Origin of the sequence: Rhodospirillum centenum SW, from assembly GCF_000016185.1 — a bacterium.
In the GTDB taxonomy this organism is placed as follows: domain Bacteria; phylum Pseudomonadota; class Alphaproteobacteria; order Azospirillales; family Azospirillaceae; genus Rhodocista; species Rhodocista centena.
Map to the genome: position 1 here is coordinate 842266 of NC_011420.2, position 112336 is coordinate 954601.

The following is a 112336-nucleotide window of genomic DNA, read 5'->3' on the forward strand; positions in this document are numbered from 1 at the left end:
CTCATCGACCTGGAGAAGCAGGTCGCCCAGGCCGGTGCGCAGAGCCAGGCCAACGTGGACAAGATCGCGGACGAAACCGACCGGCTCCTTCAGGAGTACCGGACGGTGATGACGCAGATCGACAACATCAAGGTCTACAACGCGCAGCTCCAGGACCTCGTGAAGGCCCAGGGGACCGAGCGGGACTCGCTGGCGACTCAGATCGAGAACGTCAGTGCCGTCGAGCGTGAGATCGTTCCGCTGATGCAGCGCATGATCGGCACGCTGGAGCAGTTCGTGAGCCTGGACGTGCCCTTCCTCAGCCAGGAGCGGCAGGACCGGGTTCAGAGCCTGCGCGCTCTGATGGCCCGCGCGGATGTCTCCACCTCGGAGAAGTACCGCCGCCTGATGGAAGCCTTCCAGATCGAGAACGAGTACGGCCGCACCATCGAGGCCTATGACGGCCCGCTGGAGCAGGACGGCCGCGTCCGCCAGGTGTCGTTCCTGCGCTTCGGTCGCGTGCTGCTGGCCTATCAGACCCTGGACGGCAAGGAACAGGGGATGTGGGACCAGCGTCAGCGCCAGTGGGTGGTGCTGCCCGAAAGCTACCGCGGCGCCATCCGTCAGGGTCTCGCCGTCGCGCGCAGGCAGGCCGCCCCTGACCTGATCGTTCTCCCCGTTCCGGCGCCGGAGGCCGCCCAATGATCCGCTTCACCCCGAAGATCCGCGGTCTTCTGATCGCCGGCGCCGTCGCCAGCCTGTTCACCGGCGTGCCGGCGGTGGCGCAGGACGCCTCTGCCCCCCAGACCCTGGATCAGCTCCTCCAGCAGGTCCGCCGCGGCAGCCAGGAAGCCGCCGAGCGCAACAAGCAGCGCGAGGCCGAGTTCCGCGCCGCCCGCAACGAGCAGGCGGCCATTCTGGACAAGGCCAAGGCGGCCCTGAACCAGGAGCTGTCGCGCTCGCAGCAGCTTGAGCAGGAGTTCGCCAAGGGCGAGCAGCAGCTCGGCGAGCTGACCGCGCAGCTCCAGGAGCGGATGGGCACCCTGGGCGAGCTGTTCGGCGTCGTCCGTCAGGTCGCCGGCGACACCCGCGGCGTGCTGGACGAGTCCCTGATCACCGGCCAGTTCCCGGGCCGCGCCAAGCCGCTGGAGCAGCTTTCCCAGAGCAAGGAGCTGCCGAGCATCCAGCAGCTTCAGGAACTCTGGTTCCTGCTTCAGCAGGAGATGACCGAGACCGGCCGCGTCGCCAAGTTCGACACCACCATCATCAACACCGACGGCGAGCAGCTCCAGGCCCCGGTCGTCCGCGTCGGCCCGTTCGTGGCCTTCACCGACGGCGCCTACCTGCGCTTCGAGCCGGGGCAGGCCAAGTTCGTCGAGCTGGGCCGCCAGCCCGCCGACCGTCTGGTCCGCCTGACCGGGCCGGCGCTTGAGGCGCAGAGCGGTCTGGTCGATGTCGGCATCGACCCGTCGCGCGGCCAGCTCCTCTCGCTGCTGATCCAGGAGCCGACCCTCAGCGAGCGCGTGGACCAGGGCGGCGTCGTCGGCTACGTCATCATCGGCATCGGTATCATCGGCGTCCTGCTGGCGCTGGAGCGGATGATCAACCTCTCCATCACCGGCGCCAAGGTCCGCGGCCAGATGAAGGCCAGCGAGATCCGCAAGAACAACCCGCTCGGCCGTGTCCTCGCCGTCTACGACGAGAACCAGCACGCCGACGTGGAGACTCTGGAGCTGAAGCTCGACGAGGCGATCCTGAAGGAGATCCCGAAGCTGGAGCGTGGCATCAGCACCATCAAGGTGTTCGCCGCCATCGCCCCGCTGCTGGGTCTGCTCGGCACCGTCACCGGCATGATCAAGACCTTCCAGGCGATCACGCTGTTCGGCACGGGCGATCCGAAGCTGATGGCCGGCGGCATCTCCGAAGCCCTGGTCACCACCGTTCTGGGTCTGGTCGTCGCCATTCCGATGGTGCTGCTCTACAGCCTCTGCGCCGGTCGCGCGAAGAGCGTGATCGAGGTGCTGGAGGAACAGAGCGCCGGCCTGATCGCGCAACGCGCAGACGAGGAGCATTTCCGTGACCGAGCTGCTTGAGGCACAGAGGGCGATCGGGATCTTCCTGGAGACCGGCGGTGACGTTCTCCTGCTGATCATGTTCGTCACCTTTGCCTTGTGGCTGCTGATCCTCGAGCGTTTCTACTTCAACCTGTTCCAGCATCGGAAACTGTTCAACGATACGGTCGCCAAGTGGGAGGCCCGCCAGGACAAGAAGTCCTGGTATGCCTCCCAGTACCGGACGATGCTGATCTCGCAGGCGAAGGCGAAGATCGAAGCGAATGTCTCGATGATCAAGACGCTGGTGGCGATGGCGCCGCTGCTCGGATTGCTGGGAACCGTGACGGGCATGGTCGAGGTTTTCGACGTGATGGCCGTTCTCGGTTCCGGCAACGCGCGGGCCATGGCTTCCGGCGTGTCCAAGGCAACGATCCCCACGATGTCGGGCATGGTGGTTGCGATCTCCGGCCTCTACTTCAGCTTCATGCTGAGGCGGCGGGCCGACCGCGAGGTCGAACGCCTCTCCGACACTTTGGTTCAGGAGTGAGTCCATGCGAGCAAAGCGCCATGCGGGTGGGGAGGAGCCGGAGATCGACCTGACCCCGATGCTCGACGTCGTCTTCATCATGCTGATCTTCTTCATCGTGACGGCGTCGTTCATCAAGGAAGCGGGTATCGACGTCTCCCGCCCGGACGCGGTGACCGCCGTGGTCCAGGAACGAGCCAACATCGTGGTCGCCGTCACCGAGAGCGGGGAGGTGTGGATCAACCGCCGTCAGATCGACCGGCGCGCGATCCGGGCCAACATCGAGCGTCTGCACGCCGAGAATCCCCAGGGTGCCGTCGTCATCACCGCCGACGAGAAGGCCGATGTCGGCCTGATGGTCGAGGTCATGGATCAGGCCCGTCAGGCGGGTGTCTACAACGTCTCGATCGCCGCGGACCAGAAGTGATCCCGGGTTCGCGGAGGAGGGCAAGGCCATGATAGCGCGCTACGCTACTGCGCTGCTTGCCGCGATCCTCGTTACCCTCGCCCTGTTCTGGCTGATGCAGTACCTGATCATCGGCCAGACGGCGAAGTTGGACGAGTCGGCACGCGTCAAGCTCATCGACTTCGTCCGTCTGCAACGCGACACGCAGACGGAGACGAAGGATCGCAAACCACCTGACCGGCCGCCGCCGCCGGAAACGCCGCCCGAGCCGCCGAAGATGACGGCGGACCCGACGGCGGCGCCCAGCGGCAACGCCGTGAACATCGACCCTGGTGCGCTCAACACCGGTCTCGACATCGCCGGCCCGGGGGCGATGGCCGTCGCGGACGCGGAAGCCATTCCGCTCTTCCGCATGGCCCCGCAGTATCCCGAGCGTGCCGCCTCCCGCGGTATCGAGGGTTACGTCGTGATGGAGTTCACCATCAACGAGACGGGCGGCGTGGATAACATCAAGGTCGTCGAGGCGAACCCGCCGGGCTATTTCGAGCGGGCCGCCGTGAAGGCCATGGAGAAGTGGAAGTACAAGCCGAAGATCGTCGACGGGAAGCCCGTGAAGCGCCACGGCGTCCAGAACAAGCTGACCTTCGAGCTGCAGAAGTAGGGAGAGGGGAAGCATGACGATGGATCACAGGCACGCTTCCTCCCGTCGCCGCCGCTGGCTGGCGGCTCTGCTGCTCGGCCTGCCGATGGCCGTTGCCGGTGTGTCCGGCACGGCCTACGCGCAGCGCGCGGCCGGCGACGATCAGAAGGCGGAGCAGGAAGACGCCGCGAAGAAGGGCCAGGTCCTGACCGAGCGGACGTTCAAGCAGGTGACGGAGGCCCAGAAGGCCATCGAGGAAAAGCGCTACGCTCAGGCGCAGCAGATCCTCGACGGCCTGCTGAAGGGCGAGCTTCAGCCGTATGAGCGGGCGATCGTCCTCCAGACCATGGGCTACGTGTTCACGGAGCAGGACAACTACCGCCGTGCCGCGGAGATTTTCGAGCAGGCTCTTGCCCTCAAGATCCTGCCCGATGCCCAGCAGCACAGCCTGCTCTACAACCTCGCCCAGCTCTACATGGCGACGGACCAGTTCCAGAAGTCGCTCCAGAAGTTCAAGGAGTGGTTCGCCGTCGCGCAGAACCCCCAGGCTGAAGCATACGTGGCCTACGCCAACGTCTACGCCCAGCTTGAGGACATGCGCAGTGCCATTCCCCTCATGGAAAAGGCGATCTCCATGTCGCCCAATCCGAAGAAGGAATGGTACGACTTCATCCTGGGGCTCTACTTCGAGACCAAGCAGTTCACCAAGGTGGCGGACACCCTGGAACTGCTGATCTCCAGGTATCCGAAGGAGAAGCGCTATTACATCCAGCTCGCCGGCATCTACTCCGAGATCAAGAAGGAGAAGGAGACGCTGGCCGTCATGGAGCTGGCCTACAAGGCCGGTCATCTGGACAAGAGCGAGGAGCTGGTGCAGCTCGCCCAGCTCTGGATGTATCACGACGTTCCCTACCGGGGCGCCCTGCTGCTCCAGGCGAACATGGAGAAGGGCCGGATCAAGGGGACGAAGGAGAACTGGGAGCTTCTCGCCAACGCCTGGATCGCGTCGCGGGAAATCCCGAAGTCCATCGACCCCCTGCGTCGTGCCGCCGAGCTGTCGAACGACGGCGAGGGCTTCATCCGTCTGGCCCAGGCCTACCTGGAACGGGAGGACTGGAAGAACGCGGTGGACGCGCTGGAGAAGGGCATCGCCAAGGGCGGGCTGAAGAACCAGGGCAGCGCCTTCCTGCTGGAGGGCGTCGCCAGCTTCAACCTGAAGGACCTCGACAAGGCCGAGCGCGCCTTCAACCGGGCGGCGGAGTTCTCCAGCACGGCCCGGACGGCCCGGCAGTGGCTCACCCATGTGCAGAAGGCCCAGCTTGCCGAGCAGGAAAAGGCCGAGCAGGCGGCGGCGGTGACGCCGGCGTCCGCGCCACAGCAGTAAGGTCGGGGGCACGGCGGTCCTCCGCCGCGCCAACGCACCCGTCATGTGCCGGTCCCGGTCTCCGGGGCCGGCACTTTCTTTTGGGGCGTCCCCAGAGGGTGCCCGTGCAGCGTCTCCCGCCCGGGACCGTGCAGGGCTGGGATCGCATCTTCACAGGGCAGCGCCGCGCAACGATCCGTCAGAATCGGAACGCCGTCCTGAAAGATCATCGCCGCTGCCCTTGTTCCGCCGGGATCGGCTGTCTAACCTCCACAGACAGGGTGCCATCCGGGACCCTGGTATCGGGAGCAGGGGATCATCATGTGCCGATGGCTCGCCTACGGGGGCGACCCGATCGCCATGGACACGTTGCTGTTCAGGCCGTGCAACTCCCTGATCCGGCAGAGCCTGTACGCCCAGCGGGCGCCGGCGCCCACGAACGGCGACGGATTCGGTCTGGGCTGGTACGGCGCCATCGAGAAGCCGGGCCTCTACCGCGACACCATGCCGGCCTGGAACGACGCCAACCTGCGCTCCCTGGCCGAGCAGATCCGCTCGCCCCTGTTCTTCGCCCATGTCCGGGCCTCCACCGGCCCGGCGACGGCGCGGCTGAACTGCCATCCGTTCCGCTATGGTCGCTACCTGTTCATGCACAACGGCCAGATCGGCGGCTGGGCCGAGGTGCGGCAGGAGATCGAGCGCAGCATCCGCAAGGAGCTGTACCGCTACCGCGAGGGTTCGACCGACAGCGAGGCGTTCTTCTACCTGCTGCTGGGCAACGGGCTGGCCGAGGACCCGGAACGCGCCTTCGCCCGCACGGTCCGGCAGGTGACGGACATCATGCGGGCGGAGGGCGTGGCGGACCCGTTCCGGATGACCGCCGCCGTGACGGACGGGCGCCGCATCCATGCCGTGCGCTGGTCCAGCGACGGGCGCAGTCCGACGCTGTTCCACGGCAATGGCGGCCGCATCGACTGCAAGGGGTCGATGGTGGAGTTCGGTGACGGCGGCGGCTGTACGATCGTGCTGTCCGAACCGCTGGACGAGGATGCGGCGCACTGGGCCGAGGTGCCGGAAGGGAGCTTCCTCACCGCCGAGGCCGGCCGGGTCACGGTCACTCCCTTTCACCCGCGTTGACCGCCCCCGGGCCGCCGGGATTCAGAACCGCACCTTGCCACTGAGGAAGATCTCCCGCGGCGGCTGCGGATAGGCGGCATAGGGTCCGTCATTGTCCGCCACCACCAGGTTGACCTCCCGGTCGAACAGGTTGCGCACGGTCAGCGTCAGGTCCAGTGCCGGCAGCGGCGTCCAGGTCAGGGCCGCGTTCCACAGGGCATGGCCGCCGGAGCGCACGCTGTTGGCGCCGTCATACGGATAGTCGCCGGACAGGTCCAGCCAGGCCCGCGCCTCCAGGCCCAGGCCTGCGATTGCCTGGGTCAGCGCCACCCGGCCGGCATGGCGCGGCACCCCGGCCACGTCCTTGCCGCTGAAGTCGAAGGGCCGGCCGGTGTCCGGCTCCAGATAGCGGTTCTCCGTCCACACCGCGTCCGTCAGGCCGTAGGCGAGGTCCAGACCCAGCCCCGGCACCGCATCGGAGAGATCGGCCTGCGCCTCGACCTCCAGCCCGCGGCTGCGCTGCCGGCCGGTGTTGACGGTGCGCGCCGTGCCGTTCACGGGCAGAAGCTGCAGCAGGTCCCGGCGCTTCAGCCGGTAGGCGGTCACGGTCGCCACCAGTCGCCCGTCCAGCAGGGCGCCCTTGATCCCGGCCTCGATGTTGTCCGCCAGTTCCGGCGCCAGGGCGGTGTCGCGCCCGCGGAAGGACCAGACCGGCCCGAAGCCGGGGGAGAAGCCGGCGCCGTAGGCGGCATAGACGCTGAGATCGGCGCCGACGGCCCAGGTGACGGACGCCTTGGGGCTGACCCGCTGGTCGGCGTCGCGCACCGTCTCCACCGGATCGGGGCCGTAGCCGCTGCCGCTGGGGCCGTACTGTACCCGGCGGGAGAAACGGTCGAAACGGCCGCCGCCGGCCAGGGTCACGGGACCCAGCGTCCATTCGCCCTGGAGATAGGCGCCGTAGGCGCGGCTGCGCGCGTCGGCGTTCAGCAGGATATCGCTGCGCCAGTCCTCCGGATCGACAGGCCGGCCGGTCAGGATCAGGCGGCGCTGGGCGTAGAACAGGTCGGCGAAGTCGAAGCTGCCGCTCCAGGTCTCCACCGGCCGGCTGTCCACCTGTTCGGCGCTTGCCCCGCCCAACAGCCGCAGCGGCCCGTGCTGCCAGTCGAAGGACTGTTCCGCGAAAGCTGTGCGGGTCGTGTTGTCCACCCGGAAGCCGGTGAAGGTCACGGCCGTGTCGCCGGGCTCGAAGCGGTTGAAGAAGCCCTGCAACGCGCTGGTCAGGCTGCGGCGCGCGTGCAGCCGGGTGGTCAGGGACAGGCCGGGCGCCGCCTCCGCCTCCAGGATCGCGGTGCCGGTCAGCATGCGCTTGTAGAAACCGGCGTCGTCCTCGTTCCAGTTGCCCTTCCGCCCGCCGGGCAGCGGCACCAGGGCGCCGTCCGCCGTCACCGGCAGTTCGCCGGCCAGCCGCTGCGCCTGATCCACCCAGGTGGCGGTCAGCGACAGCCGGCCCCACTCGGCCAGATCCAGCCGGTGCTTGGCGAACAGGCTGTCCTGACGGCGGTCGGTGCGGTCGCGCCAGCCGTCGCCGCGCTGCACCTCCCCGGTCAGCAGCAGCGCACCCCGGTCCAGGGTGGGCGTCTGCACCAGCGCCCCGACCTGCCGCCAGCCATGGCTGCCGAACCCGGCCTCGGTCTCGGCCAGCCGCTCCGTGCCGACCTCGCGGGTGATGTAGTTCAGCGTGCCCGCGATGGCGCCACGGCCGTACAGCGCCGACATCGGGCCGCGGACCAGATCGACGCGGCCGACGGCGGCGAAGGGAAGCTGCTCCAGGTCGCCCTCGTCATCGCCGGTGACGAAGGGCACGCCGTCCATCATCACGACCAGCGTGTCGTTGTGGACGCGGTTCGGCACGCCGCGGATCACGAGGTCGGTATAGGTGCCCTGGTCGTTCGTGCGCAGCACGACGCCCGGCAGTCCACGCAGTTCCTCCCCGATGAAACGGGTCTGCTGCCTCTCGAACGCGGCGCGGTCGAGGGTGGAGACGCTGGCCGGCACGTCCCGCAGCGCCGCCGGTCGCCGGGTCGCGGTGACGACGATCTCGTCCAGCGGCGACGGCTCGGCCGGCGCGGGACGGGGCGGGAAGAGCAGGGCAAGGGCGGCGAGGGCCGCGCCTGTGTGGCGGCGGGAACGGTTCTTCATGGCATCGGCACGGTCGCGGGATGCGCGGGTTTACGCCATCCGGGCCGCGAATCAAGGGGCAGGAAGGTCAGGTCTCAGAACGTGTGACCCTCGAAGGGATGCTCGCCCGTGCGGCTCTCCACCTCGACCACCCAGAGGTCCGGGTCGCGCCTGATCTGGCGGGCGACGTACTCGTCCGCCTCGTGCTCGTCCACCTCGGCACCGTTCAGCCCGGCCAGCCAGCCCAGCCGGCCGTCCAGGTCGCGGCTCTGGCTGAACACCTTGGCGCGCCGGCCCGGCAGGGCGAGCTTCAGCACGACCATCCCGCTTTCGGGTTCGCCCTTGCGGACCACGTAGGCCGGGATGCCCTCTGCACTGCACCGCCAGAGATGGGCCTGGACCCAGAGGGCGGTGTTCAGGCGTTCGCTCACGGATGCGCTCCCAAGCCTCGACTCCCGGTGCCGGATCGGCTTTCCTGGCACCCGTCCGCAGACAGCACGAGAGGCACCGTTGATGCAAGCCCGCTCCGCCCGCCGCTTCGCCCGCGTTCTCCTGACCAACGATGACGGCATCGATGCGCCGGGCATGGCGGCCCTGGCCCGTGTCGCCCAGGAGCTGGCGGAGGAGGTCTGGATCGTGGCGCCGGAGCACGACCAGAGCGGCATGTCCCGTGCCATCAGCCTGCACGACCCGCTGCGCCTGCTGGGGAAGGGGGAGCGCCGCTACGCCGTGACCGGAACGCCGGGCGACAGCGTGATCGTCGGCCTGCGCGAGGTGCTGGCGGCGACCCCGCCCGACATCGTGATCTCCGGCATCAACCGGGGCGCCAATCTGGGCCAGGAGGTCGCCTATTCCGGCACGGTCAGCGCGGCCCTGACCGCGAAGCTGCTGGGCGTGCCCGGCATCGCCTTCAGTCAGGCCTTCCGCGACCGCGAGCAGGTCCGCTGGCACACGGCCATGGCGATGATCCCGCGGGTCTTCGAGGTTCTGGACGGGCTCGGCGGGCTGCCGGAGGCGGTGCTGAACGTGAACTTCCCCGATGTCGAGCCGGAGGAGGTGACGGGATTCGCGTTCACCCGTCAGGCCCAGGGAAACATCGTCGCCATCGACACCGAGCGGCGGACGGACACCCGCGGCATCGACTACCGCTGGCTTTCCTTCCGCCGTGCCGCCAGCGAGCAGCCGGAGGACAGCGACATCGCCGCGCTGCGCCGCTGTGCCGTGTCGCTGACCCCGCTCGGCTTCGACTTCACAGACACCGCGGCACTGGAGGCACTGCGCGCCCGCGCCTGAGGGGGGGAGGGCGGGGGTGCAGCCCGCCCCCTCCGCCCGCCGCTCCCTTCCCCGCCGCCCCCTTCCCCGTCGTCAGTCGGCGGCCACGCCGGTCGGCAGCGGGCAGCTCACGCCCGTGCCGCCCAGGCCGCAATAGCCCCATGGCTTCTTGTGCAGGTACTGCTGGTGATAGTCCTCGGCATAGTAGAAGGCCGGGGCCTCGCGGATTTCCGTCGTCACCGCGCCGTATCCCTGCGCCTTCAGCCGGCTGGCGTAGCTGTCGCGGGACGCCTCCGCCAGCCGGAGCTGTTCCGGCGTCGTGGCGTAGATGGCGGAGCGGTACTGCGTGCCCACATCGTTGCCCTGGCGCATCCCCTGCGTCGGGTCGTGGTTCTCCCAGAACACCTTCAGCAGTTCGGCGTAGCTGACCGTCGCGGGATCGTAGACCACCAGCACCACCTCGGCATGGCCGGTGCGGCCGGTGCAGACCTCCTCATAGGTCGGGTTCGGCGTGGGGCCGCCGGCATAGCCCGCGGCCGTGCTGTAGACGCCCGGGACCTGCCAGAACTTCCGTTCCACGCCCCAGAAACAGCCCATGCCGAACACGGCCGTCTCCAGGCCGGCGGGGAAGGGCGGCTTCAGCGGGTGGCCGTTGACGGCGTGGATGTTGCCCACCGGCAGGGGCTCCGCCCGTCCGGGCAGCGCGTCGGCGGCGGTCGGCAGGTTCTGCCTGGGGGACCTGAACAGGCCCATGATGCTCATCCTCCATAGCGACAGGACCCCGTGGAGTCCGGCCCCAGCGATATGGGGGATGGCCGCTCCGGCTCAAGCGCAAAGCCGTCTCACGTCTCCACCGACGGCGCATAGAAGGCCGGCGCCAGCCCGAAGGTCCAGGCCACGCCCTCCCGCGGGTAGCGGGTGTGCGGCGGTACGCGCAGCCAGTAGACCTTGTGACTGCCGTCCGGTTCGGGCGTGCTGTTGATGACCCGGACCATGGTCAGGGGCTCGCCGTCGAACTGCTCCGCCCGCCACAGCTCTCCGTAGGAGTCGCGGCAGACCATGTGTCCGGCCTGCTCCATCACGCGCTCCGGCCCGTACTGCGCCAGCAGCGCCCGCCGCACACCCGGGTCCGGCTCGTCCCGGATCTGGGCCAGCGAGAGTGTCTCCGGGGCGAAAAGGATGGCCGTATCACTGGCGAAGCGCCCTTCAACAGCGAACAGACCGCAGCCGTCGCGCCAGACGACGGCCGGACCGTCCATCCGGTGAAAGCGCCCGCGCTCGTCCAGATGCACCTCGACCGGCGGTTCCAGCGCCACGGCAAGGTGTTCGAACGCCCAGACGCAGTCCACATGGCGGACCAGGGTGGAGAAGGCAGTCAGGCGGTCGCGGGGCCTGCCCGCTCCGCCCGCCTCTTCCTGTCCGGCCACATGGTTCCGCAGCAGCCGGTCCAGCGCATGATAGATGACCGGAGCAGCGAAGCTGGGCGGTGCCGCCATCGCCATCAGCCGCACATGGTCGGGCAGCCGTTCCCCCGCCTCGCCCAGGGGAAACCAGGAGCGCGGCCGGGCGCCCCCCTCGCTCAGTGCGTGCTGGAAGGCGCGGCCCAGTTTCGGGCGGACCGTCCGGCCGCTGCGGGTCGATACCGTTACCGACGGCCGCGGCGGTCGCATCGCCAGGGCGACGACCCCAGGCAGGGCGATGAAGCCCGCCAGGAACCAGGACAGCGGCACGCCATCGCCCTGGTTGTAGAAGGCCAGCGCCGCCAGGGCCACCACCAGGGCGACGACGGGCAGCGCACGCATCTTCCAGTCGGCGGCGGCGCGCGGGCCGGGCGTGCCCAGCAGCAGGATGGTATGGGCCCAGAGCGCACTGATGCTGAGCACCAGCACGACGGCCGGCACGCCCGACAGCAGAGCTTCCCTCTCCGCCGGCAGGGAGGGCAGTGTCGAGAGGGTGAGCGGCAGCAGCAGCGCCGCCGCCACCAGTCCCCAGGGCCACCACCGGCGCCACCCGATCCGGGCCAGGATCGCCTGGGCATCCCGCGGACCCTGGGCCCACACGATGCGCTCAGGCGGTCGCAGACCGGAAACGCAGTAGGCGTCGGCGATGGCCCTCTCTGCCGCATCGCGGTCAAGGGGGACCTGCCAGGTGAAGCGTCGCTTCCAGTCCGCGAGGGCTTCCTGGCGGTTCTGCGCGTCGGACATCGTGCCGGCCGCTGCGCCGGGTCAGTCCGCGATCGCGCGGGGCAGGGCCCTCGGCTGGTACTCGCGCTGGCGCACCACCTCGTAGGTGCCGGGGGGCACCGGGATGGCGTCATGCTCCTCGTGCGACAGGGCGACGGGATCGCCACCATGGACCTGGATGAAGCCCCGTCCCGATCCGTCCTCGCGGAAGTAATGGACCCGGCTGCCGGGCATCGCATGGGCGTGGCCGGTGACCTCGCCATAGGCCAGGACGACGCGGCCGTTGTCGAGGCCGGCCGGCTTCACGGATGTGGGCAGCGAATTGACCGCAACCAGGAGAACGTCGCCCTGGCGGTACTGGGCGGGCATGAACATGACGGGCCTCCCTGTCCATGAGGGGTGGTGGTCGCATGTCCTGCCGTGACGGTGCGGTCTTCCGTCCGGACCTGCACGGCCTGACGATCCTGCAACAGCGTGCGTCAGAGAGGATCGCGCCGGGGGGCTGCATCGTACAGGACCCGGGTGGGGGAGGGCTCCCGGAGTACTCACTCCGCGCCGGTTCCGCCGTCCCGGCCGACGCGGGACTTGCCAGGAAGGTCTGTCCGGTCCAATCTGCGCCCCCTGGTGACGGAATTACCGGAACGGCCGCGACATGAGGCTTCGGAACGGACTGGTACGGCTGCTGACAGGCGGGGGGCTTCTGGTCCTGGCCGCGCTGCTGCTGCTCGCGCCGATCCCCGCCCTTGCCCATATCGGCCATGCCCATACGGGAGCCGACGGTCATCTCCGGGTACAGGATCACCACCTCCATGGGGCTACCGCGTCCATGTCTGCGATGGATGCGGGGACGGTGGCCGGGCCGGCCGGTCACGACCAGCCGGCCGCAACCGCCGCGGTGCCGTGCGGGGAGGGGGCGGACCACGCCGCCGGGACTGAACCGGCGCCCGCGCCGTCCTGTCCGGACGGGCACGATCCGTCTGCACCCTGCTGCCTTGCGCACTGTATCGCCTCGCACATGACGGGCATGCCGGTGCTGGCCGTCCTTGCCGGCCCGAGCGTCCGGGCGACGCCGCTGCGTCCCGCGGCCGATCTCGGCCGTGACGGCATCGGCCATACCCCGCCCTGCCCGCCGCCGCTCCGCACAGCCTGAGCTGACGGCTGCCCCGGGACGCAACCTGGGGTTCTGCTGTCCGCCTCCGCGTCGGGACCCCTTTGCGCGTCCCGGCTGTCCCCGTGCTGCGGACGGAACGGTTTCCCCATGCTGCGATCCTTCCGGCGCGTCTTCCGCGCCCTCTTCCTGCTGTCCCTTCTCGCCCTGCCCACCGTCGTTGCGGCCCATGAGGGCCATGACGACGCCCCCCCGCCGACCGCCGGCCCTGCGCCGGTGCCGACCCTGGAGGCAACGGGCAGCGACGTCGAACTCGTCGCCGTGCTCAAGGCCGGCCACCTGATCCTCTATCTCGACCGCTACGCGACCAACGAGCCGGTCGTCGGTGCCGACGTGAGCGTCAGCATCGACGGCGGCGCCGAGGTCCGGCCCGAGGCGCTGCCCGACGGTTCCTACCTGCTGGAGGCCGAGGATCTGCGCGGCCCGGTCCACGAACTGGTGGTGACGGTTGCCACGGGCGATGTCTCCGACCTGCTGATCGGCTCCCTGGCCGTGCCGGCGGAAGCGGCCGATGCCGACGACGACCATGCCCCGGTCCTGCCGGGCTGGCCCCTGCTGCTGGCGGCCTTCGCCGCCGGGGCGGTCGCCGCCGCCCTGCTGGCGGCGCTGGCCGGCCGCCGCCGGTCCGCCGCCCTGACCGCTGTCCTGCTGCTGGGGGCCGTGCTGCTGGCATCCCTCCCGGCCGCCGCGCACGAGGGCCATGACCATGGCGACGAGGGGCCCGTCCAGGCGCTGCCCGACCAGCCGCGGCGGCAGCCCGACGGCAGCCTGTTCGTGCCCAAGCGCACGCAGCGCCTGCTGGGGGTCCGCACGGTGCCGGCGGAGATCGTCCAGGCCCGCCGCAGCCATTCCCTGGTCGGCCGGGTCATCGCCGATCCCAACGCCTCCGGCCGGGTCCAGGCCAGCGAGGTCGGCCGGGTGGAGGCGCCGGAGGGCGGCCTGCCCTATGTCGGCCAGCGCGTCGAGGCCGGGCAGGTCCTGGCCTACATCGTTCCGGCCATCGCGGCGAGGGAGCGCGGCACGCTGAGCGAGCAGATGGCCGCCATCGACAAGGAGATCGTCGTCGCCCGCCAGCAGCTCGACCGTCTCAGCCGCCTGAAGGGCACCGTCGCCCAGAAGGAGATCGACGACGCCAAGGCGGTGCTGGCCGGCCTCCAGCGCCAGAAGAAGGCGCTGTCGCCGGTGCTGGAGGTGCGCGAACCCTTGCGCGCACCCGTCTCCGGCATCATCGCCGCGGCGGACGCCGTGCCGGGTCAGGTCATCGACGACCGCGACCAGACGGTCCTGTTCGAGATCGTCGATCCCGCGCGCCTCCTGGTCGAAGCCATCGCCTTCGATCCCGTGTCGGCGCAGGACATCGTCGCCGCCACCGCCACGGGCGACGATGGTGCGGTGCTGAAGCTCGGGCTGCTCGGCACCGGCCCCGCCCGCCGCGGTCAGGCCGTGCCGCTGCTGTTCCGGGTGGAGGCGGGCGGGGAGGGCGAACATCCCGGCACCCCTGTGAGCGTCCAGGTCGCCAGCTCGACCCCGGTGGAGGGCATCGTGCTGCCGCGCGAGGCGGTGGTGCGCGGTCCGGCCGGTCTGCCCGTCGTCTGGGAGCATGTCTCGCCGCAGCGGTTCGAGCCGCGCACCGTCCGCTACCGTCCGCTGGACGGCGCCAGCGTGCTGATCGAGGCGGGGCTGGACCCCGGTGGCCGCATCGTCACGCAGGGCGCCACCCTGCTGACCCAGGTGCGGTGAGGGCCGGGCCATGTTCACGACCATCGTCGCCACCAGCCTGCGCAACCGTGTCTTCGTGCTGGCCGCCGCCGCCCTGCTGATCCTGTTCGGGGCGTTCACCCTGCGCACGCTCCCGGTGGACGTGCTGCCCGACGTCAATCCCCAGACCGTCACGCTGATGACGGAAGCCCCGGGCCTTGCCCCGGAGGAGGTGGAGCAGCTTGTCACCTTCCCGTTGGAGACCACGCTGAACGGCATGCCGGGGGTGACCCGGGTGCGGTCCGTCTCCAGCGTCGGCCTGTCCGTGGTCTATGTCGATTTCGACTGGGGCTCGGACGTCTTCCGCAACCGCCAGCAGGTGGCGGAGCGGCTGACCCTGGTCTCTTCCCAGCTTCCGGAGGGGGTGGTGCCGCAGATGGGGCCGATCAGCTCCATGATGGGCGAGATCATCCAGGTGGCGATGGTCTCCCCGGACGGCAGCGCCAGCCCGATGCAGGTGCGTGAGACGGCGGACTGGATCGTGCGGCCGCGCCTGCTGGCGATCCCCGGCGTCAGCCAGGTCATCCCCATCGGCGGGGAGGTGCGCGAGTACCGCGTCGCCCCCGATCCGGAGCGCATGGCGCTGCTGGGTATCGGCGCCGACCGGATCGTGGCGGCGCTGCGCCGCTTCGGCAGCAACGGCGGCGGCGGCTTCGTGGATCAGCGGCAGTCCGAGTACCTGATCCGTGGCATCGGCCGCAGCACCGATCTGGCGGATCTGCGTGCCCTGACCGTGGATGTCCGCGACGGGCTGCCGGTGCCGCTGTCCCAGGTCGCCGCGGTGGACTTCGCCCCGCGGCTCAAGCGCGGCGATGCCGGCATGAACGGCGCCCCGGCGGTGATCGTCTCGGTCATGAAGCAGCCGGGCGCCGACACGGTGTCGCTGTCGCGGGAGATCGAGGCGGCGCTGGCCGACCTGGCCCCGACCCTGCCGCCCGGCATCACGGCGGACACGATCCTGTTCCGCCAGGCCGACTTCATCGAGACCTCCATCGCCAATGTCGAGCGCGTGCTGGTCGAGGCGGCGGCGGTGGTCACCGTGGTGCTGTTCCTCTTCCTGCTGAACGTGCGGACCACGGTCATCAGCCTGTCCGCCATTCCCGTTTCCATCCTCATCACGGTGCTGGTGTTCGATGCCCTGGGCCTGACCATCAACACGATGACGCTGGGCGGCCTCGCCATCGCCATCGGCGAACTGGTGGACGATGCCGTGGTGGACGTGGAGAACATCTTCCGCCGGCTGCGGGAGAACCGCGCCGCCGGCAGTCCCCGGCCGCCGCTCCAGGTGGTGCTGGAGGCCAGTGCCGAGGTCCGCTCCGGCATCGTCTATGCCACCCTCATCATCATCCTGGTCTTCGTGCCCCTGTTCGCGCTGACGGGGATCGAGGGGCGCTTCTTCGCGCCACTGGGCATCGCCTACATCGTCTCCATCCTGGCCAGCCTGGTCACGGCCGTCACGCTGACCCCGGTGCTGTCCTACTACCTGCTGCCCCGGATGAAGCGGCTGGAGGCGCACGAGGGCTGGCTGGTGCGTCGGCTGAAGCGGGCCAATGCGGGGCTGCTGGGCTGGTCCTTCGGCCATCCGCGGCTGCTGGCCGGGGCGGCCCTGGTCGCCGTCGCCGCTGCCGCCGCCTCTGTGCCGCTGCTGCCCCGCACCTTCCTGCCGCCCCTCAACGAGGGGACGGTGACCATCGCCCTGACCCTGAACCCCGGCATCTCGCTTGCCGAGTCCAGCCGGCTGGGGGCGCTGGCCGAGAAACTGGTCCTGCAGGTGCCGGAGGTGCGCTCCGTCGGCCGGCGCACCGGGCGGGCCGAACTGGACGAGCACGCGCTGGGCGTGAACGTCACGGAACTGGACGCCGACCTGGACGATTCCGTGCGTCCGCGGGCGGAGATCCTGGCCGATATCCGGGCCCAGCTCGCCGCACTCCCGGTTTCGGTCAATGTCGGCCAGCCGATCTCGCACCGGCTGGAGCACATGCTCTCCGGCGTGCGGGCGCAGATCGCGCTCAAGGTCTATGGCGAGGACCTGGACACGCTGCGCAGCACCGCGGCCGATCTGGAGGCACGCCTCGCCGGCATCCCCGGTCTCGTCGATCTCCAGGTTGAACGGCAGGTCCGCATCCCGCAGGTGCGGGTGGAGGTGGACCATGAGCGCGCCGCCTTCTACGGCCTGACGCCCGGCGCCATCACCGACGCGGTGGAACTGCTGTCGGGTGGCAGCGTGCTGTCGGAGATCGTGGACGGCAGCCGCCGCTTCGCCCTGGTGCTGCGCCTGCCGGAGGAGCAGCGCACGGCCGAGGGGCTGCGCCGGCTGCTGCTGGATTCGCCCTCGGGTCCGGTGCCGCTGTCCGCCGTGGCGCGGGTGGAGGAGACGGACGGTCCCAACGAGATCCAGCGGGAGAACGGCAAGCGCCGCATCGCCGTGCTGGCGAACACGGACGGCGAGACGGACACCGCCGCCATCGTCGCCGCCATCCGGTCGGCGGTGGCGCAGGCGCCGCTGCCGCCCGGCACCTTCACCAGCCTGGAGGGCACCTTCCGCTCGCAGGAGGAGGCGACGCGGACCATCGCGGTCCTCTCCGTCGTCTCGCTCTCCCTGATCTTCCTCGTGCTCTACAGCCGCTACCGCTCGGCGGCCCTGGCCCTGATCATCATGGGCAACGTGCCGCTGGCGCTGGTGGGCAGCGTCGCCGCGCTCTGGCTGGCCGGGCAGCCGCTCTCGGTGGCCAGCATGGTCGGCTTCATCACCCTGACCGGCATCACCACCCGCAACGGCATCCTGAAGATCAGCCACTACATCAACCTGGTCCTGCACGAAGGCGAGGATTTCGGCCGCCGCATGATCCTGCGGGGCAGCCAGGAACGGCTGGTGCCGGTGCTGATGACGGCGCTGTCCGCCGGGCTGGCGCTGCTGCCGCTGCTGGTCGGGGCCGATGCACCGGGCAAGGAGATCCTGCACCCCGTCGCGGTCGCCATCTTCGGCGGCCTGATCAGCGCCACCCTGCTGGACGCGGCCCTGACCCCCGTCCTCTTCCACCGCTTCGGGCGCAAGGCCCTGGACCGCCTGCTGGCGGACCGGGATGCCACGCGCACGGCCGAAGCCTACTGACCCTTTCCGTTCTGTCCGTTCCCCCGCTTTCCCTGATCGAAGGAGACATGACCATGTCCATCCGTTCCCGGCGTTCTTCCCGGCCGCTGGCCGCTGCCGTCCTGCTGCTCGCGCTCTCGGCCCTGCCGCCCGAGGCCCTGGCGCACGGCTCGCCCGTCGGTCCGCAGGGCGGCCGGCAGGTGCATGCCGGCCCGATGCATGCCGAACTGCTGCTCCAGGGCCGCGAGGTGACGCTCAACATGTACACGATGCAGGACGAGCCGATCCCGACCGACGGCGGGGAGGTCGCGGTGACCCTGCTGGCCGGCGGCCGGACCGAGAAGGTCGTTCTGACGCCGGCCGGCGGCAACAGCTTCCGCGGCACCCTGGGCACCGAGCCGACCGCCGATGCGAAGCTGGTGGCCTCCATCCGGCTGGCCGGCAAGGGGGCCGTCCAGGCCCGCTACGACCTGTCCCATGAGCCCGAGGGGCAGGAGGAGCACGCCAAGGATACCGGCGGGGACCATGACGATCACCATGGGGAGCATGACGGGCACCGTTGAGGCCGCCTGCACACAGCCTGCCCGGGACGCTGCGGCCGGCACCGGAAACGGGCCGGCCGGCTGTCCGCTGTCCACGACGGGACAGCCGTCGTGCTGTCGCCCGCTCCGGGCCTGTGCCGCTTCCGCCTTGACCATCGCCAGCCAATGAGGCAATCGGGACCTCTCTTCTGCCCGGCCCCGCGGTCGGGCGTCTTTTCGGGATGAGTCAGATCGTGAAGCTGATCGTCACCGGAGGGGCCGGGTTCATCGGCTCCTGCGTGATCCGGACCTTGATCCGGACAACCGATGTATCGATTTGCAACGTGGACAAGCTGACCTATGCGGCCAGCCCTGAAGCCCTGGCCGAGGTGTCAGGCAGTCCGCGTTACCGTTTCGAGCGGTTGGACATCTGCGATGGTCCCGGACTGGCCGCGTTGTTCGAGCGGGAGCAGCCGGATGCGGTCATGCATCTCGCGGCCGAATCGCATGTGGATCGTTCGATCGACGATCCCGCAGCCTTCATCATGACCAATCTGGTCGGCACCTATACGCTTCTCGCAGCCTCGACCGCCTACTGGCGCGGGCTGCCTGAAGCGCGCCGCGCATCCTTCCGTTACCATCATGTCTCCACCGACGAGGTCTATGGGAGCCTGGGCGATGTCGGGGCCTTCACGGAGACCACGCCCTATGCGCCCAACTCTCCCTATTCTGCCAGCAAGGCGGGGTCGGACCATCTGGCAAGGGCGTGGTTCCACACCTACGGCCTGCCGGTGCTGGTCTCCAACTGCTCCAACAACTACGGCCCCTTCCAGTTTCCCGAGAAGCTGATCCCCCTGATGATCCTGAACGGGATCGCCGGTCGTCCGCTGCCGGTCTACGGCAGGGGGATGAACGTGCGGGACTGGCTGCATGTGGAGGATCACGCCCGGGCGCTCTGGCAGGTGCTGACCCGGGGGCAGCCCGGCGAGTCCTACAACATCGGCGGCAACGCCGAGCGGCGGAACATCGACGTGGTCCATGCCATCTGCGACCTGCTGGACGAGCTGGTGCCCGATCCGCAGGGGTCCAGACGGCGGCTGATCACCCATGTCTCCGACAGGCCCGGCCATGATCTGCGCTATGCCATAGATGCGTCCAGGATCCGTCGTGACCTGGGGTGGGTCCCGCAGGAGACCTTTGAAACCGGATTGCGCGCCACGGTGGAATGGTATCTGGCGAACGAAGCGTGGTGGCGGCCCATTCTGGAGCGCCGCTATGCCGGCCAGCGGCTCGGCCTCGCCGGAGCGGCCGCCCCCGCGGACAAGGTGCAGGAGAAAATGCCGTGAAGGGGATCATTCTGGCTGGCGGCTCCGGGACCCGGCTCTACCCGGTGACCCAGGTGGTGTCCAAGCAGCTCCTGCCCGTTTATGACAAGCCGCTGATCTACTATCCGCTTTCCGTGCTGCTGATGGCCGGGATCACGGAGATCCTGGTCATCACGACGCCGCAGGATGCCGGGTTGTTCAGGGCGTTGCTGCAAGACGGCAGCCAATGGGGCATCCGGATCAGCTATGCCGAGCAGCCAAGGCCGGAAGGGCTGGCTCAGGCGTTCGTCATCGGTCGGGATTTCGTCGGCCAGGACAGCGTCTGCCTTGTCCTTGGCGACAACATCTTCTTCGGCCAGGGGTTGGCGCCGATGCTGGAAAGGGCGGCGGCAACGACCGACGGTGCCGTTGTCTTCGCCTATCATGTCAGTGATCCCGAACGCTATGGCGTGGTCGATTTCGACGAGTCGGGCCGGGTTCTGGCGATCGAGGAGAAGCCGGCCGTCCCGAAATCCAACTACGCCGTCACCGGGCTTTATTTCTATGATAACCGGGTGCTCGATATCGCTGCCGGCATCCGGCCGTCGGCCCGGGGGGAGTTGGAGATCACCGACGTCAACCGTTGCTATCTTGAAATGGGGGCGTTGAAGGTCGAGCGGATGGGGACGGGGTTCGCCTGGCTGGACACGGGCACCCATGAGAGCCTTCTGGATGCGTCCCAGTTCGTGCAGACCTTGGAGAAGCGCCAGGGCGTGAAGGTCGCCTGTATCGAGCAGATCGCCTTCGAGCGCGGCCTGATCACGGCGGATCATCTGATCGAACTGGCCCGGCCGCTCCTCAAGAACGAGTATGGCCGGTTTCTCATGCGGGTGGCGGAGGGGATGCTGTAGGTCCGTCACCGCTCTGCCGGGCGAGCAGCGCGCCGACGAACTCCGACAGATCTCCGCCGGTGAACAGGTGGCCGCGGATGCCGGCCGCCTCCGCCGCTTGGAGGTCGCGCAGGTGGTCTCCGATCAGAAAGCTCCGCGTCCTGTCGACAGGCCAGCGGTCACACAGGTCGAGCAGCATTCCCGGTTCCGGTTTGCGGCAGCGGCATGCCATGCGGTAAGCGCCGACGGTTCCGTCCGGGTGGTGCGGGCAGTACCGGAAGTCGTCGATCCTCGCCCCCTGGCGCGCCAATTCGGTCTGCATCCAGTGGTGCAGACTCTTAACATCGGTTTCGCTGTAGAAACCCCGCGCCACCCCGGATTGATTGGTGACGACGAAAACGAAGTACCCATGGTCGTTGAGAAGTTTGACGGCCGTGATCGCCCCTTGGATCCATTCCACGTCTTCTCGTCGGTGAACATAGCCGTGGTCGATGTTGAGCACGCCATCCCGATCGAGAAAAGCTGCCCCCCGCCATGCGTCTCGCATCGGCTCCCTTGGCCCCATCGGTCCCGTCATTCCCCTGGATCTCCCCACGGCCGGCGATCATCTCCATCCGCCTTCTCCCCTGAATCGGTGCCCTGGCGCAACCGGGTCGCGCGGGGGCGGAGAACGGGCTTGAAGCGGTCGGAGTATTGCTCCATAACCCCGGGCGGATGAGGGGCTGGCATCGTTCCACGGGGCGTCGGAACGGACGGCGCCCGTTGGCAGGTCGGTCGGACCGGTATCCGGGCACGGCCCTCCAACGGCGCGTAACCGTAAAGCAGTAGCAGATGGTCATTGCCCTTCTTCGGAATCCGCAGACGCTTTCCCGTCTTCTGTCGAGCCACTCCAGCCTGTTCCTGTCCCTGCTCCGGCGCCGGATCGCGGAACGCTACCGCGAGACGTGGTTGGGCCTCGCCTGGGCCTGGATCGCGCCGTTGCTTCTGCTCGGCGCCTACGTGCTGGTCTTCGGCGTTCTGTTCTCCCCCCGGATTGCCAGCGGAGCGCATCCGGACCGGCTCGCGGACTTCGCGCTCATGCTGTACGCAGGGGTTCTGCTTCATGGCCTGTTGGCCGACAGCCTGACGCAGGCCCCGGCCTGCATCGTGAGCAATTCCAATTTCGTGAAGAAGGTGGTCTTCCCGCTCGGGCTGCTGCCCCTGGTTCAGGTGGGCAGTGCGACCGTTCATCTGGCGCTGGGGCTGATCATTCTGGTGCTCGCCGCCGGGCTGCTGGGGACAGGCGGGTTCCAGATGGCCATGCTCCTGTTGCCCCTGACCGTTGCGCCCCTTGTCCTCCTGTGTTGCGGTGTCTCCTGGGCGCTGGCTGCTCTTGCCGTCTACATCCGCGACATCGGGCAGTTGAGCAGCTTCCTGTCTACGCTCCTGATGTTCCTTTCGCCCGTCTTCTTCCCTCTTGCGGCGGCGCCCGAGGGGATGCGGAGCGTTGTCGCGCTGGGGCCACTGGCTGTACCGATCGAGGCGACCCGCGCCGTGCTTCTGCAGGGACAGGCGCCTGACTGGGGCGGGCTTGCGATCTACTCGGTTGCCGCGCTGCTGATCGCGCTGGGCGGACTGACGCTGTTCCAACGGTCGCGTCGGGGGTTCGCCGATGTCCTCTGAACCCGTCATTCGAGCGAGCGGTCTGTGCAAGCGGTATCCGCACTATGACCGGCCCTGGGATCGTCTGCGCGAACTGTTCGGCGGACGCGGACCGTCCAGTCATTTCGCAGCGTTGGATGATGTCTCCTTTGAAATCGGTCGGGGGGAGCAGCTCGCCATCATCGGGCGGAATGGCGCCGGCAAATCCACGCTCCTGCAACTTCTCTGCGGAACACTGACGCCGACAGCCGGTCTTCTGGAGGTCCGCGGACGGATCGCGGCACTGCTCGAACTGGGGGCCGGTTTCAACCCGGATTTCACAGGGCGCGAGAATGCCTTGTTGAATGCCCAGCTCCTGGGCCTGACGCGGCATCAGGCGCTGGATCGCTTCGAAGAGATCGCTGCCTTTGCCGAAATCGGCGATTTTCTCGATCGGCCCGTGAAGACCTATTCAAGCGGCATGTTCGTCCGCCTGGCGTTCGCGGTCGCGGTCCATACGGACCCGGACATCCTGATCGTCGACGAGGCGCTCTCCGTCGGGGACGCGTTCTTCCAGGCGAAGTGCATGGCCCGGATGCGTGACATGATCGACTCCGGCCTGACCGTGATCTTCGTCAGTCACGACCTGAGCGCGGTGAAGTCGGTCTGCAGCCGTGGACTTTACCTGGAAAGGGGGAGGGTCCGCGCCGCGGGGCCGATTGATGACGTGGTCGAATGCTACGTCAACGACCTCTTCACGGAGCGGCAGGCGGGGCTGGCGGGGCGCTCCGGCCCGGTGCGGGACGCACCCGCAGAGCCGTCTGGCGCGGCAGACGCCGTCTCGGACTCGTCCGGGGGGCCGCAGGCCAGTCCGCCTCCCGGCGTGCAGGCGGAATTCGAGAGGCTTGCCGCGTACAACCGCGTCAGCAACGGCCGGGCGGATTTCATCTGCATCGGTCTGTTCGACGAGGCGGACCGGCCCGTCGGCTTCACCGGATACGGTGGCCGGATCATCCTGCGCATGTGGCTGGTCGCCCGGGCGGAGATCCCTGAACTCCTGCTGGGCGCACATGTGCGGAACACGACCGGCCTTGACGTGCTCTACACCGACACGGTCGTCGAGGGAGTTCCGATCAGGAACCTGGTGCCCGGTCAGGAACTGGTGGTGGACTGGGAGTTTCCCGCCGATCTGGCGGAGGGGCGCTACACCATCACGGCCGTGGCCTCGGAACCTGTCGATCTGGAAAACTCCGTCGTCGATTTCTGTGACTATGTTCCGATCGCGGCTCAGATCGAGGTGGGGCGCCGTCCGGGGTCCCCGCTTTATGGCTGCGCACGTCTCCCGGCGGTGATCAGGGTGACCGGGGCTATGCCGACGGACGCCGCTGGGAAGGAAGAGGAGCCCTTGATCATAAGGTCAACGGGCTGATCTGTTTCCGACCCCTGGCGCGGCGGGGTTCCCATCCGGCAAAGTCGCGCATCTCCGCGATCCAGGCAGAGTCGTCATGGCGAGAACTCCTCAGCCTTTTCCAGACCCGATCTACGTGACCCGGCCCATGCTGCCGCCCCTGGCGGAGTACAGCGCCCTGCTGGAGAAGGTATGGGACTCGGGTTGGCTGACCAACGGCGGCCGGCAGCACCAGGAACTGGAGCGGGCGCTGTCCGCCCATCTCCAGGCCCCCCATCTGAGCCTGTTCAACAACGGGACGATCGCGCTGATCGTCGCCTGCCAGGCCCTTGGCGTCTCGGGGGAGGTGATCACCACGCCCTTCACCTTTCCGGCGACCCCCCATGTTCTGTCCTGGAACAACGTGACGCCGGTCTTCTGCGACGTCGATCCGGAAACCCTCTGCATCGACGCGTCTCGGATCGAGCGTCTGGTCACGGGGCGCACCAGTGCCATCCTGGCGGTCCATGTCTACGGAATTCCCTGCGCGGTCGAGGCCATCCAGCAGGTCGCGGACACCTATGGTCTGAAGGTGATCTATGACGGTGCGCATGCCTTCGGAACCGAAATCGACGGGCAGCCGATCACGGATTTTGGCGACGTCACGATGCTCTCGTTCCACGCCACCAAGCTGTTCCATACCGCTGAGGGCGGCGCCCTGGCGGTCAGAGATGAAAAGCTGAAAAAAAGAATCGATCTTCTTAAGAACTTTGGCATAAAGAATGAAGAAGAAGTCATTCTTCCTGGCATAAACGGCAAAATGAATGAGCTTCAGGCAGCCTTGGGATTGCTGACCCTGAAGATGGTGGCCGAGGAAAAGGACGCCCGGTCACGGATCGCGGACGTTTACCGTGAGAGGCTGCCAGACATCCCCGGTGTGCGTTGCGTCAATGTCCCGGCGAATGTCCGTGACAGCCATCAGTATTTCGTGATCCGGGTTGATGCGGCGGCTGCAAGATTGACGCGCGACGAGCTTTATGAGCGTATGCGTGATTTCAATGTCTTTCCGCGCAAATACTTCTATCCGCTTTGCTCCGAGTATAACTGTTACCGGGCCTTGCCGAGTGCCGCACCGGAGAATCTGCCCCACGCGCATCGCGCCGCCCGGGAGGTGCTGTCCCTCCCTCTGTTCAGCGCTCTGGGGACGGATGGTGCGGCACGGATCTGTGACATCCTCGAACATCTCCTCGCCGGCTGAACCATGGATACCCCGAAAGTCAGCGTCGTCATCGCCGCCTACAATCATGCCGACTTCGTTGTCGAGGCCGTCGAGAGCGTCCTGGGACAGGCTGCGTTTCCTGTGGAGGTCGTGGTCACCGACGACGGGTCCGCGGACGACACCGCGGAGCGGTTGAGGGCTGTCGCCAGGGACGAGCCGCGGCTCCGGCTGAACGTGTTCGACGGGAACCGGGGGGCCTGCATCGCCATGAACGATGCCCTCTCCCGGTCCCGCGGAGACTATGTGGCCGTTCTGAATTCGGATGATCGCAGTCTTCCGGGGCGTCTTGAGCGTCAGGCCGGCTTTCTCGATGACAACCCGGGCATCGCCGCCGTCTTCGGGTTGCCCCGGTTCATCACGGAATCCGGTGCGGCCTTCACCGATTCAAGCCACAAGGACTTCTCCGTCTTCCGGCAGGAGAACAGGCCCCGGGCCGACTGGCTCCGCCATTTCTTCTTCTGGGGCAACTGCCTCTGCCATCCGACGGCGATGGTTCGCCGGGCTGTCTATGCGGAGGTCGGGGGCTATGATCCGCGGCTTGCGCAACTGCCGGATCTGGACATGTGGGTGCGTATCTGCGCGCGTCACGGGATTCATGTCATGGCGGAGGAGATGGTCGAATTCCGCATCCTCTCCGGGCAGCGCAATGCCAGCGCCGCGCGGCCCGACGTGCTGGCCCGCGACGCCTGGGAGAGGACCCGGATTCTGGAACGCTTTCTCGACCTCGACGACGCGGTGTTCCAGGCCGCCTTCCGGCAGGACCTCCTGGAACTGGGGGTGCCGCCCGATGCGGCCCGCCCGGTCGCCCTGGCGCGTCTGGCGCTCAAGGGGTGCTGGCCGGCGCACCGCACCTTCGCCCTGGACCAGCTTTACAGGGCCCTGGGACCGACCGGCACGGCCGGTCCGGGGGGGCCGACCTGCGCGGAGTTCCACCGGCTGGTGGGGGGACAGGACGTGACCTTTGACGGCGGGCGCTGAGATGGCCGATCCTGCGGTCAGCGTCGTCATCCCGGCCTACAATCACGCCGCCTATGTCGGCGCCGCGATCGAGAGCGTTCTCGGTCAGAGCCTGACGGCGCTGGAACTCATCGTCATCGATGACGGGTCGCGCGATGCGACGGCAGAGCGGGTCGAAGCCTACCTCGGCGACCCGCGGGTCCGGCTGGAGCGGCAGGCGAATGCGGGATCGCACGCGGCGATCAACCGTGGCGTCGCCCTGGCCCGGGCGCCCTGGGTCGCCATCCTCAATTCCGACGACGTGTTCCATCCCGACCGGCTGGCGCGGATGCTGTCGTCCTGCCGGTCCAACGGGTGGGAGTTCGCCGTCAGCGGCTTCGACCTGATCGACGGCGAGGGGCAGCCCATCGACGCGCCCGACCACTGGCTGAGGCGCCGCACGGATCCGGTGTGGACCTACACCCGCGCCCATGGCGTCTGGCCGGGCATCCTTTTCGGAAACTTTACCGTTTCCACCTCCAACTTCTTCTTCAGCCGCGACCTCTGGCGCCGGATCGGGCCGTTCGCCCGTTACCGTTACGTGCTGGACTGGGACTGGGCGCTGCGGGCCATCGCCGCCGCCCCGGCGCGGGCAGGCTGGCTGCCGGACGAGGCGCTGTTCAGCTACCGACTGCACGGCAGCAACACGATCTCCGGGGCCGGCCTGCGCAGCAGTTTCGAGATCGAACTGCTGCTGCGCCGGGCCCTGCTCCGCCGGCTGCCGGAGTGGGCTCCGGGCATCGCCCGCATGCGGCAGTTCGGGCGCGATGCGCGCCGTACCGCCGCCGCCCAGGCGGTCGGCCGTACCGTCGCGGCGCACGAGGCCGAACTGGCCGAGGTCCACACCGGATACCGGGCCGAGCTGGACCGTGTCCACGCGGCTCACCGGGCCGAACTGGGCGAGGTCCATGCCGGTTACCGGACCCGGATCGCGGCCCTGGACGCCGAGCTGGTCCAGGTGCACCACGGTTACCGGACGGAGATCGACCGTCTGGCCGCCGAGCAGGCGCAGGAACGGGAGTGGTTCGCCCGAGTCCTGGAGACCGAGCGCGCCGCGGCTGCGCTGGAGGCCGACGGGCTCCGGCAGGCGCTGCAGGCCGAGCGCGAGAATGCCGAGGCCACCCGCGCCTACTACGAAGCCCGTCTGGCCGCGATCTATTCATCGACCTCCTGGGCGTTCAGCCGGCCGGTGCGTGCCGTGGGGCGCCTCTTCCACGCCCTTCGCGGCGTTGGCGGCGGTAGGGCCCGATGATAGATATGCCGCCGTTCCAGGACCCGGTCGGGCACTCCGGCGCGACCGCCCTTCTCCGCAACGAAACGCTGCCCCTGATGACCGTCCCCGCCGAACCGTTGTCCCCCAGTTCCGCTCCGACCCCTCCCGCACGGGGCGATGCGCCCCGGGGCGACCTGCTGGTCCGTCTCGATGCCTGTCTGCGGCTTCTTGAGGCGTCCCGGACGTCTGCCGACGAGGGCGGCGGGCGGATCGACGCCGGGGTTCTCCGGCGGGAGCTGGAGGCCGCGGGGCTTGCCGCGGCACGTCTGGAACAGCGGCTGCTGGCCTCGGACCAGGAGCTGGGCCGCCTCACGGCGGAGCTGACCGTCTCCCGTCAGGAGCTGGCGGACCGCGAGCTGAGGTTGCGCGAGATTCTCGCCTCCAGCTCCTGGCGGCTGAGCGCGCCGGTCCGGGTCCTGGGACGGCTGGTGCGCCGGCTGCGTGCGCTGCTGGGGCGCTGGGGGGGTGGGGGGGCGCCGGCCCTGCCCGCCACCACCGCTGCAACCGCGATCGCCGCCGCACCGGCCGGGCCGCCGGCCCTGTCCGCGCCCCGTCCCCAGCGGCCGCCGCCGCCGGACGCGCAGCGCCTGCGCATCGCCACCCTGGCCGCGGCCGCGCCCGAGGTGTCGGTCATCATCCCGGTGTTCAACCAGATCCCCTACACCCTGGCCTGCCTGGACAGCATCGCCCGCGCCCTGCCGCGGGTGCCGTTCGAGGTCATCGTCGTGGATGATGCGTCCAGCGACGCGACCGCGGCCGAACTGGCCGGGCGGGACGATATCCGCTACCTGCGCAACCCGGAGAATCTGGGGTTCGTCGGCGCCTGCAACCGCGGCGCGGCGGAGGCGAGGGGGCGGCTGCTGATGTTCCTCAACAACGACACCACCGTCGAGCCGGGCTGGCTCGACCGGCTGGTGGAGACGCTGGAGCGGCATCCGGATGCGGGCCTGGTCGGATCGAAGCTGATCTACCCCGACGGCCGGCTTCAGGAAGCGGGGGGGATCGTCTTCACCGACGCCTCCGGGTGGAACTGGGGGCGGCTGGGCAGCCCCGACGATCCTGCGGTGAACTATCTGCGCGACGTGGACTACTGCTCCGGTGCCGCCATCCTGGTGCGGGCGGATCTGTTCCGCCGGCTGGGCGGCTTCGATACCCGGTACGCGCCGGCCTATTACGAGGATACCGATCTGGCGTTCGGCATCCGGTCGCTGGGGTTCCGCGTGCTCTACCAGCCCCTGTCGCGGGTGGTGCATTACGAGGGCGTGACCTCGGGCACCGATCCGGGTGCCGGCATCAAGCGTCACCAGACCCTGAACCGGCCCCGCTTCCTGGAGAAGTGGCAGGCCGATCTGGCGCGGCACGGCAGCCCGGCGGACCTGCCGGCGGCGGCCGACCGGCGGCCGGTCTTCCGGATGCTGGTCGTGGATGCCACGACCCCGACACCCGACCAGGATTCCGGCTCGGTGGACATGGTCAACCTGCTGCGCATCGTGTCGGATCTCGGCGGCCGGGTGACCTTTGTCCCGGAAGACAACTTCGCCCATGCCGGGCGCTACACCGAGGAGCTTCAGGGGGCGGGGGTGGAGTGCATCCACGCGCCCTTCTTCCGCACCATGCGCGACTTCCTGCGGGCGCGCGGGGCGGAATTCGATGTCGTGCTGATGGCGCGCGGGCCGCATGCGGCGCGGCACATCGACGAGGTGCGGCGGCACTGCCCGCAGGCCCCGGTGATCTTCGACACCGTGGACCTGCACTTCCTGCGCGTCGAGCGGCGGGCGGAGCTGACCGGCGACCCGGCGCTGCGGGCGGAGGCGGCCCGGCTCCGGACGCTGGAACTGGACATGATCCGCCGCTGCGACGCCACCCTGGTCCGCAGCATCGAGGAGAAGCGCCTGCTGGATGCGCAGGGCGTGGGCGAGCGCGTCTCCATCCTGCCGCTGATCCGCGAGGTGCCCGACCGCATGCCCCCGCGGGAGGGGCGCTCGGGCGTCATCTTCGTCGGCGGGTTCCGGCACGATCCCAATGTCGATGCCGTGCGCTGGTTCGTGGCCGAGGTCTGGCCGCGGGTCCGGCGCGCGCTGCCCGAGGCGGTCTTCCGCATCGTCGGCAGCAACGTGCCGGCCGAGGTCGCGGCGCTGGCCGGCGACGGGGTGGAGGTGGTGGGCTTCGTCCCGGACATCGCGCCCCTGATGGAAGGGGCGCTCGTCTCCGTGGCGCCGCTGCGCTACGGCGCGGGCCTGAAGGGCAAGCTGGCCACCAGCTTCATGCACGGCCTGCCGGCGGTGGCGACCCCGGTGGCGGTGGAAGGCATGGTCCTGGACCCGGACGAAGCCGTCCTGGTCGCCGACGATCCCGCCGGTTTCGCCGATGCGGTGATCCGCCTGCACCGGGACGAGGCGCTGTGGCGCCGGCTGGCGGAGGAGGGGGCGGCCTTCTGCCGGCGCGAATTCGGCCTTCCGGTCAATGGCGGGCGGATCGCGCGCCTGCTCGCGGACCTGGGCGTTCCGGTGTCCGGTCCGGCGGACCGGGCCGCGGCGGAATAGGCCGCCGCCCTTTCCCCGCTTCCGTTCCTTGCCCCCCCTGCACGCCACGGCTCCGGCCCGTCCCTGCGGCCGGGGCGGAGCCGTGGCGTCCAGGGGGCACCCGTGGGTGACACCCGTGGGGGGACATCCGTGGGACAGTTCCGGGACATTCTCCGTTCGGCGAAACGCATCCCCGCTCGATAAGCGAATTGCTGTTGCGTGAATCACTGAACGGGCCTACAAAGGGGTGGTTTCCGGGCAGGGGCACCACCATGGCGCAGGCAGACGTAAAACTCGGCAAAACAGAAACCGACCGCCTCCGGCGCGCAGGCGGGGTTGAGCTGAAACGTCTGCGGGAGGATCGCGGCCTGACCCAGCGTGAGCTGGCGAACCGTGTCGGCTTCGATTATTACACCTTCATTGCGCAGATCGAAGGGGGGCGTGGCCGCCTTCCGCCCGATCGCTACCAGTCCTATGCCGATGCCCTGGGGGTCCCGCATCAGGACTTCGCCCGGCTGATGCTCCGTTACTACGAGCCGGTGACCTACCGGCTGCTGTTCGGAGAAAATCCGTGACAACTGCAGGCTTCCATGGTCACTGGAAGCGTGGGTTACCTCCTAATCCCATGCCCCGATGCTCCGGCCTGCCGCCCTCCGCTCCGGGTGCTCTGGAAAAATGTGTTCAGTAACAAGGGGTTAACCTCGGGTGTGGTAGTGAAGTCGATGACTGGTCCGGCGTCTGATCCCGGAACCGCTCTCCCGAATCGGGGGCGGCTCCGGCATCCGTCGCGGTACGCGGGCGCACCAGTCCCGCCTGGTCGGATGGTTTGATTGGCTGATCAGCAACCCTTGAGGGGGAAAGACATGTCGAATTTTCTGGCTTTCGACAGCACCGCTTACCTGAAGAACAATCCGGACGTTCTTCAGGCGGTGCTGAACGGTGGCTTTCCGAGCGCCCGCGCCCACTTCGAGCAGTTCGGTGTGAAGGAGCTGCGTAATCCGAACGCGGTGGTCAATCTGACCTACATCCTGACCGAGAACGCCGACACGGTGCTCGCGGCGATCCAGAGCGGCGCCGCCAAGGACGTGTTCGACTGGTACGTGAATACCGGCGTGAAGACGGGCGTCGCCCCGAACGCCGAGCTGGCCACCTTCGATTCCGCCAAGTACCTCGCCGACAATCTGGACGTGAAGGCGGCCGTCGATGCCGGCGTCTTCAAGTCTGCCCTCGAGCACTACCTGGCCTACGGCCGCGCCGAGTCCCGCCCGGCCTTCAGCACGGACGGCACCCAGGTCGATGAGCCGGTCGGCAACACGATCGCCCTGACCACGGGCACCGACACCCTCACCGGCACGGCCGCCAACGACACGTTCATCGGCGTTGCGGACGGCAAGACCCCGGGCGCCGTTGGCCAGATGGTCACCCAGACCTTCGGCGGTCTGGACGTGATCGACGGCGGTGCGGGCACCGACACGATGCGCCTGACCAACGAAGTCGGCGCGATGACCCTGGCCACCTCGGTCACGGTGAAGAGCATCGAGAAGCTCGATCTGATCAGCGCGCAGAACGCCATCACGGCTGACGTTTCGGGCTGGGAAGGCCTGCAGACCGTCACCGTCGATCAGAAGGACGCCGCCGAGGCTGTTGCCGTCACCACCAAGGGCAACGCCACGAGCGTGACCGTCACGGGCGGCACCACCGTGACCGTGACCGACAGCGGCGCGGCCAAGAAGGACGCGCTGGCGGCCGTCACCGTTCAGGACGCCACCGGCCTGACCACCGTCGCCTCCGACGTGCTGACCAAGCTGACCCTGGTCGAGTCCGACGGCGGCGCCACGGTCACCGCGGCGGCGGGCACCCGCACCCTTGACCTGACCGTCAACGGGCTCACCGCCGGCACCATCACCGACGCCGAGGCGACCGGCCTGAAGGTCACCGCCACCGGCGACGCCTCCGAAGGCATCACCCTCGCGGCGGCCAAGGCCAAGGCGATCGAGTTCGCCGGCAGCGAGAGCATCTCCGTCGATATCGGCAACGCGGCCGCTCAGGCTGCCAACCTCGTGATCACCTCCAGCAACACCGCTGGCGTGACCCTGGTCAACAACGCCCTCGACACGGACGTGACCTTCACCGGCGGCGCCGGCAAGGACACCCTGACCGTCGGCGCGACCACCAAGACGATCGACCTGGGCGCCGGCAACGACACGCTCACCGTGACGGCCGCGCTGGGTGAGGGCGGCAAGCTGGTCGGCGGCGAAGGCACCGACACGCTGGTCATGACCTCTGCCCTGGCTCAGACCCTGTCCGCCTCGGCCGCGTTCTCGAAGGCCATCGACGGCTTCGAGAAGGTGAGCCTGGGTGCCGTGGCTGCTGACACCACGAACACCGTCAACCTGACGAACCTGGGCAACATCAGCCACGTCGTTTCCGCCGGCACCGGCGCCGCCGGCACGGCTGAGACCTCGATCGTCACCTTCACGGATCTGGAAGTCGGCCGGACCATCACCGTCGGCGGCCGCACGATCACCAACACCGGCACCACCACGGCGACCGCTGCCAACGTCGCTGCCGTCGCCGCTGGTGGCACCGTTGTCGGCCTGACCGCCGGCGGCACGCTGACCGATTGGACGGCGGGCGCCGCTGTCGGCCCCTCGGTGACCTTCACCTCTTCCACCTCCGGCAACGTTGCTTCGATCACGGTTGGCACGACCGACATCGGCGCTGGTGTGGACCCGGCTACCAGCCGTACCCAGGGCGTCAATACCGTCAGCACGGAGACCGTCACCTTCAACTTCGGTGGCCTGACCTACGGTCAGAGCATCACGCTGACCGACGGCACCGTCACCCGCACCATCACGGCCACCACCGACGGTACCTACACCGGTGCTCAGGTCGCTACGGTTGCCGCTGGCGGTGTGGTTGCCGGCCTGACCTCCTCGGGTACGCTGACCGCCAACTGGAGCAACGGCGGCGCTACCGGCGCGTCCGTGACCTTCACCTCCGCGACCGCGATCACCAACGTCGCCGACCTGACCGCTACCGCCAACGCGGCGATCACCGCCGACGCGGCGTCGGTCACGGGTGGCGTGGACGGCACCCCGGGTTCGGTCCTGACTGTCAACAACATGGCCAATGGCGGCACGTTCGAGCTGACCGGCACGGTCTCCGGCACGGCCACCGTGAGCCTGAAGGACGCCACCGGCACCGCCGATGTGCTGAACATCACGCTGAACGGCGCCAGCAACATCGTGAACACCGGCAAGGTTGTCGTCGCCGGCGTCGAGACGATCAACATCGTCACGACCGACAGCACGGCGGCCAGCAACCCGGCCGCGGCCTCCACGATCAACCTGGATGCGGCGGCTGCCACCAATATCGTCCTCACGGGCAATCATGGTGTGAACTTCTCCGGCTCCACCCTGACGAAGCTCGTCGATCTGGATGCCTCCGGTGTCGTCGGCACCGGCGCCACGGCGGCGGCGGCTGCCACGGCCGGTACGGTGACCTTCACGTCTTCCGTCACGGACAAGGCCCTGACCGTCAAGACCGGCAACGGCAACGACGTCATCAGTGTCGCCACCAACACCAAGGGCGCCACGATCGACACCGGCACCGGCAACGATGGCATCACGGGCTCCGAGGGGAACGACGTGATCAACGCCGGGGGCGGCAATGACACGGTCAACTCCAGCGCCGGTGCGGACACCATCACGCTGGGCGATGGCAAGGACACCTACGACCTGCGCGACGCCGCCCACTCGGTTCTGGCGAAGTACGACACCATCCTCGACTTCAACGCCAACACCGTGCTGGCCGATGACGACAATGCCTCCGAGGGTGGCGCTGCCCTCGCCGACCGCGACGGCGACGTGATCGACGTGAGCGGCCGGTTCAGCAACGGCGTCGATGGGATCAAGGTCTTCGTCGCCAGCAACGCTGCCGACGCCCAGACCTTCATCCAGAACACGGGCAACGCGACCGGCGGCGACGAGGGCAACTACACCGGCTTCGCGCTGGATAGCAGCACCAGCCTGCTGTACATGGACTTCAACCAGGATGGCGTGGTCGACTCGGTCATCAAGCTGACCGGCGTCACCACCATCACCGAGGCCGCCTTCACCGGCATTGACGTCTGATCTCCCGTCCGGGAGACAGGTTCCGGCTCGCCGGGACCTGAGCTGACAGCCTTCGACCCCACCCCCGACAAGGGGGTGGGGTTTTTTTATTGGGCGTGAAAGATTTCATCGGGCGTGGAAGAATAGACCGCGTCGGCCCGGCGGCGACCGCAGAACCCGGCAGGGGTCCGGCAGGGGATGCACGGGGTCGGGGGCGGGCAGGCATGCGTGGGTCAGCAGAGGGCCGGAACGGCCCGGGGAAAAAGGGCAGGGGGCCGGAACGGCCCGGGAGAAAAGGGAATGAACGACTGGACCGCCGGTTACATGACCGATATCAATTATACCTACGGCTATTATTCGGAACTGAATCCGCAGCGCGTCGGGCTGGCCTTCCTGAACCGGGGGCTGGTCTTTCCGGAGGTGACGACGGCCTGCGAACTGGGCTTCGGCCAGGGCCTGTCCGTCGCCATCCATGCCGCCGGCTCCACCGCCGGCTGGCACGGCACCGACTTCAATCCCGCCCAGGCGGCCTTTGCCGGCGATCTGGTCGCGGCGTCGGGGGCCGATGCCCGGCTCCGGGATGACGCCTTCGCCGAGTTCTGCACCCGGCCCGACCTGCCCGATTTCGATTTCATCGGGCTGCACGGCATCTGGTCCTGGATCTCCGATGCCAACCGGGCGGTGATCGTGGATTTCGTCCGCCGCCGGCTGAAGGTGGGCGGGGTGCTCTACATCAGCTACAACACCCTGCCGGGCTGGGCCGCCTTCGCCCCGATGCGGCATCTGATGACCGGGCATGCCGATCTGCTGGGGGCGGAAGGGCGCGGCATCGTCAACCGCGTCGATGGCGCCATCGACTTCGCGGAAAAGCTGCTGGCCACCAATCCCCTGTTCAGCCGCGCCAACCCCCTGGTGGGCGAGCGGCTGAAGAAGATGAAGGAACAGAACCGCCACTATCTGGCGCATGAATACTTCAACCGCGACTGGCATCCCATGCACTTCGCCACGATGGCCGACTGGCTGGACGGGGCGAAGCTGGACTATGCCTGCTCCGCCCATTACCTGGACCATCTTGACGCGGTGAACCTGACCCCGGCGCAGCAGACCTTCCTGGCAGAGGTGCCGGACCCGATGTTCCGGGAAACGGTCCGCGACTTCATGGTCAACCAGCAGTTCCGCCGCGACTACTGGGTCAAGGGCGCGCGCCGGATGAGCCCGCTGGAACGGGTCGAGGCGCTGAAGACCCGCCGGGTCATGCTCGCCACCGCCCGCGATCAGGTTTCGATGAAGATCGCCGGCGCGCTGGGGGAAGCCAGCCTGAACGATGCCGTCTACGGCCCCGTTCTGGATCTGCTGGCCGATCTCCGGCCGCACTCGCTGGGGCAGATGGAGCAGTCCCTGCGGGGCAAGGGGCTCAGCTTCAACCAGATCGTCGAGGCCTGTCTGGTGCTCACCGGGGTCGGCCATCTCTACGCGGTGCACGACGACGCCGTCGCCGCCAAGGTTCGGCGCCAGACCGACAGGCTCAACGCCCATCTCTGCGGCAAGGCCCGCAGCGGGGGCGACATCGCCTATCTCGCCAGCCCGGTGACCGGCGGCGGCATCATCGTCGATCGCATCCAGCAGCTTTTCGTGGCCTCCATCGTCCAGGGCCGCAAGCAGCCCGCCGACTGGGCCGGCGATGTCTGGAAGACGCTCTCGTCCCAGGGGCAGAAGCTGGTCAAGGAGGGCAAGCCGCTGGAGACGGCGGAAGCCAATCTGGCCGAACTGACGGCCCAGGCGCGGACCTTCGCGGACCGGCGCCTGCCGGCCCTGCGGGCCCTGCAGATCGTCTGACCGCCCGCGACCTTGCCGGCCGGTCACCCCCGCACGGGCGCCTGCCCGTGCGGGACCGCCGCCGGGCGTCCTCGCTCAGAAGTCATCCTCGCTCAGAAGTCGCCCCCGCTCAGCTCGCCGTCCAGCAGGTCGCAGAGGGCGTGCCCGATGGCGATGTGCATCTCCTGGATGCGCGGAGTCGCCTCGGACGGGACACACAGGCAGAGGTCGCAGGCAGCGCGCAGGGCGCCGCCCCGTGCCCCGGTCATGCCGATGCTGACGATCCCCAGATGCCGGGCCGTGGCCACGGCGGCCAGGACGTTCGGGCTGTTGCCGCTGGTGCTGAACGCCACCAGCACATCGCCGGGCCGGCCCAACGCCTCCACCTGCCGGGCGAAGATGCGCTCGAAACCGTAATCGTTGCCGATCGCCGTCAGGGCCGAGGTGTCCACCGTCAGGGCCAGCCCGGGCAGGGCGCGCCGTTCCGCCAGGAAGCGGCCGCTCAGTTCGGCGGCGATGTGCTGGCTGTCCGCGGCGGACCCGCCGTTGCCGCAGAACATGACCTTGCCCCCGGCCCGGATGCTGTCGGCCATCACGGCTGCGGCGCGGGCGATCTCTTCCGCCTGGGCCGCCAGGGTCCGGAAGTTCGCCGCCGTCTCCTCCAGCGCCGCGCGGACACGCGGCGCCGCTCCTGCACGGTGGCTGCCGGCATCGCCCGTCGGTCCGGCGCCGCTCCCGGCCTCTGTCATCTCCGCTCCCGTCCTCTGTCCATGCCCTGGGGCCGGCCGTCACACCTGCCCGGCGCCGGAAGGCAGCCATGGCCCGGCGGGCAGGTCAAGCGCCTTCCGCAACGGCGCACGGCGCCAGATCGGGCGGACGGGGGCGGGCGGGCGTGCTATGCAGGGGGCGAATTCCGATGGGCTGGCAAGGTGCGTTTCCATGGTCCGGCGTCCCCTCGTCATTGTCGGTGCGGGTGGTCATGGCCGCGTTGCCCTTGATGCGGCCCGTCTGTCCGGCTGCACCGTTCTGGGCTTCCTCGACGACACCCTGGCTCCGGGCGGCATGATCGACGGCGCCCGGATCCTGGGCGGCACCGGGCTGACCGCCGCTCTTGCCGTCGAGGCGGACCTGTTCATCGCCCTGGGCGACCAGGCGGCCCGCCGTGCCTTCGCGCTGTCCGTGCTGGGGGCCGGCGGAACGCTTGCCACCCTTGTCCACCCTGCCGCCGTGGTGTCGCCCGCCGCGACGGTCGGCGACGGGTCCATCCTGGCGGCGGGGGCCATCCTGCAACCGGGGGCGCGTGTCGGGCGGTTCTGCATCCTGAACACCGCCTGTTCGGTGGACCATGACGGCGTGCTGCTGGACGGGGTGCAGGTCGGTCCCGGTGTCCGGCTGGCAGGGCGGGTCTGCTGCGGGGAGGATGCCTTCCTCGGCACCGGCGCCATCGTCCTGCCCGGGCTGAGCATCGGCCGCGGGGCCGTGGTCGGTGCCGGTGCCGTCGTCGTCGGCGACGTGCCGGCGGACATCACCGTCGTGGGCAATCCCGCGCGCCCGCTGCGGCGTTGAACGCGCGGGGACGGCCGGGGCGGCACGCCTCACGGAAAACCGAGCGGCGGTCCGGGACTTACCCGTCCGCGGGGTCCGCTGCCGGGAGGTCCCCCCTGCCGGCGGCCCCCGCGGCAGGCCCTCCCGCGGCAGGCCCTCCCGCGACAGGCCCTCCCGCGACATGGGCGTTCAGGGCCGCGACCAGGGCGCGGATGCTGTCGCGCAGGGTGTCCAGCCCGCCCGGGGCCGGGCCGAAGCCGGCCATCAGCGTGGCCGGCACATGCTCGGCCGCGGCGCGCAGGGCGCGGCCCGCGGGCGTCAGGTCGATCAGCACCCGCCGCTCGTCGGACGGGTCGCGGCTGCGGCTGATCAGGCCCGCCTGCTCCATCCGCTTCAGCAGCGGGGTCAGGGTGCCGCTGTCGAGATAGAGCTTCTCCCCCAGCGAGCCGACGCTGTGGGGCGTCTCCTCCCACAGCACCAGCATCACCAGATACTGGGGATAGGTCAGCCCCAGCCCGGACAGCACCGGCCGGTACAGCCGCGTCAGCAGGTTGGAGGCGGCGTAGAGCGGAAAACAGACCTGGCGGTCGAGGCGCAGGGGGTCCTTTTCCGGGTCGATCATCGCCACCTTCCGTAAGGGTCACATCATGCCGGCCGGGCTTACCGGGTTGTGACCGATAGTGCCACAGCGATGTTCCCCCTGACCGCATTGGAATAGGGGCAGATCCGGTGGGCGGCCGCGACCAGGGCCTCCGCCGCGCTCTGGTCGATGCCGGCCAGTGTGACGGCCAGCGCCACCGACAGGCCGAAACCGCCCGACGGGGTGGGCGACAGCCCGACCGTCGCCGCCACCTCGACATCGCTGTCCCGCAGACGCGGGCCGCCGCTGCGGCTGGCATGCAGGACGGCGTTGCCGAAACAGGCGGCATAGCCCGCGGCGAAGAGCTGTTCGGGGTTGGTCGCGTCGCCTTTGCCGCCCAGGCCGCCGGGCAGGGAGAGGCGGAGGTCGATCAGTCCGTCGTCGCTGCGGGCGCTGCCGTTGCGGCCGCCGATGGCGGTGACGGTCGTGGAATAGAGCGTGCTCATGGGGGACTCCGGAGAGGGAAGGGAACGGAGATAAAGTGGCGCACAAAATAATTTAGCGCAATATAACTCTCCGGGCCGTCCGTCCAGCGGACACCCCCGTCCGTCTTCTCCTCCCCGGACCGGGGGGGGGGCGCGAGGGGGGGCGTGACAGGCAGGCCTCCCGACTGTTCTTCCGGGTGCCCCGATGACAATGGGGCCGGAGACAACGGGAGACATACCCATGCCCACGCCTCAAGAGACCCTGATCGACTATCTGCGCGACGCCTATGCCATGGAGCAGCAGGCGCTCAGCGTCATCGACCGCCAGCTTGAGCGGGTGGCGAACTATCCGGCGGTGCAGCAGAAGTTGCAGCAGCACCGTATCGAGACGGAGAGTCAGGCCGAGCGGCTGGAGACCTGCCTGCAACGGCTGGGCAGCGACACCTCCGCCGTGAAGACGGGGGTGGCCAAGCTCGGTTCGAACCTCCAGGCGATGATGAACATGTTCGCCAGCGACGAGATCATGAAGGACATGATCTCCAACTACGCCTTCGAGAACTATGAGGCGGTCAACTACAAGATCCTGGCGACCACCGCCGAGGTCGCCGGCGAGCCCGAGGTCGCCCGCATCGCCAACGAGATCCTCAAGGAGGAGGAGGCGATGATCCGGTGGCTGGACGAGAACGTCCCGTCCGTCACCCGCGACTATCTTGCCCGTGACAGCGGCGCGGCTCCCCAGGCCGCAAGCCGCTGACGATCCCGTTCCGGAGCCCGCCGGGAAACCGGCGGGCGCATCCGCGCCTGTCCTGCCGATCCCCGATCTCCGCCTTGCCGTTCCGCACCCTCTCGGCCCGATAGAACGGAGGGAGAACATTCCGCTTGCTGTTCATGGTTCGTTCGTTCATGCTCAGGGCAGGTCTGAAGCGCCGGGACAGTCCTTGCCGGTCCGGACCCGCAACCGCCCCGGACGGGGCGTCCAATGACGGAGGCGACGCGTGAACCCGATCCTGATCGCCCGCAGCCCCTTTCCAGGCGTGTCCGACTCCGGATACGTCCTCTCCGGACGCTCCTGCGCCGGGGTGTTCCCGGCGTCCGGTCCGCTGCGGCCGGCGTTGACCGGCCGGCCGACGAGCTTCTCCCGCAACAAGGTCTTCGGATATCTCCGCGACTTCGTTGCGGTCACCTCGCTGTTCGGCATGCTCTACGGCTGGTTCGTCCTCGGGGCCGCCCTGTCGGCCTGAGCCGCCTGCCCGATCCGGGGACCCGGGACGCGGTGGGGCCGGGGCTTCCGGCCCTTGCCCGACGGACAGGGGCGAGAGGCCATTCTCCGGCGCTGCTGACAGGGGGCGCGGCAGCCCGACATCGGAGAAGCCGGACACCGGAAGCCCGACACCGAAAACCCGACATGGAAACGGCCCCGCCAGTGCCCGGCGGGGCCGTTTCTGTCCGTGTCTCCTCATCCGTCCCGGACAGGATCACCGGCATGTTTCCCTGGGGAAACGCCGGAGTTCCGGGCCGGAGGTCCCGTCAGCCGCGCGGCTGCTGCGGGGGCTGCTGGTTCGTGCGGTAGGACGGGATCGGGATCGGCCGCTGCTCCTCGCGGCGGCTGGCGGACATCTCGATCTCCATGCGGGCGATGACGCGGCGCAGCTCATGCAACGCATCGTCCAGGCCCTGGATGCCGGCGTCCGCCGGGTTCGCCTTCCAGGTCCGGTACAGTTCGGCGCAGGTCTGGGCGGCGGTCGCCATGCGCGTATCCGCCGGCTCGGACGGGGTCTCCTGAGCCTCGATCCGGGCGGCATTGCGCTGCTGCCGGTGGTAGGGGTAGGGACGCTCGCGGTCGATGAATTCCCCGATCTGCACATCCGGATCGAAGGTCTCGACCTGTCCCCGGTCGGCAAAGCCCCGCGGGGCCTGCGTCCGGTCGCCCTGGTTCCGCTCGCCCTGGTTCCGCTCGCCCTGGTTCCGCTCGGCCGAATTCCGGCCCTGCTGCCGGTCGCCACGCTCGGGACGTTCGCCCTGGTTGCGGCCCTGGTTCCGGTCACGGCCCTGGAGCTGCATGGTGCGGCGCTGGTCGCCGCCCTGGCGCTCACCGCCCTGGCGCTCACCTCCCTGACGCGGTCCCTGGAAGCGTGCCTCTCCCTGCTGGCGGTCACGGGGGCGGTCGCCCTGCTGGCGGTCGCCATAGGGACGCTCGCCGTTGACCCGCTCGGCCGGACGCTCCTGGCTCCGGTCCTGCCCCTCGGCCCGTTCGGCCGTCCGTTCAGCGGCCCGCTCGGCGCGCTGCGGGCGGTCGCCCTGCGGCCGCTCCGGGCGGGCTTCCTGGAGAGGCATCTCCAGCCGGGGCTGGTGCGGGGCCTCCTCCGCCGGTGCCGCGGTTTCGCGGGCCGGGGCAGGCTGGGCCGGAGCCTCGACCGTCGCGGCGGTCTCCGCCCCGGTCTCCTGGTCTTCCCGTGCGCCGGCGGCTTCCGCCTTGCGCACGATGTAGGAGATTGCGCTGGGCGTGCAGTCGAACTCCCGCGCGATGGCGGTCAGGGTGGCACCCGACCTGTACATCTCCAGGATTCGCGGCCACGCTGACTGCGGGATACGTCCACGGCGCTTCGGGGTATCGGCGTCGGTATCGGGTTCGGCTTTCAAGATGTCACTCGGTTGCCAGAGAGGCTCTTGCGTCATGAGGCGCGTTCACGATTTCAAGGCCGGTTGTTCGGAAGCCAAGCTCCGCACAGGCATCGTCCCCGCATGGGGTGGCGGCCATCTGGTGCCGGAGGATGACAGGAATAACAACCCTCATATTGGACATGCCGCAACGAATTGCCAGTGAAACAATGCGCCGGCCTTTGAAAAAGTGGCTGTCCACCGAATCCCGGTCCGGCAGCCGCGGCGTCGTGTCCTGACGGTCAGGCTTTCCGTCGCCGGTTTAGTGCGGGGCAGGACGACCGGCGGCATTTTCAAAATCCCGTTCACGGGAATCGGGCGACCTTCCCGTATCCGCCGGCCACGGTCCGCCGATTTTCAAAATCCGTGGGCGGGGCGCTTTCAAAAACGGCGACCGCCCGGCAAGGCCCGTTCAGACGTCACCGGGCTGCCACAGCCAGGCCGCCCCGCGCACGCCGCTCGAATCGCCGTGGCGGGCGGGGCGGATCGGCGTGTCCACGCCGTCGGAGAAACAGTAGTCGCCCAGCAGCCGCGGCAGCACCTCGTACAGCCGTGCCACGTTCGACATGCCGCCGCCCAGCACGATCACATCCGGGTCCAGCACGTTCACGATTCCGGCCAGCCCGCGGGCCAGCCGGTCGGCGTAGCGGTCCAGGCTGGCCGCGGCCGCGCTGTCGCCGGCTGCGGCCCGGGCCACGATCTCCGCCGTCGCCAGGGCCTCCCCCGTGTTCCGTTCGTGGTCCTGGGCGAAGGCCGGGCCGGATACCCAGCGCTCCAGGCAGCCCCGGCGCCCGCAGAAACAGTCCGGCCCCGGCCATTCCGCCGCCGTCGGCCAGGGCAGGGGATTGTGCCCCCACTCCCCGGCGATGGCGTGCCGGCCCGTCAGCGGCCGGCCGTGGACGACGATGCCGCCGCCCACGCCGGTGCCGATGATCACACCGAACACGGTGGCGGCCCCGGCCGCCGCGCCGTCGGTCGCCTCGGAGACGGCGAAGCAGTTGGCGTCGTTCTCCAGTCGCACCGGGCGTCCCAGGGCGCGCTCCAGGTCCTTGTCCAGGGGATGGCCGATCAGCCAGGTGGAGTTGGCGTTCTTCACCAGCCCTGTCCGCGGGGAGATCACGCCCGGAATGCCGACGCCCACGCTGCCGATTCCGCCCGCTTCCTGGTCCAGCGCGCCGACCAGGGCGGCGATGGCGGCCACGGTGCCATCATAGTCGCCGCGCGGTGTCGGCACGCGGCGGCGGGCGAGTTGCCGCCCGTCCTCCGCCAGGACGATGCCTTCGATCTTGGTGCCGCCGAGGTCGATGCCGATCCGGATCATGGGACAGAAAGGGGTGTGGAAAGGGAGCCACACTCTAGACTTCCCGCGTCCCGGCGTCAGCGGGCACTTGCCGGGCGGTCCCGGCTCCGGCACAATCCGGCCCCGGAATCGTCCGGATTCCAGCGGTTTCCGCCGATCCGGCCCGCATCCGCCGCCGCCGTTCGTCCTTCGTCCGGTACGCAACCAGGGAAGCCCCCCGATGCCGCGTCTCCGCCGTCTTGCCGCTCTGGCCACCGCCGTCGCCCTTGCTGGCGGGTCCGTCTTCGTGAGCGGGAGCGCCCACGCCAAGGCCCCCTGTTACACGCAGGCGGAGTTCGAGGCGGAGCAGGCCATCCGCCTGCATACCGAACTGATGGTCGTCGGCCTCACCTGCGGGGAGATGAGCCAGGCCGGCGGCCCCAGCCTGTTCGCCCAGTACAAGCAGTTCACGCTTCAGCACCGCAACGACATCGTGAGCTGGGAGAAGGCCCTGATCGGGCACTTCAAGCGGTCCCGCGGCGGTAACGCCACGCGCGAGTTCGACAGCTTCCGCACCCGCCTCGCCAACGAGACGTCGCAGCGCGCCATCGCCCTCTCCAACCCCGTGTTCTGTCAGGCCTATGTGCCGGCGGTGGTCAAGGCGCTGGCGATGTCGCGGCAGGATCTGATGGAGTCCCTCAAGGCCGACCGGCCGATGCGGCTGGCTGCGGTGCCGCGCTGCGACGCCCCGGCGAAGCCGTCGGCGGCCCGCGTCGCCGCTGCGGGCGGGGGCCGGCCGGAGGCCATCCAGGTCGCCGCGTCCGGGGCGGTGCCGTCCGCTGTAACCACGCGCTGATCCCGGCCCCGGTTCTCCATGACCGACGCGCCCGATGGCCGCGCCGGGCGGCGTGCCGTCGTCCGGTCCGCCCTGCTGGAGGCCTGCGGCGTTCCGGGTCTGGTGCTGGGGGCCAGTTTCCTCGGCTTCGGCTCGCTGGTGCGGGAAAGCGGCTACGGCCTCTGGATGGCGCTGGCGGCCACGGCCACGGGCTGGGCCCTGCCAGGGCAGATCGCCATGGTCGAACTGCTGGCCGTGGGCACGCCGCTCCTGCTTGTCTGCATGGCGGTGGCGTTGACCAATGCCCGGCTGATGCCGATGACGGTGGCGCTGATGCCGTGGCTGCGCCGGCCCGGCACGCCGGTCTGGCGCTATTACGCTGCTGCCCACCTGATCGCCGTGACGAGCTGGGCGAACGCCATGCGGGTCTGCCCGACCCTGCCGCAGGAGTACCGGCTGGCCTGGTTCGGCACCTTCGCCCTCAGCCTGTGGGCGGTGACGCTGATGGCCACGGCGGCCGGCTATTTCCTGGCCGGGGTGGTGCCGCAGGCGGTGACACTGGCCCTGGTCTTCCTGAATCCCGTCTATTTCATGCTGATCTTCGCGGCTGACCTGCGCCAGCGGGCAAAGGCGCTGGCGCTCGTCTTCGGGGCGGTGCTGGGGCCGCTGTTCCATCTGCTTCACCCGGACTGGGGCCTGCTGGCGACGGGTCTTGTCGCCGGCACCCTGGCCTTCCTGGCCGAACGCCATCTGAAGACGCGGGAAGCCGCCCATGACTGAGGCGGCGGGTTTTCTGGGCGACTCCTGGACGGTCTGGGCCGCCGTGCTGGGGGCTGCCCTGGTCACCTATGCCTCGCGCGGGCTGGGCGTGCTGTTCGCCGGGCGGATCGACCCGGCCAGCCCTCTCTTCGACTGGGTCGGCTGTGTCGCCTATGCACTCCTGGCCGGCTTGATCGCCCGGATGATCCTGCTGCCCATCGGTCCCCTGGCGGACGTACCGCTGGCGGTCCGGCTGTCCGCCACCGGCATCGCGCTGGCCATCTTCTTCCTGACCCGGCGGAGTCTTCTGCTCGGGCTGGCGGCCGGAGTCGGGGCGCTGCTGCTGATGGCGGGAGGCTGACTCAGCAGGCGGCCTTGAAGGCCGGTTCCGGCGTCGTGACCGGCTCCGGAGGGAGCGCCGGCGTCAGGGGGGCGGCCGCTTCCTCCCGCTCCTTCAGTTCGTGCTGGCACGCCTGCATCACGCCGCGCCAGAAGCGGGCGCCGCGCACATGGTTCGCGGCCGTGAGTTCGACCAGTTTCACCCGGCTCAGGGTGATGGCGTCGCCGCCCAGTTCCTGCACCAGACGACGGGCGAAGATCAGGATTTCCGGATCGTGTGTCATGGCGCGATAACGGCCGGCCGGCCGATCCGTTCCGGCGCCGTTCGCAGCGCAGCATGGGAACCGCCGGGCGCTCCGCGCGTTGGCGGGGACAGAAGCGGGTTTCCGGAACGGAAGGTGGGGCGGCATGCGGCGACGTCGGGCGCAGGTCGCGGAAGGGCAGCGGTATCGCAGGATCGGGGTCGGCCTGGGCATCTGGGAGGTGATCGCCCTCCAGACCGACGGTGTCGGCAAGATGCATGCGCGCCTGCGCCGGGAGGATGATCCCAGCTCGGTGAAGACGCTGGCCGTCTCCGTCCTGCTGGACCCCCGGCAGTTCGAACCGCTGCCGGAGTGACGCCGCCGGGCGGGTCAGCCGACCGTGCGGAAGCGCAGGATGCCAGCGCCGTCCCGCTCGCGCCGCAGCGTGCCCCGGACCAGCAGGTGGTTCAGGTGCGCCAGCGCCTCCCCCACGGCGAAGCTCAACTGATGGGTGTCCAGCGGCCGGCGGAACAGGATCGCCGTCAGCTCCATGACCGTGCGCGGAGTCTCGGCGCAGGCCGCGAGCGTCTCCTCGAACCGCTCCCGGTGGTGCTCCGCAAGCTGCCGGCAGCGGGAGCGGAGGCCGTGGAACGGCAGCCCGTGCGAGGGCAGCACCAGCGTCTCCTCCGGCAGGGTTTCCAGCCGCGCCAGGCTGTCCAGGAAGTCCACGATCGGGTCGGCGTCCGGTTCCGCCGGCCAGACACTGACATTCGGGCTGATCCGGGGCAGCACCTGGTCGCCGGAGATCAGGATGCGGGCGTCGGCGCACCACAGGCAGGCATGCTCGGGTGAATGGCCGCCGCCGACGACCACTTCCCAGGTGCGTCCGCCGATGGTCAGCCGTGTGCCGTGGCGCAGCCGGCGGTAGGTGGCCGGCACCTCCGGGACCCCGTGCGGATAGGGGTTGCCCCGTTGCGCCATGGCGGCCAGCTGCTCCGCGTCCAGCCCGGCCATGGCGTAGAAGGACCGCGACGACTCCGCCATCGAGGTGCTGCGGTCCTGGCTCAGCAGCCGGGCATACAGCCATTCCGTCTGCGTCATCAGCAGGTCCGCACCGAACCGCCCGCAGATCCAGGCAGCCAGCCCCATGTGGTCGGGGTGGAAGTGGGTGACGATCACCCGCGTCACCGGCCGCCCCTCCAGCACGGTGCCGAACACCGATTCCCAGGCGGCTCGGGTGCGGTTGCTGGCGACGCCACAGTCCACCACCACCCAGCCGTCGCCGTCGCGCAGCAGCCAGAGATTGATGTGGTCCAGGGCGAAGGGCAGGGGCATCCGCACCCAGGACACCCCGTCGGCCACGTCCAGAACGGACCCTTCCGAGGGGACCGCGGGGAACGGGCAGGACAGGCCGGGGGCGGTTCCTGCCGCTGCGGTCGCGGGAACGGTCGTCGCGGGAGCGGTCACTGTCGCATCTCCGTGGTCGTCGGATCCCCGCCGGCCCGGACCGGCGGGGCGGTCGCGGCATTCCGTCGCCGGAAGGGGGGAACCGACCTTAGCGGCTGGATGCCTGCGGCAAAGCGTCAAGATCGACCTGTCCGCCCGGCGGCTACTTCTTCCGCGGGAGAGAAGGCGGCCGGTTGGCCGAGGGCATTGTCACCGAAGCGAGATGGAAAGCCCGTCGGCTCCCCTGATATGACCGCACCACCTGCCAGCCCCGCTTTCACTCCGGGGCCGTCGGGCCCCGAGGTGTGACAGGGGTCACAGATGTCTGATCGCTTCAGCTATGTCATTGAGATCGAAGACGAGGCCGTCGGTCTCGTCATTCCGACGAACGACGACCGGCGGTCCGGCGTGATCTTCCATGCGGTCCATCCAAAGGCTCAGGCGCTGCACGGGCGCAGTTTCGATGATCCGCAGCAGGCGACACGCGCGGCCTCGGTGGCGATGGGGCGTGCCGCCTGACTGCCCGGGTCAGCCGCGGGCTGTCAGGGCTACCCATTCCGGAGGGGGCAGGTCCGCCACAGTCTCGCCGCCTTGAGGCGTCATCAAGGTTGCGGTACCTCTGCCGGGGCTCTGGCGCCTGGGTCCCTTTCACGGGACAAAGCACCGTGCACTTCGGTGGAGAACCGAAGGGAGAGGCCGTAAGGCCCATAAGGAGAAGGACAAACAGAATGAAACTTCGCCACATGCTCTTGGGCTCGGCCATCGCCTTGGTCGTGCCGGCCGCCGCGTCGGCCCAGCAGGCCACGGGCGAGGGCTTCTATGTCGGTGCCCAGACCGGTATCAACTGGCTCCAGGATACCGAGTTCGACGGTGCCATCCGCAACACGGCCACCTTCGACGGCGCCTGGACCGGCGTGATCGAGGGCGGTTACCGTCTCGGTAACGGCTTCCGCTTCGGCGCCGAGGTCGGCTACACCGACCATACCATTGACGAGATCAAGGGCGGTGCTGCCGGCCGCGCCGGCGGTGCGGGCGATATCAACGCCTGGACCTTCATGGCGACCGCCTACTACGACATCGACACCGGCACGGCCTTCCGGCCCTACATCGGCCTCGGCGGCGGCGTGATCCGCGCGAAGGTCGATGGCGCCGCCGATGTCTTCGCAGCCGGCAACCGGGTCTCCGACAGCGACAGCGCCCTGGCCTATCAGGTCGCGGCCGGCGTTGCCTATGCCGTGTCGCCGAACCTGGACCTGACCCTGGGCTACCGCTTCCTGGGCAGCGAGGATCTGGACATCCGCCCGACCGGCGGCACCCAGTTCGACACCGACTACCAGAGCCACTCCGTGCTGGTCGGCGTCCGCTGGACCTTCGGTGCGGCCCCGGCGCCGACCCCGGCGCCCGAGCCTGCGCCCGCTCCCGTGGCGCAGCCGGCCCCGCCGCCGCCCCCGCCGGCGCCGGCGATCACCCGCAACTTCACCGTCTTCTTCGACTGGGACAAGGCGACCCTGACCCCGGACGCGGAGAAGGTGTTGCAGTCGGTCGCCGCCGACGCCCGCACCGGCGGTATCGCCGCGCTGCAGGTCACCGGCCACGCCGACACGTCCGGCCCGGCCGACTACAACCAGCGCCTGTCCATGCGCCGGGCCGAGGCCGTGCGGGACTACCTGATCGCCCAGGGCATCCCGGCCGGCGAAATTGCGATCGAGGGCCGTGGCGAGACCGATCCGCTGGTTCCGACCGCGGACGGTGTGCGCGAGCCGTCCAACCGCCGCGGGGTCATCATCTTCCCCTGAGCGGAAAGTCCGTTTCACGACGGGAAAGGGGGCGTCCTTCGGGGCGCCCCTTTTTCGTTGCGGGATCCGGACGGGTGGACTGTGGCGGGACCTGTCCTGTCGGTATAGTTGCATGAAGGTCACGCCCGATCCAATTCGTTGCCGTCTGTGAAGTATTCTTTCGCTTGAGGCTCTTTTTGCGGTGGAGTTGCGTCTGCCTTCCCGCAGACGCCGTCCTCGGACGGCTGCCGGAGCGGCGAGCCGCAAAAGGAGGAAGAGGGATGAAACTTCGCAATGCGCTGCTCGGGGGCGTGGTGGTCCTGGTTCTGCCACAGGGGCTGGCTGCCCGGACCGTCGAGGGACCCTATCTCGGTGTCCAGGGGGGCTACACCTGGGCGAAGGACATCGAGGCGAGCCTGTCGACGGTCCGCAACGACATCGAGTTGAAGGACGGCTACACGCTGCTGGTCGAGGGGGGCTACCGTCTCGGAAACGGCATCCGGGCGGGTGTCGAGATCGGCCGGAGCGAGAGCACGATCGGCGACATCGCCGGCGGGCTGCCCGGCCGGGCCGGCGGCGCGGGGGATGTCAGCGCCTGGACCTTCATGGGCGTGCTCTACTACGAGTTCGCGGGGATGAGCCGCTTCCGGCCCTATCTCGGGGTCGGTGCCGGCATGGCTTCGGTCGGGCTGAACGATGCCGGTGAGCTGTTCGCGCCCGGCCTGATCGTTGACGAGGACGACCGCGCCGTCGCCTGGCAGCTCGCGGCCGGTGTGAGCTACGCGCTCTCTCCGACCCTGGATCTGACCCTGGGCTACCGCTTCCTGGACACCGGCACGGTGAAGATCCGGGCAGCCGGCGCGGGTCTCGGATCGGCCCCCGTTGATTTCGACTACCAGAGCCATACGGCACTCGTCGGCCTGCGCTGGACCTTCGGTGCCGCTCCGGCATCCGTCCCGGCACCCGAGCCCGCTCCGGCGCCCGTAGTGCCGCCGGCCCCGCCGCCGCCGGCGCCGGCGATCACCCGCAACTTCACGGTCTTCTTCGACTGGGACAGGTCCGATCTGACCGCCGATGCCCGGCAGGTGCTGCGCTCGGTCGCCGGGGATGCCCGCAGCGGCAACATCTTCGCCGTCCAGGTGACCGGCCACGCCGACACCTCCGGTCCGGCCGACTACAACCAGCGTCTGTCCATACGCCGGGCGGAGGCAGTGCGCGATTTCCTGATCACGCAGGGCATTCCGGCCGATCAGATCGCCATCGAGGGCCGCGGCGAAACCGATCCCCTGGTTCCGACCGCGGACGGTGTGCGTGAACCGTCCAACCGCCGCTCCGTCATCATCTTCCCGTAGCCGGCAGCCCGTATCGGGTGGGGAAGGGGGCATCCTCGGGTGCCCCCTTCTGTCTCGGGGGGCTCAGAGGCGCGGCTCGATCCCGTTGGACAGCGCCCACATCGCGGCCTGGGTGCGGTTCTGCACACGCAGTTTCCGCAGCAGCGCCTTGAAGTGCATCTTCACCGTGGATTCGGCCACGTTCAGGCGGCTGGCGATGTCCTTGTTTGAGCCGCCGCCCAGCAGACAGCTCAGGATTTCCCGCTCCCGCACCGTCAGCAGGTCGGGGCCACGGCCCGGTTCGTCCGCCGGTCCGGGACTCTCCGTGGCGGTGGTCGAGAGAGCTGCCGCCGGCAGCACGCGCTGCCCCAGCATGACCAGATGCAGGGTCCGCCGCACCGCTTCCAGGGGCATCGCCTTCGACAGGCAGGCGTCGGCCGCGCTCTCCTGACAGGCGCACAGGATGTCGCCGTCCAATGCCCCGGTCAGCACCACCAGCCCGGCCTCGGGCGCGGCTTTCCGCAGCCGGGCGATCTGGTCTGCCACGGGAAGCGGGTCGGAGATGCCGGCCGGGTCCAGGATGATGACGGCCGGCGTCGATCCGGCTTCCAGTTCGGTCAGGGCGGCGGCAAGGCTCGCCACCACCGGCGCCACCAGCAGTCCGGTTTCCGCGAGCAGGGCGCTGAGTCCCGCACCGAACAGAAGATCGTGGTCGATCAACATGATCGTCCGCATGCCGGCCTCCGCCTCAAGGTCGAGAATTCCCGGAAACAGATTCAATTTTAGGAAAAGTTTTCATTAAATGTTGTCGGCATCAAGAAATTAAATGGTTAATAAATCCGCATTTTTTGAATAGATACCGCAAGTGGTACAGACTAGACTAAGGCGCACGGCAATGCTAGCGTCTCATGGAAAGCTGTACTGGTACCACGATGCGCGCGCGATGCGCTGTCATCTTGTCTGCCGGTGTGCTGATCCGGGTGGGGAGGCGGCCATGTCTATCCTGTTCAGCGAAACGATGCCCGTTCAGGCTTTTCCGGCAGGGATGATGACGTCGGCCCGGGTGCCGGGAACCGTTCAACGGCCGGGTGTCCGCCGCATCGTCGTGGTCGGGGATCCGCCGTCCACGGACGGGGGGGCAGATGCCCTGGTGGCGCGGGCCGTGCCAGGCGCCGTCGCCGTGGAGGCGCTGTCGTCGGGCCATGCCCGCGACCTCTGCCGCGCCTTCGGCGCCGATCTGCTGCTGCTCGACCTGGATGCCGTCATGCCGTCCGATGCGTCGGTGCTCGCGGCGCTGGTCCGGGACGTCGCCCCCGTGCCCGTGCTGCTGCTGTCGGGCGATGCCGGCCCCGGCGCCGTGCGTGCGGCCGTCTCCGCCGGGGCCCGGGGCCTGCTGCCGAAATCGGCCGGGCCGGAGGCGCTGGAGCACGCGATCGCCCTGGTTCTGACGGGGGTCGATCTGATCCCCCTGCCGCGCTTTCCGCACGGTCGGGCGGACGGGATCGGGCTGTCCCCGACGGACCGGCTGAAGCGCCTCACCGCCCGCCAGCGGGAAATCTACGATCTGCTCCGGGAGGGCCGTTCCAACAAGGAGATGGCGCGGCGGCTCGGCATGCGGGAGGGCACCGTGAAGGTGCATGTCCGGACCATCCTCCAGAAGCTGGACGTTCACAACCGGACCCAGGCGGCACTGCTGGGGGCGCTGCTGCCGTAACGGCGGGCTTCCGGAGCGGGTCGGGGAACGCCCCGGGCCCGTGGCTGTTCCGGGGCGGAGGGCGAACCGTGCCCACGTAACCAGCGGAGCGGTCGATCGTGAACAGGTCCCAGACGTTCATCTCCAACACCCTGCCGTTCGGCCCCGTCAATGTCGGTCCCGCCGAGCGGATGGTGACGGCCGGTCTCGGGGGCACCCTGCTGCTGGCAGGGCTCGGCCGTGGAGGCCCGGGTGGCACCCTGGCGGTGCTGGCCGGCGGCCTGCTGCTGACCCGTGCCGTCACCGGCCACTGTCCCGCCTATCGGGCCATGGGCATCACCGGGACCGGGCAGACCGGCCAGTCGGGACAGGTCCCCCCGATGCATCGGCCCCAGGGCAGGGCCGGCGGCGGGCTGGCACCCGACCTGCCGCGTGCCGGCCGCGACAACCCGGCCTATCCCCGGACCCCGGACAACGGTGTGGCGGAGGTTCTGCGCCGTCCCGGCGGGAAGGCCCGTCCCACGCGCACTTGGCTGGAAGAGGAGGATCTGGTGGAGCAGGCATCGGAGATGTCCTTCCCCGCCAGCGATCCGCCCGCCTATACCGCGGAAAGCTCCGACGGCGCTCCCCGCCGCTGAGGCGAAATCCCCGGGCTGCGGTCCCGGGGGGGACGACCTTGGAGGTAATCCGGAGTAATGGTCGTGCGCGCAGCGGCAGAGGCCGTTTCCGCGCCACCTCCGGATGCGGATATGCTAATAATGCGGCGCAGCATGAACGGCGGCCTTCCCGCGCTCCCGGTGGGCGGGAAAGGGTCGGAACATGCCCGCGGCCGGATTCCAGGCCGGACAGACCACCGCATCAGACACAGATCACCGCATCAGACACTGCCCATTCTCTGGAGGAACCCATGGCGAACGAGAAGGATACGGCTTCCGGGCGCGAGACGGCCGCCCGCGAGACTGCTGGCAAGGACGCGGCGACCCGTGAAGCATCGGCCCGCGAGGCGACGTCCCGGCGGACCGGTGAGCGGGAAGCCGCCAAGGACACCACCGGCAAGGATACCGGCACCAAGGAGGAGACCGTGCGCGATACCGTCCGGGAGGCGGCGGGCACGGCCGGGGAGGCAGCCCACGGGACAGCCGCAGCGGTCGAGCGGACGGCGGGCGCTCTGCTCTCCGCCGGTGCCGATACGGCCGGGCGGACCGCAGTGGTCGCCCGCAACGCTGCCGATGCCGCCCGGGACCAGACCGCCCGCGCCGGGCGGGAAGCGGCGGACAGGACCGTCCGCAGTGTCGAGACCATGGTGCAGATGCAGAGCATCATGGCGGACGGTGTCCAGACCTTCTGGAAGGAGTGGATGGACTATACCCAGGGGTCGGTGCAGCGCTGGGCCGACCAGATGCAGAACCTGCTGCGGGCGCGCACGATGCAGGATGTCATCGCCACCCAGTCGGACATCGTCCGGGAGGAGATGGAGCACATGGTCCGGCGGTCGATCCGCCTGTCGGAACTGGCGTCGCAGTCCACCGATGCTGCCATGCGGCAGCTCCGCACCGGGAACCGTCCACAGGACGACGAGCGTCGGGCGGCCTGATCCTGCCCGATCGGTCAGAGGGCGCCCCGGCCGGGCCGTGGGCGCCCTTTTCCTGTCCGTTCCCTTACTCGCCCCTGATCCACTCCGTCCGGCCGCCGCCGGCGCGGAATCCCAGGGCCGAGTGCAGGGCCGGCAGGACGCGCTCCAGCGCCGCGTCCGTCTGCCAGGGCGGATTCACCAGGATCATGCCCGAACCGTTCAGCCGGTCGTGCCGGTCGTCGATGCCCCAGATCAGCTCGGCCGCCAGGACCCGGGGAATGCCGGTATCCTCCAGCGCCTGATGCAGGCGCCAGACGGCGGCCCGGTCCTTCACCGGATACCAGAGCGCATAGACGCCCGTGGACCAGCGCCGCCAGGCCAGCTTCAGCCCTTCGACCAGACGCACGATTTCGTCCTCCGCCTCGAAGGGCGGGTCGATCAGCACAAGGCCGCGCTTTTCCTTCGGCGGCAGATGGGCCTTCAGCGCCAGCCAGCCGTCCATGTGATGGACAGCCACCTGCCGGTCGCTGTGGAACTCCGCCTTCAGGGTGGCGACGTCCTCGGGGTGCAGTTCGGCCAGGATCAGCCGGTCGCCTTCACGCAGAAAGGACCGTGCCAGCCGGGGCGATCCGGGATACCAGCGAACGCCGGTTCCGTCGTTCAGGGCGCGCACGGCGTCGAGATAGGGCTCCAGCTCCGCCGGCGGGGGCAGGGGGCTCGCCAGCAGGCGGCGGATGCCCTCGTCGGCTTCGCGGGTGCGCCGCGCCTCCTCTCCGTCCAGATCGTAGCGGCCGATCCCGGCATGGCTGTCCAGCACGCAGAAGGGCGCCGGCTTGGCCCGCAGCCGCTCCAGCAGCAGGGCCAGGACGGCGTGCTTCATGACGTCGGCGGCATTGCCGGCATGGAAGGCGTGGCGGTAGTTCATCGGGGCTCGGGTCCTAGGGCAGCTCGCCACGCAGACGGACAGGCGGGGTCCTGCTGACGCCCAGCCGGATCTCGCGCAGGGTGATGTAGACGCCGCTGCCGATCACGATGGCCGCCCCGATCCAGACAGCGGTCTCCGGGACCTCGTCCCAGATCAGGTAGCCGTACAGCGTCGCCCACACCATCGCGGTATAGTCGAACGGCGCGACCACCGCCACCGGGGCGGAGCGGTAGGCCCGGGTCAGCAGGAGCTGCGCCACCCCGCCGAACAGGCCGATGGTCACCAGCAGCAGCAGTCCCTTCAGGTCCGGCATGACGAACTGGAAGGGCAGCAGGATGCCGCTCGCCACGCAGGCCGTGATCATGAACCAGAAGACGATGGTGGTGCTCGGCTCCGTCGCCGACAGGCGGCGGATGGAGATCATGGCCAGCGCGGCAGAGGCAGCCCCCGCCAGCGCCAGCACGCTGCCCAGCACCATGCCTTCCGTGGTGGCGCCGGCCGGCACATCGCCGCTCAGGCCCAGCTTCGGGCTCAGCATCACCAGCACGCCGCAGAAGCCCAGGATCAGGGCCAGGGTGCGGCGCCAGCGCACCCGCTCGCCCAGGATCAGCACGGCCAGCACGGTGGTGAACAGCGGTGCGGTGAAACCCAGGGCCGCCGCGTTCGCCAGGGGCAGCATCATGATGGCCGCGAAGCCGCAGGCCATGGCCGTGACGCCGGCAGCGCACCGCCAGGCGTGTCCCCAGGGGCGTTCGGTGCGCAGACTGCGCAGCCCGCCCGCCGCCCTTATCATCGGCCAGATCGAGATGAGCGCGAAGAAGGCACGGAAGAAGACGATCTGGCTCAGCGGATAGGTGTCGCCCAGCGCCTTCACCATCGCATTCATGCTGGCGAACAGAAAGATCGCCAGGGCCATGCTGCCGACGGCGGAGGCGATGGAAACGGTGGGGGAGTCGGCCTGCGCCGGTGGGAGCGGCATGGGGTCGCGGGGGCGGTGCGGGGGCGACCCGGAGGATGGGCCTCCCGGTGCGTCTGCGCCAAGCCTTCCCTGAGCATGGCAGGGTCCAGCCTGGGGACCGGGAGCCACTGTTCCGGAGCGGCAGGGGGACTGTGGTCGCCCCGTGCGGGCTGAAGGCTGCGCGGGCGTCAACCCGGGGGATATCAGCGTGGGAGGATATCAGCCCAGGGGGATATCCCGGTGCGGGGGATCAGCTCAGCGGATCCAGGGCGGCTTGCTGGAAGGCTCGGCGGGTCCGCGGGGCGATCGACGCTTCCTGCCGCTTGCCGCAGTTCGCGGCGTCCACCAGGGCCACCTCGGTCACGCCCAGGGCGGCAAGCTGGCGTTGAACCTTGCACTGGTAGGTGCGGGCCGTCTTGCCGGCACTGCCGTTGTAGCGGGCCACGGCCTTGGCCCAGCTTCCCGTCTCGTTCCGCAGCCGCACCAGATACCGGGCGGCATAGCCGACATTGTGCTGAGGATCGACGATCTTCTCGACCGGTCGGAAGGCGGCGCTGTGATGCGCCAGGGAGATCTGCATGCAGCCGGCAGTGACGGCGCCGCGGACCTGACCGCGCCCGTCACGCAGATAGCTTGCGGCCTCGGTCTCCGACCGGGCGTAGACGGCGCGGCCCTTCACATTCACGGCGAAGGGGGAGGGCAGGCCGTCCTGACCGCTTTCCACCAGCGCCACGGCCAGCATCAGGCCGCGCGGGATGCCGTGTTCCTTTTCCGCCTTCAGGATATGATCGACGCAACTGTCGGCGCGGGCGGTTCCGGCAGCGGCCAGAAGGCAGACGGCGGAGGCTGCGAGGAAGCGTGCCAGCCGCGGGCGCCGGACGGGGGAGATATCGGGATCGGCCACATCGGGAACGGACTCAGGGCGAGGAAGCTCGGTTCTCCGCCGGCGCATCCGCTCCATCATTGGCCGCTCCTTTGTTGCGGCCCCGCGCTCCGCGGGGCGTTACGGCCCGCTCCTGCGGGCATTCCGATCAGGCCACCGCTACCGAATGCAGTGACCGCTCCCTTGACTGTGTCCGGCGCACCATGCGTCGGCCGCATACCCATCCCAGAAGAATCGCAGCAGGTCAACAATTGATGTTCGCGACAGCCCGTCGCCCCCTCCCTCCGGGTTGACCTGGGTCAATGTCCTGGGCCTGATCGACCTGGATGATGACCGACCGTGGCGGCCTCGCTGGAAGAGACGCCGGGATCAGGAGACAGTCCATGAGCGACCGGCACGACCTTCTTCATGAATTTCCCGAGCATCGGGATCGTATTCATGAACTGAAAGCGACCAACAATCATTTTGCCCGTCTGTTCGACGAGTACCATGAGGTGGACCAGTCCATCCATCGCATGGTCGATAACATCGAGCCTGCCTGTGACGAGCGGATGGAGGCGATGAAGCGCCACCGGCTCCACCTCAAGGACGAACTGTACGCGATGATGAAGGCGGCGGAGGCCTGATCCTTTTCTGATCGCAGGGCGCGACATTGCGTCCCGCACCGGAAACGGGCATTCTTGGTGATCGGCGCTGTCCCCAGGACGGCGCCGATTCCCTTTCCGGACCCAGACCCGACCGTGGCCCTGCCGCTCTCCGAGTGTTCCGCCTGCCGGTGCGCCGACGCCACCGCTGTGCCTGCCGTTCCGCTTCCCGTCGCGGCCCTGTCCGCCGCAACTTTGGAAGAGGCCCTGGTTGCCGCCTATGCCGGGCTGGGGCGCGGCGATACCGCCGCGGCCGAAGTCTCGGCCCGGGCGGCCCTGGTCCTTGAGCCGGACTTGCCGGAAGCCAACGCCCTGATCGCGGAGATTCTGGCCGGCCGTTCCCAGTTCGACGCCGCGGCGGCCCACTATCGCGTGGCCCTGGCGGACGGGGGCGGCCCCCTCTCCTGGCAGCGCGACCTTGCGGCGGCCCTGGAGGCCGCGGGCCATGACGCCGAGGCGGTGACCGCGTATCGGGAGATCCTTGTCCGGCGGCCGGACGATGCCGCCACGCACCGCCGTCTGGCCCGCCTGCTGCTCCGCCTGGGGGAGTCGGAGACCGCCCTGGAGCATGCGCGGGAGGCGCGTTTCCTGGCGCCGGACAGACCGGCCGACCTCGCCGGCCTCAGCGATCTGGCAGAGGTCTTCGTCAGCGCCGGCGAACCGCTGACCGCGGCCGAGATGCTGGAGCCGGCCCTGCGCCGCGCCGATCCCGACGGTCCCGGCCTGCCGGCCGCGCGGCTGCTGTTGGGCCGGGCCTGGATCGCCCTGTCGGAGACGGAGAAGGCGCGCCGTCTCCTGGTGGAGGTGCTGGAGGCCGGGGGCGATGCCGGCGCCCACGCCGCCTCTCTGCTGGCGGGTCTGGACGGCGCCGCTGGACGCGACCTTGCTCCCGCTTATGTGCGGGCCCTGTTCGACCGCTATGCCGACCGTTTCGACACCGATCTGGTGGGCCGTCTGCATTATGTCGCACCGCAGGCGATCCGGGCCGCGCTGCTGCGCCTGGGGCTTGCGGACGGGGCCCCCCTGCGGGTTCTGGATGCCGGCTGCGGCACCGGGCTCGCCGGGGCTGAACTCCGCTCCCTGGCCGGCAGCCTTGCCGGCTTCGACCTGTCGCCGCGGATGGTGGAGAAGGCGCGGGCCCGCGGCCTCTATGACGAGCTGTGGGTGGCTGAACTGACCGCCGGCCTCGCCGCCCGGCCGGGAACCTGGGATCTGGTCGTGGCGGCCGACGTGCTGGTCTATCTGGGCGACCTGCATCCGGTAATGGCTGCGGCCGCGGCGGCGCTGGCGCCGGGCGGGCGGTTCGCCTTCACCGGGGAGGTGACCGACGGCGACGGCTTCCGGCTGCATGAAGGTCGCCGTTATGCGCATTCGTTGCCGCACCTGCACGCCGCCCTGGCAGCGGCCGGGTTGACCCTGGAGCTGCTGGAGGAGCATCAGCCGCGCTGGGAGAAGGGCCGGCCGGTCCCCGGCTTTCTCGGTGTCGTTGCGAAGCCGCTCTGACCGGCGACATCGTTCCGTCAGCGGAACAGGGACAGCAGCACCGGCACCAGCAGCGCCGTCAGCAGCCCGTTCAGGGCCATGGCGATGCCGGCGAAGGTGCCGGCCAGGGGGTGCGCCTGGAAGGCGGCGGCCGTGCCGATCCCGTGCGCGGCGGTGCCCATGGCCGTACCCACGGCCCGCGGGTCGCGCACCCGCAGCAGGCGCAGCACGCTGCCGCCCAGCACGGCCCCCAGGATGCCGGTGCAGATCACCAGGGCGGCCGTCAGCGACGGCAGGCCGCCGATCTTCTCCGCGATGCCCATGGCGATGGGGGTGGTGACGGACTTCGGCGCGATGGAGGCCGCCACCTGCGGCGTCGCCCCCAGCAGCCGTGCCGTCATCTCGGCGGAGAGCACGGCCGTCACCGATCCCGCCAGCAGTGCCGCCGCCAGCGGCAGGGCGCTGCGCCGCACCTCCGCCCGGTGCTGCCAGAGCGGTACGGCCAGCGCCACCGTGGCGGGTCCCAGCAGGAAATGCACGAACTGCGCCCCGTCGAAATAGGTCTGGTAGTCGGTCCCGGTCGTGACCAGCACGGCGATCAGCAACACCACGGCCAGCGCGACCGGGTTCATCCAGGGCCGCCGGCCGGCCCGCTCGAACAGCCTGACCCCGACCAGATAGGCCAGCACGGTGGCTGTGAGCCAGAGCAGGGGGCTGGCCTTCAGATAGACCCAGATGTCGGCCAGCCCGTTCATTCCCCGGCCCTCCCGCTGCCCGCCCCGCTGCCCCTGTCATCCGCCGCTGGCGCCGGGTCTTCCCCGCGCCCGGCCAGCAGGCGGAAGACGGCGCCGGTCACGGCCAGGGTCAGCACCGTGCTGACCAGCAGCGCCCCCAGGATGGCCGGCCATTCGGCCCCGATGCGGGAGGCGTGCAGCATGATCCCGACGCCGGCCGGGACGAACAGCAGCGACAGGTTGCCGAGCAGGCCCTTCGCCAGCCCCTCCAGGGCTGGGTCGGGTCCGTGCCGGCGCAGCAGCCAGGCGAACAGCAGCAGCGTGCCCAGCACCGGGCCCGGCACCGGCAGGCCGAGGGCATGGGCGGCCAGCTCTCCCGCCAACTGGCAGGTCAGCAGCACGGCGATGGCGGAAACCATGGCGGGCGATTCCTCCGGAATCCGGACGATGTGGCAGGTTCCCGGCATGCGCCCGCGCGCGTCCGGGGTCAAGCCGCCGGGTCCCTCAGAAGAGCGTGGGCAGGGTCAACCGCAGCGGGGCGGGCGCGCCTTCGGCATGCCATTCCGCCTCCAGCGCGCCGTCCGGCTGCCCGGTCAGGGAAAGCCAGTTGCGGGCCGGCAGCAGCCGGCGCCCGGTTTCGGCGAAGCCGGGGAACTCCAGCGTCAGCCCGTCGGCCAGGGGCTCGCGCCGGCCGGCCAGCCGCTCCAGCATGTCCACCGCGAAGCCGGCCGGCGGCGGATGCACGATGCCCGAACTGATGAGCTGCCAGATCTCCAGGTCCAGCCCGCGCAGGACCCCGACGCCGCCCAGATGCACCTCGCCCGACACCACCGTCACGCGGCAGCGCGTCTCCCGCACGAACCCGGCCAGAAGCCGGAGCAGGCGGATCCATTCCTCGCGGTGGGCGGGGCTGCGCCACTGGTCGCGCAGGTCGTCCTCCAGCCGCTGCCGCCCGGGGATCAGGTTCAGGATGCGCTCGGCCAGCCCCAGGCCGGGGAACAGCACCGGCACGCCCGACATCAGCAGCAGGTGGCGGGCGCCCCGGTAGCGGTCCAGCCAGCCGGGCAGCGCCTCCCAGGTCGTCTCCGACATCACCCGGTCCGGCCGTCGCTCGCTGCGCAGGTCCAGCGCCAGCACCCCGACCCCGTTCAGGGTCAGACCCTGGCTCAGCACGCCGGTGCCGGGATCGGCCAGCAGGGTTTCCGGCGGGTCGTCCGCCATGCCGAGCTGGAACAGCCGGAACGCCTTGCGTGCCGCGGCGAAGACGGCGCGGTAGGGGTCCGAGTCCAATACCGCGTCGGGATGGGAACCCCAACCGTCCAGGATGTCGTGATCGTCCCACATGCACAGCGCCGGGACCGACGCCAGCACGGCCGCCGTCTCCGGCTGCGACCAGCCATGCCGGTAGACCTCCAGATACCAGCGGTCCAGCCGTGCGGGCAGGTCGGGCGGCAGCGGGGTGGAACCGCGGCGGGCGGCGGTGGCAGCGGTCAGCCCCTCCACGCCCTGCCACAGCCCGTCGGCATAGACCTGGTCGCCGCCCAGCAGCAGAAGGTGGAACGGCTCCGCCCGGTGACGGCCCAGCAGATGGCCCCAGCGGGCGTTGCGCGACAGGCCGGCGGCGGCGATCGCCGCCTCGTCCTCGCAGCCGCCGCAGGAGGCGAAGGCGATCCGGGGCGGGACCAGCGTGCCGGGCAGGGCGAAGTGCCAGCGCCGGTCGTCACCGTCCAGCCCGTACCCGGCGCGACCGTCCTGGACGCCCCGCGGCACGGCGAAATCGTAGCGCCAGAGCCGCTCGACCACGCCGCCGTCCAGGCTCCACTCGGCCAGGAATCGTGGCGGCACGGGCAGCGAGACGCCCTCCACCCGGAGGTCGGCCGGTTCCGCGTCGCCGCGGAACAGCATGCAGCAGGACACGCGCCAGCGGCCGCCCTGCGTGCCGCGCGCCAGCAGGACGGGACCGAGTCTCAGCTCGGGCCTGGGCGGACGGCGCGGCTTCGACCGGGCGGGCCGGGCACCGTCCGGTCGGGGAACGGGGGGGCAGGGGATCATGGAAACGGACCCGGGGGCGTCGGCGGTCGTGGTGACTCCGGCGGACCGACGGCTGGGGAACGCACGGCTGCCACTGGACCGGAAAGCCGGCAGACAGGGGGCGTCACCCGTGCGCGGGACCACGACCACGCAGCAGCGCCAGCATGTTCGCCGGCACGGGCTCGTCCAGCACCGGATCGTACAGGCGGTGCAGTTCGTCCGCCTGCTGGCGATAGCGGTCCAGCAGACCGCGGGCGGTCGGATCATGTTCGATCGCCGCCTCGATCTCGCGCCGTTCATCCTCGCTGAGCGCGCCGTCGAGGTAGGCGTTGATGTCGGTCATGGTCAGTTTCTTCATCAACATCGTCCGGACCACCCTCTGCCGCTCTCCCGACGGATCAAGGCAGAAAATGTCGCCGCAGCGGCCAGACAGTCAACATCGGGATCAGGACCTTGTTCCCGGAACGGGGCGCTCCCGGCCCTGTTGAGGCGGAGACACGGTCAACGGAGAGGACCCATGCCCCCCGACCAGCAACGGGAAATGCCGCACGGTCAGCCGGCACAGCACCAGGAAAGGCAACCGGGGCGCGAGCACCGGATGACGCCCCGCCCGGTCTTCATCCGGGAGGAGTATCGCGGCAGCGGCAAGCTCACAGGCAAGGTCGCGCTCGTGACCGGCGGCGACAGCGGCATCGGCCGCGCCGTCGCCGTCCATTTCGCCCGCGAGGGGGCGGATGTCGCCATCGCCCATCTGGAGGAGGATCAGGACGCCGGGGAGACGAAGCGGCTGGTGGAGGCGGAAGGCAGGGAGTGCCTGACCTTCCGTGGCGATCTCGGAAACGAGAACACCTGCCGCGACCTCGCCGGGCAGGTCATGGACCGTTTCGGCCGGCTGGACGTGCTGGTCAACAACGCGGCCGAACAGCATGTCTGCGAAAGCCTGGCGGACATCTCCGCCGAACAGCTCGAACGCACCTTCCGCACCAACATCTTCGCCCAGTTCTATCTGACGAAGGCGTGCCTGCCGCACCTGCGCAAGGGGGCCGCGGTCATCTGCACCACCTCCGTCACCGCCTATCGCGGCAATCCCAAGTTGCTGGACTATTCCGCGACCAAGGGCGCCATCGTCACCTTCGTGCGCTCGCTGGCGGCCCAGCTCGCGCCCGAAGGCATCCGCGTCAACGGCGTCGCGCCGGGGCCGATCTGGACCCCGCTGATCCCGGCCACCTTCCCGGAGGAGAAGGTGGAGCAGTTCGGCGGCGATGAACCCCTGGGCCGGCCCGGGCAGCCGGCGGACGTGGCGCCGTCCTACGTCTTCCTGGCCTCGGCCGACAGCGCCTACATCAGCGGCCAGGTGCTGCATCCCAACGGGGGCGAGCCGGTGGAGAGCTGAACCGCCGGCGGGAGGCCCGTTCCGGGCCTCCCGCCGTCCCGACCGCGCTCCCGCCGTCAGGCCGCCATCATGGTGTTCAGCCGTTCGCGCGCCCGGCACAGGCGGGAGCGGATGGTGCCGATGGAGACGTTCAGCTTCTCCGCCGCCTCCTGATAGGGCCGGCCCTCGATGGCGACCAGCTTCACCACCTTGCGCTGGCACGGGGTCAGGGTCCGGAAGGCGCGGTCCACGTCGCGGCAGACCAGCCGCGAGAGCTGCGTCGCCTCCACCGAGGCGGCATGGTCCCACAGCTCCACCTTCGTCATGTGCTTTTCGCGCTGAAGATTGTTGAAGTGCAGGTTCTTGAGCATCGTCGTCAGCCAGGCCTGCATGTTCGTTCCGGGCTCGAACCGGTGTGACCGGGAGAGCGCCCGGGCGATGCAGTCCTGCGTCAGATCCTCCGCGGCATTGGCATCGCGCGTCAGCTTGCAGGCGTATCGATGCAGGGCCGGAATGCAGCTCACCAGCTCATCGGTGAAGGAGTATGCCATCGTTTGGCTCCGTCTTTTCGATCGTCGTGGTGGCGTCGCGGTCGAAGATCCGTTGCGCGTCCGGCACGGACCGCCGGTGGTCGCGGCTTCCCGGTCGCGGCCGCGCCTGCGGCCGTCGTCGGGAGGTGTCGCAATTTCCGGTGGTGTCGCCCGGGGGTGTCGGGCGTCAGGAAACCTCGCGGCCCGGACGGTCATGCCGTCGCGCTGCCGCCGGGGCGGTATGTGACAAGAAGGAAATCACAGGGGCTCTTCCGGCCTTGGGTGACATTGTTGCCTCCCGGTCACTTCGGTCCGCGCAGACGGAACCTCGCAGGTCTCAGAAGTGCTACGGCGCTTGGCGTCGTCGGCAGGGTAACGGGAGGCGGTCGGCGATGTTCCGTTCCCGTTACAAGAATCGGCGTCAGTGTCTTGAAATTCCGTAAGTTCCTTAGTTAATCCTCCGGAAGGCGAGCGGGGCGCCGGACTCCCCCGGGCGAACGGTCGGGGTTTATCGGAAGGAGCGGCAGGGCGGCGCTCCCAGGACCCGAATTCTGTTGCCAACGGACCGGGACCGGTGCGCAATGGGGTATCGGTGGCCTGCTGGCTGTTCGGTCAATGGAGCTTTAACCATATCGTCGCCAAGCATAGTTCTGCTGCTCCGCGCACCATGATGTCGCGGCCGGTGGTACAGACTGCTGACAAGGAAGAGTCGACGCCCATGGATGTTCGAACCAAGCCGCGCGAGATCGGTCGCAAATCTCTGGATGTCGAGGCGCTGAAGCGCTCCTTCGTTGAATGGCTTGTCTATTCGGTCGGAAAGGATCTGCGCTCCGCGACACGGAGGGACTGGTTCGCCACGGCCGCTCTGGCCGTGCGGGACCGCGTCGTCGATCGCTGGATGGACACCACCCGCGCCGTCTACGCCCAGGATGCCAAGCGGGTCTACTATCTGAGCATGGAGTTCCTGGTCGGCCGCCTGCTGACCAACAGCCTCGCCAACCTCGGCATCATGGATGCCTGCCGGGTGGCGGCCGACGGCATCGGCGTGCGTCTGGACGATGTGATCGAGGTGGAGCCGGACCCGGCCCTGGGCAACGGCGGCCTCGGCCGGCTCGCGGCCTGTTTCCTGGACAGCATGGCGACGCATCACCTGCCGGGCTTCGGGTACGGCATCCGCTATGAATACGGCCTGTTCGAGCAGCGCTTCGAGCATGGCTGGCAGGTCGAGTACCCGGACAACTGGCTGCGCTTCGGCAACCCCTGGGAGTTCCCGCGGCCGGAGGTGCTCTACCCGATCCAGTTCTACGGCCGGGTGGAGGAGGTGCGCGACGGCAGCGGCCGCAAATCCTATCGCTGGGCCGACACCGAAAAGGTCTTCGCCATGGCGTTCGACACGCCGGTGGTGGGCTTCGGCGGGCAGACCATCAACACGCTGCGCCTGTGGTCCGCCCGCGCGACCAGCGACTTCAACTTCGGCCACTTCAACGAGGGCGACTATCTGAAGGCGGTCGAGCAGAAGGTGCTGTCGGAGAACCTGTCGCGGGTGCTCTACCCCAACGACGCGACGGAGGTGGGGCGCGAGCTGCGCTTCAAGCAGGAGTACTTCTTCACCAGCGCCTCCATCCAGGACGTGCTGCGCCGCTACGGCCAGTATCACAGCAGCTTCGACCAGTTGCCGGAGAAGGCGGCGATCCAGCTCAACGACACGCATCCGGCCATCGGCATCGCCGAACTGATGCGCCTGCTGGTGGACCAGCACGGGCTGGAGTGGGAGCACGCCTGGGACATCACCACCCGCACCTTCAGCTACACCAACCACACCCTGCTGCCGGAGGCGCTGGAGGCGTGGCCCGTGCGGCTGGTGGAGCGGGTGCTGCCGCGGCACATGCAGATCATCTACGAGGTCAATGCCCGCTTCCTGCAACGGGCCAAGCGGTCCACGGGCGATCTGGCCCGCATCCAGCGCCTGTCCCTGATCGACGAGCACGGCGACCGCCGTGTGCGCATGGGCAACATGGCCTTCCTGGGCAGCCACAAGGTCAACGGCGTTTCGGCCCTGCACACGGACCTGATGAAGCAGACCGTGTTCGCAGACCTCCACCAGGAGTTCCCCGACCGCATCGTCAACAAGACCAACGGCATCACGCCCCGGCGCTGGCTGCATCAGGCGAATCCGCCCCTGGCCAGGCTGATCAGCAGCCGCATCGGGCAGAGCTGGATCACCGACCTGGAACTGCTGGCCGATCTCAAGCCCAAGGCAGACGACGAGACCTTCCAGGAGGAGTTCCGCCGGGCCAAGCGCCAGAACAAGAAGCGGCTGGCCGCCTACATCGCCCGCCATGTCCAGGTGGACGTGAACGTGGACAGCCTGTTCGACGTGCAGGTCAAGCGCATCCACGAATACAAGCGCCAGCTCCTCAACCTTCTCCAGACGGTGGCGCTCTACAACGACATCCGGGACAACCCGACGAAGGAATGGGTGCCCGTCACCAAGATCTTCGCCGGCAAGGCGGCGCCCAGCTACCAGATGGCGAAGCTGATCATCAAACTGATCAACGACGTCGCCACCGTCATCAACCAGGACCCCGTGGTGCGCGGCGCGCTCAAGGTGGTGATGCTGCCCAACTACAACGTCACCCAGGCGGAGGTGATCATGCCCGCCGCCGACCTGTCGGAGCAGATCTCCACGGCGGGGATGGAGGCGTCGGGCACCGGCAACATGAAGCTGGCGCTGAACGGTGCGCTGACCATCGGCACGCTGGACGGCGCCAATGTCGAGATCCGCGAGCATGTCGGGGCGGACAACATCTTCATCTTCGGCCTGACGGCGGACGAAGTGCGCGAACTGCGCCAGGGCGGGGCCTTCCACCCGCGCGAGGTGATCGCCACCAACCCGCGGCTGAAGCGGGCCCTGGACATGATCGCTTCCGGCGTCTTCTCGCCCGACGATCCGCAACGGTTCCGGCCGATCGTGGAGAGCCTCTACAACACCGACCACTTCCTGGTGACGGCGGACTTCGAGGAGTACTGCAACACCCACGCCGCCGCCGTGGAGCTGTACCGCGACCGTACCGGGTGGACTCGCCGGGCGATCCTGAACACCGCCTCGGTGGGCTGGTTCTCCGCCGACCGCACGGTCAAGGAGTATGCGAGCGAGATCTGGGGCGTGACGCCGGTGCTGCCCGGCAGCGCCGAGCCGGCGGAAGCTGCGCCCCCCCTTCCGGATGCTTCCCGGGAAGGCGGTTCCCGGGGGGACGCCCCCAAGGATGGCGGGGATCTGGAGGCAGCGGAGTAGGGCCTGCGGTCCGGCGCGCCTGCCGCCGCGGACAGGCGCGCCGTTTCCGCCCCGCTCAGCCCTTCGGTTCGAACGGGGTGCGGCGGCCTTCCATCTTGTGGATGGTGCCGCGGCGCATGACGAAGTCCACTGATTCCAGCACCGTCACGGCGTCCAGCGGGCTGCCGGACACGGCGATGATGTCGGCATCCTTGCCGGGCTCCAGGCTGCCGGCGCGGTCGGCGATGCCCAGCAGGTCCGCAGCGTTCACCGTTGCCGCCCGGATGGCGTCCATCGGGGACAGGCCGGCATCCACCATCAGCTTGAACTCCTGCGCATTGATGCCGTGGGCGCTGACGCCGCTGTCGGTGCCGAAGGCGATCTTCACCTCGGCCTTGGCGGCGCGGGCGAAGTTGCGCTGCATCATCGGCCCCACGGTCAGGGCCTTGCGCTTGACGGCCGGCGACATGGCGCCGGGCCGGTTCGCCATGTCCACCACCGTCTTGCCGGCCAGCAGGGTGGGCACCAGATAGGCGCCGGTCTGGCGGAACAGCTTGATCGATTCATCGTCCAGGTAGCTGCCGTGCTCCACGCTGTCCACGCCGGCGCGCAGGGCGGCGTTGATGCCGTCGGCCGCGTGGGCATGGGCGGCGACCTTGCGTCCCATCATGTGCGCCGTCTCCACGATGGAGCGCAGCTCGTCGTCGAACATCTGCTGGCCGGTGCCGGCGGCGATCTGGCTCAGCACGCCGCCGGTGGCGGACAGCTTGATCAGGTCGGCCCCGCGCCGCACCTGCTCGCGCACGGCCTGGCGGCAGGCATCGCCACCGTCGCAGACATTGAGACGGCTGTCGGACAGGGCCTCCGTGACCCTCTCGTTGAAGCCGTTGATGTCGCCGTGCCCGGCGGTGACGGCCAGCCCCTGGCCGGCGACCAGCAGGGTGGGGCCGCGCACCTTGCCGGCGGCGATGGCGTCGCGCAGGGCCACGCCCGTGCGGGCGCTGGAGCCGACATCGCGCACGGTGGTGAAGCCGGCCATCAGGGTACGCTCGGCGAACACCGTGCCGTCCAGGATCGACCGCTCCGGGTCGTCGGTGACGCTGCGGAGCTGGCTGTCCGGTCCCAGCTCGAAGATGATGTGGACATGGCTGTCGATCAGCCCGGGCAGGACGAAGGCATCGCGCAGGTCCACCACCTGCGCATCGGGCGCCTGGATGTCCGCCGGCTGCGCGAATCCGGCGCGGATCTCAGCCACCTTGCCGTCGCGCACGACGATGGTCTGCTGCGTCGCCGGCTTCTCCCCCGGCACGGCCAGCAGGGTGCCGGCATGGATCAGGGTCACCGGCCCCGGCGGGGCGGGGCTGGCCGGTGCGGTCTGCGCCGCGGCAGGGGCCGTGCCGGCGAGGGCGAACAGCCCGGCCAGCGCCGCACCGGCCAGCAGCCGGCGGGCGGACCGGCGCGGGCCGGTGGACGGGAAGGCGGCGGGTGAGGGAACGGCGGAAGGATCGGCGGACATGACAGTGGACATGGAAGCTCCCTGGTCGTTGCTGCCGCCCGGCAGCCCTCTTCGCGGGGGCCTGTCCTGCGTCCGGGCGGGGCGGGTATTCTGGCCGTCCCGTGGCGGGACGGGAAGGGCACCCGCGGACTCCCTAATACCGCTCCGCCAGATGGATACGGTCACCCGGCGGGCTGGCGGATTCGGCGAAGGTCTCCACGGCCTCCGCGATCAGGCCGTCGCGCAGCCGGTAGAAGCCGCTGCACAGCAGGACCGCCCGGCCCGTCGTGATGCGGACCCGGGCCGCCGCGCGGTCGCCGCTGGCGACCACCTCCCCGAGCTGGACCCGCCGCTCGCCCGCCTCGCGGCGGTTGAGCGCGACGAAGGCGTCGGCCCCCCGGATTCGCTCCCGCGTCTGCGGCCATTCCACCACCAGTTCCTCGGCCACCAGCCGGCGCACGGTGTCCCAGTGGCGGGCGGCCATGCCCTCCCACAGCGCCGTCACCACGGCGCCGGCATCGGCTCCCGGCGCGTCCCCCCTCGGCCTGGGCATCCCCGTTCTCCGCATGTCTCCGGTTTCAGGTGTCCGATTGTACCCGTTTTGTTCTCATCGGCAACCGCGTTGCGCGGGCTGCCTGCGCCCCGCGACATGCAGCCCTGCGCGGCCCGACCCTGCGCGGTATGCGGAAAACACTGGAATCCTCCGCCGGCTTGGTCCATATGAAGCCGTCACCGAGTGGCTGAGGGGCCCCGGCGCCGTTCCGTTTTCGCAACCGGCGCCACCGCATCGCCCCGTCGAGATTTTCGGGTCGTGCCTGTCCGCCGCCACCGTGCGGCGTGTCCCTCGCTCTCCGAACAAGCCGAGCCGCTCTTTGCGCAATCGCGGCGCACCTGTCCGGTAGGATCCGGCCGGGCGCCGTCCTGCGCCGTCGCATCCGGACCCTTGGTCCGGGTGGGGTGGCGCTTGTTCGAAAGGTATGGTTGACGTGACTGGTTCCGTTTCCTTTTCCGATCTCGGTCTGCTTCCCCATCTCCTGAAGGCCGTGGAGGAGCTTGGCTTCACCACGCCGACGCCGATCCAGCAGCAGGCGCTGCCGGCGGCACTGACCGGCCGCGACGTTGTCGCCTCCGCCAACACCGGCACCGGCAAGACCGCGGCCTTCGTGCTGCCGTCCCTGCAGCGCATCGCCACCACCGCCCGGGCCGAGGCGGCCTGGGGCCCGCGCGTCCTGGTCCTGACCCCGACCCGCGAACTGGCCTCGCAGGTGCTGGAGAGCGTGCGCAACCTCTCCAAGTTCGGCCGCATCCAGACCGGCACGATCCTGGGCGGCATGCCCTACCGGCAGCAGCTTGAGATGCTGCGCCGGCGCGTGGACCTGATCGTCGCCACCCCCGGCCGCCTGATGGACCACATGGAGCGCGGCCGGCTGGACCTGTCGGGCGTGGAGGTCCTGGTGCTGGACGAGGCCGACCGGATGCTCGACATGGGCTTCCGCGAGGCCGTGGAGTTCATCGCCGCCGCCTGCCCGGCGGAGCGGCAGACCCTGCTGTTCACCGCCACGCTGGACCGCACGGCGGAACGGCTGGCCCAGACCCTGACCCGCGACCCGGTGCGCATCGACGTGGCCGGCAAGGCTGTCGTCACCGCCCAGGTGGAGCAGCGCTGGCTGCGCGCCGACGGGCTGGAGCACAAGCACAGGCTGCTTGAGACCCTGCTGGGCGGGGAAGAGTTCGGCAAGGGCATCGTCTTCATCGCCACCAAGCTGGATGCCGACCGGCTGGCCGACACCCTGTCGGAGAAGGGCCACAAGGCGATGCCGCTGCACGGCGACATGCAGCAGCGCGACCGCAACCGCGTCGTCCAGTGGCTGCGCGACGGCCGCATCAACGTGATCGTGGCGACCGACGTGGCCGCCCGCGGCATCGACATCGCCGATCTGACCCATGTCATCAACTTCGACCTGCCGAAGCAGGCCGAGGATTATGTCCACCGCATCGGCCGCACCGGCCGGGCGGGGGCCAGCGGCGTCAGCTACAGCCTGTTCACCCGCATGGAGTGGCGGCAGGTCCGCGCCATCGAGGCCTACACCAACAAGGCGGCCGACATGCATGTCCTGCCGGGCCTGGAGCCGATGCCGGAGCCGGAGCGTCGGCCGGGCGGCTTCAACAAGGGCCGGCCGGGTGGTGGCAAGCCGGGCTTCAAGGGTCGCGGCTTCGGCGGCGGCAATGGCGGGGGGGGCGGCTACCGCGGCAACCGCCCCTGGGGCGAGCGCCGGGACGGCGAGCGGTCCTTCGGGGACCGTCCGTTCGGGGATCGCCCGCAGGGTGACCGTCCGCACGGTGACCGCCCGCATGCCGATCGGCCCCACGGCGAGCGCTCCTTCGGGGATCGTCCCCACGGCGACCGTCCCCAGGGCGAGCGGTTCCGCAACGACCGGCCGCGGGGCGACCGGCCGCATGGCGAGCACCGTCCCCACGGGGAGCGCGGCCACAGCGAGCGTCCGGCCCGGAGCTTCCGCCAGGATGCCGGCTCGGCTCCGATGAGCCGTCGCCGTCCGGCCTGACGCATGAGTCCGGGGGGCGGCCTGTACCGCCCCCTTGGCCGCCCTATCGCCGCCGGCCGGCGGTGCGGGTCCGGATTTCCGGCGTCCCGGCTTTCCGGGGCTTCGAATTTCCGGGCGCATCGGCTAGATCACTGCGCGGTATCCGCGCCATGAGAACCGACCCAGAGCGTCCCCATGCCCGCCAACATCCTTGAGGAAGAGGTCCGCAAGCGCCGCACGTTCGCGATCATCGCGCACCCGGACGCCGGCAAGACCACCCTGACCGAGAAGCTGCTGCTGTTCGGCGGCGCCATCCAGATGGCGGGCGCCGTGAAGGCGCGCGGCGAACAGCGGCGCGCGCGCTCGGACTGGATGAAGGTGGAGCGGGAGCGCGGCATCTCCGTCACCGCCTCGGTGATGAACTTCGACTATGCCGGCCGCACCTTCAACCTGGTGGACACGCCGGGCCACGAGGACTTCTCCGAGGACACCTACCGGACGCTGACGGCCGTGGACAGCGCGGTCATGGTGATCGACGCCGCCAAGGGCATCGAGAGCCAGACCCGCAAGCTGTTCGAGGTCTGCCGCCTGCGCGACGTGCCCATCGCCACCTTCGTCAACAAGATGGACCGGGAGGCGCGCGATCCGTTCGAACTGATGGACGAGATCGAGAGCGATCTCCAGCTTGAGGTGACGCCTGCCTCCTGGCCGATCGGCTCGGGTTCGGAGTTCAAGGGCTGCTACGACCTGATCCGCGACCGGCTGATCCTGATGGACCGGCGGCAGGGTGACGTCGCTTCCGAAGGCATCGTCTGCACGGGCGTGGACGATCCCCGGATCGACGAGCTGGTCCCCGCGGATCTGGCGGCGAAGCTGCGCGAGGACGTGGAGATGATCCGCGGCCTCTGCCCGCCCTTCGATCTGGAGACCTACCGCGCCGGGCATCAGACCCCGGTCTTCTTCGGCTCCGCCATCAACAATTTCGGTGTGCGCGAGCTGCTGCTGGGGCTGGCCGAGTACGCGCCGCCGCCGCGGCCGCAGAAGGCCGACGGCCGCGCCGTCGAGCCGGTGGAGGGGAAGGTCACCGGCTTCGTCTTCAAGGTCCAGGCCAACATGGACCCCAACCACCGCGACCGCATCGCCTTCTTCCGCCTCTGCTCGGGCCATTTCCGGCGCGGCACGAAGCTCAAGCACATGCGCTCGGGCAAGCTGCTGGCGGTGAACAACGCCGTGCTGTTCCTGGCCCGCGACCGCGAACTGGCCGAGGACGCCTTTCCCGGCGACATCATCGGCATTCCCAACCACGGCACGCTGCGCATCGGCGACACCCTGACCGAGGGGGAGGAGCTGCGCTACACCGGCGTGCCCAGCTTCGCGCCCGAACTGTTGCAGCGCGTGCGCCTGGACGATCCCATGAAGGTGAAGCACCTGCGCAAGGCGCTGGAGCATTTCGCGGAGGAGGGGGCGTCCCAGGTCTTCAAACCGCTGGTCGGGGCGGACTGGGTGGTCGGTGTCGTCGGTCCGCTCCAGTTCGAGGTGCTGGCTGCCCGGCTGGAGGCGGAATACGACCTGAAGGCCCGGTTCGAGACGGCCGGCTACGACAGCGCCCGCTGGGTCGAATGCGACGATCCGGTGAAGCTGAAGTCCTTCGTGGACAGCCGCCGCGCCGATCTGGCCGAGGATCATGACGGGGCGCTGGTCTATCTTGCCCGCAACGGCTGGCAGCTCAACCGGGCGCAGGAGGATTTCCCCGAGATCCGTTTCATGAAGACCCGGGAACAGAACCGTCTTGTTACCACCCAGGCGGCATGATCTTTCCCATCGCCGTTTCAAAGCGTACCCGCCCCCGGATCGGATGATCCGGGGGTTTTTATTAGGGAAATCTCAATAGAACCGGCAGACCATGCTCCTATCCATTCGGGTAGGCGTGGTGCCGCTTTCCTTTTGCAGGGGCGATGTCATTTCAGCCCGGATGCTCGAAACCAGCACCGGACTCCGGCCCCGCGATCGTGCGCACCTTCCTCCCCGCCCTGGCACTTCTTCTCTGCACCTGGCCCGCGGTCGCTCTCGTGTCGGCGGGACCTGCCCCCGGCGCGGCAGAGGTTGCGGTCGTCTTCAGCCCGTGGAGCACGGCCGCGAGCCGGTTCGCGGCGCTGGAGGCGGCGGACGCCGTGCCGGTCCGCGCCGGGGGCGCCTCCTTCATCTGGGTGGTGCGCTCCGACCGGCCCGGGCTGACCGTCCGGCTGCACGCGGCCGGCCTTCTTCTTCTGCTGGACCCGATCGCCGCCGGCGGATGCCGGGCGACGGAGCAATCTTGACCCGAGGGATGGGACGCCTGATGGCCACCGACAACGAGTTTCTCCGGCTCCGCCGGATCGGCAACCGCCTCTTCGCGGGCGCGCTCTGGGCGCATCTGCCGGTCCTGATGCTGGTCGGCTGGCTGAACGGCACCGGCGGCTGGGGGCATGAGGCGCTGGCCGCCCTGATCGCCGCCGCGGTGACCCTCAGCCTGTGGCTCGACCGCGACGGGGAGGCGACCAGCTTCATGGTTGCCGTCGGCATGGTGGGCATGGTGGCGCTTCTGGTGGCGAAGGCGGCCGGTCCCTGGCAGATCGACCTGCACATGTACTTCTTCGCCGTCTTCGCCATGCTGGCCGTCTACTGCGACTGGCGGGTGATCCTGGTGGCGGCGGCGGTCACGGCGGTCCACCACCTGACCCTGAACTTCGTGATGCCCTACGCCGTCTTCCCCGACGGTGCCCGGTTCTCCCGCGTTCTGCTGCATGCCCTGATCGTGGTGCTGGAATGCGGCATGCTGATCTGGGTGACCCGGACGTTGCGCCGGCTGCTGCATCAGTCCGACGAGGCCGTCGCCAAGGCCCAGGAGAACACCCGTCGCATGGCCGAACTGTCCAGCCGGCAGGCCGAGGCTGACGCCCGCGCCAGCCAGGAGCGGCGCACGGCTCTCGCCAGCGTCGGCAGCCGCTTCCAGACGGAGGTCGGCGGGCTGATCGACCAGGTGGCCGGGGCGGCCCAGGGCATGCGGGACAGCGCCACCGCCATGGGTGATCTCGTGCGCCGGACCGGCTCCCGCACGGAGGCCGTCTCGCAGTCGGCCGGTCAGGCTGCCGCCGGCGTGGAGAGCGTTGCCGCCGCGGCCGAGCAGCTCGCCGCCACCATCCGCGAGCTGACCGCCCGCGTCGCGGAGAGCAGCCGCATGGCGGAGGTCGCCACGGCCGATGCCCGCCGCACCAACCGGACCGTGGCCGGCCTGAACGATGCCGCCAGCCGCATCGGGGAGGTGGTGAACCTGATCGGCTCCATCGCCTCGCAGACGAACCTGCTGGCGCTGAACGCCACGATCGAGGCGGCCCGGGCCGGGGAGGCGGGCAAGGGCTTCGCGGTGGTGGCCGGCGAGGTCAAGAGCCTTGCCAACCAGACCTCCCGCGCGACGGAGGAGATCACCCAGCAGATCGCCGCCATCCAGGCCGTGGCGACGGAAGCCGCCACCGCCATCGGCCAGATCAGCGGCACCATGGACCGGCTGAACGAGATCGCGGCCGGCGTCGCCGCCGCGGTCGAGCAGCAGGACGCGGCAACGCGGGAGATCGCCCGCAACGTCACCGACGCCTCCAACGGCACCCGCGCCGTGTCCGCCACCATCTCCGAGGTGGCAGCCGCGGCGCGGGATACCGGCGGGCATGTCGGGCAGGTCGTCGGTGCCGCCGGCGAACTGGCCGACGAGGTGGCCCAGCTCCGCGCCGCCGTCGCCGCCTTCGTCGATCGCCTCAAGGCGGCGTGAGGCGGCGACCGCCTCAAGGCGGCGTAAGGCTGCGGCGTCGGACGCGGAGGCCCGTCAGTAGGTCAGTTCCAGCGTGCCGTTGTCGTTCTCCCCGCCATAGGTGCCGTCGGCCAGCGGGTAAATATCGGCCTGTGGCACGTTGAGCTGCTGGATCAGATAGGCATAGGCCGCGCTGACGCCGTTGGCTGGGTTCTCCCAGAAGGCGATCTGGCCGATCACCTTGATCTGCTGCCAGGCGCCGACCGCGGCCACCACCTGGTCGGCGGCGGCATTGTCGAAGAGCGACCTGTCCGGCGCCGAGATGGAGAGGTGGACGCCCGTCACCTGCCCGTTGCGCAGCGACAGCACCCCGATGCAGGAGCTGAAGCCGGTGAACATCACCTGTCGCGGATCGGAGGCGTACTCCCGTTCCGCGATGGCCTGGGCATTCGCCCCCGGTGCCAGAACATAGGGCATGCGTCGCTCCCTCGGTCGGTTGTGGGGTGGGTTTGTACCTTCCGGATAACACAACCGATAGATCGTATCAATCATATAGCTTTCCGGGACTGCGCAGACGGGCGCCTCTTCCCCGGCGGAGGCAGCACCTGCTACCTTTCCCGTCATGCTGCTCTTCGCCTTCGGGACCCTGATGGATGCGGACGTGCGTGCGCTCGTGCTCGGGCGCGCGAGCCCGGATGCGGAGGCACGTCCGGCCATCCTGCCGGACCACCGGCGCCTGCGCGTGGCGGGGGAGGTCTATCCGGCGGTCGTTCCCGATCCGGGCGGGGCGGTGGCGGGCCTGCTGCTGCCGCTGCGCTCCCCCCACGAGCGGGAGCGGGTGCAGTATTTCGAGGGGCTGCACCAGATCCTGCGCGGCCACACGGTGCGCTGCCGGCGCGACGGTCCGGTCACCGCCCTGGTCTGTGCCAGCGCCGACACGGTGCAGGTCGGGACGGAGCCGTGGTCGTTCGCGGCGTGGCGGGCGCGGCACAAGGCCGTCTATCTGTCGGCGACGGCGGCCTACATGGCGGGGTTCGGCAGGGTCGGGGTGCGCGAGGCGCTCGCCGGCTGGGCCGGGGCCTTCGCAGCGGTGCCGCCGGGCGGATCGGCGTCAGCCGGCGGCTGACAGCGGCTCCACCCGCACCTCCACCGTCAGCGTGTGCATCCCGCCGCCCAGGATGACGCCGCGCAGCGGGCAGACATCGTCGTAGTCGCGGCCCCAGCCCAGCGTGACATGGTCCAGCCCGGCGGTGACATCGTTCGTCGGGTCCAGGTCCAGCCAGCCGTCAGCGGTTCCGCACCAGGCCTGCACCCAGGCATGGCCCGCCGCCGCCCCGCGCCAGGAGGCTGCCCCCTGCGGCGGCTCGGTGCGCAGATAGCCGCTGACATAGCGGGCCGGCAGCCCAAGGGCGCGCAGGGCGCCGATCATCAGATGGGCGAAGTCCTGGCAGACGCCGCGGCGCTGCGCCAGCACCTCCCGTACCGGCGTGCTGACCGTCGTCGCCGTCGGGTCGAAGGCGAAGTCGGCGTTGATCCGGTGCATCAGGTCCAGGCAGGCCAGGGCCACGGGCCGGGCCTCCGGGAAGCTCGGCAGGGCGAAGCCGGCCAGCGCCTCGTCCGGGGCCGGCACGCGCGGGCTGGCGTAGAGGTACTCCGCCGTCTCCGGCAGGTCGGGGGCGGCGTCGCGCACCGCCTCCCAGGCCGGGGTCAGGGCCGGGTCGGACAGGGCGGGGGCGCGCACCTCCACCTCCAGCTCGGCGGTGACGGTCAGGTCCCGGTGCGGCGTCTGCACGGCGGCATAGGTCACCGGGTTGCCGAACCAGTCCAGCCGGTCCACGGCCACGGCCGGCTGTGGCGCCAGGACCAGGGCCGCGCCCTGCACCGTCTGCCGCGGATGCGGCCGTGGGGCCAGATGCGCCAGGAGCTGGGAGGAGGTCACCGGCTCGCCATAGGCGTAGCGGGTGACGTGCCGGCAGCGGTAGCGCACGGCAGCGGCAGGGACGGCGTCCGGGGCGGGAATGGCGGGCGCGTCAGGTGGCACGGGCGAAGGCATGGCTGAAATAGGCCTGGGAGATCAGGTCGGAGATCTGGGGCAGGACGGTGTCCAGCCGCTCCACCAGATGCAGCAGCACGGCCGGGTCGCGGCCGGTATCCTCGCGCATCGCCTGGAACAGCAGGTCGTGCAGCAGGCCCAGCGCCGTCTCCACCGGCGGCCGGGCCTCCTGCTCCGTCTCCGTGCGGGGCAGGGAGACGAGCTGTGCCGCCACGGCGTCGAGCTGGTAGAGCAGCGAGCGGGGGTGGTCGGACTCCGCCAGCAGCAGCGACAGGGCCGGCGCCGTCCGCAGTCCGGCGGGGAAGCGGGCACGGTACTCCCCGCCCGACGCGGCCAGCTCCAGCAGCACGGCCAGGGCCGGGTGCGGGGCCGTGCTTCCGCTCAGGAGCCCGGTGCCGCGCAGCCCCGCGGCGATGCCGATCGCCCGCTCCAGCCGGCGGCCCAGCACCAGGAAGCGCCAGCCGGGGCTGCGCACCATGCCGTCCTGCTCCAGCCCGGCCAGCGCCGCCATCGCCGTCGCCAGATCGTCCAGCCGCAGCATCGCGGCGGCCAGCCCGCCGCCGGGAGCGTCGGCCGTCAGCGCGTCGAGCTGCGCCAGCACCCGCGACAGTTCCGGCGGCAGCCGGTCGCGCACGCCGACGGCGGCCCGGCGCAGCCGGTCCAGGGCCGCGCGCAGCCCGCCGGGGTTGGCCGGGTCGAAGGCGATCTCGATGGACTGGCGGATGCCGCGGGCGCTGTCCGCCGGCGGCAGGGCGGCGATCGCCGTCGGCACCAGCCCGATCCAGCCCATCAGGCGCAGCAGCGGCAGCAGCTCCTCCGTGGCGCCGGGCCGGTCCTCCTCCACCAGCCGGGCCGCCGCGGCGCGCAGCACGCGCACCCGCGCGTCGGCCCGCTCGGCATAGCGGCCCAGCCAGAACAGATGGTCGGCGGCGCGGCTGGGCAGGCTGCCGGAGACGGGGACGGGTTCCCGCTGCCCGGCCTCCGGCACCTGGTTCCGGCGGCGGCCTCCCGTATCCGGACCGGAGCCGACGACCCAGGCGTCCTTGGCGCCGGCGCCCTCCTGCAAGGAGACGGACGGGTGCCGGGGATCGGCGGAGATGCGCACCAGCCCGCCGCGCATCACGGTCCAGCCCGATCCGGTGGCGCAGGCGAAGACGCGCAGCACCAGCGGCTGCGCCTCCACCGTGCCGTCGCGCCAGACCGGCGCGGTCGAAGGCGGGGCGATGGCCTGTCCGACCCAGCGGACGGGGCCGGCCTCGATACGGCCGGCCAGCGCCGCGCGCCGGGTCCGGTCCAGTTCGCTGCCCAGCACCGGCCGGCCGGGCAGGGCGGAGAAGGCGGGGCGGAGCGACAGCCGGTCCAGCGTCGCCAGCATCTCGCGGCGCTGCCCCGGCTCCCCGGCCCAGAGCGTCGGCACGTCCGGCAGGCAGAGGTCCTCGCCCAGCAGGTGCCGGCACAGAGCCGGCATCCAGGGGATCAGGGCGGGGCTGTCCGTCAGGCCCGATCCCAGGGCGTTGGCCACGGCCACGCTGCCGGCCCGCACCGCCTCCAGCAGTCCCGGCACGCCCAGCGCGCTGTCGGCCCGCAGTTCCAGCGGATCGCAGAAGCCGTCGTCCACCCGGCGCAGGATCACGTCCACCCGCTCCAGCCCGGACAGGGTCTTCAGGTAGACGGCCTGGTCGCGCACCGTCAGGTCCGCGCCTTCCGCCAGGGTCAGACCCAGATGGCGGGCCAGATAGGCATGCTCGAAATAGGCTTCGTTCAGGGGGCCGGGGGTCAGCAGCACGGCCCGCGGCGTCCCGTCGGGACCGGAGGCGCGCGGGGCGATCCGCACCAGCGTGTCGCGCAGCGCCTCGAAGAAGGGGGCCAGCCGGTCCACGTTGCAGGCGCGGAAGACATCCGGCAGCGTCTGGCTCAGGATGACCCGGTTCTCCAGCGCATAGCCGGCCCCGGTCGGGGACTGGGTGCGGCTGGCCAGCACGCGCCAGACGCCGTCGCCACCGCGCACCAGATCGGCGGCGTAGAGCACCAGCCGCACCCCGCCGGGCGGCTCCACCCCGTGGCAGGCGCGCAGGAAGCCGGGATCGGCGTGCAGCAGGGCGGCCGGGATGACGCCGCCGCGCACCAGCGACTGGCCGCCGTAGAGATCGGCCAGCACGGTCTCCAGCAGGCGGGCGCGCTGCATCACGCCGTCGGCGATGGCGCGCCACTCCTCCGCCGGCAGCAGCAGCGGGATCGGGTCCAGCGGCCAGGGCCGCTCGTGTCCCTGGGCGTCGCCACCGTCGCCGTACAGGTTGTAGGTCACCCCGTTCTGGAACAGCAGCCGCCGCGCTGCCTCCCAGCGTTGCGCCATCACCTCCGGCGCGAACGGGCCGTGCGCGGAGAAGAAGCCCTGCCAGTGCGGACGCAGCCGGCCCGTGCCGGTGACCATCTCGTCCCAGACGGTGCCGGCACCGTAGCCCGGCGCGTCCGCCTCCCCGAACAGGGAGGGCTGCGCCTCCGGGCGGGAGACGGCGACCTGGGGCAGCATCGCGGCGGGATCAGCCAAGGCGGAGATCCAGCGTCAGGGGGAAATCGGGATTGGGCGTCCCGGCAGGAACGCTCATCGGCCCCGGCGTGTGCCCGAACGGGAAGAATCTCGCCAGCCGACGGCCCTCCGCCTCGTTGGCGTTGACCGGGAAGGTGGTGAAGTTGCGTCCCCCCGGATGCGCCACATGGTAGGTGCAGCCGCCGATCGACCGGCCCGTCCAGGTGTCCAGGATATCGAAGACCAGGGGCGCATGCACCCCGATCGTCGGGTGCAGGCAGTTGGGCGGCTGCCAGGCGCGGAAGCGCACGCCGGCCACGGCCTCGCCCTCCGTGCCGGTGGGGCGCAGCGGCACCCGGCGGCCGTTGCAGGCGACGGCGTAGCGCTCGCCGGGGGCTCCGGTCAGGCGCACCTGCACCCGCTCCAGCGAGCTGTCCACATAGCGCACGGTGCCGCCACCACCCGGTTCCTCGCCCAGGACGTGCCAGGGTTCCAGCGCCGTGCGCAGTTCCAGCGTCAGGCCGCGGTGGCTGACCTGCCCGATCACCGGGAAGCGGAAGGTGGTGTGCGGCGCGAACCAGGACTCCTCGAAGCCGTAGCCTGCGGCGCGCAGGTCGGCCACCACGTCCTGCATGTCCTGGATCACGAAATGCGGCAGCATCCAGCGGTCGTTCAGCTCCGTGCCCCAGCGCACCAGCCGGGCCCGCCAGGGCTCGCGCCAGAACCAGCCGATCAACGCGCGCAGCAGCAACTGCTGCACGAGGCTCATCTGCGCGTGCGGCGGCATCTCGAAGCTGCGCAGCTCCAGCAGGCCCAGCCGGCCGGTCGCGCTGTCCGGCGAATAGAGCTTGTCGATGCAGAATTCGGTGCGATGGGTATTGCCCTGCACGTCCACCAGCAGGTGCCGCAGCGCCCGGTCCACCAGCCAGGGCGGGCAGTCCGGCCCGGCCCCGTCCAGCACGCCGAAGGCGATCTCCAGTTCATACAGGCTGTCGTGCCGGGCCTCGTCCACCCGCGGGTGCTGGCTGGTCGGCCCGATGAACAGGCCGGAGAACAGGTAGGACAGGGCGGGGTGGTTCTGCCAGTAGGTCAGCAGCGAGCGCAGCAGGTCCGGCCGGCGCAGGAACGGGCTGTCCGCCGGCGTCGCCCCGCCCACGACGATGTGGTTGCCGCCGCCGGTGCCGACATGCCGGCCGTCCAGCGCGAACTTCTCCGTGCCCAGCCGGCTCTGCCGCGCATCCTCGTAGAGCGCCGTCGTGGTCCGGGCCAGCTCGTCCCAGTCGTGGGCGGGATGGATGTTGACCTCGATCACGCCGGGGTCCGGCGTCACGGCGATGCCGTTCAGGCGCGGGTCCTTCGGCGGCGGATAGCCTTCCAGCACCACCGGCAGGTCCAGTGCCACCGCCGTCGCCTCGACGGCGGCCAGCAGCTCGACCCAGTCCTCCAGGACGCCGGTGGGCGGCAGGAAGACGTAGAGGCGCCCGTCGCGCGGCTCCACGCACAGGGCCGTCCGCACCACCCACCAGGCGCTCTCGCCCCGGTCCGGGATGCGGTCCTCCGAAGCGCGCGCGCCGTCGCGCACGTCGGCCATGCGGATGGGGCCGCCGCGGTGGACGGGCTCCGTCCGGCCCTTCAGCTCGGCGCGCTGAGCCAGATCGGCGTGCGCGGGCAGGGGGGCGCGGTCGTCGAACGGGTCCTGCTCCCAGGACCAGGGGCGGTCGTCGGGGGCCACCCAGGGCAGGCTGCCCAGCGGCAGCCGGTAGCCCACGGGGCTGTCGCCGGGCACCAGGAACAGCCGGTCGCTGCGCGTCGGCCACGGGCTGGACAGCCAGACCGGGCCGTGCGCCTCATGCCGGCGGTTCAGCGGCAGGGCGAAGCCGATGGGGGTGTCGAGGCCGCGCTCGAACACCCGCGCCAGCCGCGCCCGCTCCTCCGGGTCGTCCAGGCGGGAGTCGGTGGGATCGACATTCACCGGAAGTGCCCGCTCCTGGCGGAGATGGTGCCAGGGGTCCTCGTAGGTCGCCCGCGCGTAGTCCACCGGGACGCCCAGCCGTGCGGCCAGCGCCGCCATGAACCGCTCGGCCTCGGCAAGGCCGAAACCGTAGTCGCGGCGCTCGTCGGCCTGGTACTCGGCGTGGGTCCACAGCGCATCGCCGTCGCGCCGCCACCAGAGATGCAGGGCCCAGCGCGGCAGGCTTTCGCCCGGATACCACTTGCCCTGGCCGAAATGCAGCACGCCGCCGGGGCCGAAGCGGGTCTTCAGCCGGCGGATCAGGTCGCCGCCCAGCAGCCGCTTCGTCGGCCCCTGCGCCGCCACCGTCCATTCCGCCCCGTCCATGTCGTCGATGGCGACGAAGGTCGGTTCCCCGCCCATGGTCAGGCGCACGTCGCCATCGGCCAGGTCGCGGTCGATGCGGCGGCCCAGCGCGTCGATGGCGGCCCACTGCTCGGGTGCATAGGGTCTGGTGACCCGCGGCTGCTCGCGGATGCGGGTCACCTGCATGTGGTGCTCGAACGACACCTCGCAGGCGTCCAGCCCTCCGGCGACGGGTGCCGCGCTGGCCGGGTCGGGCGTCGCCGCCAGCGGGATGTGCCCTTCGCCCGCCAGCAGGCCGGAGGTCGGGTCCAGCCCGATCCAGCCGGCGCCGGGCAGGTAGACTTCGGTCCAGGCGTGCAGGTCGGTGAAGTCGGCCGACGGCCCCTCCGGCCCTTCCAGCGGCTTCACGTCGGGGGTGAGCTGGATCAGGTAGCCGGAGACGAAACGGGCGGCCAGCCCCAGGTGCCGCAGCACCTGCACCAGCAGCCAGGCGCTGTCGCGGCAGGAGCCCTTGCCCCGCGCAAGCGTCTCCTCACAGTTCTGCACCCCCGGTTCCAGCCGGATGACGTAGCGGATCGCCTCCTGCAGCCGCTGGTTCAGCCCGACCAGGAAGCCCACGGTCGGCTGGCTCGCCCGGTCGATGGTGGCGAGCAGCCGCGTCAGCAGCGGCCCCGGCTCTTCCGTCTCCAGGAAGGGGCGCAGCTCCCGGTGCAGCCACGGCTCGTAGACGAAGGGGAAGCGCTCGGCCTGCGGCTCCAGGAAGAAGTCGAACGGGTTGATGGCCGCCATGTCGGCCACGAGGTCCACCTCCAGCGTGAACTCGGTCGTCTTCTCCGGGAAGACGAAGCGCGCCAGCCAGTTCGACTGCGGGTCCTGCTGCCAGTTCAGGAAGTGCTGCTTCGGCGTGACCTTCAGCGAGTAGGAGAGGATCGGCGTGCGGCAGTGCGGCGCCGGGCGCAGCCGCACGATCTGCGGCCCCAGGGAAATCCGCCTGTCGTACCGGTAGACCGTCCGGTGGTTCAGCGCGACGTGGATTCCCATGCCCGTCCCCCTTGATGATCCAGCCCCTCGCGGGGACCCTGGGCCGGGAAAGCCTACCACCAACGGCGGGGGCGGTTAAGCTGCGATGCACAATGGCGGCGGAGTCGCCATGGCCGTCCCCGCACTGTAACGGTTCCGCTACCAATTCTCCTTATGCTGGTGCAGAGGGGGCCCGGGGGTGTCTGCGGGAAGGTGCCGGTGGCGCCCGGGGCGGACTCCCGCCTCATACTTCTTCGCAGCAGGGGCCTGGAAATTGTTGAAAGCCCTTGTTAACCACCCCATGATTAAAACGGATTACCGCGCGGGTGCGCGGTCTTTTGTGGTACGCGCTTTTACCCGGAGGCGGGGACGCGCGTATCGGGGCCAGGAGGGGACGAAGACGCCATGACGGCCATCGAAACGGATGGCGGCGGAACCGAACAGGAACTCCCGCGCAAGAAGCTCAGCGGCAAGAAGATCGTCCTTTTCATCGTGCTGCCGATCCTGGTGATCGGTGCCGCGGCTGCCGGCGTCGTCTTCTCCGGTATCCTGCACAAGGGGGACGAGGAACATGCCGAGGAGGAGGAGACGCATGCCGCTCCCCCCGCCGAGTGCAAGGGACCGCCGGCCTTCGTCGATTTCCCCGACGTCCTGGTCAACCTCAACACCAAGGAACGGCGCCCGCAGTTCCTGAAGCTCAACATCAAGCTGGAGTTGTGCTCGGCCCTGGACGTGCCGGCCGTGACCGCGGTGCTGCCGCGCATCACCGACACCTTCCAGGTCTATCTGCGTGAGTTGCGGGTGGACGACCTGAACGGGTCGGCCGGCGTCTACCGTCTGCGTGAAGAACTCCTGATGCGGGTCAATACCGCGGCCTACCCCACACGCGTGCAGGACGTGCTGATCCAGGAAATTCTGGTACAGTGATGCCGGGGGGCGAGGGGTAACCATGGCGGGTCCGGAGCTTAGCGAAGAAGAGCGTATGGCTGCCGAGTGGGCCGCCCTCGCGGACGAGGGCGGCGGGGGCGGTGGCGACGACAGCTTCGGCGAGATGGGCGGCGGGGGCGGGGCGACCCGCGTCCTGAACCAGGACGAGATCGACAGCCTGCTCGGCTTCGACCGGGACGGCGCCGGCGACGGCGACAATACCGGCGTCATGGCGCTGGTGAACTCGGCGCTCGTCAACTACGAACGCCTGCCCATGCTGGAGGTGGTGTTCGACCGCCTCGTGCGCATGATGTCCACCAGCCTGCGCAACTTCACCTCCGACAACGTGGAGGTGTCGCTGGACCAGATCAGCTCGGTGCGCTTCGGCGATTACCTGAACTCCATTCCGTTGCCCGCGATGCTGGCCGTGTTCAAGGCGGAGGAGTGGGACAATTACGGCCTGATGGTCATCGATTCGGCGCTGATCTACTCGATCGTGGACGTGCTGCTGGGCGGCCGGCGCGGCACCGCGGCGATGCGCATCGAGGGGCGGCCCTACACGACCATCGAGCGCAATCTGGTCGAGCGCATGGTCCATGTCGTGCTCTCCGACCTGTCGGCCGCCTTCGATCCGCTCTCGCCCGTCACCTTCCGCTTCGACCGGCTGGAGACCAATCCCCGCTTCGCCACCATCGCGCGCCAGGCCAACGCCGCCGTGCTGGTCAAGCTGCGCATCGACATGGAGGACCGCGGCGGCCGGCTGGAACTGCTGATCCCCTACGCGACGCTGGAGCCGGTGCGCGAGCTGCTGCTCCAGATGTTCATGGGCGAGAAATTCGGACGTGACAGCATCTGGGAGACGCACCTCGCCAGTGAGCTGTGGATGACCGACGTGCATCTTTCCGCCGTGCTCGACGAAATCACCCTGTCCCTCTACGACGTCCTGAACTGGCGCATCGGCAGCCGCGTGCTGCTGAACGTGGCCCCGGACGACACCATCGAACTGCGCTGCGGCGACGTTCCCATGTTCCTCGGCCGCATGGGCCGCAAGGGCGGCAACATCGCCGTGCGTATCGACCGCGAAGCCCCCAAGCCGGAGCAGCAGCCATGATGTCTGGCCTTCTTTCCCTGCTGCTGGACGTGGTCGTGATCGGGCTTCTGGTCGCCACCATCGTCTATGCCGTCCGCCTCAACCGCCAGCTCTCCGCCGTCAAGGACAGTCGGGCCGAGCTGGAGGGGCTGGTCAAGGGCTTTGCCGAGGCCACGGCCCAGGCCGACGCCAGCGTGCGCGGCATGCGCAAGGCCGCCGGCGAATCCGGCGAGCATCTCCAGTCCCTGCTGGACCGGGCCCAGACCCTGAAGGAGGAGCTGGAGATCATCGTGCAGGCGGCCGACGGGCTGGCCAACCGGCTGGAGGTGGCCTCGGGCCGCGCCCGTCAGGCCATCGCTCCCGCCACCATGCCGCCTGCCGCCGTCCGCCCCGCGCCGGCGCCGGCTCCTGTCGCCATGCCGCCGCGCCCGGCCCAGCCCCGGCCGCCGCAGGCCCGCCCGGTGCCGCCGCCGTCGGCTGCGGCGGATGAACCGATGCCCGCCCCGGCCATGCCGTCCGCCCCGGCCCCGGCCCCGGCTCCGGCCAGCGGCGCGGAACCGCGCTCCAAGGCGGAGCGTGAGCTGCTGCAGGCGCTGGAGAACATGCGGCAATGACCTCCGCCCCGCTCTCCCGCCGTTCCCCCCCTCCGCCGCCGGCGCGCGCCAAGGCCGCACCGCGCCGCGGGGGCAAGCCGGCCGCGGCGCCGAAGCCGCCGCCGCGCAGCCTGTTCGCGCGCTTCCGGCTGTTGCCGCTGACGATCTTTGCCGCGGTCCTGCTGCTGGGGGCGCGGGTCGTGGACATCTGGACCTCCGTCGCCTCCGGCACCGCCTTTCCGGAGATCGCGTCCTCCGTCGCCGATCCCGGCACGTCGGGCGGCCTGCCGCGGGAGACCCGCACCCAGGTGGCCGACGCCGGACAGGCGAAGCCGGCGGAGACGGCCGGGCAGGGCACGGCACAGCCGGCAGCCCCGGAGTCCGCCCCGCCGGCCGCCCCCGAGGCACCCTCTGCCCCGCCGGGCCAGACCTTCACGCCCTCGGAGCTGGAGATCCTCCAGCGCCTCCAGGACCGGCGCGAACAGCTCGACCAGCGTTCGCGCGACCTCGACCAGCGCGAGGCGCTGTTGCAGGTCGCGGAACGGCGCCTCGACCAGAAGATCGGCGAACTCCAGACCCTGCGCGGGGAGATCCAGGCCCTGCTGCGGACCGTGAACGAGGAGCAGCAGGCCCAGCTCGACAGCATCGTCAAGATCTACGAGACGATGAAGCCGAAGGAAGCCGCCGCCATCTTCGAGGCGCTGGACGATACCGTGCTGCTGAACGTGCTCAGCCGCATGAAGGAGACCAAGGCCGCACCGATCCTCGCCTCGATGGACCCCAAGCGGGCGCAGGAGGTGACGATCATGCTGGCCGACCGCAAGAAACTGCCGAGCCTGCCGGAGTGACCGCAAAATGCGTGCGCAGGTTCCCGTCCAGTATCCGCATGGCCGCGCGGGCCGTTACCGCGCTTGGGTGAGGTGATCCATGATCCGTGCTTCCGACCCCGTTCTCCAGGAGCGCCTGGACTCCGCCCGTACCCAGGCCGGCCAGCCGTTGACCCGTGAGGAGGTCGCCGAGATCGTCTCCTCCGTCGTCGCCTCGATGGGCGGTGACATCAGCCAGACGGAGGTGAAGCTCTATTCGGAGCTGGAGGCGCTGGCGCGCTACATCAACAACGCCAAGAAGGAAATCGCGGCCATCCGGCCGACCGACATCCACGAGGAGCACATCCCCCGCGCCACGGACGAGCTTGATGCCGTCGTCGGCCACACGGAGGAGGCGACCAACCGAATCATGGACGCCTGCGACCAGATCATGGCCATGTCGGGCGAGGTGCCGGGCGAGGTTTCGAACCGGCTGATGACGATCACCACCGGCATCTACGAGGCGTGCAACTTCCAGGACATCACGGGCCAGCGCATCTCCAAGGTGGTGCGCGCGCTCAAGCACATCGAGGCGAAGGTCGAGGCGCTGCTGCTGGCCTTCGGGGAGGAGGTGCAGCGCCGCCATCCCAACGTGGTCGAGGAAGTGAAGAAGGACGACGAGGACAAGTTCCTGCTGCACGGGCCGCAGCTTTCCGGCCAGGGCGTGGACCAGTCCTTCATCGACAGCCTGTTCGACTGACCGGGGCGGCGCTCATGCTGTCCGGGGGCGACAACGCCGCGGATCAGGACGACGGGGGCGGCGGCATGCTGCTCTACCTGGCCCTGTTCATCCTTCTGCTCGCCTTCTTCATCCTGCTGACCTCGCTGGCCAGTTTCGACGAGCGGCGGGCCGGACAGGTGCTGGAGAGCGTGGACCGTGCCTTCTCGCTGCGGACCAGTCTCAGCGGCCGTCAGGGTGACCATGACCGGGAGGCGGCGCTGGCGGACGCCTCGCGCGCCCTGCGTGATCTGGGCGATCTGTTCCAGGCGGAGATCCCGCTCGCCAAGCTGGAGGCTCCGGCCGACGGAAGCACCCTGCTGGTGACGCTGGGCGCGGACGATCTCTTCACCCCCGGTACGCTGTCCTTCCGGCCGGAGCGGGCGGGGCTGGTCCACCGCATCGCCGACGTGCTGGCGCCGCGGCCCGCGGGTGTGCAGGTCCGCACGGATGCCCTGGTCGCGCCCGGCAATCCGGCGGGGCGCGGTCCGGTGGGCGAGGTCGCCCGCGTCGGTGCTCTGGCCCGCGGGCTGGTCGGCCAGGGCGCGCCCGCGGCGGCGCTCTCCATCGGGATCGAGCCGGGGCGCCCGGCGGGCGAGCTGCGATTCCTCTTCCGCATCCACGATCCTGCGGCGCCGGCCGTGCGCCTGACCGCCGGTGCGGATGGTGCGCCATGAACGGCGCGATGCGTCTGCTCGCCCTGCTGCCGTCGCGCCGGACCGCGTCGGGGCGGGCCTGGCTGGTGAGCTTCACGGATCTGGTCTGCCTGATGCTGACCTTCTTCGTCATGCTCTACGCCATGTCGGACCCGGCGGACCCGCGTTACCGCGCCCTTGCCGGCGGGCTGCATGGCGACCTTGCCGTGCGGGCCGAGGGGGAGGCGGCCCCGGAGGCGGCCTTCAACGTGGACAGGCTGAACCGGGAGCAGGCCATCGACCTCGGCTATCTCGGCCGGGTCTTCGAGACGCAGATGGCCGGGCATCCAGAACTGGCGCAGGTCCTCATCACCCGGCGCGACGGCCGGCTGGTGCTGGCGCTGCCGGCCGACCTGCTGTTCGCCCCCGGCGATGCCGCCCTGTCGCCCGCGGGGCTCAGGGCGCTGTTCGTGCTGGGGGGCGTGGCGGGCAACATCGGCAATGCGCTGGAGGTGGTGGGGCATACCGATCCGCGGCCCGCGGGCAGCCGTTGGCCGTCGAACTGGGAACTGTCGCTGGCCCGCGCCCAGGCGGTTGCGGATGCCCTGCACGGCGCGGGCTATCTCCGCGCCATCACCGTGCGCGGACAGGCCGACGCCCAGTTCCCGGAGACGGCGCCGTTCCTGCCGGTGGCGGAGCGGATGCGCCTCGCCCGCCGGGTTGACGTGATCGTCGCCGAGCATGGGGGGATGCGCTGATGCGGCGGCCTCCGTTGCAGACCCGGCTGACCACCCTGGCGTCCGTGCTCGCGCTGCTGGCCGGAACGGAGGCGTTCGCCCAGCCGGCACAGCCGGGTTCCGCGGCGCCGGCCGCCCAGCCTCCGGCACAACAGGCGCCCGCCACGGCTCCGGCCCCCCTGCCGCGCGTGGCTGTCCGGGCCGGCATCCATCCCGGTTATACCCGGCTGGTGTTCGACTGGCCGTCCGATGTCGGCTACCGTGTGGAACGCGACGGCACGCAGGTGACGCTGCGCTTCGACCGGGCCGCGCGGGCCGACTTCGCCCAGGCCCGCCGGATCAATCCTCCGCGGGTGCAGGGGCTGGCCCAGGTTTCCGATACGCCCGGCCTTGCCGTCCGTTTCACCGTCGCTGCCGACGCCACGCTGAAGGACTTCCGCAGCGGTGCCCGTGTCGTGGTGGACATCGCCGGTCCGTCGCCCGCGGCGGCGGCCCCGGCTGTCGCGGAAGCGCCGCCCGCGGCTCCGCCGTCCCCCCGGCCGGCCAGGGAGGCCCCGACGCCGGCCCCCGGCGCACAGACCGCCAGTCCGTCCCCTGCACCCGCCCCGTCTTCTGCACCGGCGCCGGCTGCCGGGCCGGCCGGCCAGCCTGCTCCCCTCCCGCCCTCTGCCCTTCCGCCCTCTGCCCTTTCGCCCTCTGCCCGCTCCCCCTCCGCCCGTCCGCCGCGGACGGAGGAGGAGCGCCGGCAGGCCGAGGGTGCGCCGCTCTGGCAGCTCAGCCAGCAGCGGGCCGCGGCCCAGGGCGGCACCCCCGCCGCAACCCCGCCGGCAGGGGGGCCGCCTGCACCCGCCCAGCCTGCGCCGGCCCAACCCGAATCGCCCCAGCCTGCGCCGGCCCCGCTTCCGGCCGGGGCGCCGCCCGCAGCCCCCCCGGCACCTGCCGAGCCCGTGGCGGCGGTCGAGGCGGCCCCCGTCATCGTCGCCTTCGATCCGCAGGCCCCGACGGCGGCGGCCGTGTTCGAGCGGGCCGGCTGGCTCTACATCCTGTTCGACCGTCCGGTGCCGCCCGGCACCGCGCCTGCGGCGGTGCAGGGCCTGACCGGCGCCATCGAGCCCGTCAGCCATGCCGAGGGTGGCGGTTTCCGCCTCACCCATCCCGTCATCCTGACCCCGCGGGTGGAGAAGGAGGGCACGGTCTGGCGCGTCGTCCTGGCCCGTCCGGAGGCGCAGCCCGCCCCCGGCGACGGGATTCCCGCCGATGCGGAGCCGGATTTCGCGCTGGGACCGCGGCTGGTGCTGAAGGTCCCGGACGCCGCCCGGGTGATCGACTTCAACGATCCCGTCGTCGGGGACACCCTCAAGGTCGTGCCGCTTCCGGTGGCCGGGCAGAACATGCCGGTGCCGCTGCGTCTGGCCGACGCGCAGATCCTGCCTTCGGCTCAGGGCATCGTCGTGCGCCCGGTCAACGACCAGCTTCTGGTGCAGCCGGTGCGGGAGGGGGTGGAGATCACCGTGCCCGGCGGTCTGCGCCTCTCCCCGCCGGAGGATATCGCCGCCGCCCTGCCGCCCCCCCCGGCGGAGCCGGAGCGGCTCTACGACTATGCGGCCTGGGGGCAGGTGCCGCCGCAGAACTACATCCGGCGCCGTCAGGATCTCTGGCAGGAGCTGGTGGCGGCCCCGCCCGGCAACCGCGGCCGCGAGCGCCTGAAGCTGGCCCGCTTCTACCTCGCCAACGGCTGGGGGGCGGAGGCGCTCGGCCTGCTGGACCTGATCCTGGAGGAACAGCCCGATCTGGACCGCCGCGCCGAGTTCCTGGCGGTGCGCGGTGCCGCCCGGGCGCTGGCGGGCGACCCGGACGGGGCCATCGCCGACCTTTCCTCCCGCAGTCTGGTGGGCGAGCCCGATGCCGACCTCTGGCAAGCCGCCGCGCATGCGGAGAAGGGGGAGTGGGACCGGGCGGCGACGCTCTTCGCCCGGCAGGCGCGCCTGCTGCGCGACTATCCGGAGCCCTTCTTCTCCCGGCTTGCCCTGCTGGCCGTGGATGCGGCGCTGCGCCAGGGCGATCTCGATACGGCGGGACGGCTGATCGACCGGCTGGACCGCCGCGGCGCCGACGACGGCCCGCGCGCCGCCGCCTTCCACTATTTCGCGGGCGAGCTGGCGCACAAGCAGGGCGATGACAAGAAGGCAGAGGATGCCTGGGAGAAGGCGGCCGCCTCCAACGACCGGCTGTACCGGACCCGCGCCACCAAGGACCTGATCGACCTGCGCCTCGCCACCGGCAAGCTGCCTCCGGAGAAGGCGGCGGAGGAGATGGAGAAGCTGCGCTTCGCCTGGCGCGGCGACGACCTGGAGCTGGAGATCCAGCGCCGGCTGGGCGAGGTTCACGCCCTGGCGAAGCAGTACCCGGCCGCCTTCGACACGCTCAAGCGCGCCATCACCCTCTATCCCGACAGCCCGCAGGCGGCGGAGATCGCCAAGCGGATGTCGGACATCTTCGCCAACCTGTTCGTCCAGGACGGGGCGGCGTCGATGCCGCCGCTGGAGGCGCTGGCGCTCTACGAACAGTACCGCGAGCTGACCCCGCCCGGCCCCGACGGCGACCTCGTCATCCGCCGGCTGGCGGAACGTCTGGTCGAGATCGACCTGCTGGACCGCGCGGCGGAGCTGCTGGAACATCAGGTGCAGTACCGGCTGGCCGGAACGGAGAAGGCGCAGGTCGGCACCCGCGCGGCCGGCATCCGGCTGCTGGACGGCAAGCCGGACAAGGCGCTGGCGACTCTGGACGCCAGTGAGATGCCGGACCTGCCCGCCGCACTGGCGGAGGAGCGCCGGCTGCTGCGCGCCCGTGCCCTGGCCGACCTGGGCCGTGGGTCCGAGGCGGTGGGCCTGCTCGCCGCCGACGGCTCGCGCCCGGCCAAGCTGCTGCGCATCGACGTCGCCTGGCGCGACAAGCAGTGGCCGGCCGCCGCCGCGGCCCTGGCCGATCTGATCGGCCCGCCCCCCGCGGCGGGCGCGGAACTGCCGGCCGAGCAGTCGCGGCTGGTCATCAACCGGGCCGTGGCCCTGGCGCTGGCACAGGACGATGCCGGCCTGCGCCAGATCCGCGACCAGTTCGGCCCGGCGATGGAAAAGACGGCCGACGCCACGGCCTTCCGCGTGCTGACCCGTCCGGACGAGGCGGCGGGGCTGGTCGATGCAGCGACGATCCGGTCCCGCATCGCGGAGATCGACATGTTCCGCAGCTTCCTGGACGTCTACCGCACCCGCCAGCAGGCCGCGACCCCGCCCGCCGCCGATACGCCCCCGGCTCCCGCCGGGCTGAACTGACCCGGCCCGGCTGCCGCGGACCCTGGGGCCGGACGGCGCCAGGGCCGGGTCAGGTCGTGCCGAAGCTCTGCACCAGACTGCCGACGATCAGATACCAGCCGTCCACCAGGACGAAGAAGATCACCTTGAACGGCAGGGCGATCAGGGTCGGGGGCAGCATCATCATGCCCATCGACATCAGCACCGACGCCACCACCATGTCGATGACCAGGAACGGCACGAAGACCAGGAAGCCGATCTCGAAGGCCCGCTTCAGCTCCGACAGCATGAAGGCCGGGATCACCACCTGGAGCGGCACGTCCTTGGGGTCGGCCACCGGCCCCGTCTTGGCGATGTCGAGGAAGAGCTGCAGGTCGCGCTCGCGCACATGCTTCATCATGAAGCCGTGGAACGGCTCCACCGCGCGGTTGAACGCCGTCAGCTCGTCGATGTCCTCATTGATCAGGGGCCGGATGCCGTTGGCGTAGGACTCCTGCATCACCGGCGCCATGATGAAGAAGGTCAGGAACAGGGCGAGACTGACCAGCACTTGGTTCGGCGGCACCTGCTGCGTGCCCATGGCCGAGCGCAGGAACGACAGCACGATCACGATGCGCACGAAGCAGGTCATCATGATCAGGATGCTGGGCGCCAGCGACAGCACCGTCAGCAGCGCGACGAGCTGGATGATCCGGCCGGTCGCGGTGCCGCTCTGCTCGCCCAGGTCGAGCTGGAAGTTCTGCGCCGCGGCGGGTCCCGTCAGCAGCAGGAGAAGGCCGCCCAGGGCGACCGGCAGCAGCAGCCAGAGCAGCGTCTTCGGCGGGGGCAGGATGCGCATGCTCAGGCCCCGTTCCCGTCGGCTGGTCCGCCTGCTGTTCCGCCGGTCCGGGCCGGTTCGCCCCGGACCCGTGCCAGCGCCTCGCGGAACGCCAGGGACGGCGGTTTCGGCTGCGTCGCCGGTTGCGGCGGCGGCGGGGCGGCGGGCAGTCCGCCCTCCACCACCAGGTCCGTGGCGGCCCCCAGCAGCAGCAGATGCTCCACCCCGTCGCGGCGCACCAGCACCAGCCGGCGCTTGGCGTCCAGCGGCAGCACCTCGACGACGGCCAGCCGCCGGTCGCCCCGGGCCCGCGCCACCAGCCCGGCCCCCGGGCCGAACCGGCGCAGCAGCAGGCCGAAGACGCCGATCAGGGCCAGCACGAAGACCAGGGCCACGATGAAGCGCAGATAGCTCGTCGCGTCCATGCTCAGGCTCCGGGGACGCCCGCGGGCGGGCGGGAAGGGGGACGCGGCATCAGGCTTCTTCCGGCTTGCGGTAGGCGGCGACGGCACGCATGCGGCGGCTGGCCGGCTCGGCCCCGCCCAGCGTCTCGCCGTGGGTCTCGGTCAGCGCCGCCTGCACGCCCTCCAGGGCCGCCAGCACCTCCTCAAGGAAGGGCAGCAGCAGGCGGGCGTGCGCCGGCGGCAGGGCCACGGCGGCATCCAGGAGCTGGCGCGCCTCCGTCTCCAGCCCGGCCAGATCGACCAGATCGCGCTGGCGCACCAGCCCGGCGCTGCGCTCCAGCACGGTGCGCAGCTCGGAAAGTGCCGCGGCGATCTCCTCAGGCGAGGCAGGGGGCGGGGCGGGGGGCGGGGTCCCGGTCATGGCGCGGCCTTTCCGGTCGGGGCCGGCGCGCCCGGCGTCGTGCCGTTCGCCCGGTAGACGTAGGCAAGGATTTCCGCCACGGCGGCAATCGCTTCCAGGGGGATTTCGCTGTCCAGGTCCAGGGCGGACAGGATTTCCGCCAGATCGGCGTCCTCGCGCACCTTGACCCCGGCGGCGAAGGCCATCTCCAGGATCTGTTCGGCCACGGCCCCGTGTCCGCTGGCGACGATGCGCGGCAGCGACTCGCCGCCCGGCTGGTGCCTCAGGGCGACGGCGACGGGACGGCGCGGCGGTGTCTCCGGCTGGCTCAAGGCGACAGGCTCACGGATGCGGGCTCACGGCGACGGTTTCATGCAGGGCGCGCGCCGTGGCGGGCCGATCCTGCGCGGCGCAGCTTAACAAATCCTTCCCCCCGGTAAACCCTGCGGGTTGCCCCGGCCGGGTCACGGTTTTCCAACTCTTAACCCTATGGGTGGAGTATGATAGGAAAAGATAGATTCAATTTTATGCATTCCGCGTCATGCCGCCGGCCGGACCGGGCACCGGGATGCATGAAGGTGACCGGCAGGGTCGGTATCCAGGCACGGTTCTTGCTTGCCAGTGAGGCGGGAACCAAGTCCGGTGCAAGCCAAGTCGGGCAGGGAAGGGTGTCATGGACCTGAACAAGATCGGCCTGTTCAAGCTCATTTCGGAGAAGATGGCCTGGCACAGCCAGCGCCAGGGCGTTCTGGCGCAGAACGTCGCCAACTCCGACACGCCCGACTACAAACCCCAGGACCTTGTGGCCTTCGATTTCCGCAAGGAGCTGCGCGAGAGCGGCCGGATGGAGATCGCGCAGACGAACCCGATGCACATGGCCGGCACCCTGCCCCGGGACCGGCCCTTCAAGGACGGCCGCCAGCGCGCCACCTACGAGACGGCGCCCGACGGCAACGCCGTGGTGCTGGAGGAGCAGATGACGAAGCTGGGCCAGAACGCGATCGAGTTCCAGGGCGTCACGAACATCTACCGCAAGCAGATCGCCATGCTGAAGACGGCGCTCGGCCGTGGCGGGCAGTAACGGGCACGACGGGAGACTGACCCATGGACCTGATGAACACCCTGTCGCTCTCCGCCGCCGGCCTGAAGGTGCAGGGCACCCGCCTGCGCGTGATCGCGGAGAACCTCGCCAACGCCAACTCCACGGCGCCGACGCCGGGCGATCTGCCCTACCGGCGCAAGGTGGTGCTGTTCCAGAACGTGCTGAACCGCGAGCTGGGCATGCCCACCGTGAAGGTGAAGAAGATCGACGTGGACCGCAGCGACTTCCAGCGCCGCTACGATCCCGGCCACCCCAGCGCCGACGCCGAGGGCTACGTGCTCACGCCCAACGTCAATTCGCTGGTCGAATCCATGGACATGCGCGAAGCACAGCGGTCCTATGAGGCCAACCTCAACGTGATCGACACGACGCGCCAGATGCTGACCCGTACCATCGAGCTTCTGCGCAGCTAGGCGCGCAGGCTTTCCCGCAGGAGTGACCGAGCATGGCCGTTCCCTTCACCAGCGCCGCCGCCGCCTACGCGAACGCCGCCGTCCAGGGCCTCAAGCCCGGCATGAAGACCCCCGCCGAGGAGGGCGAGTCCTTCGGCGACCTGCTGCGCCACGCGGCGGAGGAGTCGATCGACACGATGAAACTCGGCGAGCAGAAGAGCATCGAGGGCATCGTCGGCAAGGCGGATCTGGCCGATGTCGTGACCGCGGTGAGCAATGCCGAGGTCACGCTCCAGGCGGTGGTGAACGTCCGCGACCGGGTCATCACCGCGTACCAGGAAATCCTCCGGATGCCGATCTGACGGACGGGGCAGGGCCGTGACGGATGCGGATGTCATCGCCATCGGGCGCGAGGCGCTTCTCGTCGTCGTCATCGTCGGCGGCCCGCTGATGCTGATCGGCCTCGTCGTCGGTCTCGTGATCTCGCTGTTCCAGGCGCTGACCCAGATCCAGGAGCAGACCATCACCTTCGTGCCGAAGATCGTCATCATGTTCGCGGCGATGGTGTTCCTGATGCCGTTCATGCTGGGGCACCTGCGCTCCTTCATGGAAGGGATCGCGGACAAGATCGTCGCCATCGGCTCCGGCGGCTGAGGCGGGGTGGGGGATGGACCTCGCGGCGTTCGTCGGCGGTTCGGTCTTCGCCTTCCTGCTGGTGTTCGTGCGGCTGGCCGCCGCCTTCATGATCATCCCCGCGATCGGGGAGCAGGCCATCTCCGCCCGCATCCGGCTGCTGTTCGCGCTCGTCGTGGCGGCGGTGGTGACGCCGGTGGTGCGCCAGTACCTGCCGCCCGAGCCGTCGGCCCCGGCCGAGCTGGCGGCGCTCGTGGTGAGCGAGATCCTGGTCGGCCTCTTCATCGGCACCCTCGCGCGGGTGCTGCTGACCGCACTGGAGACGGGCGGCTTCCTCATCGCCAACCAGCTCGGCCTCGCCGCGGCGCAGGCGTTCAACCCGGCGCTGGCGGCGCCGGGCAATCCGATCGGTGCGCTGCTGGGCATCGGTGCGGTGGTCGTCATCTTCGCCACGGATCTGCATCACATGCTGATCCTGGCGGTGGTGGACAGCTACACCCTGTTCAGCCCGGCGGACGGGCTGCCGCTGGGGGACGCGACGGAGCATCTGGCCCAGACGGTGAACACCAGCTTCGCCATCGGGGTGCAGCTCGCCGTGCCCTTCTTCGTCATCGGCTTCCTCTTCTATCTCGGGCTCGGTCTGGTGGCGCGGCTGGTGCCGCAGGTGCAGGTCTTCTTCGTCGGCCTGCCGATCCAGATCGCCATCGGTTCGCTGATGCTGAGCCTCAGCCTCTCCGCCCTCATGCTGTTCTGGCTGACCCATTTCGAGGATCAGCTCGTCGGCCTGTTGCGGCCCTGACCGGGGGGAGCGGCGATGGCCGAGGACCAGGACCAGGACTCCAAAACAGAAGAACCGACAGACAAGAAACTCAGCGACGCCCGGGAGAAGGGGCAGGTCGCCAAGTCGATGGAGGTCGGGAACCTGTTCATTCTCGCCTCCGGCCTCGTGATGGTGCTGCTGCTGCTTCCCTGGTCGGGCCGGATTCTCTGGGACGCGATGATGCCGTTCGTGGAGCGGCCCCATGCCATCCTGATGGCCCCGGCAGCCCTGGGCGACGTGCTGACGGACCTCACGCTGGACATCGCGTTCGCGCTGGCGCCGACGCTCGTGCTGCTGCTGCTGGCGGCGCTGGCGGCGCCGATCATCCAGGTCGGGCTGATGTTCTCCGCCGAGAACGTCTTCAAGTTCGATCTCAACAAGGTGAATCCGCTCACCGGCCTGAAGAACAAGGTCTCGCTCAAGAACCTCGTCGAGTTCCTGAAGTCGCTGGGCAAGCTGGTGCTGGTCGGCATTGTCGTCAGCGTTCTGCTGCTGCCGCTGTGGACCTCCATCGAGCATTTCCTGGCCCTGCCGCTGCCCTCCGTCATCGTCGAGACACGCCATGAGGCGGCGAAGCTCATCGCCGCCGTCGTGATCGTCCTGGGAGCCATCGCCGGGGCCGACTACGCTTTTCAGCGTTACCAGTTCATGCAGCAGATGCGCATGACCAAGCAGGAGGTGAAGGACGAGTACAAGCAGACCGAGGGCGATCCGCTGATCAAGAGCAAGATCCGGCAGCTCCGTATGCAGCGCTCCCGCAACCGGATGATGGCGGCCGTGCCCTCGGCCGACGTGGTGGTCACCAACCCGACCCATTTCGCCGTGGCACTGAAGTACGACGCCTCGGCCATGTCGGCCCCCCGGGTGGTCGCCAAGGGGGCCGATCTGATCGCCAAGCGCATCCGTGAACTGGCGGAGGAGGCCGGGGTGCCCGTCATCTCCAACCCGCCGCTGGCCCGCGCCCTGTTCGCCACGGCCGAGATCGACGAGGAGATCCCGGCTGAACACTACAAGGCCGTCGCCCAGGTCATCTCCTATGTCTTCAAACTGAAGCGCAAACCGATTCCCACCTGAGGGGCCTCTGGTCTCCGGCCCCCGGACTGCTATGGTGCCGCACCCGTTTTCCGCAAGGGAGAGCCGCCCCGTGCCGCCTGAGCCACCGTCTCCAGCGTCGCCGGACCGCCTGTCCGGCAACCCCGTGCGCGTGGCGGCGCTGGGGGCGGCGCTGCTGGCCCTGATCGGCGTCGGCGGCGTGCTGGAGGCGGTGTCCGGTTCCATCGTCGATGGCACCGTGCTGGTCTGGCTCGTGGGCAGTCTTCTGGGATTCGGTGCGCTGGGTCTGGTCTGGCTGGTCCAGCGTGCCGCTGCCGGCCGGCAGCAGGACCAGGGCCTGCTCGGCGCCGTTCTGGATACGGTGCCGGACGCGCTGGCGGTGCTGGCCCCCGACGGCCATCTGCTGCTGGCCAACCGTTCCTTCGCGGAACTGCTGCCCCAGGATGGCGGCGGGAGAACCGGCGGCGGGGGAAGCGTCAGGACGGCCCTGGCCGCCGCGTTCCCCGACCTGGGCATGGCCACGCTGACGCGGATGGAGGCCGCGGCGCGGCAGGGCCGGGAGACCGTTCTGGACGCGTCTTCGCCGTCCCTCCGCTCGGCCCGCTGGCGGGTGTCGGCGGTTCCGCTGCCCGGCCGGCCGGGCCATGTGCTGTGGCGGGCGGCATCCCTGCCGGCGCCGGCCTACGCCTTTCCCGATGCGCTCGACGGGGCTCCCGTGGGGGTGCTCGTCGCCGACCTGGACGGGATGCTGCTGGCGGTCAATGCCCGCGCCGCCGGCTGGCTGGACATCCCGGCCGGTGACGTGGCGGCACGCGGCCTGCGGCTTGACCAGGTGGTGGCCGGTCTGCCCGTGGCCGAGGCCCGGCCGGCCGATCTTCCGTCCGAGGTGGCGCTGCTGCGGCCCGATGGCAGCGCCATGCCGGCCAACGGCTACCGCATCGCGGAGGACGGCCCCGACGGCCGGCGCGACGTGCTGCTGCTCTGCGATCTTTCTCCGGACCTGCCGCGCCGGCAGGCGATGGAGCGGGCGGAACGGCGGTTCCAGCGGTTCTTCGAGTATGCGCCGATCGGTGTGGCGCTGGTTGATCCGGAACTGCGGCTGGCCGAATGCAACGCCACCTTCCTGTCGCTGGCCGGATCGGCACTGGAGGAGGTCCAGGGCCGGCCCATCGGCATGGCCTTCCAACGGGAGAAACGGGCGGATCTGGTCGGGCGGCTGCTCGATGTCCTGAACGGGCGGGAGGTATCGGCCGGGAGCGCACCCATCGAGATCAGCATGCGTGGCGCGGGCGGTCCCATGGTCCACCTGTTCGCCCGCCGCATCGACCTGGACGGGGAGGGCGGCCTTGTCCTCCATGTCGTGGACATGACCGAGCAGAAAAGCCTGGAGAGCCAGATCGTCCAGTCGCAGAAGATGCAGGCGATCGGTCAGCTCGCCGGCGGTGTGGCGCACGACTTCAACAATCTGCTGACGGCGATGATCGGCTTCTGCGATCTGCTGCTGCTGCGCCACAAGCCGGGCGACCAGTCCTTTTCCGACATCATGCAGATCAAGCAGAACGCCAACCGGGCGGCCAATCTGGTCCGTCAGCTTCTCGCCTTCTCGCGGCAGCAGACCCTGCAGCCGCGGGTGCTCAGCGTCACCGACGTGCTGGCGGAACTGTCCAACCTGCTGCGCCGGCTGATCGGCGAGAACATTGAACTGCGCATGCTGCACGGCCGCGATCTGGGGCTGGTCAAGGTGGACCAGGGGCAGCTCGAACAGGTCATCATCAATCTTGCCGTCAATGCCCGTGACGCCATGCCGGGCGGCGGTCGGCTCAGCATCGTGACCAGCAATTTCTCAGCCACGGGTCCGGTCCGGCGCGAGACGGAGGAGATGCCCCCGGGCGACTATGTCGTGATCGAGGTGGCGGATACCGGCGTCGGCATCCCGAGGGAGAATCTCCAGCGCATTTTCGATCCCTTCTTCTCGACGAAGGAGGTCGGCTCGGGCACCGGGCTCGGACTTTCCACCGTCTACGGCATCGTGCGCCAGACGGGCGGTTTCATCTTTGTCGAATCCGCGCCCGACCAAGGGGCGAAGTTCTCCATCTTCCTGCCGCGGCACAGCGAGCCGGTGGCCACCGCCCCGCCCCCCGAGCCGAAGGAACGGGCGGTGGCTGACCTCACCGGCATGGGCACCATCCTGCTGGTGGAGGACGAGGACGCGGTGCGCGTGTTCGGCGCCCGCGCCCTGCGCAACAAGGGCTATCTGGTCCTGGAGGCGAGGAGCGGGGAAGCGGCGCTGGACCAGCTCCGGCGTGAGGGCGGCCCGAAGGTGGATCTCATCATCACCGACGTGGTGATGCCGCAGATGGACGGCCCGACCCTGATCCGGGAGGTGCGCCGGTTGCGGCCGGAGATCAAGGTCATCTTCATCTCCGGCTACACCGAGGACAGGTTCCGCGACGCGGTGGATGCAGGCACCCGTATCGAGTTCCTGCCCAAACCGTTCAGCCTGAAGCAGCTCGCCTCCAAGGTGAAGGAGGTCATGGCCCAGGGCTGATCCCCTCCGGCGGTTACCGGCGGGGGCACCGCCGCGCCGGGCCGCCCCCGCCCTGATGCCCCTGCCGCGCTGCCCCTTCGGAGTGCCCGGTCAGCGCTTGTCCCGGCCGGAGAGCTGCCCATATGCGGGTTCTCCCGTCGGCCGTCCGGTTCCGGTTCCGTTCGTCCCCCTCGTGGGCCGGGACGGGCGGTCCGGCGGGGGACTGCCTCAGCCCCGCCGGACCGTCTCCAGGAACGTCTGCACCTGGCTGCGCAGGTTGGCGGCCTCCTTCGACAGGTTGGCCGCGGCGGACTGCATCTGCGATGCGGCGGCTCCCGTTTCGCCGGCGGCCTGGGTGACACCGGCGATGTTGCTGGAGACCTCCTGGGTTCCGGCGGCGGCCTGCTGCACGTTGCCGGCGATCTCGCGGGTGGCGGCGCTCTGCTCCTCCACGGCGGCGGCGACGGTGGTGGTGATGCCGTTGATGCGGGTCACGGTCTCCGCGACCTGCCGGATGGCGGCGACGGCATCGCCGGTGGCGTTGCGGATTTCCGCGACCTTGAGCTGGATCTCGTCGGTGGCCTTGGCGGTCTGGGTTGCCAGGGCCTTGACCTCGCTGGCGACGACGGCGAAGCCCTTGCCGGCTTCCCCGGCCCGGGCGGCCTCGATGGTGGCGTTCAGCGCCAGCAGGTTGGTCTGCCCGGCGATGGTGTTGATCAGCTCGACGACGGCGCCGATCTGCTGGGCCGCCGCCTGAAGGGTGGTCATGATCGTGCTGGTCCGCTCCACGTCCGAGACGGCCTGCCCGGCGATCTTGGTCGAGCTGTCCACCTGCCGGCTGATCTCCTGGATGGAGGCGGACAGTTCCTCGGTGGCGCCGGCCACCATGTTGACGTTGGTCGAGGCCTGGTCGGCGGCGGCGGCGACGGCGGCGGCCTGCCGGGTGGACTGCTCGGCGGAACTGCTCATGGCGACGGCGGCGGTTTCCGTCTCGGTGGCGGAACTGGAGACGGCGTTGACGATCTCGCCGACGCTGGCCTCGAACTCGTTGGCGAGACGCATCAGCGACGCACGCCGTTCGGTTTCGGCACGGGCCTTGGCTTCGACCTGCTCCCGCTCCAGGCGCTGGCGGTCGAGCGCGTTGGTCTTGAAGACCGCCACGGCCTTGACCATGCGGCCGATCTCGTCCAGCCGCCTGGCCGTCGGGATCTCGGCCGTCAGGTCGCCGCTTGCCAGCCGGCCCATGCAGCTCTCCAGGGTGGAGAGCGGGCCGGAGATGCTGCGGGCGACCAGCCAGACGACGAACAGGGCGCCGACGATGATGACGGCGATGGTCATGCCGAAGCTGGCCAGCTTGCGCTGGAAGGCGGCATCGATGTCGTCGGTGTAGACCCCGGTGCCGATCAGGATGTTCCACGGCTCGTAGGCGCGGATGAAGGCGATCTTCGGGAGAGGTTCGGTGGAGCCGGCCCGCGGATACCAGTACTCCACGACACCGCCGCCACTCGCCGCGGCCCGGACGAAGTCACGGACGAAGTAATTCCCGACCGCGTCCTGGCGATCGATCCGGTCCTCGCCTTCCTGTTTCGGGTCCGGCAGCACCAGGCTGACGCCGTTCATGTCATAAACGAAGATGTAGTCGCTGCCGTCGTTGTAGCGCAGCGCGCGGGCCTGCTCCCGGAAACGGGCCAGGGCCTCCTCCCGGCTGATCTGGCCGGCCTGCACCGGCTTGTCGATGTCGGCCGCCAGACTGTGGACCATGTCCACGAGATCTTCCAACGCCTCGACACGGCTCGCCATCAGGTCCCGGCGGATTTCGATCAGGGCCTGACCGCCGACCACGGCGATCAGGACCAGCAATGCAGAGGCGATGGCGTAGAGCTTGGCCGTGACGGCCCGCGACGCGAGGGCGGTAACGGTGGATCTGAGAAAGCCGGTCATGGGCAAAGATCTCCCTTCGCCGCCACCCTGGGGTGGCGGCCTGTCATGAAACGGGGCGGTCTTGGCGAAAGCGGCGAAAACTCGGGATGCTGAATAAAGATCGTCAATACAGTCGTCTTTGAACCGTTTTCGCTTGAACAGCCGTTGCAGAGCCGGACAAGGCCCGGAACCCCGGGCGTCTGTCCGGCCATCGCCTTGCATCCTGCGCCGCTATCAGCGGCTCTGCTTCGGATGCCAGACGGAAACCCGGTTCAGATGCCCGGGACAGCCGGTCGGGCGGTGACGGGTCAGCCCCGCCGGACCGTCTCCAGGAATGTCTGCACCTGACTGCGCAGGTTGGCGGCCTCCTTCGACAGGTTGGCTGCGGCGGACAGCATCTGCGATGCGGCGGCCCCCGTTTCGCCGGCGGCCTGGGTGACACCGGCGATGTTGCTGGAGACCTCCTGGGTTCCGGCGGCGGCCTGCTGCACGTTGCCGGCGATCTCGCGGGTGGCGGCGCTCTGCTCCTCCACGGCGGCGGCGACGGTGGTGGTGATGCCGTTGATGCGGGTCACGGTTTCCGCGACCTCCCGGATGGCGGCGACGGCATCGCCGGTGGCGTTGCGGATTTCCGCGACCTTGAGCTGGATCTCGTCGGTGGCCTTGGCGGTCTGGTTGGCCAGGGCCTTGACCTCGCTGGCAACGACGGCGAAGCCCTTGCCGGCTTCGCCGGCCCGGGCGGCCTCGATGGTGGCGTTCAGCGCCAGCAGGTTGGTCTGCCCGGCGATGGTGTTGATCAGCTCGACGACGGCACCGATCTGCTGGGCCGCCGCCTGAAGGGCGGCCATGATGGAGTTGGTCCGCTCCACGTCCGAGACGGCCTGTCCGGCGATCTTGGTCGAGCTGTCCACCTGCCGGCTGATCTCCTGGATGGAGGCGGACAGTTCCTCGGTGGCGCCGGCCACCATGTTGACGTTGGTCGAGGCCTGGTCGGCGGCGGCGGCGACGGCGGCAGCCTGCCGGGTGGACTGCTCGGCGGAACTGCTCATGGCGACGGCGGCGGTTTCCGTTTCGGTGGCGGAACTGGAGACGGCGTTGACGATCTCGCCGATGCTGGCCTCGAACTCGTTGGCGAGACGCATCAGGGAGGCGCGCCGTTCGGTTTCGGCACGGGCCTTGGCTTCGACCTGCTCCCGCTCCAGGCGCTGGCGGTCGAGCGCGTTGGTCTTGAAGACCGCCACGGCCTTGACCATGCGGCCGATCTCGTCCAGCCGCCTGGCCGTCGGGATCTCGGTCGTCAGGTCGCCGCTTGCCAGCCGGCCCATGCAGCTCTCCAGGGTGGAGAGCGGGCCGGAGATGCTGCGGGCGACCAGCCAGACGACGAACAGGGCGCCGGCGATGATGACGGCGATGGTCATGCCGAAGCTGGCCAGCTTGCGCTGGAAGGCGGTGTCGATGTCGTCGATGTAGACCCCGGTGCCGATCACGATGTTCCAGGGGGCGAAGACACTGACGTAGGTGATCTTCGGGGAAGGCTCGGTGCTGCCCGGGCGGGGATAATGGTACTCGACCGTGCCGGTGCCGGCGGTGGAGGCGACCCGGATGAACTCCCGCACGATGTAGACGCCATTGGAATCCTGGACGTCCAGCCGGTTGGTGCCCTCCTGCCTAGGGTCGGCGCCGACAAGCTGGGTGCCGTTCATGTCGTAGGCGACCATGTAGTCGCTGCCGCCGTTGTAGCGCATCGCCCGGGTCCGGTCGCGGAAACGGGTTATCGCCTCCTCCCGGCTGATCTGGCCGGCCTGCACTTCCTGATTGAGTTCCGCTGCGATACTCTGTGCCGTCTCGACCAGATCCCCCAGCGCCTCGATGCGGCTATGAAGCAGATCCTTCCGCATCTCGATCAGAGCCTGACCGCCGACAAAGGCAATCAGAAGCAGCAGCCCGGCGGCGATGGCGTAGAGCTTGGCGGTAACGGCCCGCGAGGCGAGAGCCTCGGCAACAGACTTCAGGATGCTGGACATCGGCGTAAGGCTCCCCCGCCGCCAGCCCGCATCGGTGGCAGCATCTCAAGAAAAATGCACGTTCTTATGCATACTATACGATTCAGTTGGTGATAAGTGCATTTCTCGTCGGTCTTCTGTTAATGAAACGTAGACCGCGAGTTGCAGGACCACTTGTGCATATTCATTTAGTCCCGCCCTGCGCTGCACCCCTTGCATTTCTGCGGCTCCTTGATATTTCAATGGTTTGCTGGCTAAAATGTCATATGTGATATTCGAAAAGTGAATGACAGAAAATTCTAATACACTTAATGCGAGAAAAATACCGTCTTCTTCTGAAAGTTCCAGGTCTCCCCGCCGGCGGGCGGCGGGTGCGAACATAGAGAGAACATTTTCGCTTGGCGGGAGGGAACGGAACGGGTACATTTTCCCGCGGTTGAACGCGCTTCCCCGCCGTGCGAGAAGGAAAGGGACCGCCAATGTCGGCAGCTTCACTCCGTCTGGTAGACACCCCCATGGATAAGCAGAAAGCGCTGGACGCCGCCCTCGGCCAGATCGAACGCGCGTTCGGCAAGGGCTCCATCATGAAGCTCGGCGCGCGGGAGGCGATGGCGGAGACGGAGGCGATCTCCACCGGCTCCCTCGGGCTCGACATCGCGCTCGGCATCGGCGGGCTTCCGCGCGGCCGCATCGTCGAGATCTACGGGCCGGAAAGCTCGGGCAAGACGACGCTCGCGCTCCATGCCATCGCGGAAGCGCAGAAGGCCGGCGGCACCTGTGCCTTCGTGGATGCCGAGCATGCGCTCGACCCGGCCTATGCCCGCAAGCTGGGCGTGGACGTGGACGAACTGCTGATCTCCCAGCCCGATGCGGGTGAGCAGGCGCTGGAGATCGCGGACACGCTGGTCCGCTCCGGTGCCATCGACGTGCTGGTGGTGGATTCCGTGGCCGCGCTGGTGCCGCGGGCCGAACTGGAAGGGGAGATGGGCGACAGCCATGTCGGCCTGCATGCCCGGCTGATGAGCCAGGCCTTGCGTAAGCTGACCGGCTCCATCTCCAAGTCGCGCTGCCTCGTCATCTTCATCAACCAGATCCGGCTGAAGATCGGCGTCATGTTCGGCAACCCGGAGACGACGACGGGCGGCAATGCGCTGAAGTTCTACGCCTCCATCCGTCTCGACATCCGCCGCATCGGTGCGATCAAGGACCGTGACAACGTGGTCGGCAACCAGACCCGCGTGAAGGTGGTCAAGAACAAGATGGCGCCGCCGTTCCGGGTGGTCGAATTCGACATCATGTACGGCGAGGGCGTGTCCAAGGTGGGCGAACTGCTCGACCTCGGCATCCAGGCCGGCGTGGTGGAGAAGTCGGGCGCCTGGTTCTCCTACGACGGCCAGCGCATCGGCCAGGGGCGGGAGAACGCCAAGACCTTCCTGCGCAACAACGCCGCCGTGGCGGAGGCGATCGAGGCCAAGGTCCGCGCCAATGCCGGTCTCGTCGCCAGTGCCATGATGGGGGCGCCCGAGTCCGACGGCGACGCCGCCAGCCCGGACTGAGGTCGTCCAGCCACCGGTCATTGGCTGCCGGCCCCTTCGACGGGGCGGCAGCAGCGCGTCGCAGCGGCGCCCGCGCCCTTTCCCCGTCCAGGCGGCGTTTCCGTCCGGAAAACGCATCCTGGACGGGGCCACCGGGTCGCTGCCGGACCCGGTGGCTCGCCGCGCGCTGACCTGCGCCCCGCTCGGCCGCGCCGGATGCCCCGTCCGGGGGCCGTGCCCTGTGCCTTGCCGTGGACATTCCCCATCTGCCCACGGTAAAACCCCCGTTCCGCGCCATCCGGCACGTTTGACGAGCAGCAGGGCCGTACCCGTCATGAGCAAGAAGACCGCGAACGAGATCCGCGCCACCTTCCTGGATTTCTTCAAGAAGAACGGCCACGCCGTCGTGGACAGCTCGCCGCTCGTGCCGCGCAACGACCCGACGCTGATGTTCACGAACGCCGGGATGGTGCAGTTCAAGAACGTCTTCACCGGCAACGAGACGCGCCCCTACAGCCGGGCCGTGACCGCGCAGAAGTGCGTCCGTGCCGGCGGCAAGCACAATGACCTGGAGAATGTCGGCTACACGGCCCGGCACCACACCTTCTTCGAGATGCTGGGCAACTTCAGCTTCGGGGACTACTTCAAGGCCGATGCCATCGAGCTGGCCTGGACCCTGATCACGAAGGAGTACGGGCTGCCGAAGGACCGGCTCTGCGTCACCGTCTTCCACACCGACGACGAGGCGGCGGACCTCTGGAAGAAGGTCGCCGGCATCGGCGACGACAGGATCATCCGCATCCCCACCTCCGATAATTTCTGGATGATGGGCGACACCGGCCCCTGCGGTCCGTGCTCGGAGATCTTCTTCGACCACGGCCCGCACATCGCCGGCGGTCCGCCGGGCAGCGCCGAACAGGACGGCGACCGCTTCATCGAGATCTGGAACCTCGTCTTCATGCAGTACGAGCAGTTCCCGAAGGACGGCGGTCACGAGCGGGTGCCGCTGCCGAAGCCGTCGATCGACACCGGCATGGGGCTGGAGCGGCTGGCGGCCGTGCTCCAGGGCGTGCACGACAACTACGACACCGACCTGATGCGGGCGCTGATCCTGGCCTCGGCCGATGCCACCGGGGCCCCGCCCGAGGGGGCGCACGCGGTCAGCCACCGTGTCATCGCCGACCATCTGCGCGCCTGCTCCTTCCTCATCGCGGACGGCGTGATGCCGTCGAACGAGGGGCGCGGCTACGTGCTGCGCCGGATCATGCGCCGGGCCATGCGCCATGCCCACATGCTCGGCGCGAAGGACCCGGTGATGTACCGCCTCGTCCCGGCGCTGGTGCGCGAGATGGGCGGCCACTACACCGAGTTGCAGCGCGCCCAGCCGCTGATCACCGAGACGTTGCGGCTGGAGGAGACGAAGTTCAAGCAGACCCTCGATCGCGGCCTGCGGCTGCTGGACGAGGAGGAGGGCCGGCTCGCGCCCGGTCAGGCGCTGTCCGGCCAGGTCGCCTTCACGCTTTACGACACCTACGGCTTCCCCCTCGACCTGACGCAGGACGTGCTGCGCGGCCGTCAGCGCGGCGTGGACGTGGACGGCTTCAATGCCGCCATGGAGGAGCAGCGGCGCAAGGCCCGCGCCGCCTGGGCCGGGTCGGGCGAGGCGGCGACCGAGCGCGTCTGGTTCGAGTTGAAGGACGAGGTCGGCGCCACCGAATTCCTCGGCTACGACACCGAGATGGCGGAGGCCAAGGTGACGGCCCTGCTCGATCCCGCCGGCACCCGGCTGGACCGGGCCGCGGCCGGGCAGGAGGTCATCGTCGTCGTCAACCAGACGCCGTTCTACGGTGAATCCGGCGGTCAGGTCGGCGACAGCGGCGTGCTGTTCTCGGCCGGCGGGGCCGAGGTCGCGGTGCGCGACACGCAGAAGAAGCTGGGCGCCGTCTGGGCCCACATCGGCGCCGTGACCCGCGGCACGATCGCGGTCGGCGACGTGGTGGAACTGCGGGTGGACGGGGCGCGCCGCGCCGACATCCGCGCCAACCACTCCGCCACCCACCTGCTGCACGAGGCGCTGCGCCGCCGCCTGGGCGAGCATGTCACGCAGAAGGGCTCGCTGGTGGCGCCGGAGCGCCTGCGCTTCGACATCAGCCAGCCGACGCCGCTCTCGGCCGAGGATGTGCAGGTCGTGGAGGCGGAGGTGAACCGCCGTATCCTCGGCAATTCCGAGGTCACGACCCGGCTGATGAGCCCGGACGCCGCCATCGAACTGGGCGCCATGGCGCTGTTCGGGGAGAAGTACGGCGAGGAGGTGCGCGTCGTCTCCATGGGCGGGGTCGATGCCGGCGGCAACAAGGAATTCTCCGTCGAGCTGTGCGGCGGCACCCATGTCCGCCGCACCGGCGACATCGGCCTGTTCAAGATCGTCTCCGAAGGGGCCGTGGCCGCCGGCGTCCGCCGCATCGAGGCGATGACCGGCCGTGGCGCGCTCTCCTACCTCGATGAGCAGGAAGGGCGGCTGATCCAGGCGGCCTCCGCGCTCAAGGTCCCGCCGGCCGAGGTGCCGGCCAAGGTCGCGGCCCTGGTGGAGGAGCGCCGCCGGCTGGAGAAGGAACTGGCCGACCTGCGCCGTCAGGTGGCGCTGGGCGGCGGCGGGGCCGGGCCGGCGGCCGCCGCCGCGGTGAAGGAGGTCGGCGGCGTGAAGCTGCTGGCCCGCGTGCTGCCCGATCTGCCGGCGAAGGACCTGAAGCCCCTGGCCGACGACCTGAAGAAGCAGGTCGGCTCCGGCGTCGTCGTCGCCATCTCCCAGGCGGACGGCAAGGGCTCCATCGTCGTCGGCGTCACCGAGGATCTGGCCGGCCGGCTGTCGGCCGTCGATCTGGTCCGGGCCGGGTCGGCGGCGATGGGCGGCAAGGGCGGCGGCGGCCGTCCCGACATGGCGCAGGCCGGCGGTCCCGACGCCGGCAAGGCCGAGGCCGCCGTCGCCGCCATCGAGGCGGTGCTGGCCGGCACCGCCGCGGCGGCGGAGTAACCGGTACGGGCCGGCGGGGGCGCCGGGCGGGCGTGCCGCCGTCCGGGCGCCCCGGCGTTCCGCCGTCCGGGCGCTCCCCGGCGTTCCGCCTGACGGACGCCCGCGGCGGCGGCCGGGATTGCCGCTTTGCAGCCGGCCGGCGGGGTGGTTATCTGCCCGCTCCCGCCGCCGACGGTCCTGAAAGGGCGCCGGTTCCGCAAGGGCGGCGGCTCCTGAACGGGCGAAGGAAGGGCAGGGCATGACCCGGTTCGAAGGCACCTCCAGCTACGTCGCCACCGACGATCTGCGCGTCGCCGTCAACGCCGCGATCACCCTGCAACGGCCGCTGCTGGTGAAGGGCGAGCCCGGCACCGGCAAGACCGTGCTGGCGCAGGAGGTGGCCGCGGCGCTCGGCCGGCCGCTGCTGTCCTGGCACATCAAGTCCACGACCAAGGCGCAGCAGGGCCTCTACGAGTACGACGCCGTCAGCCGCCTGCGCGACAGCCAGCTCGGCGATCCGCGGGTCCACGACATCCGCAACTACATCCGCAAGGGCCGGCTGTGGCAGGCGTTCGAGACCGAGCCCGCCCCCGTCCTGCTGATCGACGAGGTGGACAAGGCGGACATCGAGTTCCCCAACGACCTGCTGCTGGAACTCGACCGCATGGAGTTCCACGTCTACGAGACGGGGGAGACGGTGAAGGCGCGGCAGCGGCCCGTCGTCATCATCACCTCGAACAACGAGAAGGAACTGCCGGACGCCTTCCTGCGCCGCTGCTTCTTCCACTACATCCGCTTCCCCGATCCCGACACGATGCGCCGCATCGTGGATGTCCACTTCCCGGAGCTGAAGCAGGAGCTGCTGCGCGACGCGCTGGCCCTGTTCTACGAGGTGCGGGAGGTGCCGGGCCTGAAGAAGAAGCCCAGCACGTCGGAGCTGCTGGACTGGCTGCGCCTGCTGCTGGTGGAGGACATCCCGGCCGAGACGCTGCGCCAGCGCGATCCCAGGAAGCTGATCCCGCCGCTGCACGGCGCCCTGCTGAAGAACGAGCAGGACGTCCATCTGTTCGAACGCCTCGCCTTCATGGCCCGGCGGGAGCGGGGGACGGAGTAGCCCTGGCGACCTGCCCCTGACGGATGGACGGGCGGTTCCCGGCCCATCGGCCTAGGGCGGAATCGCCGTACCTGACGGGAGTTGCCGGCCGGTGCCGCGGCGGATGCCCCTATCCTGGGGGCGAGTGATCCCCGCCGCCGGAGCCGCCGATGCCCGATGCCTGTCCCGACCGGGCCGCTCTGCTGGCCGCCCGCCTTGCCGCCACCCGTGCCCGCAGCGTCACCCTGACCGACGGCCTGTCGGCCGAGGACATGGTGGTGCAGTCCATGCCGGATGCCAGCCCGGTGAAGTGGCATCTGGCGCACACGACCTGGTTCTTCGAGACCTTCGTGCTGGGGCCGCATGCCGGCCAGCCGCCGCACGATCCCGCCTGGGCCTATCTCTTCAACTCCTATTACGTCGCCGCGGGCGACCGGCATCCACGGCCCCGGCGCGGGCTCGTCACCCGGCCCGGCGTGGCCGAGGTGCTGGACTGGCGGGCGCAGGTGGACCGCCGGCTGGCCGCCTTCCTGGAAAGCGGCCCCGCGGCCGAGGCCCTGGACCTGATCGACCTGGGCATCGCCCACGAGCAGCAGCACCAGGAACTGCTGCTGACGGATCTGAAGCACCTGCTGGCCCAGAACCCCCTGCGGTATCTCCTGCGGCCCGCCGGCCCTGGGACGGACGACAGGGTGCCGGGGGGGCTGCCGCCGCTCGGCTGGGTCGAGCATCCCGGCGGTCTGGTCGAGGTCGGCCATGCGGGTCCCGGCTTCGCCTACGACAACGAAGGCCCACGCCACCGCGTCTGGCTGGAGCCCTTCGCGCTCGCCGACCGGCCGGTCACCTGCGGCGAGTGGCTGGCCTTCATGGCCGATGGCGGTTACGCCACGCCGTCGCTCTGGCTCTCCGACGGCTGGGCCGCGGTGCAGGCGGAAGGCTGGCGGGCGCCGCTCTACTGGCGCGACGCCGGGGACGGCGACTGGCGGGTCTTCACCCTGTCCGGCGAGCGCCGCCCGGATCCGGCGGAGCCGGTCGCCCATGTCAGCCAGTACGAGGCCGACGCCTTCGCCCGCTGGGCCGCCGGGGTCCATGCCGGTTCCAGCAGCCCGGCGGGCCTCGGCACCCGGCTGCCGACGGAAGCGGAATGGGAGACGGTGGCCGCCCTGCGCGCGCCCTCGGGCACCTTTGCCGATGCCGGGCGTTATCACCCCGCTCCGCTGTCGGGCCCGTCCTGGTACGGGGAGGTCTGGGACTGGACCGCGTCCGCCTATCTCCCCTATCCGGGCTTCCGCACGGCGGCCGGGGCGGTGGGCGAGTACAACGGAAAGTTCATGAGCGGGCAGATGGTCCTGCGCGGCGGCTCCTGCGCCACCCCCACGGGCCATGTCCGGCCCACCTACCGCAACTTCTTCCCGCCGGCCGCGCGCTGGCAGTTCAGCGGCCTCCGGCTGGCCCGCTGACGGGAAGCCAGAAGAGGGGGGGCCGATGTCCCGCGACGCGACCACAGCACCCGGGCCGGGCCACGGCCCGGTGCGTGCCAGCTTCCTCGACCTCGCCCCGCGCGAGGAGGGATTCCGCGAGGCCGTCCTGCGCGGCCTGTCGGCCAAGCCCCGGACCCTGCCCGCGACGTTCTTCTACGATGCCGAGGGCTCGCGGCTGTTCGATCTCATCACCGCCCAGCCGGAATATTATCCGACGCGGACGGAGATCGGCATCCTGGCGGAGTCCGGGGCGGAGATGGCGGACCTGCTGGGGCCGGGCTGCCAGGTGATCGAGCTGGGCAGCGGCTCCTCCGTCAAGGTGCGGCTGCTGCTCGACCGGCTGGAGGACCCGGCCGGTTATGTCGGCATCGACATCAGCCGGGCGCATCTGCGCGCCGCCTGTGACCGGCTGGCGGCGGACTATCCGGAGCTGGACGTGCTGGCCCTCTGCGCCGACTGCCTGCACCCGGAGTTCCTGGCCGGAATCGCCGTGCCGCCGCCGGCATCGCGGCTGCCGGGGCGGCGGGTGGTGTTCTTCCCGGGCTCCACCATCGGCAACCTGGACCCGGTCGAGGCGCTGGCCTTCCTCTCCCTCTGGGGGCGCTGGCTGCGCCGGGCCGGGCCGCGCGCGGCCGACGAACGGCCCGGCGGCCTGCTGGTCGGCGTGGATCTGCGCAAGGATCCGGCCCGGCTGCACGCCGCCTACAACGACGCGGCCGGGGTGACGGCGGCCTTCAACCTGAACCTGCTGGCCCGCATCAACCGCGAGCTGGGCGGCAGCTTCGACCCGGATGCCTTCGCCCACCGCGCCTTCTACGACCCCGAGCGCGGCCGGGTGGAGATGCATCTGGTCAGCCGCCGCGACCAGATCGTGCGGGCGGCGGGGCGGAGCTTCGCCTTCCAGGCGGGGGAGACGATCCACACCGAGAACTCCTACAAGTACACCCTGCCCGGAGTCGCCGCGCTGGCGGCCCGTGCGGGCCTGCGCACGGAACGGACCTGGACCGATCCGGACGGACTGTTCGCCCTGTTCTGGCTCGTGGCCTGAGCGGAGATCGCGCTTTGCTGCCCCGATCGGACGGGGCAGGATCGTGCCGTCCGGATGCCTTGTTTCCGCCGGGATTGCCGGGCAGGGAACAGGCGTGAGCGGGCGTGTTGGGGGACGGTGCCATGGCGGACTCTCTGGTCGAGCGGCAGGTCGCGCGCCTGGATGCGGCCTTCCTGCGCGAACAGCGCCGCGGCGTGCGCCTGCTGGCGATCGCGCGGCTGATCACCATGGTGGTGATCCTGGGCTGGGTCCTCTCCATCGACGTGGCGATGGAGAATCTGCGGCCTTACGTTCTCATCGTGCTTCTGTCCGCCCTGTCGCTCGTCTCCGTCTGGCTGACCCGGACGGACTGGTACCGACCCTGGATGCTCTATCCCCTGGTGGCGCTGGACAATCTGCTGATCGGCTACGGCCTGCTGGGCATGGCCACCATCGGCGGAGAGGTGCTGCCGCCGCCGGTGATGCTGCGTACCGTCTGGTTCTCGCTGTTCTTCCTCTTCATCGCCGGCACGGCGCTGGCGCAGTCGCCCGGCCTCGTCGTCTGGGCCGGGCTGTCCGCCGCGCTCGTCTGGACCGTGGGGGCCCTCTGGGTGATGGCCCAGCCCGGCAGCTATCATTCCGATCTCGCCTATGGCGGTGCCGGCACGTTGGGGGACTTCCTCGCGGTCTATCTCGACCCGATGTTCGTGGATGTCGTCAACTGGGGCAGCCAGGTGCTGCTCCTGCTGCTGGTCGCCTTCGTCCTGGCCGTGGTGGTCGGACGTTCCCGCCGGCTGGTGGCCGACACGGTGGCGGTGGAGCGGGAGCGGGCGAACCTCGCCCGCTATTTCTCGCCGGACATGGTGGACCGCCTCGCCGCCAAGGACAGCCCCTTCGCCCAGCCGCAGACCCGCCCGGTGGCGGTCCTGTTCGCGGACCTGATGGGCTTCACCCGCATCTGCGAGACGACGCCGCCGCCCGAGGTGATCGAGCTGCTGCGCGGTTTCCGCCAGCGCATGGAGCGCTGCGTCTTCGCCCATGGCGGCACCATCGACAAGTATGTCGGGGACTGCGTGATGGCCACCTTCGGCACGGTGGCGGCGACGGACACCGATCCGGCCGAGGCGCTGGCCTGTGCCCGCGCCATGACGGAGGCGCTGCGGGACTGGAACCGGGAACGCCGGCAGCGGGGGCAGCCGGCGTTGCGGCTCTGCATCGGGCTGCACTACGGCCCCGTGATCCTGGGCGACATCGGCGGCGACCGGCAGGTGGAGTTCACGGTGATCGGCGACACGGTGAACGTGGCCAGCCGGCTGGAGAAGATCACCCGCGATCTCGATGCCGACATCGTCGCCAGCGACGATCTCGTGCAGGCCGCCGTCGCCGTCCGGGGAACCGCGGTGCTGGATGGCTTCCAGTCGGCGGAGAGCGTCTCCCTGCGCGGCCGGCGCGAGACGCTGGGCGTCTGGTATCACCGCCGTGCGGAGGCCCTGGCCGCGGAATAGGCCCCGCCCTTCATCCGCGGCCGGCGGCTCTGCTACAGTCCGGGTCCCGGAACGCCGCAGGGCCGCGCCGATGTTCACCACCTTCTTCTACGAACTGCGCAAGGCGCAGGTGCCCGTCAGCCTGAAGGAATATCTGGCGCTGATGGAGGCGATGCAGGCCCACGTCGCCGCCTACAGCATCGACGACTTCTACTATCTCTGCCGCGCCGTGCTGGTGAAGGACGAGCGCAACCTGGACCGTTTCGACCAGGTCTTCGGCCAGGTCTTCAAGGGGCTGGAGGCGTCCGGCGCGACGCCGCAGGAGATCTTCGCGCAGATCCCAGAGGAATGGCTGCGCAAGCTGGCCGAAAAGCTGCTGACGGAAGAGGAGAAGGCCCAGATCCAGGCCCTGGGGGGCTGGGACCGGTTGATGGAGACGCTGGCGCAGCGCCTTGCCGAGCAGGAGGGGCGGCACCAGGGCGGCTCGAAATGGATCGGCACCGCCGGCACCTCGCCCTTCGGGGCCTACGGCTACAATCCGGAGGGCGTGCGCATCGGCCAGCAGGAGAGCCGCCACCGCCGCGCCGTGAAGGTCTGGGACCGGCGGGACTTCCGCAACCTGGACGACCGGGTGGAGCTGGGCACCCGCAACATCAAGGTGGCGCTGCGCCGGCTGCGCCGGTTCGCCCGTCAGGGCGCGGCCGAGGTGCTGGACCTGCCCGACACCATCCGCTCCACCGCGCGCAACGCCGGCTGGCTCGACCTGCGGATGGTGCCGGAACGGCACAATGCCGTGAAGGTGCTGCTGTTCCTGGATGTCGGCGGCAGCATGGACGACCATGTGCGCGTCTGCGAGGAGCTGTTCTCCGCCGCCCGGACGGAGTTCAAGCATCTTGAATACTTCTACTTCCACAACTGCGTCTATGAAGGCGTCTGGAAGGACAACCGCCGCCGCCATGTCGAGCGGATGTCCACCTGGGACGTGATCCATACCTACGGGCCGGACTACAAGCTGGTCTTCGTCGGCGACGCCGCCATGAGCCCCTACGAGATCGTGCAGCCCGGCGGCAGCGTGGAGCACTGGAACGCCGAGGCCGGGCAGGTCTGGTTGCAACGGCTGCTGCACACCTGGCGCCATGCCATCTGGCTGAACCCGACGCCGGAGAAGTACTGGGGCTACACCCAGTCCATCGCCA

General features: G+C 69.9%; 102 protein-coding genes (2 of these 102 running past the window's edge). 67 read left to right on the top strand and 35 right to left on the bottom strand.

Going from position 1 to position 112336, the window contains the following annotated elements; genetic code table 11:
- From RC1_RS03795 to RC1_RS03825, 7 genes are all read left to right on the top strand, one after another.
- On the top strand, positions 1–684 hold the 3' portion of the coding sequence (locus RC1_RS03795; protein WP_012566020.1) for a DUF3450 domain-containing protein. 99 nt of this gene lie to the left of the window's left edge; only the last 684 of its 783 coding nucleotides appear in the window; the start codon falls outside the window, past its left edge; the stop codon is at positions 682–684.
- The gene (locus RC1_RS03800; protein WP_012566021.1) at positions 681–2072 is read left to right on the top strand and encodes a MotA/TolQ/ExbB proton channel family protein; all 1392 of its coding nucleotides are present in this window, start codon (positions 681–683) and stop codon (positions 2070–2072) included. The genes RC1_RS03795 and RC1_RS03800 overlap by 4 nt, the downstream gene beginning before the upstream one ends.
- Positions 2056–2580, top strand: a complete 525-nt coding sequence (locus RC1_RS03805; RefSeq protein ID WP_012566022.1) for a MotA/TolQ/ExbB proton channel family protein — start codon at positions 2056–2058, stop codon at positions 2578–2580. Before RC1_RS03800 ends, RC1_RS03805 begins: the two co-directional genes overlap by 17 nt.
- A 4-nt stretch (positions 2581–2584) precedes the next feature.
- Entirely contained in the window at positions 2585–2986 is a 402-nt protein-coding gene (locus tag RC1_RS03810; RefSeq protein WP_012566023.1) for an ExbD/TolR family protein, read from the top strand.
- A gap of 28 nt (positions 2987–3014) precedes the next feature.
- Complete coding sequence (locus RC1_RS03815; protein ID WP_012566024.1) at positions 3015–3626, top strand: energy transducer TonB; 612 nt, start codon at positions 3015–3017, stop codon at positions 3624–3626.
- Between the two features lie 13 nt (positions 3627–3639).
- Entirely contained in the window at positions 3640–4989 is a 1350-nt protein-coding gene (locus RC1_RS03820; protein ID WP_012566025.1) for a tetratricopeptide repeat protein, read from the top strand.
- 300 nt (positions 4990–5289) lie between these two features.
- Positions 5290–6105, top strand: coding sequence for a class II glutamine amidotransferase (locus RC1_RS03825; RefSeq protein ID WP_012566026.1), 816 nt, complete (start codon positions 5290–5292; stop codon positions 6103–6105).
- Positions 6106–6126: 21 nt separating this feature from the next.
- Here RC1_RS03825 and RC1_RS03830 read toward each other — a convergent pair whose 3' ends face one another.
- Together RC1_RS03830 and RC1_RS03835 are read right to left on the bottom strand one after the other, a co-directional pair.
- Entirely contained in the window at positions 6127–8283 is a 2157-nt protein-coding gene (locus RC1_RS03830; protein WP_012566027.1) for a TonB-dependent receptor, read from the bottom strand.
- 74 nt (positions 8284–8357) lie between these two features.
- Entirely contained in the window at positions 8358–8693 is a 336-nt protein-coding gene (locus RC1_RS03835) for a DUF1491 family protein (protein ID WP_012566028.1), read from the bottom strand.
- 82 nt (positions 8694–8775) lie between these two features.
- Between RC1_RS03835 and surE the strand changes: the two genes are divergently transcribed.
- Entirely contained in the window at positions 8776–9555 is a 780-nt protein-coding gene (gene surE / locus RC1_RS03840; protein ID WP_012566029.1) for a 5'/3'-nucleotidase SurE, read from the top strand.
- 72 nt (positions 9556–9627) lie between these two features.
- On the opposite strand, the gene msrA is transcribed toward surE, so the two are convergent.
- The 3 genes from msrA to RC1_RS03855 form a co-directional block, all read right to left on the bottom strand.
- Entirely contained in the window at positions 9628–10287 is a 660-nt protein-coding gene (msrA, locus tag RC1_RS03845) for a peptide-methionine (S)-S-oxide reductase MsrA (protein WP_012566030.1), read from the bottom strand.
- Positions 10288–10376: 89 nt separating this feature from the next.
- Positions 10377–11738 carry a DUF6745 domain-containing protein gene (locus RC1_RS19840; RefSeq protein ID WP_012566031.1) on the bottom strand — a complete coding sequence of 454 codons (1362 nt, stop codon included), beginning with the start codon at positions 11736–11738 and terminating at the stop codon, positions 10377–10379.
- Positions 11739–11759: 21 nt separating this feature from the next.
- A complete protein-coding gene (locus tag RC1_RS03855) occupies positions 11760–12092 on the bottom strand; it encodes a hypothetical protein (protein WP_012566032.1) in 333 nt (110 codons plus the stop codon).
- Positions 12093–12369: 277 nt separating this feature from the next.
- On the opposite strand from RC1_RS03855, the gene RC1_RS03860 reads away from it, so the two are divergent.
- The 6 genes from RC1_RS03860 to rfbA all read left to right on the top strand — a co-directional run bounded on the left by RC1_RS03860 (position 12370) and on the right by rfbA (position 20470).
- The gene (locus tag RC1_RS03860) at positions 12370–12867 is read left to right on the top strand and encodes a hypothetical protein (protein ID WP_012566033.1); all 498 of its coding nucleotides are present in this window, start codon (positions 12370–12372) and stop codon (positions 12865–12867) included.
- Between the two features lie 108 nt (positions 12868–12975).
- A complete protein-coding gene (locus tag RC1_RS03865; RefSeq protein ID WP_012566034.1) occupies positions 12976–14625 on the top strand; it encodes an efflux RND transporter periplasmic adaptor subunit in 1650 nt (549 codons plus the stop codon).
- A 10-nt stretch (positions 14626–14635) separates the two neighbouring features.
- Positions 14636–17755, top strand: coding sequence for an efflux RND transporter permease subunit (locus RC1_RS03870; protein WP_012566035.1), 3120 nt, complete (start codon positions 14636–14638; stop codon positions 17753–17755).
- Between the two features lie 53 nt (positions 17756–17808).
- On the top strand, positions 17809–18297 hold the full coding sequence (locus tag RC1_RS03875; RefSeq protein WP_012566036.1) for a hypothetical protein: 489 nt from the start codon (positions 17809–17811) through the stop codon (positions 18295–18297).
- 200 nt (positions 18298–18497) lie between these two features.
- The gene (gene rfbB / locus RC1_RS03880; protein WP_221237939.1) at positions 18498–19601 is read left to right on the top strand and encodes a dTDP-glucose 4,6-dehydratase; all 1104 of its coding nucleotides are present in this window, start codon (positions 18498–18500) and stop codon (positions 19599–19601) included.
- Positions 19598–20470 carry a glucose-1-phosphate thymidylyltransferase RfbA gene (gene rfbA / locus RC1_RS03885; RefSeq protein ID WP_012566038.1) on the top strand — a complete coding sequence of 291 codons (873 nt, stop codon included), beginning with the start codon at positions 19598–19600 and terminating at the stop codon, positions 20468–20470. Before rfbB ends, rfbA begins: the two co-directional genes overlap by 4 nt.
- Here rfbA and gmhB read toward each other — a convergent pair.
- Positions 20442–21026, bottom strand: coding sequence for a D-glycero-beta-D-manno-heptose 1,7-bisphosphate 7-phosphatase (gene gmhB, locus RC1_RS03890; protein WP_336884703.1), 585 nt, complete (start codon positions 21024–21026; stop codon positions 20442–20444). The two genes, rfbA and gmhB, sit on opposite strands and share 29 nt — an antisense overlap.
- A gap of 254 nt (positions 21027–21280) precedes the next feature.
- Between gmhB and RC1_RS03895 the strand changes: the two genes are divergently transcribed.
- From RC1_RS03895 to RC1_RS03935, 9 genes are all read left to right on the top strand, one after another.
- The gene (locus RC1_RS03895; protein WP_012566040.1) at positions 21281–22111 is read left to right on the top strand and encodes an ABC transporter permease; all 831 of its coding nucleotides are present in this window, start codon (positions 21281–21283) and stop codon (positions 22109–22111) included.
- Positions 22101–23498, top strand: a complete 1398-nt coding sequence (locus RC1_RS21660) for an ABC transporter ATP-binding protein (protein ID WP_012566041.1) — start codon at positions 22101–22103, stop codon at positions 23496–23498. The genes RC1_RS03895 and RC1_RS21660 overlap by 11 nt, the downstream gene beginning before the upstream one ends.
- Before the next feature lie 127 nt (positions 23499–23625).
- On the top strand, positions 23626–24714 hold the full coding sequence (locus tag RC1_RS03905; RefSeq protein WP_234703825.1) for a DegT/DnrJ/EryC1/StrS family aminotransferase: 1089 nt from the start codon (positions 23626–23628) through the stop codon (positions 24712–24714).
- 3 nt (positions 24715–24717) lie between these two features.
- Positions 24718–25713, top strand: a complete 996-nt coding sequence (locus tag RC1_RS03910) for a glycosyltransferase family 2 protein (RefSeq protein ID WP_012566043.1) — start codon at positions 24718–24720, stop codon at positions 25711–25713.
- A 1-nt stretch (position 25714) separates the two neighbouring features.
- Positions 25715–26983: a glycosyltransferase gene (locus tag RC1_RS19845; RefSeq protein ID WP_012566044.1), complete on the top strand. Its 1269-nt coding sequence runs from the start codon at positions 25715–25717 to the stop codon at positions 26981–26983.
- A 77-nt stretch (positions 26984–27060) separates the two neighbouring features.
- Entirely contained in the window at positions 27061–29547 is a 2487-nt protein-coding gene (locus RC1_RS03920) for a glycosyltransferase (RefSeq protein WP_234703826.1), read from the top strand.
- A gap of 251 nt (positions 29548–29798) precedes the next feature.
- Positions 29799–30101: a helix-turn-helix domain-containing protein gene (locus RC1_RS03925; RefSeq protein ID WP_012566046.1), complete on the top strand. Its 303-nt coding sequence runs from the start codon at positions 29799–29801 to the stop codon at positions 30099–30101.
- Positions 30102–30389: 288 nt separating this feature from the next.
- Positions 30390–33662 carry a beta strand repeat-containing protein gene (locus RC1_RS03930; protein ID WP_012566048.1) on the top strand — a complete coding sequence of 1091 codons (3273 nt, stop codon included), beginning with the start codon at positions 30390–30392 and terminating at the stop codon, positions 33660–33662.
- 279 nt (positions 33663–33941) lie between these two features.
- Positions 33942–35477: a methyltransferase regulatory domain-containing protein gene (locus RC1_RS03935; protein WP_012566049.1), complete on the top strand. Its 1536-nt coding sequence runs from the start codon at positions 33942–33944 to the stop codon at positions 35475–35477.
- A gap of 92 nt (positions 35478–35569) precedes the next feature.
- On the opposite strand, the gene RC1_RS03940 is transcribed toward RC1_RS03935, so the two are convergent.
- Complete coding sequence (locus tag RC1_RS03940; RefSeq protein ID WP_012566050.1) at positions 35570–36205, bottom strand: D-sedoheptulose-7-phosphate isomerase; 636 nt, start codon at positions 36203–36205, stop codon at positions 35570–35572.
- Positions 36206–36395: 190 nt separating this feature from the next.
- Here RC1_RS03940 and RC1_RS21665 point away from each other — a divergent pair, with 190 nt between their 5' ends.
- Positions 36396–37022 (top strand): NeuD/PglB/VioB family sugar acetyltransferase, encoded by a 627-nt coding sequence (locus RC1_RS21665; protein ID WP_012566052.1) that lies wholly within the window; start codon positions 36396–36398, stop codon positions 37020–37022.
- 58 nt (positions 37023–37080) lie between these two features.
- On the opposite strand, the gene RC1_RS22450 is transcribed toward RC1_RS21665, so the two are convergent.
- A complete protein-coding gene (locus RC1_RS22450; RefSeq protein ID WP_012566053.1) occupies positions 37081–37623 on the bottom strand; it encodes a MarR family winged helix-turn-helix transcriptional regulator in 543 nt (180 codons plus the stop codon).
- Between the two features lie 38 nt (positions 37624–37661).
- A complete protein-coding gene (locus RC1_RS03955) occupies positions 37662–38087 on the bottom strand; it encodes an organic hydroperoxide resistance protein (RefSeq protein ID WP_012566054.1) in 426 nt (141 codons plus the stop codon).
- Between the two features lie 220 nt (positions 38088–38307).
- On the opposite strand from RC1_RS03955, the gene RC1_RS03960 reads away from it, so the two are divergent.
- A complete protein-coding gene (locus RC1_RS03960) occupies positions 38308–38820 on the top strand; it encodes a ferritin-like domain-containing protein (protein WP_012566055.1) in 513 nt (170 codons plus the stop codon).
- A 241-nt stretch (positions 38821–39061) separates the two neighbouring features.
- Positions 39062–39307 (top strand): hypothetical protein, encoded by a 246-nt coding sequence (locus RC1_RS03965; RefSeq protein WP_012566056.1) that lies wholly within the window; start codon positions 39062–39064, stop codon positions 39305–39307.
- A 286-nt stretch (positions 39308–39593) separates the two neighbouring features.
- Here the strand turns inward: RC1_RS03965 and RC1_RS03970 are convergent, their stop codons facing one another.
- Positions 39594–40622, bottom strand: a complete 1029-nt coding sequence (locus RC1_RS03970; protein ID WP_041785121.1) for a hypothetical protein — start codon at positions 40620–40622, stop codon at positions 39594–39596.
- Between the two features lie 514 nt (positions 40623–41136).
- Entirely contained in the window at positions 41137–42045 is a 909-nt protein-coding gene (locus tag RC1_RS03975; RefSeq protein WP_012566057.1) for an ROK family protein, read from the bottom strand.
- A gap of 199 nt (positions 42046–42244) precedes the next feature.
- Here RC1_RS03975 and RC1_RS19850 point away from each other — a divergent pair, with 199 nt between their 5' ends.
- The 3 genes from RC1_RS19850 to RC1_RS03990 are packed head-to-tail and all read left to right on the top strand — an operon-like array spanning position 42245 to position 43958.
- Positions 42245–42859 carry a hypothetical protein gene (locus RC1_RS19850; RefSeq protein WP_012566058.1) on the top strand — a complete coding sequence of 205 codons (615 nt, stop codon included), beginning with the start codon at positions 42245–42247 and terminating at the stop codon, positions 42857–42859.
- 18 nt (positions 42860–42877) lie between these two features.
- Positions 42878–43618: an AzlC family ABC transporter permease gene (locus tag RC1_RS03985; protein WP_012566059.1), complete on the top strand. Its 741-nt coding sequence runs from the start codon at positions 42878–42880 to the stop codon at positions 43616–43618.
- A complete protein-coding gene (locus RC1_RS03990) occupies positions 43611–43958 on the top strand; it encodes an AzlD domain-containing protein (RefSeq protein WP_012566060.1) in 348 nt (115 codons plus the stop codon). The genes RC1_RS03985 and RC1_RS03990 overlap by 8 nt, the downstream gene beginning before the upstream one ends.
- A gap of 1 nt (position 43959) precedes the next feature.
- Here the strand turns inward: RC1_RS03990 and RC1_RS03995 are convergent, their stop codons facing one another.
- The gene (locus RC1_RS03995; RefSeq protein ID WP_012566061.1) at positions 43960–44220 is read right to left on the bottom strand and encodes a hypothetical protein; all 261 of its coding nucleotides are present in this window, start codon (positions 44218–44220) and stop codon (positions 43960–43962) included.
- Positions 44221–44344: 124 nt separating this feature from the next.
- Between RC1_RS03995 and RC1_RS04000 the strand changes: the two genes are divergently transcribed.
- Entirely contained in the window at positions 44345–44554 is a 210-nt protein-coding gene (locus RC1_RS04000) for a hypothetical protein (RefSeq protein ID WP_012566062.1), read from the top strand.
- Positions 44555–44568: 14 nt separating this feature from the next.
- Here the strand turns inward: RC1_RS04000 and RC1_RS04005 are convergent, their stop codons facing one another.
- Positions 44569–45645 carry an MBL fold metallo-hydrolase gene (locus RC1_RS04005; RefSeq protein ID WP_012566063.1) on the bottom strand — a complete coding sequence of 359 codons (1077 nt, stop codon included), beginning with the start codon at positions 45643–45645 and terminating at the stop codon, positions 44569–44571.
- 300 nt (positions 45646–45945) lie between these two features.
- On the opposite strand from RC1_RS04005, the gene RC1_RS04010 reads away from it, so the two are divergent.
- The 3 genes from RC1_RS04010 (at position 45946) to RC1_RS04020 (ending at position 48751) form a co-directional block, all read left to right on the top strand.
- Positions 45946–46143, top strand: a complete 198-nt coding sequence (locus RC1_RS04010; RefSeq protein WP_012566064.1) for a hypothetical protein — start codon at positions 45946–45948, stop codon at positions 46141–46143.
- Positions 46144–46352: 209 nt separating this feature from the next.
- Complete coding sequence (locus tag RC1_RS04015) at positions 46353–47420, top strand: OmpA family protein (protein ID WP_012566066.1); 1068 nt, start codon at positions 46353–46355, stop codon at positions 47418–47420.
- Between the two features lie 260 nt (positions 47421–47680).
- Positions 47681–48751, top strand: a complete 1071-nt coding sequence (locus RC1_RS04020; RefSeq protein ID WP_012566067.1) for an OmpA family protein — start codon at positions 47681–47683, stop codon at positions 48749–48751.
- Positions 48752–48814: 63 nt separating this feature from the next.
- Here RC1_RS04020 and RC1_RS04025 read toward each other — a convergent pair whose 3' ends face one another.
- Positions 48815–49465 carry a LuxR C-terminal-related transcriptional regulator gene (locus RC1_RS04025; protein ID WP_012566068.1) on the bottom strand — a complete coding sequence of 217 codons (651 nt, stop codon included), beginning with the start codon at positions 49463–49465 and terminating at the stop codon, positions 48815–48817.
- Between the two features lie 259 nt (positions 49466–49724).
- Here RC1_RS04025 and RC1_RS19855 point away from each other — a divergent pair, with 259 nt between their 5' ends.
- The 3 genes from RC1_RS19855 to RC1_RS04040 all read left to right on the top strand — a co-directional run bounded on the left by RC1_RS19855 (position 49725) and on the right by RC1_RS04040 (position 52017).
- Positions 49725–50444 (top strand): response regulator transcription factor, encoded by a 720-nt coding sequence (locus RC1_RS19855; protein ID WP_184446259.1) that lies wholly within the window; start codon positions 49725–49727, stop codon positions 50442–50444.
- A gap of 98 nt (positions 50445–50542) precedes the next feature.
- On the top strand, positions 50543–51061 hold the full coding sequence (locus RC1_RS04035; protein WP_012566070.1) for a YgaP-like transmembrane domain: 519 nt from the start codon (positions 50543–50545) through the stop codon (positions 51059–51061).
- 269 nt (positions 51062–51330) lie between these two features.
- Complete coding sequence (locus tag RC1_RS04040) at positions 51331–52017, top strand: phasin family protein (RefSeq protein WP_012566071.1); 687 nt, start codon at positions 51331–51333, stop codon at positions 52015–52017.
- A 64-nt stretch (positions 52018–52081) separates the two neighbouring features.
- Here the strand turns inward: RC1_RS04040 and RC1_RS04045 are convergent, their stop codons facing one another.
- The 3 genes from RC1_RS04045 to RC1_RS04055 all read right to left on the bottom strand — a co-directional run bounded on the left by RC1_RS04045 (position 52082) and on the right by RC1_RS04055 (position 54783).
- Entirely contained in the window at positions 52082–52921 is an 840-nt protein-coding gene (locus RC1_RS04045) for a 23S rRNA (adenine(2030)-N(6))-methyltransferase RlmJ (RefSeq protein WP_012566072.1), read from the bottom strand.
- Positions 52922–52934: 13 nt separating this feature from the next.
- Positions 52935–53900 carry a DMT family transporter gene (locus tag RC1_RS04050; RefSeq protein WP_012566073.1) on the bottom strand — a complete coding sequence of 322 codons (966 nt, stop codon included), beginning with the start codon at positions 53898–53900 and terminating at the stop codon, positions 52935–52937.
- A 229-nt stretch (positions 53901–54129) separates the two neighbouring features.
- The gene (locus tag RC1_RS04055; protein ID WP_234703827.1) at positions 54130–54783 is read right to left on the bottom strand and encodes a transglycosylase SLT domain-containing protein; all 654 of its coding nucleotides are present in this window, start codon (positions 54781–54783) and stop codon (positions 54130–54132) included.
- A 362-nt stretch (positions 54784–55145) separates the two neighbouring features.
- Here RC1_RS04055 and RC1_RS04060 point away from each other — a divergent pair, with 362 nt between their 5' ends.
- Positions 55146–55388: an HP1242/YdcH family protein gene (locus RC1_RS04060; protein WP_041785122.1), complete on the top strand. Its 243-nt coding sequence runs from the start codon at positions 55146–55148 to the stop codon at positions 55386–55388.
- Positions 55389–55556: 168 nt separating this feature from the next.
- Positions 55557–56909 (top strand): methyltransferase domain-containing protein, encoded by a 1353-nt coding sequence (locus RC1_RS04065; RefSeq protein ID WP_184446261.1) that lies wholly within the window; start codon positions 55557–55559, stop codon positions 56907–56909.
- A gap of 17 nt (positions 56910–56926) precedes the next feature.
- Here RC1_RS04065 and RC1_RS04070 read toward each other — a convergent pair whose 3' ends face one another.
- From RC1_RS04070 to RC1_RS04085, 4 genes are all read right to left on the bottom strand, one after another.
- Positions 56927–57643, bottom strand: a complete 717-nt coding sequence (locus RC1_RS04070) for an LrgB family protein (RefSeq protein WP_012566077.1) — start codon at positions 57641–57643, stop codon at positions 56927–56929.
- The gene (locus tag RC1_RS04075) at positions 57640–58041 is read right to left on the bottom strand and encodes a CidA/LrgA family protein (protein WP_012566078.1); all 402 of its coding nucleotides are present in this window, start codon (positions 58039–58041) and stop codon (positions 57640–57642) included. Before RC1_RS04075 ends, RC1_RS04070 begins: the two co-directional genes overlap by 4 nt.
- An 85-nt stretch (positions 58042–58126) precedes the next feature.
- Positions 58127–59674 (bottom strand): alkaline phosphatase D family protein, encoded by a 1548-nt coding sequence (locus RC1_RS04080; protein ID WP_148213377.1) that lies wholly within the window; start codon positions 59672–59674, stop codon positions 58127–58129.
- 103 nt (positions 59675–59777) lie between these two features.
- Positions 59778–60011 carry an anti-sigma factor family protein gene (locus tag RC1_RS04085; RefSeq protein WP_041785123.1) on the bottom strand — a complete coding sequence of 78 codons (234 nt, stop codon included), beginning with the start codon at positions 60009–60011 and terminating at the stop codon, positions 59778–59780.
- A gap of 183 nt (positions 60012–60194) precedes the next feature.
- On the opposite strand from RC1_RS04085, the gene RC1_RS04090 reads away from it, so the two are divergent.
- Complete coding sequence (locus RC1_RS04090) at positions 60195–61046, top strand: SDR family oxidoreductase (protein WP_202795585.1); 852 nt, start codon at positions 60195–60197, stop codon at positions 61044–61046.
- Between the two features lie 56 nt (positions 61047–61102).
- Here the strand turns inward: RC1_RS04090 and RC1_RS04095 are convergent, their stop codons facing one another.
- Complete coding sequence (locus RC1_RS04095; RefSeq protein ID WP_012566082.1) at positions 61103–61576, bottom strand: sigma-70 family RNA polymerase sigma factor; 474 nt, start codon at positions 61574–61576, stop codon at positions 61103–61105.
- Positions 61577–62273: 697 nt separating this feature from the next.
- Between RC1_RS04095 and RC1_RS04100 the strand changes: the two genes are divergently transcribed.
- Positions 62274–64850 carry a glycogen/starch/alpha-glucan phosphorylase gene (locus tag RC1_RS04100; RefSeq protein ID WP_012566084.1) on the top strand — a complete coding sequence of 859 codons (2577 nt, stop codon included), beginning with the start codon at positions 62274–62276 and terminating at the stop codon, positions 64848–64850.
- Between the two features lie 55 nt (positions 64851–64905).
- Here RC1_RS04100 and RC1_RS04105 read toward each other — a convergent pair whose 3' ends face one another.
- Positions 64906–66357 (bottom strand): metal-dependent hydrolase family protein, encoded by a 1452-nt coding sequence (locus tag RC1_RS04105; protein ID WP_012566085.1) that lies wholly within the window; start codon positions 66355–66357, stop codon positions 64906–64908.
- Between the two features lie 121 nt (positions 66358–66478).
- Positions 66479–66877: a nuclear transport factor 2 family protein gene (locus tag RC1_RS19860; protein WP_012566086.1), complete on the bottom strand. Its 399-nt coding sequence runs from the start codon at positions 66875–66877 to the stop codon at positions 66479–66481.
- Positions 66878–67310: 433 nt separating this feature from the next.
- Here RC1_RS19860 and RC1_RS04115 point away from each other — a divergent pair, with 433 nt between their 5' ends.
- The 4 genes from RC1_RS04115 to RC1_RS21935 all read left to right on the top strand — a co-directional run bounded on the left by RC1_RS04115 (position 67311) and on the right by RC1_RS21935 (position 72669).
- On the top strand, positions 67311–68888 hold the full coding sequence (locus tag RC1_RS04115; protein ID WP_184446263.1) for a DEAD/DEAH box helicase: 1578 nt from the start codon (positions 67311–67313) through the stop codon (positions 68886–68888).
- Between the two features lie 174 nt (positions 68889–69062).
- Positions 69063–70679, top strand: coding sequence for a peptide chain release factor 3 (locus tag RC1_RS04120; RefSeq protein WP_012566089.1), 1617 nt, complete (start codon positions 69063–69065; stop codon positions 70677–70679).
- Between the two features lie 197 nt (positions 70680–70876).
- Positions 70877–71185: a hypothetical protein gene (locus tag RC1_RS21345; RefSeq protein WP_049766641.1), complete on the top strand. Its 309-nt coding sequence runs from the start codon at positions 70877–70879 to the stop codon at positions 71183–71185.
- A gap of 20 nt (positions 71186–71205) precedes the next feature.
- Complete coding sequence (locus tag RC1_RS21935) at positions 71206–72669, top strand: methyl-accepting chemotaxis protein (RefSeq protein WP_012566092.1); 1464 nt, start codon at positions 71206–71208, stop codon at positions 72667–72669.
- 54 nt (positions 72670–72723) lie between these two features.
- On the opposite strand, the gene RC1_RS04135 is transcribed toward RC1_RS21935, so the two are convergent.
- Positions 72724–73125: a hypothetical protein gene (locus RC1_RS04135; protein WP_012566093.1), complete on the bottom strand. Its 402-nt coding sequence runs from the start codon at positions 73123–73125 to the stop codon at positions 72724–72726.
- Positions 73126–73270: 145 nt separating this feature from the next.
- Between RC1_RS04135 and RC1_RS19865 the strand changes: the two genes are divergently transcribed.
- Positions 73271–73774, top strand: coding sequence for a gamma-glutamylcyclotransferase family protein (locus RC1_RS19865; protein ID WP_012566094.1), 504 nt, complete (start codon positions 73271–73273; stop codon positions 73772–73774).
- Here the strand turns inward: RC1_RS19865 and RC1_RS04145 are convergent.
- From RC1_RS04145 to RC1_RS04155, 3 genes are read right to left on the bottom strand one after another with little or no spacing between them, the layout of a single operon-like run.
- Positions 73760–74689, bottom strand: coding sequence for a transglutaminase family protein (locus RC1_RS04145; protein ID WP_012566095.1), 930 nt, complete (start codon positions 74687–74689; stop codon positions 73760–73762). The two genes, RC1_RS19865 and RC1_RS04145, sit on opposite strands and share 15 nt — an antisense overlap.
- Positions 74679–77249, bottom strand: a complete 2571-nt coding sequence (locus RC1_RS04150; protein ID WP_234703828.1) for a circularly permuted type 2 ATP-grasp protein — start codon at positions 77247–77249, stop codon at positions 74679–74681. Before RC1_RS04150 ends, RC1_RS04145 begins: the two co-directional genes overlap by 11 nt.
- The gene (locus RC1_RS04155; protein ID WP_012566097.1) at positions 77242–80586 is read right to left on the bottom strand and encodes a transglutaminase family protein; all 3345 of its coding nucleotides are present in this window, start codon (positions 80584–80586) and stop codon (positions 77242–77244) included. Before RC1_RS04155 ends, RC1_RS04150 begins: the two co-directional genes overlap by 8 nt.
- Before the next feature lie 384 nt (positions 80587–80970).
- Here RC1_RS04155 and RC1_RS04160 point away from each other — a divergent pair, with 384 nt between their 5' ends.
- The 8 genes from RC1_RS04160 (at position 80971) to RC1_RS04195 (ending at position 89460) form a co-directional block, all read left to right on the top strand.
- Positions 80971–81492, top strand: a complete 522-nt coding sequence (locus tag RC1_RS04160; RefSeq protein WP_012566098.1) for a flagellar basal body-associated FliL family protein — start codon at positions 80971–80973, stop codon at positions 81490–81492.
- Between the two features lie 22 nt (positions 81493–81514).
- Positions 81515–82603, top strand: coding sequence for a flagellar motor switch protein FliM (gene fliM, locus RC1_RS04165; protein WP_012566099.1), 1089 nt, complete (start codon positions 81515–81517; stop codon positions 82601–82603).
- Entirely contained in the window at positions 82600–83196 is a 597-nt protein-coding gene (locus RC1_RS04170; RefSeq protein ID WP_012566100.1) for a DUF6468 domain-containing protein, read from the top strand. The genes fliM and RC1_RS04170 overlap by 4 nt, the downstream gene beginning before the upstream one ends.
- On the top strand, positions 83193–84023 hold the full coding sequence (locus tag RC1_RS04175) for a MotE family protein (RefSeq protein ID WP_012566101.1): 831 nt from the start codon (positions 83193–83195) through the stop codon (positions 84021–84023). The genes RC1_RS04170 and RC1_RS04175 overlap by 4 nt, the downstream gene beginning before the upstream one ends.
- A gap of 79 nt (positions 84024–84102) precedes the next feature.
- The gene (locus RC1_RS04180; RefSeq protein ID WP_012566102.1) at positions 84103–84741 is read left to right on the top strand and encodes a protein phosphatase CheZ; all 639 of its coding nucleotides are present in this window, start codon (positions 84103–84105) and stop codon (positions 84739–84741) included.
- Between the two features lie 14 nt (positions 84742–84755).
- Positions 84756–85436, top strand: coding sequence for a flagellar motor protein MotB (locus RC1_RS04185; RefSeq protein ID WP_012566103.1), 681 nt, complete (start codon positions 84756–84758; stop codon positions 85434–85436).
- Positions 85433–86152 (top strand): OmpA/MotB family protein, encoded by a 720-nt coding sequence (locus RC1_RS04190; RefSeq protein WP_012566104.1) that lies wholly within the window; start codon positions 85433–85435, stop codon positions 86150–86152. Before RC1_RS04185 ends, RC1_RS04190 begins: the two co-directional genes overlap by 4 nt.
- Positions 86152–89460, top strand: coding sequence for a tetratricopeptide repeat protein (locus RC1_RS04195; RefSeq protein WP_012566105.1), 3309 nt, complete (start codon positions 86152–86154; stop codon positions 89458–89460). The genes RC1_RS04190 and RC1_RS04195 overlap by 1 nt, the downstream gene beginning before the upstream one ends.
- A 49-nt stretch (positions 89461–89509) precedes the next feature.
- Here RC1_RS04195 and fliP read toward each other — a convergent pair whose 3' ends face one another.
- Genes fliP through RC1_RS04215 form a run of 4 tightly spaced genes read right to left on the bottom strand, consistent with a single transcriptional unit; the run spans position 89510 to position 91392 of the window.
- Entirely contained in the window at positions 89510–90277 is a 768-nt protein-coding gene (gene fliP, locus RC1_RS04200; RefSeq protein WP_012566106.1) for a flagellar type III secretion system pore protein FliP, read from the bottom strand.
- A gap of 2 nt (positions 90278–90279) precedes the next feature.
- Complete coding sequence (locus RC1_RS04205; RefSeq protein ID WP_012566107.1) at positions 90280–90681, bottom strand: FliO/MopB family protein; 402 nt, start codon at positions 90679–90681, stop codon at positions 90280–90282.
- 49 nt (positions 90682–90730) lie between these two features.
- On the bottom strand, positions 90731–91081 hold the full coding sequence (locus tag RC1_RS21675) for a hypothetical protein (RefSeq protein WP_012566108.1): 351 nt from the start codon (positions 91079–91081) through the stop codon (positions 90731–90733).
- A complete protein-coding gene (locus RC1_RS04215; protein WP_012566109.1) occupies positions 91078–91392 on the bottom strand; it encodes an EscU/YscU/HrcU family type III secretion system export apparatus switch protein in 315 nt (104 codons plus the stop codon). Before RC1_RS04215 ends, RC1_RS21675 begins: the two co-directional genes overlap by 4 nt.
- A 341-nt stretch (positions 91393–91733) precedes the next feature.
- Here RC1_RS04215 and flgB point away from each other — a divergent pair, with 341 nt between their 5' ends.
- From flgB to RC1_RS21355, 7 genes are all read left to right on the top strand, one after another.
- Positions 91734–92141: a flagellar basal body rod protein FlgB gene (gene flgB, locus RC1_RS04220; RefSeq protein WP_012566110.1), complete on the top strand. Its 408-nt coding sequence runs from the start codon at positions 91734–91736 to the stop codon at positions 92139–92141.
- A gap of 23 nt (positions 92142–92164) precedes the next feature.
- Positions 92165–92575: a flagellar basal body rod protein FlgC gene (gene flgC, locus RC1_RS04225; RefSeq protein ID WP_012566111.1), complete on the top strand. Its 411-nt coding sequence runs from the start codon at positions 92165–92167 to the stop codon at positions 92573–92575.
- 32 nt (positions 92576–92607) lie between these two features.
- Positions 92608–92916: a flagellar hook-basal body complex protein FliE gene (gene fliE, locus RC1_RS04230; protein WP_012566112.1), complete on the top strand. Its 309-nt coding sequence runs from the start codon at positions 92608–92610 to the stop codon at positions 92914–92916.
- Positions 92917–92932: 16 nt separating this feature from the next.
- Positions 92933–93208, top strand: a complete 276-nt coding sequence (fliQ, locus tag RC1_RS04235; protein WP_012566113.1) for a flagellar biosynthesis protein FliQ — start codon at positions 92933–92935, stop codon at positions 93206–93208.
- Between the two features lie 13 nt (positions 93209–93221).
- Positions 93222–93986: a flagellar biosynthetic protein FliR gene (fliR, locus tag RC1_RS04240; RefSeq protein ID WP_012566114.1), complete on the top strand. Its 765-nt coding sequence runs from the start codon at positions 93222–93224 to the stop codon at positions 93984–93986.
- A 15-nt stretch (positions 93987–94001) separates the two neighbouring features.
- The gene (gene flhB, locus RC1_RS04245) at positions 94002–95081 is read left to right on the top strand and encodes a flagellar biosynthesis protein FlhB (RefSeq protein WP_012566115.1); all 1080 of its coding nucleotides are present in this window, start codon (positions 94002–94004) and stop codon (positions 95079–95081) included.
- Between the two features lie 70 nt (positions 95082–95151).
- Entirely contained in the window at positions 95152–97608 is a 2457-nt protein-coding gene (locus RC1_RS21355; protein WP_234703829.1) for a hybrid sensor histidine kinase/response regulator, read from the top strand.
- Positions 97609–97815: 207 nt separating this feature from the next.
- Here the strand turns inward: RC1_RS21355 and RC1_RS04255 are convergent, their stop codons facing one another.
- The 3 genes from RC1_RS04255 to RC1_RS21360 form a co-directional block, all read right to left on the bottom strand.
- Positions 97816–99528: a methyl-accepting chemotaxis protein gene (locus RC1_RS04255; RefSeq protein WP_012566117.1), complete on the bottom strand. Its 1713-nt coding sequence runs from the start codon at positions 99526–99528 to the stop codon at positions 97816–97818.
- A 287-nt stretch (positions 99529–99815) separates the two neighbouring features.
- Positions 99816–101531 (bottom strand): methyl-accepting chemotaxis protein, encoded by a 1716-nt coding sequence (locus RC1_RS22455; protein WP_012566118.1) that lies wholly within the window; start codon positions 101529–101531, stop codon positions 99816–99818.
- Positions 101532–101576: 45 nt separating this feature from the next.
- Entirely contained in the window at positions 101577–101891 is a 315-nt protein-coding gene (locus RC1_RS21360; RefSeq protein WP_148213379.1) for a hypothetical protein, read from the bottom strand.
- 98 nt (positions 101892–101989) lie between these two features.
- On the opposite strand from RC1_RS21360, the gene recA reads away from it, so the two are divergent.
- From recA to RC1_RS04295, 7 genes are all read left to right on the top strand, one after another.
- On the top strand, positions 101990–103066 hold the full coding sequence (recA, locus tag RC1_RS04265) for a recombinase RecA (RefSeq protein WP_012566119.1): 1077 nt from the start codon (positions 101990–101992) through the stop codon (positions 103064–103066).
- A 313-nt stretch (positions 103067–103379) separates the two neighbouring features.
- Entirely contained in the window at positions 103380–106076 is a 2697-nt protein-coding gene (alaS, locus tag RC1_RS04270; RefSeq protein WP_012566120.1) for an alanine--tRNA ligase, read from the top strand.
- Between the two features lie 238 nt (positions 106077–106314).
- Positions 106315–107169 (top strand): AAA family ATPase, encoded by an 855-nt coding sequence (locus tag RC1_RS04275; protein WP_012566121.1) that lies wholly within the window; start codon positions 106315–106317, stop codon positions 107167–107169.
- Positions 107170–107318: 149 nt separating this feature from the next.
- The gene (gene egtB / locus RC1_RS04280; protein WP_012566122.1) at positions 107319–108608 is read left to right on the top strand and encodes an ergothioneine biosynthesis protein EgtB; all 1290 of its coding nucleotides are present in this window, start codon (positions 107319–107321) and stop codon (positions 108606–108608) included.
- A 25-nt stretch (positions 108609–108633) separates the two neighbouring features.
- Positions 108634–109677 (top strand): L-histidine N(alpha)-methyltransferase, encoded by a 1044-nt coding sequence (egtD, locus tag RC1_RS04285; RefSeq protein WP_012566123.1) that lies wholly within the window; start codon positions 108634–108636, stop codon positions 109675–109677.
- Between the two features lie 122 nt (positions 109678–109799).
- On the top strand, positions 109800–111161 hold the full coding sequence (locus RC1_RS04290; RefSeq protein ID WP_012566124.1) for an adenylate/guanylate cyclase domain-containing protein: 1362 nt from the start codon (positions 109800–109802) through the stop codon (positions 111159–111161).
- A 70-nt stretch (positions 111162–111231) separates the two neighbouring features.
- On the top strand, positions 111232–112336 hold the 5' portion of the coding sequence (locus RC1_RS04295) for a vWA domain-containing protein (RefSeq protein WP_012566125.1). 83 nt of this gene lie beyond the right edge of the window; the window shows 1105 of its 1188 coding nt (coding positions 1–1105); it begins with the start codon at positions 111232–111234; its stop codon lies beyond the right edge, outside the window.

Bases quoted from the DNA above. Each gene is read 5' to 3' on its own strand.
- RC1_RS04095 (WP_012566082.1), bottom strand. From the start codon at position 61,576: ATGGCATACTCCTTCACCGATGAGCTGGTGAGCTGCATTCCGGCCCTG.
- RC1_RS03830 (WP_012566027.1), bottom strand. From the start codon at position 8,283: ATGAAGAACCGTTCCCGCCGCCACACAGGCGCGGCCCTCGCCGCCCTT.
- RC1_RS04045 (WP_012566072.1), bottom strand. From the start codon at position 52,921: ATGAACTACCGCCACGCCTTCCATGCCGGCAATGCCGCCGACGTCATG.
- RC1_RS03935 (WP_012566049.1), top strand. From the start codon at position 33,942: ATGAACGACTGGACCGCCGGTTACATGACCGATATCAATTATACCTAC.
- RC1_RS19860 (WP_012566086.1), bottom strand. From the start codon at position 66,877: ATGCCCAGGCCGAGGGGGGACGCGCCGGGAGCCGATGCCGGCGCCGTG.
- RC1_RS03855 (WP_012566032.1), bottom strand. From the start codon at position 12,092: ATGTTCATGCCCGCCCAGTACCGCCAGGGCGACGTTCTCCTGGTTGCG.
- RC1_RS04170 (WP_012566100.1), top strand. From the start codon at position 82,600: ATGATGTCTGGCCTTCTTTCCCTGCTGCTGGACGTGGTCGTGATCGGG.
- RC1_RS22455 (WP_012566118.1), bottom strand. From the start codon at position 101,531: ATGTCCAGCATCCTGAAGTCTGTTGCCGAGGCTCTCGCCTCGCGGGCC.
- egtD (WP_012566123.1), top strand. From the start codon at position 108,634: ATGTCCCGCGACGCGACCACAGCACCCGGGCCGGGCCACGGCCCGGTG.
- msrA (WP_012566030.1), bottom strand. From the start codon at position 10,287: ATGGGCCTGTTCAGGTCCCCCAGGCAGAACCTGCCGACCGCCGCCGAC.
- flhB (WP_012566115.1), top strand. From the start codon at position 94,002: ATGGCCGAGGACCAGGACCAGGACTCCAAAACAGAAGAACCGACAGAC.
- RC1_RS04195 (WP_012566105.1), top strand. From the start codon at position 86,152: ATGCGGCGGCCTCCGTTGCAGACCCGGCTGACCACCCTGGCGTCCGTG.
- RC1_RS19865 (WP_012566094.1), top strand. From the start codon at position 73,271: ATGCTGCTCTTCGCCTTCGGGACCCTGATGGATGCGGACGTGCGTGCG.
- egtB (WP_012566122.1), top strand. From the start codon at position 107,319: ATGCCCGATGCCTGTCCCGACCGGGCCGCTCTGCTGGCCGCCCGCCTT.
- RC1_RS21675 (WP_012566108.1), bottom strand. From the start codon at position 91,081: ATGACCGGGACCCCGCCCCCCGCCCCGCCCCCTGCCTCGCCTGAGGAG.
- RC1_RS03925 (WP_012566046.1), top strand. From the start codon at position 29,799: ATGGCGCAGGCAGACGTAAAACTCGGCAAAACAGAAACCGACCGCCTC.
- RC1_RS03920 (WP_234703826.1), top strand. From the start codon at position 27,061: ATGACCGTCCCCGCCGAACCGTTGTCCCCCAGTTCCGCTCCGACCCCT.
- alaS (WP_012566120.1), top strand. From the start codon at position 103,380: ATGAGCAAGAAGACCGCGAACGAGATCCGCGCCACCTTCCTGGATTTC.
- RC1_RS22450 (WP_012566053.1), bottom strand. From the start codon at position 37,623: ATGATCGACCCGGAAAAGGACCCCCTGCGCCTCGACCGCCAGGTCTGT.
- rfbB (WP_221237939.1), top strand. From the start codon at position 18,498: ATGAGTCAGATCGTGAAGCTGATCGTCACCGGAGGGGCCGGGTTCATC.
- RC1_RS04080 (WP_148213377.1), bottom strand. From the start codon at position 59,674: ATGATCCCCTGCCCCCCCGTTCCCCGACCGGACGGTGCCCGGCCCGCC.
- RC1_RS04060 (WP_041785122.1), top strand. From the start codon at position 55,146: ATGAGCGACCGGCACGACCTTCTTCATGAATTTCCCGAGCATCGGGAT.
- RC1_RS03910 (WP_012566043.1), top strand. From the start codon at position 24,718: ATGGATACCCCGAAAGTCAGCGTCGTCATCGCCGCCTACAATCATGCC.
- fliR (WP_012566114.1), top strand. From the start codon at position 93,222: ATGGACCTCGCGGCGTTCGTCGGCGGTTCGGTCTTCGCCTTCCTGCTG.
- RC1_RS03825 (WP_012566026.1), top strand. From the start codon at position 5,290: ATGTGCCGATGGCTCGCCTACGGGGGCGACCCGATCGCCATGGACACG.
- RC1_RS03960 (WP_012566055.1), top strand. From the start codon at position 38,308: ATGCCCACGCCTCAAGAGACCCTGATCGACTATCTGCGCGACGCCTAT.
- RC1_RS03995 (WP_012566061.1), bottom strand. From the start codon at position 44,220: ATGACACACGATCCGGAAATCCTGATCTTCGCCCGTCGTCTGGTGCAG.
- RC1_RS03970 (WP_041785121.1), bottom strand. From the start codon at position 40,622: ATGTACAGGTCGGGTGCCACCCTGACCGCCATCGCGCGGGAGTTCGAC.
- RC1_RS04025 (WP_012566068.1), bottom strand. From the start codon at position 49,465: ATGCGGACGATCATGTTGATCGACCACGATCTTCTGTTCGGTGCGGGA.
- RC1_RS21360 (WP_148213379.1), bottom strand. From the start codon at position 101,891: ATGTTCGCACCCGCCGCCCGCCGGCGGGGAGACCTGGAACTTTCAGAA.
- RC1_RS04275 (WP_012566121.1), top strand. From the start codon at position 106,315: ATGACCCGGTTCGAAGGCACCTCCAGCTACGTCGCCACCGACGATCTG.
- RC1_RS19840 (WP_012566031.1), bottom strand. From the start codon at position 11,738: ATGTCCGACGCGCAGAACCGCCAGGAAGCCCTCGCGGACTGGAAGCGA.
- flgC (WP_012566111.1), top strand. From the start codon at position 92,165: ATGGACCTGATGAACACCCTGTCGCTCTCCGCCGCCGGCCTGAAGGTG.
- RC1_RS21665 (WP_012566052.1), top strand. From the start codon at position 36,396: ATGGTCCGGCGTCCCCTCGTCATTGTCGGTGCGGGTGGTCATGGCCGC.
- RC1_RS03975 (WP_012566057.1), bottom strand. From the start codon at position 42,045: ATGATCCGGATCGGCATCGACCTCGGCGGCACCAAGATCGAAGGCATC.
- RC1_RS04090 (WP_202795585.1), top strand. From the start codon at position 60,195: ATGCCGCACGGTCAGCCGGCACAGCACCAGGAAAGGCAACCGGGGCGC.
- RC1_RS03810 (WP_012566023.1), top strand. From the start codon at position 2,585: ATGCGAGCAAAGCGCCATGCGGGTGGGGAGGAGCCGGAGATCGACCTG.
- RC1_RS04000 (WP_012566062.1), top strand. From the start codon at position 44,345: ATGCGGCGACGTCGGGCGCAGGTCGCGGAAGGGCAGCGGTATCGCAGG.
- RC1_RS04175 (WP_012566101.1), top strand. From the start codon at position 83,193: ATGACCTCCGCCCCGCTCTCCCGCCGTTCCCCCCCTCCGCCGCCGGCG.
- RC1_RS03815 (WP_012566024.1), top strand. From the start codon at position 3,015: ATGATAGCGCGCTACGCTACTGCGCTGCTTGCCGCGATCCTCGTTACC.
- RC1_RS19845 (WP_012566044.1), top strand. From the start codon at position 25,715: ATGGCCGATCCTGCGGTCAGCGTCGTCATCCCGGCCTACAATCACGCC.
- RC1_RS04100 (WP_012566084.1), top strand. From the start codon at position 62,274: ATGGATGTTCGAACCAAGCCGCGCGAGATCGGTCGCAAATCTCTGGAT.
- RC1_RS21660 (WP_012566041.1), top strand. From the start codon at position 22,101: ATGTCCTCTGAACCCGTCATTCGAGCGAGCGGTCTGTGCAAGCGGTAT.
- RC1_RS04190 (WP_012566104.1), top strand. From the start codon at position 85,433: ATGAACGGCGCGATGCGTCTGCTCGCCCTGCTGCCGTCGCGCCGGACC.
- fliM (WP_012566099.1), top strand. From the start codon at position 81,515: ATGGCGGGTCCGGAGCTTAGCGAAGAAGAGCGTATGGCTGCCGAGTGG.
- gmhB (WP_336884703.1), bottom strand. From the start codon at position 21,026: ATGACGGGACCGATGGGGCCAAGGGAGCCGATGCGAGACGCATGGCGG.
- RC1_RS04160 (WP_012566098.1), top strand. From the start codon at position 80,971: ATGACGGCCATCGAAACGGATGGCGGCGGAACCGAACAGGAACTCCCG.
- RC1_RS03865 (WP_012566034.1), top strand. From the start codon at position 12,976: ATGCTGCGATCCTTCCGGCGCGTCTTCCGCGCCCTCTTCCTGCTGTCC.
- fliE (WP_012566112.1), top strand. From the start codon at position 92,608: ATGGCCGTTCCCTTCACCAGCGCCGCCGCCGCCTACGCGAACGCCGCC.
- RC1_RS04015 (WP_012566066.1), top strand. From the start codon at position 46,353: ATGAAACTTCGCCACATGCTCTTGGGCTCGGCCATCGCCTTGGTCGTG.
- RC1_RS03990 (WP_012566060.1), top strand. From the start codon at position 43,611: ATGACTGAGGCGGCGGGTTTTCTGGGCGACTCCTGGACGGTCTGGGCC.
- RC1_RS04185 (WP_012566103.1), top strand. From the start codon at position 84,756: ATGCTGTCCGGGGGCGACAACGCCGCGGATCAGGACGACGGGGGCGGC.
- RC1_RS03985 (WP_012566059.1), top strand. From the start codon at position 42,878: ATGACCGACGCGCCCGATGGCCGCGCCGGGCGGCGTGCCGTCGTCCGG.
- RC1_RS03955 (WP_012566054.1), bottom strand. From the start codon at position 38,087: ATGAGCACGCTCTATTCCACGACCGTCACCGCCATCGGCGGCCGCAAC.
- RC1_RS04085 (WP_041785123.1), bottom strand. From the start codon at position 60,011: ATGAAGAAACTGACCATGACCGACATCAACGCCTACCTCGACGGCGCG.
- RC1_RS04010 (WP_012566064.1), top strand. From the start codon at position 45,946: ATGTCTGATCGCTTCAGCTATGTCATTGAGATCGAAGACGAGGCCGTC.
- RC1_RS04155 (WP_012566097.1), bottom strand. From the start codon at position 80,586: ATGGGAATCCACGTCGCGCTGAACCACCGGACGGTCTACCGGTACGAC.
- RC1_RS03800 (WP_012566021.1), top strand. From the start codon at position 681: ATGATCCGCTTCACCCCGAAGATCCGCGGTCTTCTGATCGCCGGCGCC.
- RC1_RS03820 (WP_012566025.1), top strand. From the start codon at position 3,640: ATGACGATGGATCACAGGCACGCTTCCTCCCGTCGCCGCCGCTGGCTG.
- RC1_RS19850 (WP_012566058.1), top strand. From the start codon at position 42,245: ATGCCGCGTCTCCGCCGTCTTGCCGCTCTGGCCACCGCCGTCGCCCTT.
- RC1_RS03930 (WP_012566048.1), top strand. From the start codon at position 30,390: ATGTCGAATTTTCTGGCTTTCGACAGCACCGCTTACCTGAAGAACAAT.
- RC1_RS03940 (WP_012566050.1), bottom strand. From the start codon at position 36,205: ATGACAGAGGCCGGGAGCGGCGCCGGACCGACGGGCGATGCCGGCAGC.
- RC1_RS03875 (WP_012566036.1), top strand. From the start codon at position 17,809: ATGTCCATCCGTTCCCGGCGTTCTTCCCGGCCGCTGGCCGCTGCCGTC.
- RC1_RS03895 (WP_012566040.1), top strand. From the start codon at position 21,281: ATGGTCATTGCCCTTCTTCGGAATCCGCAGACGCTTTCCCGTCTTCTG.
- RC1_RS04050 (WP_012566073.1), bottom strand. From the start codon at position 53,900: ATGCCGCTCCCACCGGCGCAGGCCGACTCCCCCACCGTTTCCATCGCC.
- RC1_RS04040 (WP_012566071.1), top strand. From the start codon at position 51,331: ATGGCGAACGAGAAGGATACGGCTTCCGGGCGCGAGACGGCCGCCCGC.
- RC1_RS04255 (WP_012566117.1), bottom strand. From the start codon at position 99,528: ATGACCGGCTTTCTCAGATCCACCGTTACCGCCCTCGCGTCGCGGGCC.
- RC1_RS04075 (WP_012566078.1), bottom strand. From the start codon at position 58,041: ATGGTTTCCGCCATCGCCGTGCTGCTGACCTGCCAGTTGGCGGGAGAG.
- RC1_RS03905 (WP_234703825.1), top strand. From the start codon at position 23,626: ATGCTGCCGCCCCTGGCGGAGTACAGCGCCCTGCTGGAGAAGGTATGG.
- RC1_RS04205 (WP_012566107.1), bottom strand. From the start codon at position 90,681: ATGGACGCGACGAGCTATCTGCGCTTCATCGTGGCCCTGGTCTTCGTG.
- surE (WP_012566029.1), top strand. From the start codon at position 8,776: ATGCAAGCCCGCTCCGCCCGCCGCTTCGCCCGCGTTCTCCTGACCAAC.
- fliP (WP_012566106.1), bottom strand. From the start codon at position 90,277: ATGCGCATCCTGCCCCCGCCGAAGACGCTGCTCTGGCTGCTGCTGCCG.
- RC1_RS03860 (WP_012566033.1), top strand. From the start codon at position 12,370: ATGAGGCTTCGGAACGGACTGGTACGGCTGCTGACAGGCGGGGGGCTT.
- RC1_RS04135 (WP_012566093.1), bottom strand. From the start codon at position 73,125: ATGCCCTATGTTCTGGCACCGGGGGCGAATGCCCAGGCCATCGCGGAA.
- RC1_RS04070 (WP_012566077.1), bottom strand. From the start codon at position 57,643: ATGAACGGGCTGGCCGACATCTGGGTCTATCTGAAGGCCAGCCCCCTG.
- recA (WP_012566119.1), top strand. From the start codon at position 101,990: ATGTCGGCAGCTTCACTCCGTCTGGTAGACACCCCCATGGATAAGCAG.
- RC1_RS21935 (WP_012566092.1), top strand. From the start codon at position 71,206: ATGGCCACCGACAACGAGTTTCTCCGGCTCCGCCGGATCGGCAACCGC.
- RC1_RS04290 (WP_012566124.1), top strand. From the start codon at position 109,800: ATGGCGGACTCTCTGGTCGAGCGGCAGGTCGCGCGCCTGGATGCGGCC.
- RC1_RS19855 (WP_184446259.1), top strand. From the start codon at position 49,725: ATGTCTATCCTGTTCAGCGAAACGATGCCCGTTCAGGCTTTTCCGGCA.
- RC1_RS04020 (WP_012566067.1), top strand. From the start codon at position 47,681: ATGAAACTTCGCAATGCGCTGCTCGGGGGCGTGGTGGTCCTGGTTCTG.
- RC1_RS04180 (WP_012566102.1), top strand. From the start codon at position 84,103: ATGATCCGTGCTTCCGACCCCGTTCTCCAGGAGCGCCTGGACTCCGCC.
- RC1_RS03870 (WP_012566035.1), top strand. From the start codon at position 14,636: ATGTTCACGACCATCGTCGCCACCAGCCTGCGCAACCGTGTCTTCGTG.
- RC1_RS04105 (WP_012566085.1), bottom strand. From the start codon at position 66,357: ATGTCCACTGTCATGTCCGCCGATCCTTCCGCCGTTCCCTCACCCGCC.
- flgB (WP_012566110.1), top strand. From the start codon at position 91,734: ATGGACCTGAACAAGATCGGCCTGTTCAAGCTCATTTCGGAGAAGATG.
- RC1_RS04120 (WP_012566089.1), top strand. From the start codon at position 69,063: ATGCCCGCCAACATCCTTGAGGAAGAGGTCCGCAAGCGCCGCACGTTC.